Origin of the sequence: Bacillus sp. FSL R5-0447 (assembly GCF_038606125.1) — a bacterium.
Classification (GTDB): Bacteria; Bacillota; Bacilli; order Bacillales; family Bacillaceae; genus Bacillus; species Bacillus velezensis.
On the sequence record NZ_CP152012.1, the window covers coordinates 2196425 to 2311767 of the forward strand.

At 47.5% G+C, this 115343-nt stretch carries 81 protein-coding genes, 1 tRNA gene, 1 other RNA gene, 2 pseudogenes and 1 riboswitch (1 of these 86 cut by a window edge); of the genes and pseudogenes, 24 read left to right on the top strand and 61 right to left on the bottom strand.

Features of this window, described 5'->3' with window-relative positions; genetic code table 11:
* The 3 genes in view from bioF to NYE68_RS10995 are tightly spaced (each overlapping or abutting the next) and all read right to left on the bottom strand, a layout consistent with a single transcriptional unit that may run on beyond the window.
* Nucleotides 1–496 carry the 5' end (the start) of an 8-amino-7-oxononanoate synthase gene (gene bioF / locus NYE68_RS10985; RefSeq protein ID WP_032865973.1) on the bottom strand. Its footprint begins 665 nt before the window's first position, so only the first 496 of its 1161 coding nucleotides appear in the window; its start codon is at nucleotides 494–496; its stop codon lies beyond the left edge, outside the window.
* Nucleotides 486–1832 carry an adenosylmethionine--8-amino-7-oxononanoate transaminase gene (gene bioA / locus NYE68_RS10990; protein ID WP_032865970.1) on the bottom strand — a complete coding sequence of 449 codons (1347 nt, stop codon included), beginning with the start codon at nucleotides 1830–1832 and terminating at the stop codon, nucleotides 486–488. The genes bioF and bioA overlap by 11 nt, the downstream gene beginning before the upstream one ends.
* The gene (locus tag NYE68_RS10995; protein WP_032865968.1) at nucleotides 1829–2599 is read right to left on the bottom strand and encodes a 6-carboxyhexanoate--CoA ligase; all 771 of its coding nucleotides are present in this window, start codon (nucleotides 2597–2599) and stop codon (nucleotides 1829–1831) included. Before NYE68_RS10995 ends, bioA begins: the two co-directional genes overlap by 4 nt.
* 276 nt (nucleotides 2600–2875) lie before the next feature.
* Between NYE68_RS10995 and NYE68_RS11000 the strand changes: the two genes are divergently transcribed.
* From NYE68_RS11000 to NYE68_RS11010, 3 genes are all read left to right on the top strand, one after another.
* The gene (locus NYE68_RS11000) at nucleotides 2876–3283 is read left to right on the top strand and encodes a GtrA family protein (protein ID WP_014418060.1); all 408 of its coding nucleotides are present in this window, start codon (nucleotides 2876–2878) and stop codon (nucleotides 3281–3283) included.
* Nucleotides 3284–3289: 6 nt separating this feature from the next.
* A complete protein-coding gene (galU, locus tag NYE68_RS11005) occupies nucleotides 3290–4183 on the top strand; it encodes a UTP--glucose-1-phosphate uridylyltransferase GalU (RefSeq protein WP_015417581.1) in 894 nt (297 codons plus the stop codon).
* A 74-nt stretch (nucleotides 4184–4257) separates the two neighbouring features.
* Nucleotides 4258–4848: a DedA family protein gene (locus NYE68_RS11010; protein ID WP_007410125.1), complete on the top strand. Its 591-nt coding sequence runs from the start codon at nucleotides 4258–4260 to the stop codon at nucleotides 4846–4848.
* 53 nt (nucleotides 4849–4901) lie between these two features.
* Here the strand turns inward: NYE68_RS11010 and NYE68_RS11015 are convergent, their stop codons facing one another.
* The 17 genes from NYE68_RS11015 to NYE68_RS11095 all read right to left on the bottom strand — a co-directional run bounded on the left by NYE68_RS11015 (nucleotide 4902) and on the right by NYE68_RS11095 (nucleotide 56935).
* Nucleotides 4902–6431 (bottom strand): acyl-CoA carboxylase subunit beta, encoded by a 1530-nt coding sequence (locus NYE68_RS11015; RefSeq protein ID WP_032865964.1) that lies wholly within the window; start codon nucleotides 6429–6431, stop codon nucleotides 4902–4904.
* Nucleotides 6432–6448: 17 nt separating this feature from the next.
* Nucleotides 6449–7228, bottom strand: coding sequence for an enoyl-CoA hydratase (locus tag NYE68_RS11020; protein WP_324635792.1), 780 nt, complete (start codon nucleotides 7226–7228; stop codon nucleotides 6449–6451).
* 13 nt (nucleotides 7229–7241) lie between these two features.
* Nucleotides 7242–8141, bottom strand: a complete 900-nt coding sequence (locus tag NYE68_RS11025) for a hydroxymethylglutaryl-CoA lyase (protein WP_007410122.1) — start codon at nucleotides 8139–8141, stop codon at nucleotides 7242–7244.
* 15 nt (nucleotides 8142–8156) lie between these two features.
* Nucleotides 8157–8369: an acetyl-CoA carboxylase biotin carboxyl carrier protein subunit gene (locus NYE68_RS11030; RefSeq protein ID WP_007410121.1), complete on the bottom strand. Its 213-nt coding sequence runs from the start codon at nucleotides 8367–8369 to the stop codon at nucleotides 8157–8159.
* The gene (locus NYE68_RS11035; RefSeq protein WP_031379067.1) at nucleotides 8366–9715 is read right to left on the bottom strand and encodes an acetyl-CoA carboxylase biotin carboxylase subunit; all 1350 of its coding nucleotides are present in this window, start codon (nucleotides 9713–9715) and stop codon (nucleotides 8366–8368) included. The genes NYE68_RS11030 and NYE68_RS11035 overlap by 4 nt, the downstream gene beginning before the upstream one ends.
* Before the next feature lie 21 nt (nucleotides 9716–9736).
* Nucleotides 9737–11377, bottom strand: a complete 1641-nt coding sequence (locus NYE68_RS11040) for an AMP-binding protein (protein ID WP_324635783.1) — start codon at nucleotides 11375–11377, stop codon at nucleotides 9737–9739.
* Between the two features lie 45 nt (nucleotides 11378–11422).
* Entirely contained in the window at nucleotides 11423–12565 is a 1143-nt protein-coding gene (locus NYE68_RS11045; RefSeq protein WP_003153894.1) for an acyl-CoA dehydrogenase family protein, read from the bottom strand.
* Between the two features lie 140 nt (nucleotides 12566–12705).
* A complete protein-coding gene (locus NYE68_RS11050) occupies nucleotides 12706–14244 on the bottom strand; it encodes a family 10 glycosylhydrolase (RefSeq protein ID WP_324635781.1) in 1539 nt (512 codons plus the stop codon).
* Between the two features lie 121 nt (nucleotides 14245–14365).
* The gene (locus NYE68_RS11055) at nucleotides 14366–14746 is read right to left on the bottom strand and encodes a DUF1360 domain-containing protein (protein WP_324635780.1); all 381 of its coding nucleotides are present in this window, start codon (nucleotides 14744–14746) and stop codon (nucleotides 14366–14368) included.
* A 73-nt stretch (nucleotides 14747–14819) separates the two neighbouring features.
* Nucleotides 14820–18623, bottom strand: a complete 3804-nt coding sequence (locus NYE68_RS11060) for an amino acid adenylation domain-containing protein (RefSeq protein WP_324635779.1) — start codon at nucleotides 18621–18623, stop codon at nucleotides 14820–14822.
* Between the two features lie 18 nt (nucleotides 18624–18641).
* Entirely contained in the window at nucleotides 18642–29417 is a 10776-nt protein-coding gene (locus tag NYE68_RS11065; RefSeq protein ID WP_324635778.1) for a non-ribosomal peptide synthetase, read from the bottom strand.
* Between the two features lie 25 nt (nucleotides 29418–29442).
* The gene (locus NYE68_RS11070; protein WP_342493916.1) at nucleotides 29443–37092 is read right to left on the bottom strand and encodes an amino acid adenylation domain-containing protein; all 7650 of its coding nucleotides are present in this window, start codon (nucleotides 37090–37092) and stop codon (nucleotides 29443–29445) included.
* Between the two features lie 15 nt (nucleotides 37093–37107).
* Nucleotides 37108–44805 (bottom strand): non-ribosomal peptide synthetase, encoded by a 7698-nt coding sequence (locus NYE68_RS11075; RefSeq protein WP_324635776.1) that lies wholly within the window; start codon nucleotides 44803–44805, stop codon nucleotides 37108–37110.
* A gap of 25 nt (nucleotides 44806–44830) precedes the next feature.
* Nucleotides 44831–52489 (bottom strand): amino acid adenylation domain-containing protein, encoded by a 7659-nt coding sequence (locus NYE68_RS11080; RefSeq protein WP_342493917.1) that lies wholly within the window; start codon nucleotides 52487–52489, stop codon nucleotides 44831–44833.
* Nucleotides 52490–52967: 478 nt separating this feature from the next.
* Nucleotides 52968–54443 (bottom strand): D-alanyl-D-alanine carboxypeptidase/D-alanyl-D-alanine-endopeptidase, encoded by a 1476-nt coding sequence (dacB, locus tag NYE68_RS11085; protein ID WP_254003240.1) that lies wholly within the window; start codon nucleotides 54441–54443, stop codon nucleotides 52968–52970.
* 18 nt (nucleotides 54444–54461) lie between these two features.
* Entirely contained in the window at nucleotides 54462–55430 is a 969-nt protein-coding gene (locus NYE68_RS11090; RefSeq protein ID WP_174747132.1) for an aldose 1-epimerase, read from the bottom strand.
* A 116-nt stretch (nucleotides 55431–55546) separates the two neighbouring features.
* Nucleotides 55547–56935, bottom strand: coding sequence for an MATE family efflux transporter (locus NYE68_RS11095; protein ID WP_174747131.1), 1389 nt, complete (start codon nucleotides 56933–56935; stop codon nucleotides 55547–55549).
* Nucleotides 56936–57161: 226 nt separating this feature from the next.
* Here NYE68_RS11095 and NYE68_RS11100 point away from each other — a divergent pair, with 226 nt between their 5' ends.
* Nucleotides 57162–57704 (top strand): IseA DL-endopeptidase inhibitor family protein, encoded by a 543-nt coding sequence (locus NYE68_RS11100; RefSeq protein ID WP_014418077.1) that lies wholly within the window; start codon nucleotides 57162–57164, stop codon nucleotides 57702–57704.
* 298 nt (nucleotides 57705–58002) lie between these two features.
* Here the strand turns inward: NYE68_RS11100 and NYE68_RS11105 are convergent.
* From NYE68_RS11105 to NYE68_RS11115, 3 genes are all read right to left on the bottom strand, one after another.
* A tRNA-Arg gene (locus NYE68_RS11105) sits at nucleotides 58003–58075 on the bottom strand.
* A gap of 42 nt (nucleotides 58076–58117) precedes the next feature.
* On the bottom strand, nucleotides 58118–58663 hold the full coding sequence (locus NYE68_RS11110; protein WP_003153850.1) for a site-specific integrase: 546 nt from the start codon (nucleotides 58661–58663) through the stop codon (nucleotides 58118–58120).
* 315 nt (nucleotides 58664–58978) lie between these two features.
* Nucleotides 58979–59209, bottom strand: a complete 231-nt coding sequence (locus tag NYE68_RS11115; RefSeq protein ID WP_003153848.1) for an excisionase family DNA-binding protein — start codon at nucleotides 59207–59209, stop codon at nucleotides 58979–58981.
* Between the two features lie 243 nt (nucleotides 59210–59452).
* Between NYE68_RS11115 and ggt the strand changes: the two genes are divergently transcribed.
* The gene (gene ggt, locus NYE68_RS11120) at nucleotides 59453–61228 is read left to right on the top strand and encodes a gamma-glutamyltransferase (RefSeq protein ID WP_007407357.1); all 1776 of its coding nucleotides are present in this window, start codon (nucleotides 59453–59455) and stop codon (nucleotides 61226–61228) included.
* 44 nt (nucleotides 61229–61272) lie between these two features.
* Here the strand turns inward: ggt and NYE68_RS11125 are convergent, their stop codons facing one another.
* From NYE68_RS11125 to NYE68_RS11140, 4 genes and pseudogenes are all read right to left on the bottom strand, one after another.
* Complete coding sequence (locus NYE68_RS11125; protein WP_061860615.1) at nucleotides 61273–62448, bottom strand: MFS transporter; 1176 nt, start codon at nucleotides 62446–62448, stop codon at nucleotides 61273–61275.
* A gap of 143 nt (nucleotides 62449–62591) precedes the next feature.
* Nucleotides 62592–62894, bottom strand: coding sequence for a metalloregulator ArsR/SmtB family transcription factor (locus NYE68_RS11130; protein ID WP_003153841.1), 303 nt, complete (start codon nucleotides 62892–62894; stop codon nucleotides 62592–62594).
* A gap of 46 nt (nucleotides 62895–62940) precedes the next feature.
* Nucleotides 62941–63171 (bottom strand): annotated as a pseudogene (locus NYE68_RS11135) (His/Gly/Thr/Pro-type tRNA ligase C-terminal domain-containing protein); the annotation flags it as partial.
* 51 nt (nucleotides 63172–63222) lie between these two features.
* Complete coding sequence (locus tag NYE68_RS11140) at nucleotides 63223–64089, bottom strand: LysR family transcriptional regulator (protein ID WP_039251232.1); 867 nt, start codon at nucleotides 64087–64089, stop codon at nucleotides 63223–63225.
* A gap of 118 nt (nucleotides 64090–64207) precedes the next feature.
* Between NYE68_RS11140 and NYE68_RS11145 the strand changes: the two genes are divergently transcribed.
* Nucleotides 64208–65188 carry a zinc-binding dehydrogenase gene (locus tag NYE68_RS11145; RefSeq protein WP_039251230.1) on the top strand — a complete coding sequence of 327 codons (981 nt, stop codon included), beginning with the start codon at nucleotides 64208–64210 and terminating at the stop codon, nucleotides 65186–65188.
* Nucleotides 65189–65491: 303 nt separating this feature from the next.
* Here the strand turns inward: NYE68_RS11145 and gltD are convergent, their stop codons facing one another.
* Together gltD and gltB are read right to left on the bottom strand one after the other, a co-directional pair.
* Nucleotides 65492–66973, bottom strand: a complete 1482-nt coding sequence (gene gltD, locus NYE68_RS11150) for a glutamate synthase small subunit (RefSeq protein ID WP_014418084.1) — start codon at nucleotides 66971–66973, stop codon at nucleotides 65492–65494.
* A gap of 16 nt (nucleotides 66974–66989) precedes the next feature.
* Nucleotides 66990–71549, bottom strand: a complete 4560-nt coding sequence (gltB, locus tag NYE68_RS11155) for a glutamate synthase large subunit (RefSeq protein ID WP_324636915.1) — start codon at nucleotides 71547–71549, stop codon at nucleotides 66990–66992.
* 145 nt (nucleotides 71550–71694) lie between these two features.
* Between gltB and NYE68_RS11160 the strand changes: the two genes are divergently transcribed.
* Entirely contained in the window at nucleotides 71695–72597 is a 903-nt protein-coding gene (locus NYE68_RS11160; RefSeq protein ID WP_007611897.1) for a LysR family transcriptional regulator, read from the top strand.
* A 60-nt stretch (nucleotides 72598–72657) separates the two neighbouring features.
* On the opposite strand, the gene proB is transcribed toward NYE68_RS11160, so the two are convergent.
* From proB to NYE68_RS11180, 4 genes are all read right to left on the bottom strand, one after another.
* Nucleotides 72658–73776 carry a glutamate 5-kinase gene (gene proB, locus NYE68_RS11165; RefSeq protein WP_007407346.1) on the bottom strand — a complete coding sequence of 373 codons (1119 nt, stop codon included), beginning with the start codon at nucleotides 73774–73776 and terminating at the stop codon, nucleotides 72658–72660.
* 24 nt (nucleotides 73777–73800) lie between these two features.
* Nucleotides 73801–74649 carry a pyrroline-5-carboxylate reductase gene (gene proC, locus NYE68_RS11170; RefSeq protein ID WP_007407345.1) on the bottom strand — a complete coding sequence of 283 codons (849 nt, stop codon included), beginning with the start codon at nucleotides 74647–74649 and terminating at the stop codon, nucleotides 73801–73803.
* Between the two features lie 175 nt (nucleotides 74650–74824).
* A complete protein-coding gene (rtp, locus tag NYE68_RS11175) occupies nucleotides 74825–75193 on the bottom strand; it encodes a replication termination protein (RefSeq protein WP_003153833.1) in 369 nt (122 codons plus the stop codon).
* Between the two features lie 285 nt (nucleotides 75194–75478).
* On the bottom strand, nucleotides 75479–76195 hold the full coding sequence (locus tag NYE68_RS11180) for a 3-ketoacyl-ACP reductase (protein ID WP_031379054.1): 717 nt from the start codon (nucleotides 76193–76195) through the stop codon (nucleotides 75479–75481).
* 129 nt (nucleotides 76196–76324) lie between these two features.
* Between NYE68_RS11180 and NYE68_RS11185 the strand changes: the two genes are divergently transcribed.
* Together NYE68_RS11185 and NYE68_RS11190 are read left to right on the top strand one after the other, a co-directional pair.
* Nucleotides 76325–76630 (top strand): DUF948 domain-containing protein, encoded by a 306-nt coding sequence (locus NYE68_RS11185; protein WP_031379053.1) that lies wholly within the window; start codon nucleotides 76325–76327, stop codon nucleotides 76628–76630.
* Between the two features lie 65 nt (nucleotides 76631–76695).
* Nucleotides 76696–77457: a hypothetical protein gene (locus tag NYE68_RS11190; protein ID WP_156240366.1), complete on the top strand. Its 762-nt coding sequence runs from the start codon at nucleotides 76696–76698 to the stop codon at nucleotides 77455–77457.
* Nucleotides 77458–77488: 31 nt separating this feature from the next.
* Here NYE68_RS11190 and NYE68_RS11195 read toward each other — a convergent pair.
* The 3 genes and pseudogenes from NYE68_RS11195 to NYE68_RS11205 all read right to left on the bottom strand — a co-directional run bounded on the left by NYE68_RS11195 (nucleotide 77489) and on the right by NYE68_RS11205 (nucleotide 80747).
* Nucleotides 77489–78224, bottom strand: a pseudogene (locus tag NYE68_RS11195) (MFS transporter).
* 47 nt (nucleotides 78225–78271) lie between these two features.
* The gene (locus NYE68_RS11200) at nucleotides 78272–79738 is read right to left on the bottom strand and encodes an FGGY-family carbohydrate kinase (RefSeq protein ID WP_053573317.1); all 1467 of its coding nucleotides are present in this window, start codon (nucleotides 79736–79738) and stop codon (nucleotides 78272–78274) included.
* Nucleotides 79731–80747, bottom strand: coding sequence for a 2-hydroxyacid dehydrogenase (locus tag NYE68_RS11205; RefSeq protein WP_342493918.1), 1017 nt, complete (start codon nucleotides 80745–80747; stop codon nucleotides 79731–79733). Before NYE68_RS11205 ends, NYE68_RS11200 begins: the two co-directional genes overlap by 8 nt.
* A 121-nt stretch (nucleotides 80748–80868) precedes the next feature.
* A riboswitch (SAM riboswitch) is annotated at nucleotides 80869–80961 on the bottom strand.
* Between the two features lie 147 nt (nucleotides 80962–81108).
* On the opposite strand from NYE68_RS11205, the gene NYE68_RS11210 reads away from it, so the two are divergent.
* A complete protein-coding gene (locus NYE68_RS11210) occupies nucleotides 81109–83172 on the top strand; it encodes a molybdopterin oxidoreductase family protein (protein ID WP_324636910.1) in 2064 nt (687 codons plus the stop codon).
* A gap of 78 nt (nucleotides 83173–83250) precedes the next feature.
* Nucleotides 83251–83541, top strand: coding sequence for a hypothetical protein (locus tag NYE68_RS11215; RefSeq protein ID WP_225046264.1), 291 nt, complete (start codon nucleotides 83251–83253; stop codon nucleotides 83539–83541).
* 43 nt (nucleotides 83542–83584) lie between these two features.
* On the opposite strand, the gene NYE68_RS11220 is transcribed toward NYE68_RS11215, so the two are convergent.
* The gene (locus NYE68_RS11220; RefSeq protein ID WP_324636909.1) at nucleotides 83585–83809 is read right to left on the bottom strand and encodes a hypothetical protein; all 225 of its coding nucleotides are present in this window, start codon (nucleotides 83807–83809) and stop codon (nucleotides 83585–83587) included.
* A gap of 199 nt (nucleotides 83810–84008) precedes the next feature.
* Here NYE68_RS11220 and NYE68_RS11225 point away from each other — a divergent pair, with 199 nt between their 5' ends.
* Together NYE68_RS11225 and NYE68_RS11230 are read left to right on the top strand one after the other, a co-directional pair.
* Nucleotides 84009–84587 carry a MarR family transcriptional regulator gene (locus tag NYE68_RS11225; RefSeq protein WP_032869940.1) on the top strand — a complete coding sequence of 193 codons (579 nt, stop codon included), beginning with the start codon at nucleotides 84009–84011 and terminating at the stop codon, nucleotides 84585–84587.
* A complete protein-coding gene (locus tag NYE68_RS11230; RefSeq protein WP_039251206.1) occupies nucleotides 84580–84861 on the top strand; it encodes a hypothetical protein in 282 nt (93 codons plus the stop codon). Before NYE68_RS11225 ends, NYE68_RS11230 begins: the two co-directional genes overlap by 8 nt.
* 37 nt (nucleotides 84862–84898) lie before the next feature.
* Here NYE68_RS11230 and NYE68_RS11235 read toward each other — a convergent pair whose 3' ends face one another.
* The 6 genes from NYE68_RS11235 to NYE68_RS11260 all read right to left on the bottom strand — a co-directional run bounded on the left by NYE68_RS11235 (nucleotide 84899) and on the right by NYE68_RS11260 (nucleotide 89936).
* Nucleotides 84899–85339 (bottom strand): SMI1/KNR4 family protein, encoded by a 441-nt coding sequence (locus NYE68_RS11235; protein WP_324636908.1) that lies wholly within the window; start codon nucleotides 85337–85339, stop codon nucleotides 84899–84901.
* A 14-nt stretch (nucleotides 85340–85353) separates the two neighbouring features.
* Complete coding sequence (locus tag NYE68_RS11240; protein WP_324636906.1) at nucleotides 85354–87156, bottom strand: T7SS effector LXG polymorphic toxin; 1803 nt, start codon at nucleotides 87154–87156, stop codon at nucleotides 85354–85356.
* A gap of 330 nt (nucleotides 87157–87486) precedes the next feature.
* Nucleotides 87487–87819 carry a chaperone CsaA gene (gene csaA, locus NYE68_RS11245; RefSeq protein WP_007407998.1) on the bottom strand — a complete coding sequence of 111 codons (333 nt, stop codon included), beginning with the start codon at nucleotides 87817–87819 and terminating at the stop codon, nucleotides 87487–87489.
* Between the two features lie 68 nt (nucleotides 87820–87887).
* Nucleotides 87888–88598, bottom strand: a complete 711-nt coding sequence (locus NYE68_RS11250; RefSeq protein WP_061860628.1) for a helix-turn-helix domain-containing protein — start codon at nucleotides 88596–88598, stop codon at nucleotides 87888–87890.
* A gap of 52 nt (nucleotides 88599–88650) precedes the next feature.
* Nucleotides 88651–89217: a TetR-like C-terminal domain-containing protein gene (locus tag NYE68_RS11255; protein ID WP_254003246.1), complete on the bottom strand. Its 567-nt coding sequence runs from the start codon at nucleotides 89215–89217 to the stop codon at nucleotides 88651–88653.
* Nucleotides 89217–89936, bottom strand: a complete 720-nt coding sequence (locus NYE68_RS11260) for an MBL fold metallo-hydrolase (protein WP_254003247.1) — start codon at nucleotides 89934–89936, stop codon at nucleotides 89217–89219. The genes NYE68_RS11255 and NYE68_RS11260 overlap by 1 nt, the downstream gene beginning before the upstream one ends.
* Before the next feature lie 225 nt (nucleotides 89937–90161).
* On the opposite strand from NYE68_RS11260, the gene NYE68_RS11265 reads away from it, so the two are divergent.
* Complete coding sequence (locus tag NYE68_RS11265; RefSeq protein ID WP_007407994.1) at nucleotides 90162–90683, top strand: hypothetical protein; 522 nt, start codon at nucleotides 90162–90164, stop codon at nucleotides 90681–90683.
* Between the two features lie 29 nt (nucleotides 90684–90712).
* Here the strand turns inward: NYE68_RS11265 and czrA are convergent, their stop codons facing one another.
* Nucleotides 90713–91045, bottom strand: a complete 333-nt coding sequence (gene czrA / locus NYE68_RS11270) for a Zn(II)-responsive metalloregulatory transcriptional repressor CzrA (RefSeq protein WP_012117736.1) — start codon at nucleotides 91043–91045, stop codon at nucleotides 90713–90715.
* Nucleotides 91046–91236: 191 nt separating this feature from the next.
* Between czrA and NYE68_RS11275 the strand changes: the two genes are divergently transcribed.
* Nucleotides 91237–91902, top strand: a complete 666-nt coding sequence (locus NYE68_RS11275) for a lysozyme family protein (protein ID WP_003153802.1) — start codon at nucleotides 91237–91239, stop codon at nucleotides 91900–91902.
* 64 nt (nucleotides 91903–91966) lie between these two features.
* Here the strand turns inward: NYE68_RS11275 and NYE68_RS11280 are convergent, their stop codons facing one another.
* Both NYE68_RS11280 and NYE68_RS11285 read right to left on the bottom strand, forming a co-directional pair.
* Entirely contained in the window at nucleotides 91967–92503 is a 537-nt protein-coding gene (locus NYE68_RS11280) for a DUF420 domain-containing protein (RefSeq protein ID WP_007407990.1), read from the bottom strand.
* Between the two features lie 144 nt (nucleotides 92504–92647).
* Complete coding sequence (locus NYE68_RS11285; RefSeq protein WP_251257416.1) at nucleotides 92648–93433, bottom strand: VLRF1 family aeRF1-type release factor; 786 nt, start codon at nucleotides 93431–93433, stop codon at nucleotides 92648–92650.
* A 194-nt stretch (nucleotides 93434–93627) separates the two neighbouring features.
* Here NYE68_RS11285 and NYE68_RS11290 point away from each other — a divergent pair, with 194 nt between their 5' ends.
* Together NYE68_RS11290 and NYE68_RS11295 are read left to right on the top strand one after the other, a co-directional pair.
* Nucleotides 93628–94125, top strand: a complete 498-nt coding sequence (locus tag NYE68_RS11290; protein WP_007407988.1) for an N-acetyltransferase — start codon at nucleotides 93628–93630, stop codon at nucleotides 94123–94125.
* Between the two features lie 64 nt (nucleotides 94126–94189).
* Nucleotides 94190–95167: a S66 peptidase family protein gene (locus tag NYE68_RS11295; RefSeq protein ID WP_064107649.1), complete on the top strand. Its 978-nt coding sequence runs from the start codon at nucleotides 94190–94192 to the stop codon at nucleotides 95165–95167.
* A gap of 31 nt (nucleotides 95168–95198) precedes the next feature.
* On the opposite strand, the gene NYE68_RS11300 is transcribed toward NYE68_RS11295, so the two are convergent.
* From NYE68_RS11300 to gerPC, 7 genes are all read right to left on the bottom strand, one after another.
* A complete protein-coding gene (locus NYE68_RS11300) occupies nucleotides 95199–95591 on the bottom strand; it encodes a hypothetical protein (RefSeq protein ID WP_324636900.1) in 393 nt (130 codons plus the stop codon).
* A 162-nt stretch (nucleotides 95592–95753) separates the two neighbouring features.
* A complete protein-coding gene (locus NYE68_RS11305) occupies nucleotides 95754–96623 on the bottom strand; it encodes a 3D domain-containing protein (protein ID WP_007407985.1) in 870 nt (289 codons plus the stop codon).
* A 235-nt stretch (nucleotides 96624–96858) separates the two neighbouring features.
* Nucleotides 96859–98637: a DNA helicase RecQ gene (recQ, locus tag NYE68_RS11310; protein ID WP_061046687.1), complete on the bottom strand. Its 1779-nt coding sequence runs from the start codon at nucleotides 98635–98637 to the stop codon at nucleotides 96859–96861.
* 107 nt (nucleotides 98638–98744) lie between these two features.
* Nucleotides 98745–98930, bottom strand: a non-coding RNA gene (gene ssrS, locus NYE68_RS11315) — 6S RNA.
* Nucleotides 98931–99145: 215 nt separating this feature from the next.
* A complete protein-coding gene (locus NYE68_RS11320) occupies nucleotides 99146–99772 on the bottom strand; it encodes an FMN-dependent NADH-azoreductase (protein ID WP_003153791.1) in 627 nt (208 codons plus the stop codon).
* A 144-nt stretch (nucleotides 99773–99916) separates the two neighbouring features.
* Nucleotides 99917–100408, bottom strand: a complete 492-nt coding sequence (locus tag NYE68_RS11325) for a TraR/DksA C4-type zinc finger protein (RefSeq protein ID WP_015417624.1) — start codon at nucleotides 100406–100408, stop codon at nucleotides 99917–99919.
* A gap of 82 nt (nucleotides 100409–100490) precedes the next feature.
* Entirely contained in the window at nucleotides 100491–100871 is a 381-nt protein-coding gene (gene gerPC, locus NYE68_RS11330) for a spore germination protein GerPC (RefSeq protein ID WP_039254893.1), read from the bottom strand.
* Between the two features lie 92 nt (nucleotides 100872–100963).
* On the opposite strand from gerPC, the gene NYE68_RS11335 reads away from it, so the two are divergent.
* Nucleotides 100964–101197 carry a hypothetical protein gene (locus NYE68_RS11335; RefSeq protein ID WP_033574658.1) on the top strand — a complete coding sequence of 78 codons (234 nt, stop codon included), beginning with the start codon at nucleotides 100964–100966 and terminating at the stop codon, nucleotides 101195–101197.
* Here NYE68_RS11335 and NYE68_RS11340 read toward each other — a convergent pair.
* Nucleotides 101184–101666, bottom strand: coding sequence for an Hsp20/alpha crystallin family protein (locus tag NYE68_RS11340; RefSeq protein ID WP_003153787.1), 483 nt, complete (start codon nucleotides 101664–101666; stop codon nucleotides 101184–101186). The genes NYE68_RS11335 and NYE68_RS11340 overlap by 14 nt on opposite strands.
* Before the next feature lie 70 nt (nucleotides 101667–101736).
* On the opposite strand from NYE68_RS11340, the gene NYE68_RS11345 reads away from it, so the two are divergent.
* Nucleotides 101737–102009 (top strand): hypothetical protein, encoded by a 273-nt coding sequence (locus NYE68_RS11345; RefSeq protein WP_014418114.1) that lies wholly within the window; start codon nucleotides 101737–101739, stop codon nucleotides 102007–102009.
* Nucleotides 102006–102239: a hypothetical protein gene (locus NYE68_RS11350; protein WP_003153785.1), complete on the top strand. Its 234-nt coding sequence runs from the start codon at nucleotides 102006–102008 to the stop codon at nucleotides 102237–102239. Before NYE68_RS11345 ends, NYE68_RS11350 begins: the two co-directional genes overlap by 4 nt.
* A gap of 44 nt (nucleotides 102240–102283) precedes the next feature.
* Here the strand turns inward: NYE68_RS11350 and NYE68_RS11355 are convergent, their stop codons facing one another.
* From NYE68_RS11355 to NYE68_RS11365, 3 genes are all read right to left on the bottom strand, one after another.
* Nucleotides 102284–102628 (bottom strand): PH domain-containing protein, encoded by a 345-nt coding sequence (locus NYE68_RS11355; protein ID WP_003153783.1) that lies wholly within the window; start codon nucleotides 102626–102628, stop codon nucleotides 102284–102286.
* 293 nt (nucleotides 102629–102921) lie between these two features.
* Complete coding sequence (locus tag NYE68_RS11360; RefSeq protein ID WP_152600982.1) at nucleotides 102922–103062, bottom strand: DUF4025 domain-containing protein; 141 nt, start codon at nucleotides 103060–103062, stop codon at nucleotides 102922–102924.
* A 65-nt stretch (nucleotides 103063–103127) separates the two neighbouring features.
* A complete protein-coding gene (locus NYE68_RS11365; RefSeq protein WP_007407979.1) occupies nucleotides 103128–103331 on the bottom strand; it encodes a DUF6501 family protein in 204 nt (67 codons plus the stop codon).
* 183 nt (nucleotides 103332–103514) lie between these two features.
* Here NYE68_RS11365 and NYE68_RS11370 point away from each other — a divergent pair, with 183 nt between their 5' ends.
* The 3 genes from NYE68_RS11370 to NYE68_RS11380 all read left to right on the top strand — a co-directional run bounded on the left by NYE68_RS11370 (nucleotide 103515) and on the right by NYE68_RS11380 (nucleotide 107823).
* Nucleotides 103515–105002, top strand: a complete 1488-nt coding sequence (locus tag NYE68_RS11370) for an aldehyde dehydrogenase family protein (RefSeq protein ID WP_324636892.1) — start codon at nucleotides 103515–103517, stop codon at nucleotides 105000–105002.
* 95 nt (nucleotides 105003–105097) lie between these two features.
* On the top strand, nucleotides 105098–106981 hold the full coding sequence (locus NYE68_RS11375) for a prenyltransferase/squalene oxidase repeat-containing protein (RefSeq protein ID WP_015417627.1): 1884 nt from the start codon (nucleotides 105098–105100) through the stop codon (nucleotides 106979–106981).
* Entirely contained in the window at nucleotides 106978–107823 is an 846-nt protein-coding gene (locus NYE68_RS11380; protein ID WP_007407976.1) for a superoxide dismutase, read from the top strand. Before NYE68_RS11375 ends, NYE68_RS11380 begins: the two co-directional genes overlap by 4 nt.
* Before the next feature lie 39 nt (nucleotides 107824–107862).
* On the opposite strand, the gene NYE68_RS11385 is transcribed toward NYE68_RS11380, so the two are convergent.
* Nucleotides 107863–109200, bottom strand: coding sequence for a sodium-dependent transporter (locus tag NYE68_RS11385; protein ID WP_007407975.1), 1338 nt, complete (start codon nucleotides 109198–109200; stop codon nucleotides 107863–107865).
* A gap of 199 nt (nucleotides 109201–109399) precedes the next feature.
* On the opposite strand from NYE68_RS11385, the gene NYE68_RS11390 reads away from it, so the two are divergent.
* Nucleotides 109400–110368, top strand: a complete 969-nt coding sequence (locus NYE68_RS11390) for a bile acid:sodium symporter family protein (protein ID WP_088460994.1) — start codon at nucleotides 109400–109402, stop codon at nucleotides 110366–110368.
* A 27-nt stretch (nucleotides 110369–110395) separates the two neighbouring features.
* Here the strand turns inward: NYE68_RS11390 and NYE68_RS11395 are convergent, their stop codons facing one another.
* From NYE68_RS11395 to sucA, 3 genes are all read right to left on the bottom strand, one after another.
* Nucleotides 110396–111142 (bottom strand): MBL fold metallo-hydrolase, encoded by a 747-nt coding sequence (locus tag NYE68_RS11395; RefSeq protein WP_064107644.1) that lies wholly within the window; start codon nucleotides 111140–111142, stop codon nucleotides 110396–110398.
* Between the two features lie 73 nt (nucleotides 111143–111215).
* Entirely contained in the window at nucleotides 111216–112463 is a 1248-nt protein-coding gene (gene odhB / locus NYE68_RS11400; protein WP_064107643.1) for a 2-oxoglutarate dehydrogenase complex dihydrolipoyllysine-residue succinyltransferase, read from the bottom strand.
* A 15-nt stretch (nucleotides 112464–112478) separates the two neighbouring features.
* The gene (gene sucA / locus NYE68_RS11405) at nucleotides 112479–115313 is read right to left on the bottom strand and encodes a 2-oxoglutarate dehydrogenase E1 component (protein WP_064107642.1); all 2835 of its coding nucleotides are present in this window, start codon (nucleotides 115311–115313) and stop codon (nucleotides 112479–112481) included.
* Nucleotides 115314–115343: the final 30 nt, after the last annotated feature.

The following is a 115343-nucleotide window of genomic DNA, read 5'->3' on the forward strand; positions in this document are numbered from 1 at the left end:
GGTTCCGAGCCTGGACGGAGGCAAGTTTTTTCTCAAGATCAGCCATATCAATATGGCGGTACACGATGGTTTCCGCTTTTGATAAACGGCAGCCGTCAACAATGCTCGCATGGTTCAGTTGATCGCTTAAAATGACATCGCCTTTTTGAGGCAGTGAGGCAAGCACGCCGATATTTGCCAAGTAACCGCTTGAAAACAATAAAGCCGCTTCCGTCTGTTTAAAGTCCGCGATTGTGTGTTCCAGTTTTTCGTGCCACACAGTATTTCCTGTCGTTAACCGTGAGCCGCCGCTTCCCGCTCCGAACCGGCTCAGCGCCGTTTGCGCGGCTGTGATCAGCCGCTCATCTTTTGACAGGCCTAAATAGTCATTGGACGCCCAAGTCTGCCGCTTTTGCCCCTTGGTTTTGAGAGCGGTTTCCTGTGTTCGCAGCGTCCGATACAGCCCGTCTCTTTTCACCGCATCGAGCCTTCCGAGGAGCCATCCGTCAAAATCCACGGCCGGTCACCTCGGCTATCGCTTCTTTCATAATGGAGATCATGGCTTGTAACTGATCGGTTGTGCTGGCAAGCGGCGGCAGAAAGGCGATGACGTCTCCGAGCGGCCGTGTCAGCATACCAAGCTCTCTCATTTTCAAGGACACCTTGTATCCCATCCGCTTTTCAGGCGGATAAGGCTGTTTTGTCCCCTTATCCTGCACAAGCTCTATGCCGCACATGAAACCGAGCTGGCGGACATCGCCGACATGAGGAAGCTGCTTCAAATCATGAAGAAATTTCGCTGCCGTTTTTGATTTTTCGGCGACTTGATCAACGATGCGCTCTGATTCGAATAAACGCAGATTTTCAATTGCCGCGGCACAGCCAAGCTGATTTCCTGTATAGGAATGGCCGTGGAAAAATGTTTTCATTTTGTCGTAGTCATCGTAGAAGGCTTCATAAATGGCTTCTGTGGCAAACGTCACAGCGATCGGCAAATAGCCTCCCGTAATGCCTTTCCCTGCCGCCATCAAGTCCGGCTGGACATTTTCATGCTCACAGGCAAACATTTTTCCGGTGCGGCCGAACCCCGTCGCCACTTCGTCAACGATCATTAACACATCATATGCCGTACACAGCTTTCGTACGCCTGCCAGAAAGCCTTCAGGCATGACGATCATGCCGGATGCGCCTTGCACCATCGATTCAATCGTAAGTGCGGCAATCTCTTCGTGATGCTTTGCAAGCAGCTGTTTGAGCGCGTGAAGGCATTCATCCCGGCACTGTACGGGGTCGCCGCTTTCAGATCTGTATACATACGGAATCGGGGCTTTGTAGCTTTCAAACATCAGCGGGCCGTACACATGGTGGAAGAGTTCAATGGAGCCGACGCTGACGGCTCCGATCGTATCGCCGTGATAGCCGTTCTGCATAGAAATAAACGTCTGTTTCTCGGGTCTCCCTATGTTTTTCCAGTATTGAAAGGCCATTTTCAGAGCGATTTCCATTGCTTCCGCTCCGCTGTCGGAGTAAAAAACGCGTGTCAGCTTTTCCGGTGTGATGCCTGTCAGCATCTCGGCAAGTTCTGTTGCGGGAACGTTCGTCATACCCAGCAAGGTCGAATGAGCGATTTTTTCAAGCTGTTTTTGAATCGCTTCATCCATTTCTTTTTTGCGGTGGCCGTGTACATTGAGCCATACTGAAGAAAAGCCGTCATAATATTCTTTGCCGCTGATGTCTTTCAGCATGATCCCGTTTCCGCTTTCAATGATTAACGGATCTTCATCGTAATCTTTCATTTGTGTGAAAGGCAGCCAAAGATGCTGTTTGCTTTTTTCAATCATTGATTGTTTCATATGTTCTCCTCCCGCTGAATGAATACAGGCTGCTTCTCTAAAAAATGGATACAGCTCTCCGTATCTATGGAGCCATCTGTAAAGAAAATCCGGCATCCGCTTTCATCTCCGGCATTCTTCATCTTGGAAATCCGCTGATATCCCAGCTTCTTTGCGGCAACGTAGCCTGTTATGTAATCAGGGTCATCCGACCAGCACAATTCAGCAATAATCCCCGGATGTGCGCAAACTTTTGCCGCGATGGCATGTGCTTCTTTTATTCGTGAATGTTCCGGCATGTTGTGCGTAAAAGCCCATTTTTGAAAATCATGTGACGGCCAATCCACTCGGGATACCCGCACACCTCTATTTCCTCTGCCGTCAATGCGTTTTCCTGCCCGGATATCAAACAGGACCGCTCCTCTTGCTTCTGCATATTCCGCAATGTTTTCGTACGCTTTCTCTATCATGTGCGGGGGAATCCCCGCCTTTTGCAGAAGCTTGCGGGCGATTGCTTGTCCTTTTTCCGGCGTGTCTGTTTGATGGAAAGCAACCGGCAAAGGGCGGATCGTTTCGATCGGTTCATTAACGCTTTCAAGCTGAATCTGCATAAAATCAGGTATCCCTCTTGAGTGCGAGAAGCCTTTATGTAATAAGCCATCTACCGCTTCCTGTAAACCGCTGTAAGTGATGAGCCGTTCTCCGCCGGAAATGTGTTTTCCGCCCTGCTCATGGGGGGCGTTTCGGGAAGCTCTCATTCTGACGCTGTAATAGGTTTCTTCCCGCATATATTCCCCTCCTTTCTCATACTTTGAAAATTAATGTTAACCAAAATGAATTTAAGGTTAACTCTTATACAGAATATTAGTGCCCTCCGCGGAATATGTCAACCTAAACTATCAAAATGTTAACTTAATGAGTTTTGCAAAGCCTCATTACGTTTTCATGTTTTGTTCATATTTTAGTAATTGTTTATTCAACACTGTCCGCTAAAGTAATCCATATCAACAAATATGACAGCCATCTGATTTTTTTATGAAGGGAGGTCAACACCGGATGCCGTTATGCTGAAAGAAAAAGTAAAGACAGCAGGCCGTTTTTGCACTGTAGGCGTCGGCAATACGCTGATCGATTTTGGTGTCTTCTTTCTTCTCGCCGCTTGTCATGTCCCCTATCTTCCGGCGCAGATCTGCTCCTATTCGGCAGGGATCATCAACAGCTATGTATGGAACCGGAAGTGGACGTTTCGTGTAAAACGCAAGGCTGACGGGAAAGAGATCATGCGCTTTCTCATGATTAATCTTGCCGCGTCGGGAATCACCTTTTTGCTGCTTTACGCGTTTCAAAAAGGCGGCTGTTCGCTATTGGTGAGTAAGTTCGCCGCCACTATCGGCGGAATGATGATGAATTTTATCGGAAACCGAATCTGGGTATTTGGAGATTCGCTGAAAAACATACAGGATCAGGAGTGAAGATGAATGAGAAAAAAAGTGAGAAAAGCGGTCATTCCCGCAGCAGGTTTAGGAACGAGATTTCTGCCGGCGACTAAGGCGCAGCCGAAAGAAATGCTGCCGATTGTCGACAAACCGGCCATCCAATATATTGTCGAAGAGGCCGCAGCGTCAGGAATTGAAGATATATTGATTATTACAGGGAGAAACAAACGCTCGATTGAAGATCATTTTGACCGGTCGGCGGAATTGGAATTCGATCTTGAGGAAAAAGGCAAGACGGAGACGCTGAAGGAAATGCAGCGGATTGCCGATTTGGCCAATATTCATTACATCCGTCAGAAAGAACCGCTCGGATTAGGACATGCGGTGCTGTGTGCGGAGCATTTTATCGGAGATGAGCCTTTTGCCGTTCTATTAGGTGATGATATTATGGTATCTGACACTCCCGCTCTTTCACAGCTCATCGACGTCTATAACCAACACGGCACAGAAACGATCGGCGTACAGCCCGTCGATCCTGCTGATGTCAGCAAATATGGTATTATACACACGGGGCGGCAGAGCGGTCATGTGTACCAGGTTGAGGATCTGATTGAGAAACCGGCTGTTGAAAAGGCGCCCTCTCATATTGCCGTGATGGGCCGCTACATATTAACCCCTGCTATTTTTAAAACGCTGAAGACGATCGGAAGAGGCGCGGGCAACGAAATCCAATTGACAGACGCGCTGCGCGAAGTGTGCCGCACCCGAAGCATTTACGCGCGGGAGCTTGAAGGAAGCCGGTTTGATATAGGAGATAAGTTCGGCTGTTTTAAGGCCGGCACGGAGATCGGGCTTCTGCGGGAAGAAATGAGACCGAAACTTTTAGCTTATTTAGAAGAGGTGTTAAAAAGAGAATCTGAAGAAATCGTGCGTTAAAAAATAATTTGTAACCATTTTGCTTGTCAATCAGTCATATAATTGGGTAAAAAGATAAAGAGGTTGTGAACAGTGTGGGCAATTTTATTAGTGAAATATTATCCTGGCTGACAAGTATGGGCTATTTAGGGATTGCGCTCGGATTAATGATCGAAATCATTCCGAGTGAAATCGTTCTGGCTTACGGAGGCTATATGGTGTCAGAAGGCACGATCAGCTTTATCGGCGCCATTGTCGCCGGTGTGATCGGGGGAACGATCGCGCAGTGCTTTATTTACTGGATCGCCCGTTATGGGGGACGGCCGTTTTTGGACAAGTACGGCAAGTACTTACTTCTGAAAAAGCATCATGTTGATGTTGCGGAAAACTGGTTTCGCCGTTACGGCGCCGGCGTTGTGTTCTCGGCGCGGTTTATCCCGGTCGTCAGACATGCGATTTCCATCCCGGCCGGCCTTGCGAAAATGCCTCTTTCCAAGTTTGTCATATTGACGACGCTTGCCATTATTCCGTGGTCTGTCATTTTCGTTTATCTCGGGTATCAGCTCGGGGGACAGTGGAAAGACGTAGACAGCTATGCCGGAATGTATACAACTCCGATCATTATATTGGCTCTCGTATTTATTGTTGTTTATTTTGTTGTGAAGAAAATGAGATCAAGACTGTGAAAAAAGACTGCATAAGAGCGGCTGCGAGCCGGATCTATGCAGTCTTTTTTTATTTATACCGGGTATACGGGGTGTTTCCGGTGTGTGAATGTCAGTTGTTTGGACATGTAAGCAGTGAGGCGTTTATTGAGTTCTTCCCGCAAGGAATCAGCAGGAACAATGCCGTCAATCACCATTTCAGAAGCAAGCCGATAAAGGTTAATGTCTTCCTTATATTCATCACGCTTTTCTTGAATAAAAGCCGGCCTTTCTTCAGGGGCTAGCTCGCTGATTTTGTTTGCGTAGACCGCATTCACCGCTGCTTCAGGACCCATTACGGCAATTTGCGCAGTCGGAAGCGCTAAACAGCAGTCCGGTTCAAAAGCAGGCCCCGCCATCGCGTATAATCCGGCACCGTAGGCTTTTCTGACGATAACGGAAAGCTTCGGAACAGTCGCTTCCGCCATTGCGGAGATCATTTTTGCGCCATGCCTGATGATACCCGCCTGCTCAACCTTCGTTCCGATCATGAATCCGGGAATGTCTGCTAAAAACAGAAGCGGAATATGGAATGCGTCGCACAAAGCGATAAATTTTGCGGCTTTATCCGCCGAATCGAGAAATAAAACCCCGCCTTTTACACGCGGCTGATTGGCGATAATGCCGACCGGCTGTCCGTGAATCCGCGCAAGCCCCGTTATTAATTCCTGCGCAAATAACGGTTTAATCTCAAAAAATGAGTCTTCATCAATGACACGTTCAATTAAATCCATCATGTTGAACGGTGCGTTTTGATGTGCCGGGATGACATCTGAGAGCGGTTTTTCAAAAGCTTTCGGGTTCTTAGATTTGTTGACGGGCGCTTTTTCAGTATAATTTGCCGGAAAGTAGCTGAGATATGTCTGCGCCATCATGATTGCTTCCTGTTCCGTCCGGGCGAGGAGATCACCGCAGCCTGATACGGAACAATGCATACGGGCGCCGCCCATTTCTTCAAGCGATACTTTCTCGCCGATCACCATTTCTGCCATACGCGGGGAACCTAAGTACATGGATGCATTGCCCTCAACCATAATGACAATGTCGCAAAAGGCCGGAATGTAAGCGCCGCCCGCAGCGGAAGGGCCGAACAATAAACAGATTTGCGGAATGCGGCCCGACAGCTTTACTTGATTATAAAAGATGCGGCCGGCTCCCCTTCTGCCCGGGAACATGTCGACCTGATCCGTAATTCTCGCACCTGCGGAATCGACTAAGTACAAGAGCGGACACTGAAGCTTTTCCGCCGTCTCCTGAATGCGGATGATTTTTTCCACCGTTTTCGCGCCCCACGAGCCCGCCTTTACGGTTGAGTCGTTTGCCATCACACAAACGGTTCTGCCGCCGATGGTTCCGATCCCGGTAACGACCCCGTCAGCCGGCAGTCCGTCTGACATGCACTCGGCGAAAAAAGCGTCTTCAACGGATATGCCGTCATCGAATAAAAGCTTCAGCCTGTCTCTTACAAAAAGTTTTCCCTTCTTTTCGTTGCTTGCGTGATATTTCGCGGCTCCTCCCTTTTCAATCGTTTTGCTGCGTGTCTGCCGTTCTTTTTCGTAATCCATCCGAGTCCCTCCATGTTTTATTTTCCTTTGTATTCAGGGGGTCTTTTTTCTTTAAAAGCGCGCAGGCCCTCTTCTCTGTCAAGTGTGGGGATGACTTGTTCATATGCTTTTCGTTCGATTTCGAGCCCTGTATTGAGATCTGTCTCCAGACCCTTGTTTATCGCGGCTTTTGCTTGTCTGACGGCGATCGGCCCATTAGCGGCGATGCGGCCGGCCAGTGCTTTTGCATTTTCCATTAGTTCATCGGCTTTACAAACATGCTCGATCAGCTTCATGTCTTTTCCCTCTTCGGCAGAAAGCCTTCGGCCGGTATAGATCAATTCTTTTGCCGCGCCGGGGCCGATAAGCCGGGGCAGTCTCTGCGTTCCGCCCGCTCCGGGAATGATCGCAAGCCCTGTTTCAGGAAGGCCGAGGCCCGCCCGGCTGACGGCTGTTCTGATATCGCAGGCGAGAGCGAGTTCAAGGCCTCCTCCGACAGCGGTTCCGTTCAGCGCTGCAATGACCGGCTGCGGGAGAGCTTCAATGGATGCGGCTGTTTCACCGATACGCCTGACGCTTTGCTTAACTTGTTCATGATTCATCCCCGCTCTTTCTTTTAAATCAGCACCGGCGCAAAATGTGTTCCCGGTGCCGGTGAGAATGACACAACGAATGGATGGCGAGTTTTTGATGTCTTCAATCACACGCTGTAAGTGATCAATCATTTCTGAAGACAGCGAGTTGGCCGCATGCGGGCGGTTCAGCGTGATCAGACCGATTGTTTCTTGACAGACGGAATACAAGACGCAATCTCCCATGGCTTCTCCTTTCTCATTTCGTTCTGAATGCCTGCAGGTTTCTGCTTGGCAGGTCTTTGCCTATTTTATCCGCGATCCAGCCTGCGGCATAAAGAAGTTTATTCATGTCCGTCCCGGTATCAATCCCCATTTGTTCGAGCATATAAATGACGTCTTCTGTGGCAGCGTTGCCTGCTGATCCAGGGGCGTACGGGCAGCCGCCAAGCCCGCCTGAGGAAGTATCAAAGGATGTGATGCCCATATCAAGAGCGGGAATGATATTCGCTAGAGCCGTTCCTCTTGTATCATGGAAATGGAGTGCGATTTTTGAGGCGGGAATTCTCGGCAAAAGGGCTTCAAGCACGGCTATGACCTGCAAGGGGTTTGCCGCGCCGATCGTGTCGCCGAGCGATATTTCATCAACACCCATTTCGAGCAGGGTGTCTGACAGGCGGATGACTTGTTCGACCGGCACGTTCTGTTCGTACGGACAGCCGAACACAGTGGACAGATAAGCTCTCGTCGCCATTTTTTCAGCTTTTGCTTCAGTAATAACCCGCCTGAGCTCTTGAACGGTCCGGTCAATCGGTTTATTTACGTTTTTTTGGTTATGGGTTTCGCTTGCAGATAAAAATACACATGCCTGATCGATTCCGCCCTCTGCCGCATGCTCCAGTCCGATGAGGTTCGGAACGAGAGCCGCGTAGACCGTATGTTCAGATCTGGCAATGCCTTTTGCGACGTCCAGGCTGTCACGAAGAGCCGGAATCCATCTCGGATGCACGAATGATGTCACTTCGATATAGGGAAGGCCTGTTTTTGACAGCATATTGATCCACTCAATCTTATCTTCTGTATCCACCCACGCCGATTCATTCTGCAAGCCGTCACGCGGTCCTACTTCATTGATGCGGACATGTTTCGGACAGTTCATGCTGCACCTCCCGTTTTATTGAAGTTCAATCAGGACCTCTCCTTCATCAGTGAAATCACCTTCTGATTTTTTCACTTCTTTCACCGTACCCGCTGCATCAGCGATAATCGGAATTTCCATTTTCATAGATTCCAAGATGGCCACTTCCTGTCCTTCTTCAATGACATCACCCGGCTTCACATGAATTTTCCACAGGTTTCCCGCCATTTGAATTTTTATGACGCTCATTTGGACGCCCCCTCGTTCATTGTTTGTAAAAAACCGGTTGTTGCCTCGCCCTTTTCAAACACTTCTGAATGAGCAATTTTTGTCAGCAGCGGAATGTTGGTTTTAATCCCTTCTACATGATATTCGCCAAGGGCGGTTTTCAGTTGTTCAATGGCTTGTTTTCTCGTATTCGCCGTGACGACCATTTTGGCAATCATCGGATCGTAAAACGGAGAAATGACGCTTCCCTTTTCGACGGCGCATTCGTGTCGCACTGACGGGTGTCTTAAAACGGAAAAAGACGAGATGGTACCGGGTGACGGGTAAAAGGTGACCGGATCTTCCGCATAGATCCGCACTTCTATCGCATGACCGCGGTGGTTGATATCTTTCTGCGAGAAAGGCAGCGCCTGCCCAGCGGCAATTTTCAGCTGTTCTTCCACAAGATCCAGTCCTGTAATTTCTTCTGTCACCGGATGCTCCACTTGCAGTCTTGTGTTCATCTCTAAAAAATAGATTTGTTTCTTTTGGTCGACGAGAAATTCTATTGTGCCTGCATTTTGGTAGCCGATCGATTTAGCGGCTTTAACGGCGGTTTCACCGAGTCTTTGTCTTAATTCATCGTCAACAAACGGCGACGGCGCTTCTTCTATCACTTTTTGGTGGCGCCTTTGGACTGAACAGTCACGTTCAAACAGATGAACGGTGTTGCCGAAAGAATCTGCGAGTATCTGAATTTCAATATGACGGGCATTTTCAATGACCTTTTCCATATACATTGCGCCGTCTCCAAAAAAGGAGGCGGCCCGCTTTTGATTGCCTTCAAACGCTTTGGCCAGCTCTTCTTCTGACTGTACGATCTGCATGCCGATTCCGCCTCCTCCTGCGGACGCTTTCAGCATGACCGGAAAACCGATGGCACGGGCTTCGGCTAAGGCGGAGTGAACATCGGGCAATGGCTCTGAAACACCGGGAACGATCGGGACCTTTGCTTTTTGCATCGTTTTTCGGGCTTCAATCTTGCTGCCCATCTTGGCGATGATATCACCGGGCGGACCGATAAATGTGATTTGTTCCTTCTGGCAGCGTTCGGCGAACAGGCTGTTTTCTGACAGCAGCCCGTAGCCCGGATGAATGGCGTCCGCTCCGGCGGATTTGGCGGCTTCTATGATTCTGTCGATATGTAAATAGCTTTCATTTACTCTCGATTTACCGATCGGATAGGCCTCATCAGCCGCTTTTACGTGCAGCGCGTCCCGGTCGGCTTCTGAATACACAGCTGCCGAGGGGATGCCGAGACGTTTGCAGGTGCGGATAATTCGTAAGGCGATTTCTCCTCTGTTGGCAATCAGGACTTTTTTAAACAAATGTGAAGCACTCCTTTTTCATTAAGTTAACTTGAGCTCTTCAATCGTTTTTTCCCGCAGCTTGAATTTCTGAATTTTTCCTGAGGCTGTCATTGGATATTCATCTGTAAACAAAACATACCTGGGGACTTTATAGCGGGCGATATGTTCTTTGCAAAAGGTTCTGATGTCTTCTGCGGAAGCGGTTTGTCCGTCTTTGAGCCTGACCCATGCCGCGGCCTCTTCTCCGTATTTCGGATCAGGCACGCCGACGACCTGAACGTCTGCTACCGCGGGATGCCGATATAACATTTCCTCAATCTCGCGCGGATAGATATTTTCGCCGCCCCTGATCAGCATGTCTTTCAGACGGCCCGTGATTTTGCAGTATCCGTCCTCGTCCATGACCGCCAAATCACCGGTATGCAGCCAGCCGTCTTTGTCTATCGCTTCTTCGGTCGCTTCTTGATTTTTATAATAGCCTTTCATGACATGATATCCGCGGGTGCAGAGCTCTCCTTGTTCGCCCCTGGCGGCTTCTTGGGATGTTCCGGGCCGAACGATTCTGACTTCGATATGGGGAAGCGCGCGCCCCGCTGTTTCCACTCTTCTTTCAAACGGATCATCCGTTCTTGTCTGCGTAATGACAGGTGATGCTTCGGTCTGTCCGTAGGCAATTGTAATGCCGGTCATCCCCATTTTGCCGATCACTTCTCTCATGACTTCCGCCGGGCATGGCGAGCCTGCCATAATCCCGGTTCGGACGTGGGAAAGATCATATTCAGAAAAACGGCTGTCATTTAGGAGGGCGATAAACATCGTCGGTACACCGTGCAGAGCGGTGCAGGCTTCTTGCTCCACCGTTTTCAGAACGGCCGGCGGAGAAAACTGTTCGATCGGAATCATCGCCGCACCCGCGGAAACACATGCCAGCACGCCGAGCACGCACCCAAAGCAGTGGAAAAACGGCACGGGAATACATAAACGGTCACATGAAGTAAGCTTCATGCATTCTGCGATATTGGCCGCGTTATTTACGATATTAAAATGTGAGAGCATGACGCCTTTCGGAAATCCGGTCGTACCTGATGTATATTGCATATGAATGCAATCATCCTTTTTCAGGCTGTCCATCCTTCCGTCAAGCGCTGCATCCGTTACAGACTCGGCATTATCCAGCAATGAATCCCAACGGTGCATCCCGGGCGGGCTTTTATCACCGATATATAACACCGTCCGTAAAAATGGATAACGTTTCGAACGCAGCCTGCCGCGCTTACAAGTTTTCAGCTCCGGAATCAGCTTATTCACGATTTCAACATAAGATGTCTGCCGGTAGGAATCCATGATTATCAGGGCCGAGACGTCTGAATGTGCCAGCAGGTAATCGAGCTCTGCGATTTGAAAATTGGTATTAATGGTGACCAGAACGGCGCCGATTTTCGCTGTTGCAAATTGCGCCGCGAGCCATTCCGGAATGTTGGATGCCCATATGGCCACATGATCTCCTTTTTCAACTCCCAGCTTCAACAGCCCTTTTGCGGTTTGCCGGCATAACCGGTCAAACTCGGCATACGTATAACGAAGGCCGCGCTCAGGGTAAACAACCGCTTCACGATCCGGAAAAAGCTTCGCGGTCCGCTCAAGCAGCTTTCCGGCTGTTAAATGGATAAGTTCAGCCATATGACCTGCCCCCCTTCCATCTCTGTCTTAGTAAACGTTTTCATTTCACTTCAAAAGCTGTCTTGCGATGACCATTCTTTGAATTTCTGACGTTCCTTCGCCAATCTCCATCAGCTTTGCGTCACGAAGCATGCGCTCAACACCGCATTCCTTCATATAACCGGAACCGCCATGAATTTGGATGGCCTGAAGACATGTTCTGACGGCCATTTCTGAAGCATAAAGCTTGGCGAATGCAGCTTCTTTCGTAAATGGCAGGTTTTGATCCTTCAGCCATGCCGCTTTAAGCACCATCTGTCTGGCAAGGTCAATTTCCATCGCCATATCGGCCAGCTTAAATTGAATGGCTTGAAATGACGATATCGGACTGCCGAACTGCTTGCGTTCCTTCGCATATGACAGCGACGCCTCCAGTGCGCCTTGAGCGATACCGACAGCCAGTGCCGCAATCGAGATCCGCCCGCCGTCTAATGTATATAAAAATTGTTTAAAACCTTTTTCAGGATCACCGAGCAGGTTATCGGCAGGCACCCTGACATCCTCCAGCACAAGCTCGGCCGTATCCGACCCTCTCACACCCATCTTGTCGTACGGATTTGTGATCGTAAATCCCGGTGTGTCTGTCGGGACGATGAGAGCTGAAATGATCGGTTTTCCGGCGGAGTTCTTTCCCGTAACGGCGGTGACAATGACCGTGCGGGCGTAATTTGCGTTTGTGATCCAGCATTTCTCTCCGTTTATCACATAGTCATCGCCCTTTTTCTCGGCTTTTGTCTGGGTTCCGCCGGCATCGGAACCTGCATTCGGCTCTGTCAGCCCGAATGATCCGAGCGCTTTTCCCGAAGCAAGCGGAATAAGATGTTCTTGCTTTTGCTGTTCAGTACCGAAATAGTATAATGGGCTTGCACCGAGTGACACGGCCGCCGCGTAGCTCAGCCCCGTGCTGCCGCAGGCTTTTCCGATTTCTTCGACCGCTGCTGCATATGAAATGGTGTCACCGCCCGCCCCGCCGTATTCTTCCGGAAACGGAATTCCGAGCAGCCCGAGTTCGCCTATTTTTTTAAATGTGTCTATCGGGAAGACGGCTGATTGATCAACCTCATGGGCTTTCGGGGCAATTTCATTTTTGGCGAAATCTCTGACCATTTCGCGCACCATCTGCTGTTCTTTTGTCAGTTGAAAATTCATTAACCTTCCTCCTTCTGCTGCTTTCTACATTTTATTAATGGGGGTCTTTATTCATTCCATCCAAATAAAGTCTGAACATTCGGACTCATCCGCTACAAAAAAACTGACAGCGCCGCAACTGTCAGTTTTATTAATAATGGCTATTTAATTGTCCGTTTTGCGGAGGGACGGCTCTCATGGTGAAGCCTGTCAACGGAAGTAACGGTATAGGTGCAGGCTCCTTTCGCCCGAATATCAGTATCTGAAAATGTCTGCGTCCGTGACGATGTTTTTCTGACTGTATCCACTAAATAAGGCTGCTTTCCCTTTTCTGCGCGGTAAATGGCGTAATAAGCCGTTTTTTTACCGTTGGATTTCGCATCTTCGATATAGAGTGTATGGCCTGAAGCGTTCTTCTCCGCCCGTTTGACAGCCGGTTTTTTTAAAGCGGAATGTCCGAGCCAAGGCATCTCCGGAATTAATGCGGGCCGGCTGTACATGTCTTTGATCAAACGGTTTTTTACATCGAGCGGATTACGGTTTAAATCCTTTAAACTGAAATGCATGCTGCCTTTAATCCAAGCTGATCCCCTGTTAAGAGCAATCTGTCTTCCGTATTCCCCCGGGTCGGCCCAGGCCGGATCAGCGTTGTTGTTGATTTTATAAGCTGCCTGCCCGATATATAAATGCACCGGCCGATTGTTCACTTCTTTTCCCCACCAATCCGCTAAGACGTCATATGCCGCCGCTTTAAATCCGATGCTCCAGTAAATTTGCGGTGCGATGTAATCAATGTATCCTTTTTGGATCCATTCTCTCGTATCAGCATATAAATCATCATAGTTCCGCACCCCTGCGGCCGTTTCGGAGCCTGTCGGGTCATCTGCGGCATTTCTCCATACGCCGAACGGGCTGATACCGAATTTGACATAAGGTTTTTCTCGTTTGATGGTTTGGTTGATTTCTTTTACAAGCCGGTTGACGTTATCCCTGCGCCAGTCATCAACTGATGCAAAGTGAGCTTTTCCGTACCGTTCGTATTCCGCCTGATCGGGGAATTCCTGTCCGGCAATTTTATAAGGATAAAAATAATCATCCATATGAACCGCATCAATGTCATAACGGCTGACCACCTCTTTGATTCCATCCGTTATAAATTGTCTTACTTCCGGAATGCCCGGATTATAGTACAGCTGTTTTCCGTATGCAGCGACCCAGTCCGGATGCGAACGAGCGGGATGATCATCTGAAAGCGCATTCAAATTTGTGTGATTCATCGTGATCCGGTAAGGATTGAACCAAGCGTGAAATTCAAGATTCCGTTTATGTGTCTCTTCAACTAAAAAAGCAAGCGGATCGTAGCCGGGATTTTTGCCTTGTGTTCCTGTCAGATACTCTGACCAAGGCCCGTAATCTGATGGATAAAAAGCATCAGCCGCAGGCTTAATTTGGACGATAACGGCGTTCATCCCCATCTCCTGAACGTCATCCAGCAGCTTGCTGTATTCTCTTTTTTGCTCTTCCGGTGACAGCCCTTTTTTAGAGGGCCAGTCGATATTGGTGACAGACGCGATCCATACGGCTCTCATTTCTCTCTCCGGCTGAGTGCCGCTTGCTTGTGCGGATGCTGAGAATGTAAAGATGCCGGCTGTCAGTACAACGGCCAAAAACCATATCATGCTAAAACGGCAGCTTTTCATGTTTTTCCCCCTCTCTGCTTTACGGTATTCCGAAGCATTCCGGGCGGTGAATCAGAAAGCCTGCTTTGCTCCTCTCAGCCTAAAAGGGAAAGAAAAAAGTCCTAAAGCGAATCAAAACGCTTCAGGACTTTTTATGTTTCATGGCGGCGAGCACGTCAATGACCTTCGTTCCGACGCCGACACACGTTTCAAGAATGGCCTGCGCTCCGGCGATGGACAAAATGAAAATAACCGGATGTGCATAGCGGGGCCAGACCAAGTAGCAGATGCCGATCAATAAGGCGCACCAGACGCCCGCACACCAATAACATTGCAGCATATAACCGAATGCGGAGGAAGGAACTTTTTTTTGGACGGCGCGCCCGTTTTGATCGACGGTTTTTTCTTGCTTTATAAAGGGTTTTCTTATGAATTCCGTAATCTTATCAAATACGATCAAATGGGTCAGCCGGTAGCTGGCAAGAATAATCATTACATACGTAAGCCAAGATAGGTTCGTCATGTCAAAGCCTCCAAAAAAACTGGTTTGATTCCCCTATCTTGCCCTCTGTCATCCTGAACCATTCTGCCGGATGTTACAGATTCCGCGCCAAGCGTCTTCCGCTGTTTGCAATGATGTCGAGTATGACCTCAGCATTTTGCTGTGCAAAGGCGGGTTCAAACATATCTTTATGGGCGCCCTCGCCTTGATATTCCTGATAGAGTCCCGTTGTGGCGCCTTCCCATTTCATCGGCTCGGTCTTATCACTGGGCTCTTCCTTTATGCCGGCCTCGATAAAATGGAGGTTTGCCGCGATTTGGCCGTCATTTATCAGTTCCGCCCAGTACGTTTGATAGCGCTCTGTTTTTCGGATGACCGCTTCCCTGACGGCTTCCGGGACATTTTCCGCTGTTGCGTTTGTTGGCTGCGGCGGAAATGTGTCAAGCTTTCTGTACGCGTCTGCGATAATGACGTCGCTGATTTCTAAGCCGCGCTTTTCCATCGCTTTTGCCGCCTCGAATGCCGTATTGCCGCCTGCCGAATATCCGAAGAGAATATAAGGGCCTTCCGGCTGGATTTCCAGCATTTTATCAATGTATTGTTCCATTCTGTTGTCTTCTTCAATAAAGTTAAAACCGTACACAGCAGCCCGTTCGTTTAATGCCGCCGCAAGATCTTTAAAGAAAATCCCGAAACCTGAGATAGGCGGAAAACAGAAAAGATTTCGGCCTTTCGGCTGGTTCAGTCTGCTGATATGCTGCTCTGCAGCTTCTGTCAGTGTGTTTGAATACAGCTTTTCAGCCAATTGTTCAATTGTCGGATATTCAAATATCATTTCAATCGGCACATCCATCTGCTGCCTGGTCTTCAGCTGATGAATCACTTGCAATGCTTTCAAAGAATGGCCGCCCAGCTCAAAGAAGTCATCTTGTATGCCCAGCTCCCTGCAGCCGAGGATCGGCGTCCAAATGTCGATCAGCTCACGCTCTACCCAGTTTCGTGGCGGAACGGCTTTTGATGACGTTTTTTTCCGTTCCGGCGCAGGCAGCCCGCGGCGGTCCACTTTGCCGTTTGCGGTAAGCGGCATACGGTCAAGCTTCATCACATACTGAGGAATCATATAGTCGGGAAGCGACCTGGCCAACAGGGATCGAATGGCTCTTTCTTCAACATGTGCGCCCGTATAATACGCACAAAGGATTGCTTCTTGTCCTTCATCTGACACGATGACTGCCGCTTCCCTGATTCCATCAATTTCAGTCAAGCGCGCTTCGATTTCGGCCGGCTCAATCCGCTTCCCGCGAATCTTGAATTGGCGGTCGATACGGCTGATGTATCCGATGCTTCCATCAGGCAGCCAGTGTGCCAAGTCGCCTGTTTTGTAGATCTTTTCTTCAGGATGAACCGGGTGGCTGACAAATGCTTCACTTGTTAAGTCAGGCCTGTTTAAATAGCCTTTGGCAACCCCGTCACCGCCGACACAAAGCTCACCGGGCACGCCGATCGGCGCAAGTCCGCCATTTTTATCAATGATATACGCAGTTGAATTGCTGATCGGTTTTCCGATTGGAATCGGCTGAGAAAAATCGTGCCTGATTTCGTAAAAGGTAGAAAATGTCGTATTTTCCGTCGGTCCGTATATGTTATAAAGGCTGAGATTCGGACAGCGGTGTCTGACCTTATTGATAAGCGCCGGGGACAATGCTTCTCCGCCGACATATAAGGTGTGCAATCCAGAAAACATCTCCGGATCTGCCTGGGCAAACTGGTTAAAGAGCGCTGTCGTCAAAAACAAAATCGTAATCCGGTTGGATGAAAGATAATTGCCGAACCTCTCAGGCGCAAGCATTGTCGAGCGGTCAACCACATGAAGGCATGCTCCGTTCAAAAGCGCACCGAAGATTTCAAACGTCACTGCGTCGAAACCGATGGACCCTGTCAGAATGAGACGGTCCGACATGCCGGCCGACGTATAATTGCTGTTTGACACGAGCGATACGACGTTTCGGTTGGAAATCATCACGCCCTTCGGTTTTCCTGTTGAACCGGATGTATACATAATATAGGCAAGGTCATCAGGTGCTGTATCGGTATTCAGTTTTCCCGCATCAGCGGTTTGTTTTTCAGCTGCAGCCGGGATAGAGATGATGTGAGAAAAGTCAAAGTCAGTCTCAATCCCTTTTTGCACCGTTAACAGCTGTGCTCCGCTCTCAGTGAGCATATCGGCGATCCTGTCGGTTGGCAGTTCTGCATCAAGAGGAAGGTACGTCCCTCCCGCTTTCAATACAGCGAGAACAGCGATGATAAATTCCGGTGAGCGTTCGGCCAGAATCCCGGCAATTCCCTTTGGCGCCAAACCGTTTTCCAGCAGGGTGCGGGCGAATGCAGTTGACCGTTCATCGAGCTCCCGGTATGTCATCGTCAGCCCGCCGGCGTGAAGCGCTTGATGGTCCGGGGTTTTCTTCACCTGTCGGCTGAACAGGCTGATGATGCTTTCGTCTCTTTCATAAGTTGTTTTCGTGTCATTAAATTCGCCGATTATTCTTGATTTTTCCTTTTGTCCGAGCATCGGAAGCCGATCAGCGGGGACATCGGGATTGAAGGCGGCGCCGCGCAGAGCTTCTTCCAAGTGTCCTTTTACGCTCTCTATCCATACTTCGTCATAAACGTTCGCATTGTAGCTGAATTTGATGAGCAGCTCATCGCCGGGCGCTATGATGAGGTTAAAATCGTAGCCCGATTGTTCCGACACGTTGACATTCCCGATCCGGAACGGTGCATCCGATTCCTTTTCCGCGTCTTTCATCTGCTGCTGGATCGGATAATTTTCAAACACGATGATATGGTCGATTAAATCCTGTTTCAGCTCAGTCTGAGATTGGATGTCAGCAAGCGGATGATAGCTGAACGCCTCTGAATCAAGCATTTCTTTCTGGCAGCGGCCCAGCAGTTCTCTAAAGCTTTCATCACCCGTTTTAATGCGTACCGGCACGGTATTGATAAACAGCCCGATCATGCTTTCCACGCCGTCAATGACGGAAGGCCGCCCTGATACGACGGCGCCGAATACGGCATCGTCCGTCCGGTTGTAGCTCTGCAGCATCAGGCCCCATACAGTCTGCATAAGAACCGCGAGCGTAGCGCCCTCTTCTTTGGCGATGGTTTTCAGCCTGTCTGTCAGATTTTGATCTAAAGAAAACAGCAGCTCTTTCTTACGGTAGCCTTTTTCCTGAGGACGGGCCGATATTTTCGGGAGTCCTGAGGGTGTCTCGCAGCCTGCTAAATATCCTTTCCAATACTCAGAAGCCGCGTCTTTGTCCTGATCAGTCAGCCATGTAATATAAGTGCTGTAAGGCTTTGCGGGCGCCAGTGTGACGGGTGAGCCTGATTCAATCGCCCGGTACATATACATGAATTCCTGAAGGACGATGCCGAGGCACCAGCCGTCCATAAGGATGTGATGGTGGCTCCAGACGCATACATATTCCTCGTCTGCCGTTTTAAACAAAGAAACACGCATCAGCATATCCTTTTGCAAGTCAAAGCCTTTTAAGCGGTCACGTTCCTTAAATCGCTGTAAATAGGCGCTCTGTCCCGCTTCGTCCAAATGTGTAAGATCTTCGCGGTGCAGCCGGAATTCCCGCTCACGCAGCACAACTTGGCGGGGGCCGTTCAGCTGAGCGACATGAGGTAAAAAAACCGTTCTGAAAATATCGTGGCGGCTGATGACAGACTGTACGCTTTGCTCAAACAATTCCGGACGAAGCCGGCCTTTTATGGTGAAGACGGATTGCTCGATATATGCAGCCCCCTCCTTTTGCAGAAAGGAATGAAAAAGCATTCCTTCCTGCATTCGGCTGAGGGGATAAATGTTTTGGATATTTTTCGTTTTGTCCATGTGTTCCTCCCGCTCGGTTTAGTGGAAGCTGAGTAAGTCGGCAATATCCTGCAATGCTTCCTCAGTCAGCTCCCGATCATCAAAGTCACTGACGGTCTTCTCCGTATCGGTTTTGCTGAGGCAGTGTTCCGACAGTTTCAGGAGATAATACCGGCAGCTTTCGGACAGCCGTTCGATCGTATCTTGCCGGAAGCGCTCCGTTTCATAGGAAATGCTGACGGTCATCCGGCCTTTTGCCGCAATCGCGCTGATTTCAAATGACTGCTCCCGTTTCCATGTATCTGTCACATCATCTCCGCCTCCCAAAGGAGAAAACTGAAACGCGTCAGGCTGTTCCGTTTCTGCCGGATTCCCGCCGGGCGCATCGAATTGTCCGAGATAATTAAAGCTGATCTCCGGTGCTTTCCCGAAAGTCATCCCGGCAAGCTCCGGCGGTGTCAAATATTTGAGGACGCCGTATCCGTTCCCTTTATCCGGAATGCGCCGCAATGTGTCTTTGACGGTTTTCAATGTGCGAATTTCATATTCTTCATGAGGTTCATAAACTCCGCTCCGGAAAAGCACCGGGTAAATGGAAGTGAACCACCCCACCGTCCTGCTGATGTCCGCACCTGCCTGCTCCGATTGGCGTCCGTGTCCTTCAAGGGCGATTTTCAACGCGTGCCGCGGCGACCACTTTTGAACGGCAAGCACGGCGGAAGCCAAAAGCACATCTTGCGTATCCGTATTGTAGGCGCTGTGCACATCTTTCAACAGGGCGTCCGTTTCACTTTCTGTCAGAGTGAAGGATACCGTGTTCCGTTTTTTTGCAGGAGTTTGAGATAAATCTGCCTGCTCGTAAGGAAGACTTTCTGTTTCATAGTGTTCAATCTCCCGCCAATACTCCGCCTGCTGAAGAAGCTGTCTGCTTTCGGCATAATCGGCCAGCTGCTCCGTATATGTTTTGAATGACATGGTTTTCGGAGGGAGTTTGATTTCCTGTCCAGAGACGGCCTGCTCATAAGCAGAAGCCAAGTCTTCCAATAAAATCCGCCATGATATCCCGTCGACAGCGAGATGATGGACCGTCAGAAACAAGTAATCTTCTGCTTCGGAGCGGAACAGCCCCGCCTGTACAAGCGGCCCGTTCTCCAAATCCATGTTTCTCTGAAGCTCTGCGACGCGGCGTTTTACAAAACGTTCCTTCTCATGCTCATCGCCTTCCGTTTCTAAAATGGTCAGGCTGTAAAGCTGCTCATCTGCGAGGTCAGCCGGTCTGTTGAAGAGGAGAAGACCTTTCTCTTCGTCTTTTTTGCAGACAAGGCGCAAGGCATCATGATGAACGGTAATGGCTTTTAACGTTTTCCTCAGGGCCTCTTCATCTATTGAATTTGTTCTCGTCAGCATGACGGACTGGTTAAAATGGTTTGCTTCCTTCATGTCTTGTGTGAAGAACCATTTGTGAACCGGCGACCACTTCACTTCTCCTTCTGCAGGAGCTTGGCTGACCGGCTGCCGCTCTGTACGGACATAAGGCGCCAGCTCTCTAATTGTCGGCCGGCTGAAAATATCTTTTACGGCGATCTGTTTTCCTGCCTGATGTAATCGGGCTGATACTTGCAGGGCTTTGATGGAATCGCCGCCCAGTTCAAAAAATGATTGATCCGCGGCAATGTTTTCAGTCCCGAGCACTTCGCTCCAAATCGCGGAAAGCTCTTTTTCCATGTCGCTTTCAGGCTCGGTAAATGCCCGTCCGGTGTGCGCTTTTTTCTGCGGCTCAGGAAGCGCGCGGCGGTCAAGCTTCCCGTTCGGTGTGACAGGCAGGGCTTCAAGTGTTTCAAAGAACGCCGGCACCATATAAGCGGGCATTTCATTTCTGAGCGCCTGCTGCACGGTTTCACTTTCTGTTCCTTCTTCTGTCACGATATAAGCGCATAGTTCCGTTTGGCCTGCTGATGCGGGCAGAGCGGTGACGGCTGCTTCTTTGACACCTTTTATGCCTGTTAAGGCGGATTCAATTTCTTTCAGTTCCACCCGGTAGCCTCTGATTTTGACTTGCTCGTCCATTCGGCCGATATATTGCAGCGTGCCGTCCGGCAGCCATTTTGCCAGGTCGCCCGTGCGGTACATGCGCCGGTTCTTCCGGAACGGGTCTTGGACAAAGGCTTGGGCCGTTTGCTTAGGAAGATTGCGGTACCCTCTTGCAAGGCCGGAACCCGAAATGCAAAGTTCTCCCGTTACGCCGATCGGCTGCGGATGATCTCCGTTTAAAATATAAACGTGTGAATGCTCAATCGGACGGCCGATCGTGATGTTCTTACTTTGTTCTATATGTCTTGCCGCTGTAGTGGCGACGCTGTTTTCCGTCGGGCCGTACTCATTGGCAAGCTCCGTGTGTGGACAAACTGATAAACTGCGGCTGATAATGTTTTGGTCGACAGCTTCTCCGGCTAATGTGACAATTCTGAGAGACTCTGCATCCCCCGGCTCCAGTACGTCAAGCAGTGTACGGTACAGTACGGGAACAATGATCATGTGAGTGATGCGGTAAGATGCAAGATAGTGTTTAATAGCAAGAATATCTCTTGCTTCGTCTTCGGCTAAAACGGCCGCTTTCGCACCGGAAATCAGCGGTGTGAACATGCTTGTTACAAACCCGTCAAATGAAAATGAAAAGAGCTGAAGAATCGTATCTTTCTCATTCAGATCATAAAATCCGCTCCGCCATTGAAGGGTTTGGCTGACGGATCGATGTTCGACCATAACCCCTTTCGGCCTGCCTGTCGTTCCCGATGTATAAATGATGTAAGCCAAATCTTCCGGTGCTGATAATGACTGGACCGGCGAAGCATCCTGTTCTTGGATATCCTCCAGTGCGAGCACTTCACCGTTAAAACGATCAGGCACTTGTTCTATCGCACCGTGTGCGGTAAGGAGAAGCGCTGTGCCGCTGTCTGAGATGATATATTGCTTGCGTTCCTCCGGATATTCAGGATCTATCGGGACGTAGGCTCCTCCGGCTTTCCACACCCCGAAGACTGCCGCTACTTGTTCCGGCGATCTTGGTATCACAATGCCGACGGCTGCATCAGGTCCGATCTGCCGTTTTTGCAGGGCTCTGGCGATTTTATTCGACCAGTCATCTAATTCTTTGTATGTGATCAATGTTTCCCCGCTGATAAGGGCCGCGGCATCAGGTGTTTTTCGCGCCTGGGTGATGAACAGTTCATGAACTGTTTTTTCAGGCAGCTGTTGATCCGTCATGCCGTTAAAGTACGAAAGAATCCGGTTCCGTTCCGGAGCAGTCAGCATGCTGATCGCTTGTAAAGAAGTTTCCGGTTCACGGACAATGTGTTCAAGCATCGTCATAAAGTGGGAAGCCCAGCGCTGCATCGTTTCTTTCCGGAATAAAGACGCCGCATATTCAAACAGAAAATGAATCTGTCCCCCGCCTTCAGAAGCCTGCAAAGTGACATCAAATTTGGAAACCGGACGGGACACGTCCGCATTCTGAATATGCAAACCGTCCAACAGCAGTTCCTCATGCTCTATATTCTGGACGACAAGCATGGCGTCAAACAGCGGATTGCGGCTTGTGTCCCGCTGCACCCCGAGCCGTTCCACCAGCTCTTCAAACGGGTAGTCCTGATGCTCATACGCTTCAAGCGCTGCCTGGCGGACTTCCGTCAAGTAATCGGTGAACCGTTTGTCTCCTTTCGGCTCCGTTCTGATGGCCAGCGTGTTGACGAACATGCCGAGAATCGGTTCAAGGTCTTTGTGCGGGCGCCCGGCAATCGGCGAGCCGACGATGATGTCTTCCTGCCCGCTCAATCTCGCGAGTAATGTATTGTACGCGGCGAGAAGCACCATATACAAAGTGGAGCCGTGATCCCGGGCGATGCGGTGAAGGCCGGATGCCGTTTCAGCGTCAAGCGTGCACGATACGCTGCCGCCCGCAAAGCTTCTGACAGCCGGACGGGGCTTGTCAGCCGGAAGCTCAAGCACCGGAAGTTCTCCTTCAAGCCGCTTCAGCCAATACGCTTCCTGTTTCTGGTACCCTTCTTTCTCCTGAAACGACCGCTGCCAGACGGCATAGTCTTTATATTGAAGGCGCATCGGCGCAAGCGAACGGCCTGCGTACAGCTCGCCGAATTCTTTTATCAAGGTGTTGACGGACACACCGTCAGAAATAATATGATGCATATCCGTTAATAATAGATGGCGTTCGTCTGATTCTTTCACGAGAGCCGCACGGAAGAGCGGCGCTTCCTCCAGACAAAACGGCCGGACGAATGCGTCAGCTGACTCGGCCTCATCCAGCTGAAACGGTACGCTGTCATGGATGCGCTGCACCGGTTCGCCGTCAGGCCCCGTTTCAAAGGACGTTCTAAGCGACTCATGCCGCTCCACAAGCTGCCGGAACGTCTCCTCCAGCCGGCCGCGGTCAAGCGGGCCCGTCAGTTCCAGCACAGCCGGCATATTGTAGCCGACACCGCCGTCTTCAAGCTGTTGGAGCACATACATCCGTTTCTGCGCCGAAGACACCGGGTAGGTGTCCTGTGTTTGCGCAGGCTGAATCGCTTCATACGGGCTCTCTTCCAAGTCCTGAATAACCGAAGCGAGCTCTTCCACCGTCGGCCGGGCGAAGATGTCCTGTAACGGCACCTGAACACCGAACTCTTTGGCGATGCGGGAGACGAGAGCCGTCGCTTTTAACGAATGGCCGCCCCGCTCAAAAAAGTGATCCCGGATGCCGACGGGGCCGTTTTTCAGCACCTCTTCCCAAAGGGCGCAAAGCTTCATTTCCGTGACGTTCCGCGGGGCGGTGTACGCCTGTCTGTCTGCCGCTCCGCCGGGAGCCGGAAGCGCGCGGCGGTCAAGCTTTCCGCTCGGCGTGACCGGCCATTCGCTCATCTCTATAAACTGAGCCGGCATCATGTAGGCCGGAAGGCGTGTCGCAAGCTCCGCCCGCACGTCATCGCTTTCCCGTCCTTCGATATAGGCGTAAAGCGCGGTTTCGCCGTGTTCGGTCCGGGCGGTGACTGCCGCCTCACGAATACCGTCGATGCGCCGGATCGCCGCTTCGATCTCTCCCGGTTCAATCCGGTAGCCGCGGACTTTCACCTGTCCGTCTGAACGTCCGAGCCATTCGACTAGGCCCTCTTCTGTCCAGCATGCGATATCGCCCGTCTGATACATGCGCTCTCCCGGATAAAACGGATCATCGAGAAAACGCTCCTCCGTCAGCTCAGGCCGGTTCAGATAGCCCCGGGCCACCCCTGTCCCCGCGATGTACAGCTCTCCGATACAGCCCGGCGGCAGAAGCTGTTTCTTTTGATTTAAAATATACAGCCGCATGTTATGCCCGGAAATGCCGATCGGAACATTGTGAAATTCTTTTCCTTGCGGCAAATCAAAGTACGCCGCTTCTACTGTCGCTTCCGTCGGACCGTAGGAATTTGTCAATTCCGTTCCCGCAAGAAGGTCATAAAAACGGGAAACCAGGTGCGGGCCCAATTGTTCGCCGCCGGCAAAAACCCTTTTTAAGCAGGTTTTTTTGATCGGCTGTTTTCTGGAATTTATATATTCCAAGAAAGCATGAAGCATGGATGGCACAAAATGAGCCGCCGTTATGCGGTTATTCTCCAATGCGTTCAGTATCATTTCAGGGTCTTTCTCGCCGCCTTGCGGAAGGAGGAAAACAGAAGCTCCCGCGATCGGCCACCAAAACAGCTCCCAAATCGAAGCGTCGAAAGAGTATGATGTTTTATGCAAAATGATGTCAGAATCACTTAATCCATAACGCGTTTGCAGCGAGTATAAAAAGTTTACGGCTGACCGATGTTCAACCTGCACGCCTTTTGGGCGTCCCGTAGAACCGGATGTATAGATGATATAAGCCAATGAATCAGGTTTTACCGGAACGTTAGGGTTGGCCGCAGCTTCAGGGTTTCCTGTTTGTCCGCTTTTCAGAGAGATCGTTTCTCCCTCAAAAAGATCTGGTGCGAAAAGTTCTGGTTCTGCCAGTAAGAATTTCACGCCGCTGTCTTTCAGTAAAAAGCGAATCCGCTCTTCCGGGTAATCCGGATCAATCGGCAGATATGCACCGCCTGCCTTTAAGACAGCGTAAATGCCGATCATCATGTCAGGAGAACGCCGGCCCATAATGGCGGTTTTATCCTCCAGCCTTATCCCGCGCTTGATCAGCTGATGCGCAAGCTCGTTTGCCCTTTCGTTCAGTTCCTGATACGTAATCGAAATGTCATCAGTTAAAATTGCCGGACGGTCCGGCGTTTTTTCCGCCTGCTGTTCCAGCAGATCATGAAGAGACTGATGAAGCGGAAACGCTGTTTTCTGCAAGGGGCTGAAATCTTGAAGCAGAGACGCTTCTTCTTTTTCTGTCAAAACAGAAATATCGTCTAATTCCAAGCCCGGATCAGCCGCGGCGTTTTCGGCAAGTGTCGTAAAAAATGCGGCCCATTTTTGAATCGTTTTTCTCTTAAACAAATCGGTGCTGTATTCAAACTGGCAGTATAATTCACCGGCGTTTTCAGAGATGTACAGCGATAAGTCAAATTTAGAAATCGGCAGGCTGACGTCTGCCGGCTGCAGTTCCAGTCCGGCTGCCCTAAGCTTCTGCTGTTCCATATTTTGCAGCGCAAATGTTGTGTCAAACAGCGGATTTCGGGACATGTCCCGCGGCACACCGAGCTTATCGACGAGCTCTTCTAACGGGTAATCCTGATGTTCGTAAGCCTCAAGCGCTGTTTGGCGAATTTCCTTTAAATATTCTTTGAATGTCATGCTTCCGTCGGGACGCGTCCTGAAAGCAAGCGTATTGACAAACATGCCCAGAACGGCGTCAAGGTCGGCATGAGGCCTTCCTGCAATCGGAGACCCGACAATCATATCTTCCTGTCCGCTTAAACGGGCTAACAGAACCGTGTACACACCAAGCAGCGTCATATACAGTGTGCATTTGTTTTCTTTCGCCAGCTTTTTCAACTGTGCTGTATGTTTTTCATTGATGACAAATGACACCCGGTCACCGGAAAAGCTCCGCACCGGGGGACGCGGCTTATCAGCCGGCAATTCAAGCACGGGAATCTCACCGGCAAGCCGGTTCAGCCAGTACTCCTCTTGTTTCCGATATGCGGCGCCCGCCATAAATGATTGCTGCCAGACGGCATAATCTTTGTATTGAATCCGTAACGGCGGCAGACTTCTCTCAGCATACAGCTCACTGAATTCACGTATCAAAAGATTGACGGATACGCCGTCTGAAATAATATGATGCATGTCAGCTAAAAGCAGATGCCGGTCTTTTTCTATTTGGACAAATCCCGCCCGGAAAAGGGGCGCTTTGCCGAGATCGAACGGCCGGATAAACGCTTCGGCTGATTGTTCTTTTGTAAATGCAAACGGCACGTCGTCATGAATCCTCTGCACGGGCAGGCCGTTTTTTTCTTCAAAGGATGTTCTGAGCGGTTCGTGCCGCCGGATCAGTTCCTTGAACACGGCTTCCATCCTGTCTCGGTCAAACGGCCCCTTCCCCTCTAAAACGGCTGGAATGTTATAGCTGACACCGCCATTTTCAAGCTGGTGAAGGACGTACATCCGTTTTTGGGCGGATGAGACAGGATATGTTTCTTTCATTTCTGTCTTTTCTATGGATGCGAACGGGTTCTCTTCTGCTTCACTGATGATTTTGGCAAGTTCTTCTACAGTCGGATGGCTGAAGACATCGCTCAGCGGGATTTGCACACTGCACTCTTTAGCTATTTTTGCAACGAGTGCCGTCGCCTTTAATGAATGGCCGCCAAGCTCGAAAAAGTGATCGTGAACGCCGATCGGGCCGCTTTGAAGCACTTCTTCCCATATGCGGGTAAGCTTCAGCTCCGTCACATTCCGGGGAGCTGTATATTGACGGCCCGCTGCGTACGCCGAAGCTTCCGGAAGGGCCCGCTGATCGACTTTTCCGTTCGCAGTGAGCGGAATCGAGTCAACAAAAGCCCATTTGACCGGAATCATATAATCAGGCAGCTCTTTCGCCAAATCACTTCGCAGCTTAGAAGGATCAGTCGCTTGTGAGACGCTGCAGTAGGCGCATAATTCATTTTCGCCCGACTCATTCGTTTGAATCAGAACAGCAGCTTCTTTCACGGCATGATGATTTGCCAGGACGGTTTCAATTTCCTTCGGTTCAATCCGGTACCCTCTGATCTTCACTTGATCATCTGTCCGGCCGATGTATTCAATTTGGCCGTCCGCACGCAGTCTTGCCAAATCTCCGGTCCGGTACATGACGGCGTCCGTTCTGAACGGATCCGGCAAAAATTTCTCTTCGGTCAGCGCCGGATTGTTCACATAGCCTCTTCCTGTATTCGCCCCGGAAATATACAATTCTCCCGCAATTCCGAGAGGCTGAAGCTGCCTATTTTTGCTGAAAATATACATCTTGTTATGATGGATCGGTTTCCCGATCGGCGGATGTTCAGGTATGTCATCTCCCGCAGAAATCGTATACGTTGAAACCACATGAGTTTCTGACGGGCCGTAATGATTATGCAGGTGCATACCGTGTAAACGGAGCGTCTGCCTGAACAAACGCGAAACGGTCAGCTGCTCCCCGGCTGTAATGACATGCTTCACACAGCGGGGAAAAGACTGTGCATAACCTTCTTCATTGAAAAGCATTTTGACAAACGCAGTCGGGAAAAACACAACTTCCGTGTTGTGCTGATCAATAAACGAAAACAGCTGAGAAACGTCTCGTTTGATTGATTCGGGCACGATACAAAGGGTGCCGCCGCTCAAGAGTACTGAAAATAACTCCTGATAGCAGACGTCAAACGCCACAGATGCGTACTGCAGCACATTTGTGCAAAAATCAATGTCTGTGTTCGTCAATTGGTGAGAAAGCAGGTTGGCCATATTTTTATGTTCGAGCAGCACACCCTTCGGTTTCCCTGTCGTTCCTGATGTATAAATCATATAAAGAAGGTCATCGGCCGTATTAATGGATTGCACATTGCTTCCGTCCGCTTCCGTCCCGGCGTCTTCTATGTATGTAACCTGCAGCGTTTGTTCCGCGGGCACTGACTGATGCCGCTCTGTTACAACATGGACGCAGCCGCTGTTTTCAATGACATATCGAATACGCTCCTTTGGACTGCCCGGATCTATCGGGACAAAGGCGCCGCCCGCTTTTAAAATACCGAGAACGGCCGCCGCTAAAGAAGGGGAACGGCCGAGCATGACGCCTACCGGTTCCTCCCGCTTTAATCCGCGCTTTTGCAGCAGGCGGGCCAGCTTATTAGCCGATTCGTTCAGCTCTTTGTACGTTACTGACTCGCCTTCATACCGAATCGCGATTTGATCCGGCGTTTTTGCGGCCTGCCGTTCAAACATCGCATGAACCGTGTCATATTCAGGCTTTTCGGTCTCTTCAGAAATCGGCGCAAGCAGCTGCGCTTTTTCCCCTGGAGTGATGATTGCAAGCTTGTCCGGCGTGATGTCCGGTTTGTCGAGAACTTGGGAGACGATATGTGCCAAATGGCCTTTGATATTTTCAATAAATTGGCGGTCATACACGCTTGAATCGTATCTCATTTTCAAATGAATCTCGTCACCCGGCGCCACCATCAGGTAAAAACTGTAGTTGGTTTCGTCTTCCATGCTGAAATCATGGATGTGAAAAAGGTCTTTCGTGTCCCCCTTGCTGTTCAGCACATCAAGCTCCTGTTCAACCGGATAATTCTCAAAGACAAGAATATGATCAATTAAGCCTTGTTTTACCTGTGAATTCGCCTGTATGTCATAAAGCGGATGATAGCTGTATGCCTGTCCTTTCAAAGCGTCCTTTTGCACGTTTTTGATCAGCTTTTGAAACGGGATGTTTGCCCCGCTGATCCGGACAGGCACGGTATTAATAAACAGGCCGATCATTCGCTCGATGCCTTCGATTTCAGACGGCCTTCCGGAAATGACAGAACCAAAAACCGCATCTTCTGTCTGGTTATACGCCTGGAGCAAAATGCCCCAGAGCGTGTGGAAAATGGTGCTCAGCGTGACCTCTTCTTTTACGGCCAGCTCTTTCAGTTTAGCCGTGTCCTCTTTTGAAAAGGAAAACGTCACTTCCTCTTGTCTGCTTTCGCCGGCTTTTTTCTGCTTCGGCAGTACAGTCTGCTGCTCAAAGCCTTCAAGGTACCGCTCCCAGTACGAAGCGGCTTTTTCTTTATCTTGCTCCATCAGCCACTTGATGTAGGTCCCGTACGGCACAGCGGGCTCAAGCGTTAACGGTGTCCGGCGGAGCCGCGAGGCGTATATCTGGAAGAACTCTTTCAGCACGATTCCGAGACACCAGCCATCCATAATGATGTGATGGAAACTCCATATGCACGTATATTCACATTCACCGGTTTGAAGCAGCGTCACCCGCATCAGCATGTCTTTTTGCAGATGAAACCCTTTCTTACGGTCTCTTCGTTTGGCTTCTTCAATATGCTTGATTTGATCAGCCTTGTTTAAATTGGTGAGATTTTTCTCAATGATGCTGACGTTCCGCTCTTTTAATACGACCTGCTGCGGCACTGACACGTTCTGGCTGATAAAGATCGTTCTGAAAATATCATGTCTTTCGAAAAGGGCATGAACGCTCTCTTCAAACACGCGGGTGTCAACCTTCCCCGTTATTGAAAAGGAGGCCTGCTCGGCGTAAGCCTGTGATTCCTTTTGCAGGAGGGAATGAAAAAGCATTCCTTCCTGCATATAAGACAGCGGATAAATATCCTGAATTGCATTCTTTTTTGTCATGTTATAATCTCCCCGTCGCCTTTTTCTACAGTTCCTCGACAAAACTCGCTATGCTGTCCAAATCATCAGATGTTAACGTTTTGCTGCTAAAATCACTAACGGTTTTTTCTGCTTCCTCTTTGCCGGTGCAGTGCGCCATAATATCACGCAAATATTGCTGTAAAGTTTGCAGCAGCTGTTCCATCGTTTCTTTGCGGAAGCGGCTCGGCGGATAGCTCAAACTGAAGTGAAGTTTGTTTTGTGCGGCCATCGCGCTCATTTCCACCGCTTGTTCCCGCTGCCATGTCGGCGTGATGTCGTGCCCGCTTGCAAGACCGGACAGACTGAACGTGTGCTGATCTTCTGTATCATTGAATTGCCCTAAATAGTTAAAGCTGATTTCAGGCGCTTGTCTGAAGCGGATTGTTTTTTGTTCAGGCGGTGTCATGTATTTTAAAATGCCGTAGCCTATTCCTTTATCCGGTATTCTTCCGAGTGTGTCTTTGACCGTTTTTACCGCCGTTCCAAGCTCAGCGCCTGCTGTGTTCAAGTCAATGAGCACCGGATACATGGAGGTAAACCAGCCTACGGTGCGGCTGATGTCGAGCTCCGGCATGATGTGCTCTCTCCCGTGCCCTTCCATCGCGATGCGCAGTCTGCCGCCCCCTGTCCAGTCCCGTAAAGCCAAAGCTGCGGCAGTCAGAAGAATATCTTGCGTATCGGTATGGTAGGCCCGGTTGACCTGCTGAAGCAAAACGGACGTTTCTTCTTCTGTAAGCGTAAAGCTTACCGTTTGCCGAATGCTGTCGGCTCCCGTCTGATGCTGCGGTTTTTCATAAGGAAGTTCGGCGGCTGTTTCTTCTTCAATAAAACGCCAATATTCCTCTTCACGCATCAGCTTGCTGCTTTTTGCGTATTCTGAAAGCCTTTCAGCGTATTGCTTAAACGAATCGGTCTTTGGCGGAAGCTGGACCGGCTGACCTTTTACGGCTTGAGTGTAAGCGGCAGATAAATCCTCCAGCAAAATACGCCATGACACTCCGTCAACTGCCAGGTGATGTACGGTGATGAATAAATAATCCCCGGACCGGGTTTTGAACCAGCCGGCTTTTAATAACGGCCCTTTTTCAATATCCATCCGCTGTTGGAGCGCAGCCACTTCAGTTTCTATTTCTCTTTCCCAAGTATCTGTCTCAGACAGATCCCAAATGTCCAAGGTGTACAGTTCATCTTTTTGAATACCGTGATTGATTTGTCTGAAACTTTCGTTTTCTGCACTGACGGTGATCCGGAGTGCATCATGATGAATGACAAGATGCTCTAAGGCTTCTTTGAGCGGCTGTTTATGCAATGCGTCAGAGCTGAACATCATGACGGACTGATTGAAATGATTTCTGTTTTCCATCCGCTGTGATAAAAACCAGTGCTGGACGGGTGTCCAAGGTATGTCTCCTTCCACCGGCCGCTGATCGATGACTCTTTCCGCTTTCCGGATAAGCGGCGCGAGCTCCTTAATGGACGGATGCCGGAATAAGTCGCTTGCCGTCATTTTCCACCCATAGCGTCCGAGCCGTGCGGAAACTTGCAGCGCTTTGATTGAATCGCCGCCCAACTCAAAAAATGAGTCCTCAATCCCGACTTGTTTTGTGCCGAGCACTTCCTGCCAGATCACGGAAAGCTGTTCTTCAAGCTCATTGCGGGGAGCTGTGTACGCGGTTTGAAGCGCGAGCTCCGGTTCGGGCAGATTTTTCCGATCCAATTTACCGTTCGGCGTAAGCGGCAGCTTCTCAAGTTCCATTATATAGGCCGGAACCATGTAATTCGGCAGTTGCTTAGACAGTGAAGAACGCACTTTTTCTGTATCCATGTCCGCCTGCAGACTCATATATGCGATCAGTTCTTTATTGCCGGACTGCCCGGTTCTGACTGACACGGCGGCTTCTTTCACGCCGTCCAGGCTCCTCAGTGCGGCTTCAATCTCTCCCAGCTCGACCCGATAACCGCGGATCTTCACTTGATCATCCATCCGCCCGGCATATTCGATCGTTCCGTCCGGCAGCCAGCGGGCTAAATCTCCGGTGCGGTACATCCGTTCTCCGGGAACAAAAGGATTAGGGACAAATTTTTCTTCCGTCAGCTCAGGGCGGCCGAAATATCCTCTTGCCACACCATCTCCGCCCGTGCATAATTCGCCGATGACGCCGATCGGCTGCGGTGTTCCCCTGCTGTTTATGATATAAGCAGTTGAATTTCCGACAGGGCGGCCGATCGGGATTGAATGATCGTATGATTGTTCAATCAAAAAGCAAGTCGAGAACGTCGTGTTTTCAGTCGGTCCGTATCCATTCCATATTGAAAGATGCGGCAGCGTTTTCCGAACCCGGTTTACATGACTTGGGGACAGTGCTTCCCCGCCAATAATCAATCGGGATAATCCGGAAAACACGTGTTCATTTTGTTCTGATAGATGATTGAACAAAGACGATGTCAGCCACAGTGTCGTAATGCCGTTTTGCTGTATAAATGTTTCCAGAACATCAGAGTCGAGATAGGTTTCCTGGTCACTTACATATAAAGAAGCGCCGTTTAAAAGCGGACCGAATATTTCAAATGTCGTAACGTCAAATCCTAATGATGAAGTAAACAACAGTCTGTCTTCCGGCGTAAAATCGATATAATTGCTGTTTTTCACAAGGCGGATCACGCTTCGCTGTTCAATCATGACGCCTTTTGGCGCACCTGTTGACCCGGACGTATAAATCATGTAGGCCAATGATTCAGGTCCGCCGAGCGGTTCGGGATTTTCCGAACTCAAGCCGGCCTTTGTTTGAATATCCTCTATGAATAAACGTTTTCCTGAAAGCGGCAGACCGTCAAGTTTATCAGATTGGAGAAGAATATCAGCTTTACAGTCTTTAAGCATCCATTCAGCCCGTTCCCGCGGCACATCGTCACCAATAGGCAAGTAGGCGCCTCCCGCTTTTAATATTCCGAGGATTCCGGAAGCAAGCTCTGTTGTGCGGCCGGTTAATAATGCGACAACGCTTTCCGGACCGACGCCATTTGATCGGAGAGCCGCCGCTATTCTGTTAGCCCGTTTGTTCAGCTCACGGTATGTCAAGATTTGTCCATCATATACAACTGCCCGGGCATCGGGGGTTTCTTTTGCCTGACGCTCAAATAAACGGCTGATGGTTTCGTGTCTTGGGTAATCGCTTTTCGTCTGATTAAACTGATAAATGACGCGATTTGTTTCAGCATCATCCAGTACGTGAATGTCACCAAGCGATATCGCTTGGTTTTCAATTACTTTTGTAAGAATACGGGTAAAATAAGAAAGCCATTTTTCAATTGTCTGTTTTTGATAGATATCTGTATTGAATTCAAAATCAAAGCTGATGGAACCGTCAGACCCTTCTGACGCGTAAAGCGTGGCATCAAACTTTGCGGTTTTATGACTTGTATCCGCAGCTTGAGCCAAATGCAGTTTATTTAACACCAGGGATTCACGCTCCATATTTTGGAGCACAAACATCACATCAAACAGCGGATTTCGGCTTGTGTCCCGCTGCACGCCGAGCCGCTCCACAAGCTCTTCAAACGGGTAGTCCTGATGCTCATACGCTTCAAGCGCGGCCTGGCGGACTTCCGCCAAGTAATCGGTAAACCGTTTGTCTCCTTTCGGCTCCGTTCTGATGGCCAGCGTGTTGACGAACATGCCGAGAATCGGTTCAAGGTCTTTGTGCGGACGCCCGGCAATCGGCGAGCCGACGATGATGTCTTCCTGCCCGCTCAATCTCGCGAGCAGCGTATTGTACGCGGCGAGAAGCACCATATACAAAGTGGAGCCGTGATCCCGGGCAATGCGGTGAAGGCCGGATGCCGTTTCAGCGTCAAGCGTGCACGATACGCTGCCGCCCGCAAAGCTTCTGACAGCCGGACGGGGCTTGTCAGCCGGAAGCTCAAGCACCGGAAGCTCTCCTTCAAGCCGCTTCAGCCAATAGGCTTCCTGCTTCTGATATCCTTCTTTCTCCTGAAACGATCGCTGCCAGACGGCATAGTCTTTATATTGAAGGCGCATCGGCGCAAGCGAACGGCCTGCGTACAGCTCGCCGAATTCTTTAATCAAGGTGTTGACGGACACACCGTCAGAAATAATATGATGCATATCCGTTAATAAAAGATGACGTTCGTCCGATTCTTTCACGAGAGCCGCACGGAAGAGCGGCGCTTCCTCCAGACCAAACGGCCGGACGAATGCGTCAGCTGACTCGGCCTCATCCAGCTGAAACGGTACGCTGTCATGGATGCGCTGCACCGGTTCGCCGTCAGGCCCCGTTTCAAAGGACGTTCTGAGCGACTCGTGCCGCTCCACAAGCTGCCGGAACGTCTCCTCCAGCCGGACACGGTCAAGCCGGCCCGTCAGTTCCAGCACAGCCGGCATGTTGTAGCCGACACCGCCGTCTTCAAGCTGCTGGAGCACATACATCCGCTTCTGCGCCGAAGACACCGGATAGGTGTCCTGTTTTTTCGCAGGCTGAATCGCTTCATACGGGCTCTCTTCCAAATCCTGAATGACCGAAGCGAGCTCTTCCACCGTCGGCCGGGCGAAGATGTCCTGTAACGGCACCTGAACACCGAACTCTTTGGCGATGCGGGAGACGAGAGCCGTCGCTTTTAACGAATGGCCGCCCCGCTCAAAAAAGTGATCCCGGATGCCGACGGGGCCGTTTTTCAGCACCTCTTCCCAAAGGGCGCAAAGCTTCATTTCCGTGACGTTCCGCGGGGCGGTGTACGCCTGTCTGTCTGCCGCTCCGCCGGGAGCCGGCAGCGCGCGGCGGTCAAGTTTTCCGCTCGGCGTGACCGGCCATTCGCTCATCTCTATAAACTGAGCCGGCATCATGTAGGCCGGAAGGCGTGTCGCAAGCTCCGCCCGCACATCATCACTTTCCCGTCCTTCGATATAGGCGTAAAGCGCGGTTTCACCGTGTTCGGTCCGGGCGGTGACCGCCGCCTCACGAATGCCGTCGATGCGCCGGATCGCCGCTTCGATTTCTCCCGGTTCAATCCGGTAGCCGCGGACTTTCACCTGTCCGTCTGAACGTCCGAGCCATTCGACTAGGCCGTCTTCTGTCCAGCGTGCGATATCGCCCGTCTGATACATGCGTTCTCCCGGGTAAAACGGATCATTGAGAAAGCGCTCCTCCGTCAGCTCAGGCCGGTTCAGATAGCCCCGGGCCACCCCTGTCCCCGCGATGTACAGCTCTCCTGCCACGCCCGCAGGCTGGATGGTTCCTCCGCTATCTAATACATACAGACGGGCACCCGGAACGGGTTTACCAATCGGAAGCCGCGTCCGTCCGCTGTCCCGTTTTCGGTCACAGACGTAAAACGCCGCATCCACCGTCGCTTCCGTCGGCCCGTAGCCGTGAATGAGCACGGTCTCCGGCAGAAGATCGGCAAACCGGGCAGCCGTAAGCGGTGAAAGAGCTTCGCCTCCGGCAAACACGCGTGTCAAGGTTCTGCCGAGGCGTGTTCTTGTTTCCGCAGGCTCTGTTTCCAGCGCGTCTAAAAAGCTGTTGACCATCGCCGGAATAAAATGCGCGGTCGTCACCTTTTCTGAGGCAAACGCTTCAATCATCCGCACAGGATCTTTCTCCCAGCCGGCCGGAAGCAGATACACGGAGGCGCCTGACATCGTCCACCAAAACAATTGCCAGATGGAAGCGTCGAAAGAAAAGGATGATTTCAGCACGATAATATCCTCTTCCGTCAACGGGAACTGCCCTTGCATCCCTGATAAAAAGGCGGCGGCCTGACGGTGTTCAACAGCCACTCCCTTCGGTGTTCCCGTCGAACCGGACGTATAAATGATATAAGCGAGCGAATCGCTATCCGCTTCTTCAGAGACAGCCCCTGTCTCCGTCTCGCCTGTCAGAGCAGAAAGAGACACTTCTAGCGTCTCGCCGGAAAAACCGGAAACGGATAATCCCGGCTGTGCAAGCAGGAGACAAGCGCCGCAGTCATCGAGCATATAGCGCAGCCTGTCCTCAGGATACTCCGGGTCAAGCGGCACGTAGGCGCCGCCCGCTTTTAACACGGCAAGCACTGAAACCACCATCTCCGGCGAGCGTTCAGCGAGCACACCGACCATGCTTTCTTTGCGGACGCCTTTTTGGCGGAGCTGAACGGCGAGCCTGTCTGTGTATTGATCGAGCTCGGCGTACGTCAGCATGCCGCCCGGAAAACGGAGCGCCGGACGATGCGGCGAAAGTGCGGCACGGCGGGCAAACAGCCCGTGAAGCGTCGGAGCCGGCGGTTCAACCGTTTCTGTACGGTTAAACGCATCAAGCATATTTCTGGCTTCACACGCATCCAGCAATGCGATCTCGGAGGCGCTCATTTCAGGGTCGGAAATGACTGACTTCATCATATGCCGTAAAAATGTTTCAATATTCTTCATAAAAACACGATCGTATATACCGGTATCAAAGTTTAAGCGGATATAAAGAGAATTTCCCGGAATCACCTTTATGCTGCATCCGTAGTTTGTGACTTCCTCCATCGAGAAATCTTCTACCGCAAAATCAAATGAACCGGCCTGACTCACATTTTCAATTTCACGCTGGGCCGGCACATTTTCAAACACGATAATGTGGTCAAACAGCGCTTGCTTCAGAGGGCTTTGCGCCTGAATGTCATACAGCGGATAATAGCTGTACGCTTCTGCTTGCAGCGTCTCCTGCTGCAAATGCCTGACGAGTTCCAGAAAAGAAAATGAACCGCTTTTCACCCGCACGGGAATCGTATTAATAAACAGCCCCACCATTTTTTCCACGCCTGCGAGATCCGACGGCCGGCCGGAAACGACAGAACCGAAAACGGCGTCATCACAGCGGCTGACACGCTGCAGCAAAATGCCCCACAGTGCCTGGAACACTGTATTCAGCGTTGCTCCCGCCCTTGCCGCAATGTTCTTCAGCTCATTTGTCTGCTCTTCAGAAATAGTGAAAACCGCCTGCTCAAGTTCGCCATTTGGTTCCGCGGATTTTTTCGGAAGAGACGCCGGTTGCTCAAGATCGGCAAGTCTCGTTTTCCAAAAAATCTCGGCTTCTTTACGATCCTGCTTCATGAGCCATTTAATATACTTACCATATGGCTGAACAGGCTCGAGAGACGGGAGCCGCCCGTCTCCGAGAGATTGATAGATCATCAGAAATTCCTTCATGACAATCCCGAAGCACCAGCCGTCCATGACGATATGATGATGGCTCCAGATACAAACATAGCGTTCAGGCGCTTTTTTCAAAATGGAGACTCTCATGAGAGGGTCTGATTGCAAATCAAAGCCTTTATCTTTATCTTCTTTTCTGAACCGGTCGGCATATTTGTCTTGCGCCTTCTCGTCCAAATGAGAAATATCATGAAACTGAACGCGGCTCGGCCTGTTTTTCAATACGACTTGGCGGGGCTTCGCCACATTCTTATGAATAAATGTCGTACGGAAAATATCGTATCGTTCAAAAACAGCATCTATACTTTTTTGGAATCGTTCCCGGTCAAGCTGTCCGTTGATCGTAAACACCGCTTGTTCGAAGTAGGCTCTTGAGTCATGATCCAACAGAGAATGAAAAAGCATGCCCTCCTGCATAAAAGATAAAGGATATATATCTTGTATTTCCGGTTGCTGCCCCATTGCGCCACTCCTTTTCTATAGTTTGTTGACGGCCCCCATAATGTCACTCAGATCTTCCAGCGTTAACTCCTCGTCACTGAAATCAGCGGCGCTCCATTCACGCTCCTCTTTGCCTGTGCAATGCGAGATGATCTGCTTGAGAAAGGCATGAAAATATCCCGTCAAAACTTCAATCGTTTCTTTTTGATACTGAAAACGGTTGTACACGACATACATGCTGAGACATTCCGACGATACGGAGCCGCTGATATCAAGTGTGTACGGACGTTCCCAGTCCGGGCTGACTTCATTTCCCGCTTTTACGGGAGAAACACCAAAGCCGCTTGAACGGATTTCACGGTCAAACTGTCCCAGATAGTTAAAACTGATTTCAGGAGAATCGGATTCCGTCTCTTCCCAGAGTTTGCTTATATATTTCAGCACTCCGTATCCCGCTCCTTTATGCGGAATGCGGCGCATCATGTCTTTTGTCCGCTTAATGTGATAGCCGAGCCGCTCGCCGTCATCAGCCTGATCTTGAAAACTTGCGTCAACCAATACCGGATAAATTGACGTAAACCAACCGATGGTTCTGCTGATATCAAGATGCTCCAAGTGCTCTTCCCTTCCGTGGCCTTCCATGCTGATTTTGAATGTCTCGTTTCCGGTCCATCTGTTCAGCGCAAGGCTTAACGCGGCAAGCAATAATTCACCCGTCTCTGTTGTGTATGCTCTGTTCGCTTCCGTTAACAGCTGCTCAGTCTCCTGTTTTGTCAATGTAACGGTCATCACATCTGTATCTTTCAGAAGATTGGAAGAGATGCGGGCATCTTTCGGAAGCGGTTCGACCGCCGCTTTTTCTCTTTCGGACCAGTAGTCTGCTTCCTGTAACAGCCGGCGGCTTTTTGCATAATCAGAAATTTGCTTCGCGTAAGTCTGATAGGAATCGGTTTTTGCCGGAAGCGCGGTTTCTTTTCCTTCGAGCGCCTGCCTGTAGCACGCGGTGAGATCTTCAAATAAAATCCGCCATGATACACCGTCAATGACAAGGTGATGAATGGAAAGCAGCAGATGATCGCCATCATTAGCGTGAAATAATCCGACAGCTACGAGCGGCCCCGTCTCCAGCCGAATGGAAGTTTGAATACGGGCGGCCGCCTGTTCAATTGCGGCGTGCTCCTCTTGTAATGACCCTTTCCCTCTCACGTCAAGCGTTTCAAACGTAAAGAGTTCTTCTTCAAAAAGGTTTTCCGCTCTGTTATATTGAATCACCGATCCGTTTTGCGTGCCGCATACCATCCGTAATGCGTCATGATGAACCGCAAGCTGTGCCAACGCTTTTCTCATAGCAGATTCATTGATTCTGTCCGCACTGCGGAGCATAACCGACTGATTAAAATGATCATGCGGCAATGATTGCGAAAAGAACCAGTGCTGGATCGGCGTCAGCGGCACGTCTCCCGTGACGGGAGCCTGATCAATCACGCGGCGGACTTTCCGGAGCCGCATCGACACTTCTCCCAGTGTCTGATGCTCGAACAGCTCGCGGACGGTCGTTTCATAGCCCTGCTGTTTCAGCCTCGCACATACTTGCAGCGCTTTAATCGAATCCCCGCCGAGATGGAAGAAATGAGCATTGGGGCCGAGTCCTTCAACACCTAACAGTTCTTCCCAGATGTCAGCCATCATTTCTTCAGTTTCATTTCTCAGGCTGATATCATCTCCAAGGCTTTCATTTAATTCAGGCTGCGGGAGCGCCCTCTCGTCCAGCTTCCCATTCGCCGTCAAAGGCAGTTCATCAAGCTCTATCAAGCGGGCGGGAATCATATATTCCGGCAGAAAAGCTCTGAGAGAGGCCTGAATCTCTGCTTCTTTTATCTTTTCGTTCCCGTGTAAGACCGCGTATGCGTAAATGGAGTGCTGACCGTGCTGATCAGCACGTGTGATCACGGCGGCCTCTTTCACGGAGGAAAGCTCTTGCAGCGCTGATTTAATTTCTCCCAGCTCAATTCTGTGGCCTCTGACTTTTACTTGCGCATCTTTCCGCCCGACATATTCCAGCTCGCCATTTGAGAGCCTTTTGGCGATATCACCCGTCCGGTAGAGCCGCATGCCGGAAACGTGCGGATTCGTGATGAAACGGGAGGCGGTTAAATCATCCCTGTTTACATATCCCCTCGCGACGCCTTCCCCGCCGATATAAAGCTCACCGGGAATTCCGATCGGCTGCGGATTCATATAGGCGTCCATAACAAAAGCATGAAGGGTTTCCAGCGGTCTGCCGATATTGCTTTTGTTTCTCTCAATATCATCCATATTCAGTTTTTTGCATGTGACGTGAACCGTGGTTTCCGTAATACCGTACATATTAACAAGCTCCGTTTCCGGGTACTTCTCTTTCCAGCTTTTCAGCATGCCGGGCTGAAGCGCTTCTCCGCCGAAAATGACATATCGAAGCTTCAGCTTGTCCGTATGCCCGGCCTCTTCATGAATGAGTCCGGAAAAAGCCGTCGGCGTTTGGTTCAGCACCGTTACGCCTTCACTTTGCAGCAGCTGCCGGTACAAATGCGGATCACGGGCTGTGTCTTTCGGCACGATAACTACCTTTCCGCCGTATAAGAGCGCGCCGAATATTTCCCAGACAGAAAAATCAAAGCAATAGGAATGGAACAGCGTCCAGACGTCTTCAGAGCCGAAATCAAACGGCAGTCCTTTATGTGTGATAAGGCTGATGACATTGCGGTGTTCCGTCATAACGCCTTTCGGTTTTCCGGTTGTGCCCGATGTATAAATCACGTAAGCCGGCTGTTCAGGCGTTATCATTTCTTTCGTTCTGTCTGCTGAAACGGATTCAGGCTTATCGATGTATAAAACCGGCAGCCCGTCCATTCCGGATATCCCAAGACCCGATTGCGTCAACAGAACACGCGCGCCGCTGTCAGTCAGCATAAATGAAATCCGCTCGTCCGGATAGTCAGGATCAATCGGCAGATAAGCTCCTCCCGCTTTTAAAATACCGAGAATCCCAATCAGCATATCCGGAGATCGTTCGGTCATAATTCCGACAATCTGTCCGGAGCGGATGCCGTTTTCCGACAGCATATCGGCGATTCGATCCGCCTTTTCATTGAGCTCGCGGTAGGTGAGACGCTCATCAGACATGACGGCTGCAATTTGATCCGGCATTTTTTCCGCCTGTGCTTCAAATAAACTGACAATCGTTTCATGCCTCGGATACTCCGCCGTTTGATTTTCCGCTTGAAGAAGCATCTGCCGCTCGTTTATGCCCAGCAAATGAATGTCAGACAGCTTCCGCTCATCATCCGATGCGATTTGTCCTAAAAGCTCTTTAAAATGACCAGCCCACCGTTCAATCGTATCTTTTTCAAACAACGCGGTACTGTATTCAAAATGAAAATCCAGTGAGCCATCCGGCCGTTCCTCGGCATGAAGCGTCAAGTCGAATTTTGAAATGTCATGCTTCACTGCATGTGAAGAAACGGATAAGCCCGGAAGGTTCACTTCGAAATCATCACTGTTTTGCAAAACGAGCATGGCATCAAACAGCGGATTGCGATTGACTTCCCGGTGTGTATCAAGCTTTTGGGCAAGTTCTTCAAACGGGAAGTCCTGATGTTCGGCCGCGCCGAGGGCGAGCATTTTCACCTCTTCTAAATAAGCGCGGAATGTCTTATCCCCTTTCGGCCTGCTTCTCATTGCCACGGTATTTACAAACATGCCGATGACCCCGTCAAGCTCAGCGCGGCTTCTGCCGGCCGCAGGTGAACCGACGACAATGTCTTCCTGCCCGCCCAATTTAGAAAGGAACAAGGAGTAGCTTGCCAAAAGAATCATATACAGTGTCGAACCCGTCTCATCCATGAGCCGGCGCAAGTTCTCCGCCGTTTCCTTTTGAAGGCGCGTTCGAACAACGGACCCGCTGAAATCAGGAAGCTGCGGGCGCTTTTTATCGAGCGGCAGATCAAGAACGGGAATGTTTTCCCCGATCGCATCCAGCCAATAACGCTCATGTCTTTTGAATTCTTCAGCGGCAAACCGCTCATGCTGCCAGACGGAAAAATCTTTGTACTGGAGTTTTAACGGCCGCAACTCTTTTCCTCTGTACAAATCCGTCAATTCTTGAATCAGAACACTCATTGACACACCGTCTGCGATAAGATGATGCATATCAAGCAGCAGAAAATGACGTTCTTCAGTAACTTTGGCTAAAGTCACTCTCAAAAGCGGCGCTTTTTCCACGTCAAACGGTTTGACGAAAGTTTCCATCACCTCTTGAAGAAGGTTCCCGGATGGCATGTGAATCTCTGTGAGGTCAAGATCGACATGTGAATGTATGTGCTGCATCGGCTCCCCGTTTCGTAAAACAAATGAAGTGCGTAACGCTTCATGCCTTTGTAACAGCGCTGAAAAGGCTTCGTGCAGCCGATCCCGGTTGAGTCTGCCGCTCAGTTCCAGACAAGCGGGCATATGATAGCCCGTACTGTCCGCTGCAAGCTGATGAAGGGCATAGAGCCTTTTTTGCGCAAAAGATAGCGGGTACAAGTCCTTTGCCACAGCAGGCGTGATTTCTGCATATTCTCCTCTTTTCCTCTGTTCAAGGAAGCGGGCCATGCTCTCGATGGTCGGATGTTCAAAAACATGGCGGACGGCAAGTTCAATTTGGAGCCGTTTATGTATGTTTGAAACAAGCGACGCGGCTTTCAGCGACTGTCCGCCGATTTGGAAGAAATCATCTCTCATACTGATATGTTCCCGTTTCAGCACTTCTTGCCAAATAGAAAGCAGCTCGGTCTCAAGCATTGTGCGCGGAGCTTGATAATCTCCGGTTCTCTCAGCTTCTTTCGGCTCAGGAAGTGCGGCCCGATCAAGTTTTCCGCTCACAGACAGCGGCATCTCCGTTAATTTGGTAAAGCTTCCCGGTATCATATAAGCAGGTAATCTCCCGGCCAATTCGGCATGAGGGTCAAATGTCACACCTGCGTTTTCCAGTACGACATAAGCTGCAAGCTCCTGTTCCCCGTCCGCCGTTTTGCGCACGGTGACTGCCGCCTCTTTTACCCCGGACAGACTTCTGAGTGCCGTTTCGATTTCTCCTAATTCAATTCTGTAACCTCTTACCTTCACCTGATCGTCAAAGCGTCCCATATATTCAATCGTTCCGTCCGGTAAAAATCGGGCTGCATCTCCCGTTCTGTACAGCCGTTCACCTTCACGAAACGGATGAGGGGTAAAGACTTTGTCCGTCAGCTCTTTTTGCTGAAAATATCCGTCCGCCAGACCTTTTCCGGAAATACACAGTTCACCGACGGCTCCGACCGGCTGCAGCCGATCTCCGTGCATCATATAGACAGAAGTGTTGGCAATCGGGCGCCCGATCGTAATCCGGCTGCTTTTTTGCAGGTTGCGCAGAATCGTCGTGGCCACACTGTTTTCCGTCGGGCCGTATTCATTCAGCAGCTCGGCATTCGGGCATATGCCGCGGCTCGCTTCCACGATATCAGGAGTGGCCGCTTCCCCGGCAAATGTCACCGCCCGAAGTGTCTCTGCATCTTTTTTCGTCAGCGAATCAAGCAGAACGCGATACAGAGACGGAACGATCAGAAGATGGCTCACTCCGTGGCGGGTGATTTTCTGTTTTATTGAAAGGACGTCTTTCGCATCATCTTCATCAGTTAACAATACACAGGCGCCCGACAGAAGCGGAGTGAAAAGACTCGTTAATGACCCGTCAAATACGTATGAAAAAAGATGAAGCGCTATGTCCCCTTCTGTCATCCCGTATTCTTCACGCCGCCATTGCAATGTATTGCTGATCGCTTTGTGTTGTACAAGCACCCCTTTCGGCCGGCCTGTCGTTCCGGAGGTGTAAATGACATACGCCCAATTTCTGCTGTCAGATACCGGCAGAAGCGGTGCGGTCTGCTGGGAAACCGTTTCCTCCATGATGACGACGCTGCCCTTGAAATGCGGCGGAATGAGGGGGAGCAGGTCCTTTTCGGTCACGAGCAGTGAGGCTTCACTGTCTCTCAGTAAAAATGAAATCCGTTCAGGCGGGAATTCCGCATCAATCGGCATATAGGCGCTGCCCGACTTCCAAATTCCGAGCAGAGCGGCAACCGTACTCATTGATCGGCGCAGCATAACAGCGGTGATCTGGTCGGGGCGTGCGCCTTTTTCCCTTAACGCATGCGCAATCTGATTCGCCCGCTGATTTAATTTCTTGTAGCTCCAGCTTACCCCGTTATATCTCAACGCCTCTTGGTCAGGCGTTTTTGCCGCCTGTTCTTCAAACAGCCCATGAACGGTTGTCTCAGGGTACGGACGGTTCGTTTCGTTAAACGAATGAATCAAGGCTTCTTCCTCCGGAGGCACGAGACTGATGCTTGATAAAAGCCTGTCCGGATCTTCCGTTACACAGGAGATGACCTCCAGAATATGCCCTTTGATCCGTTTCATGTCTTCCCGATCGTAGATGCCCGCATTGTAGCTGAATTTCACATAAAACTCTTCTCCCGGAACGATGACGACGTTAAGATCGTAATTGGTTTCTTCCGCCATCGAAAAGTTTTCAAGTGAGAGCGCACTGCTTTCGGTTTGCTTCCAGCCGTTTACCGCAGTCTGCATCTGAACCGGATAATTCTCAAAAACCAGGATGTGGTTCAAGAGATCTTTTTGCAGACCGCTTTCGTTTTGGATGTCATAAAGCGGATAATAGCTGTGCTCTTCCGCAGCGAGTGACTCTTTTTGCACCTTTTTGAGAAGAGAAGAAAAAGTCATATCCCCAGCCGCGCGCACCCTTACCGGCACGGTATTGATAAACAGTCCGGCCATTGATTCGATGCCGGCGATAGCTGACGGCCTGCCGGAAACAACTGAACCGAATACCGCATCTTCAGTGCCGTTGTAACGATGGAGAAGCAGTCCCCAAATGCTCGTAAATAAAGTATTCAGCGTGACCCCGGTGCTTCGGGCAATGTCTGTCAGCTTTTGCACGGTTTCAGACTCAAGGGAAAATTGAAAATGCTCAGATGCATAACCGTTTTGCGCCGGCTTATTCTTCGTTTGCGGAACGGAAACGACTTCTCCGTAATCTTCCAAGCAGCGCGACCAGAACGCTGACGTTTCTTCTTTATTCCGGCTTCGGAGCCATTTGATATAAGAGCTGTACGGAGCCGGACTGCCGAGGTTTACAGGCCGCCCGTTCCGGTTCGCATAATACATGCTGAAGAAATCTTTCAGCACAATGCCCAAGCTCCAGCCGTCCATCATAATGTGATGGTGAGTCCAAACGCATGTATGGCGGTTTTCTCCCGTTTGAAAAAGAGTCAGGCGCATTAAGGGGCCTTTTTGCAGATCAAACCCCTTATGCCGGTCGGTTTCCTTGAATTCCTCAATGATGCTTTGCTGCCGTTCTTCCGAATAGTCTGAAATGTTCTCAGTCTGTACGGCTGTGTCACGGCGTGAAAGAACAACCTGCTGCGGTCCTTCAAGGTCAGGCACTTCTTTTATGAAAATCGTTCTGAAAATATCATAACGGCTGATAAGCATATCCAGACTTTTTTGGAATGTATCAATGCATAAATTCCCGCTGACTGTAAACGAAATCTGCTCGACATATGCGTTTGATCCGGAATCCAGAAGCGAATGAAACAGCATGCCTTCCTGCATATATGATAAAGGGTAAATATCTTGAATTTCTGTCGCTTGTGTCACGAATGCCACACACCTTTTTATGAAATTAAAGTCCTTTTACGAGATCTTCAATGCTTGATAGTGCTTGAGCGGTCAATTCTGTATGGCTGTAATCCGTTAATGTTTTTTCCCGCTCTTTCTTGCCGGAACAGTGGGCGATGATGTCCTCGATGTGAGTATGGAAACGATTCATGAAGAACTCGATTGCCCCCGGTGCAAATACATCGGTATAAACGGCTTTTACCTCCAGTTGCCCGGCGGCCACCATCGCGTTAATATCCAAATCAAACTCGCGGATGCGCCCGGCCGCTATATCATGCTGCGGCTTGAACGGTGACATCTTCAGCGTTCCCTCAAGACCGTCAAACGCACCGAGATAGTTAAAGCTTATTTCTGGGTCTTTATAAAGAATGTTTCGCGAATATCTCAGCAGCCCGTAGCCGGTTCCGTGATGAGGAACCCGTCTCATCATGTCTTTTACCGTCTTTATGCGGTGAGCGGTTTTTTCGCCTGAGCCGCCCGGCACTCTCATATCCAAAAGCACCGGGTAAACAGATGTAAACCATCCTGCTGTTCTTGACATATCAATGTCAGGCATATGCCCCTGGCGCCCGTGCCCCTCAGTGCTGATAAGGATCTGTTCAGAACCCGTCCACTCATGAAGCGCCATTCCAAGCGCCGTTAAAAGCAATTCATGAACATCCGTTCCGTATGCCTGCTGTGTTTCCAACAGCAGCTGTTTCGTGACTTCGCTGCTTAATATCCACGATGCCGTGCGCGCGTTTTCCTGCAATCGTCCGGCGTTTTCATCAGTTATTTTCGGCAGCGGCGCTGTTTCACTAGACATCACGCCGTCCCAGTATGCGGCTTCCTCCAGCAATGCTTTGCTTTTGGAAATGTCAAAAAGCTCTTCGGCATACTTTATATAAGAATCGCTTTTCGGCGGCAGTTCGATTTGTTTGCCGTCCAATGCCTGCTGATAAGCTGTCTGCAGATCTTCAAGCAATATCCTCCATGACACGCCGTCCACGATAAGATGATGAATCGTTATAAGAAGATGGTCGGCTTCCTTCTGCCGGAACACTCCGAGATGAAGCAGAGGCCCTTGATCAAGACGCATAGCCTGCTGTATTTCTTTTTCCTCAGCGGCTATCCGTCTTTCGGGCTGCGTTTCTTCTGAAATATCTATGACGTTAAGCGTAAATATTTCTTCATACTGCTTTGTGATTCCGCGATTATATTGAACCGTTTCCCCATGCTCATTTTCAGTGAAAGTCATTCGCAGCGCATCATGATGTTCGGTCAGCGCGCAAACCGCCTGATACAGCGCATCTATTTCGAGGCTGTCTTCACTGCACAGCATGACCGCTTGGTTATAATGAAGCTCAAACGCACCCGGCTCCTCAAAAAATCTCTGCTGGATCGGTGTCAGCGGAGCGCTTCCTTCTATCGGCCCCTGATCAGCCGTTGCAACAGCCGGCGTGAGGTGCTTCGCGAGTTCTGCAATCGTCGGGAACTGAAACAAATCGCGGATCGACATGTTCCAGCCTTCTCCGGCGAGTCGGGCTGACACTTGAAGCGCCTTAATGGAATCTCCCCCAAGCTCAAAGAAAGAGTGATGAATTCCCGCTTTCTGAATATGAAGCACATCTTCCCAAATCCGGCATAACATCGCCTGTTTTTCATCGCCGGGCGCGACAAATGCCTGTGATGAATGTATCTCTTCTGCCGGCAATGCCGATTTATCAAGTTTGCCGTTCAGTGTCAGGGGCATGCTGTCTAAACCGATAATATGAGACGGCATCATATAAGCCGGAAGCTCCTGCATAAGAGACTGGCGAAGTGATGAGATATCGGCCTCTTTAGGAACGATGTATGCCGCTAATCGGGCTTGTCCTTCAGCATCTTTCATCACGGTAACAGCCGCTTCTTTGACTTGATCGTGTTTCAAAAGCACACTTTCTATTTCTCCCGTCTCAATTCTGTATCCTCTGATCTTCACCTGCTTATCGATCCGCCCTTGAAAACGAAGAGTTCCATCCGGCAGCCAGCAAGCCTGATCTCCGGTTCTGTAAAGCGTTTCTCCCGTTTGTAACGGGTCACTGAATGCGCCCTCTGTCAGCTCAGGCTGTCCCCAATATCCTTTGGCGACGCCGGCCCCTCCGATATACAGCTCTCCGAAAACGCCGATCGGCTGGACCTGTTTGTCTTTGTTTAAGACGTACATTTGTACATTCGGAAGCGGAACACCGATCGGCACATCATCTTCCCGCGGCTTTTCGCTCATTTCGGCTTCATAATACGAAGAATCTATTGTCGCTTCTGTTACACCGTAGCTGTTAATGATCCGCATTTCTTTTCCGAAGCGTTCATGAAGCGTATAAAAATCTTGCGACTTGATCATATCTGAACCCAGTACCAGTATTTTTACACTTTGCAGCGCGAGCTTCCGGCGATATATATATTCCATAAACGGAACAATCAGCGCGGGTGTCGACTCCATAAACGTGATACGGTGCTGATCAATGAGCCGATAAAGCTGTTGTGGCTCAAGCCGGACGTCATCCGGACAAATGACAAGCGTTCCCCCGTTTAGCAGGGCGCGTGCAAGATCCCCTGAAAATACATCAAATGAGAAACTCGCCATCTGCAGCACTCTGACCGGTATAAGATCAAGCTCATAAATCCTGCGCCATGCAAGTGCTGCATGCGTAAAGCTGCGATTTCTGACTTCGACTCCCTTCGGCGTTCCCGTTGTTCCCGAAGTATATATGATATATGCAGTATCATCCGGTGACGCTGACGGCTGAATATTCTTTTCACAAATATCGTATTGATCTTCATGATCAAGCTGAACGAGAAGTAAATTGTGATCCGTCAGCTGTGAAGCAAGTTCTTTGTATTCTGACTGCACCATCAAGACGGATGCCGCGCTGTCTTTTAATAAATAGCGAATCCGTTCCTCAGGATAATGGGAGTCAACTGGTATATACGCCCCTCCCGATTTCATGACGGCAAGAACACTGACGATAGCTTCAATCGAACGGTTTGCCAATATAGCTGCTCTTTTTCCCGGACCGAATCCATTTTTGTGTAATGTTCGCGCAAGCCGATTTGCCCGCTCATTAAGCTGCGAATAGCTGATCTGTTGTGTTCCTTCAATAACAGCGGTCTGATGAGGCGTTTCTTCTGCTTTCTCTTCAAACAGTCGGTGAAACAGTTTGTGTTTTTCCATGAATTCGGTTTGTGTGTTATTAAACTCAATCAGTAACTTTTGTTTTTCTTCTTCATCCAAAATGTCAGCTTTCGATAGTGTGACTTCCGGTTCGGCGGCAACATGGCGCAAGAGATTCAGTAAGTGGCCCATCCAGCGTTCAATCGTTTCTTTCATAAAAAGCTCGGTGCTGAATTCCATTTCAAAGTGGATGTTTCCATCGGATTCAGCCGCTGATAAGGTCAGGTCAAAACTTGATACATCATGTTCGGTATGTTCTGATCGTGACACCTTCAGACCGGCCAGATTTATCTCTTCTCGCTCCATATTCTGAAGAATAAACATCGCATCAAACAGCGGATTGCGGCTCATGTCCCGCTGCACGCCGAGCCGTTCCACCAGCTCTTCAAACGGATAGTCCTGATGCTCATACGCCTCAAGCGCCGCCTGGCGGACTTCCGCCAAGTAATCGGTAAACCGTTTGTCTCCTTTCGGCTCCGTTCTGATGGCCAGCGTGTTGACGAACATGCCGAGAATCGGTTCGAGGTCTTTGTGCGGACGCCCGGCAATCGGCGAGCCGACGATGATGTCTTCCTGCCCGCTCAGGCGCGCGAGTAACGCATTGTACGCGGCGAGAAGCACCATATACAAAGTGGAGCCGTGATCCCGGGCGATGCGGTGAAGGCCGGATGCCGTTTCAGCGTCAAGCGTGCACGATACGCTGCCGCCCGCAAAGCTTCTGACAGCCGGACGGGGCTTGTCAGCCGGAAGCTCCAGCACCGGAAGCTCTCCTTCAAGCCGCTTCAGCCAATACGCTTCCTGCTTCTGATATCCTTCTTTCTGCTGAAACGACCGCTGCCAGACGGCATAGTCTTTATATTGGAGGCGCATCGGCGCAAGCGAACGGCCTGCGTACAGCTCGCCGAATTCTTTAATCAAGGTGTTGACGGACACACCGTCAGAAATAATATGATGCATATCCGTTAATAAAAGATGACGTTCGTCTGATTCTTTCACGAGAGCCGCACGGAAGAGCGGCGCTTCCTCCAGACAAAACGGCCGGACGAATGCGTCAGCTGACTCGGCCTCATCGAGCTGAAACGGTACGCTGTCATGGATGCGCTGCACCGGTTCGCCGTCAGGCCGCGTTTCAAAGGACGTTCTGAGCGACTCGTGCCGCTCCACAAGCTGCCGGAACGTCTCCTCCAGCCGGACACGGTCAAGCGGGCCCGTCAGTTCCAGCACAGCCGGCATGTTGTAGCCGACACCGCCGTCTTCAAGCTGCTGGAGCACATACATCCGTTTCTGCGCCGAAGACACCGGATAGGTGTCCTGTGTTTGCGCAGGCTGAATCGCTTCATACGGGCTTTCTTCCAAGTCCTGAATGACCGAAGCGAGCTCTTCCACCGTCGGCCGGGCGAAGATGTCCTGTAACGGCACCTGAACACCGAATTCTTTGGCGATGCGGGAGACGAGAGCCGTCGCTTTTAACGAATGGCCGCCCCGCTCAAAAAAGTGATCCCGGATGCCGACGGGGCCGTTTTTCAGCACCTCTTCCCAAAGGGCGCAAAGCTTCATTTCCGTGACGTTCCGCGGGGCGGTGTACGCCTGTCTGTCTGCCGCTCCGCCGGGAGCCGGCAGCGCGCGGCGGTCAAGTTTTCCGCTCGGCGTGACCGGCCATTCGCTCATCTCTATAAACTGAGCCGGCATCATGTAGGCCGGAAGGCGTGTCGCAAGCTCCGCCCGCACATCATCACTTTCCCGTCCTTCGATATAGGCGTAAAGCGCGGTTTCACCGTGTTCGGTCCGGGCGGTGACCGCCGCCTCACGAATGCCGTCGATGCGCCGGATCGCCGCTTCGATTTCTCCCGGTTCAATCCGGTAGCCGCGGACTTTCACCTGTCCGTCTGAACGTCCGAGCCATTCGACTAGGCCGTCTTCTGTCCAGCGTGCGATATCGCCCGTCTGATACATGCGTTCTCCCGGGTAAAACGGATCATTGAGAAAGCGCTCCTCCGTCAGCTCAGGCCGGTTCAGATAGCCCCGGGCCACCCCTGTCCCCGCGATGTACAGCTCTCCTGCCACGCCCGCAGGCTGGATGGTTCCTCCGCTATCTAATACATACAGACGGGCACCCGGAACGGGTTTACCAATCGGAAGCCGCGTCCGTCCGCTGTCCCGTTTTCGGTCACAGACGTAAAACGCCGCATCCACCGTCGCTTCCGTCGGCCCGTAGCCGTGAATGAGCACGGTCTCCGGCAGAAGATCGGCAAACCGGGCAGCCGTAAGCGGTGAAAGAGCTTCGCCTCCGGCAAACACGCGTGTCAAGGTTCTGCCGAGGCGTGTTCTTGTTTCCGCAGGCTCTGTTTCCAGCGCGTCTAAAAAGCTGTTGACCATCGCCGGAATAAAATGCGCGGTCGTCACCTTTTCTGAGGCAAACGCTTCAATCATCCGCACAGGATCTTTCTCCCAGCCGGCCGGAAGCAGATACACGGAGGCGCCTGACATCGTCCACCAAAACAATTGCCAGATGGAAGCGTCGAAAGAAAAGGATGATTTCAGCACGATAATATCCTCTTCCGTCAACGGGAACTGCCCTTGCATCCCTGATAAAAAGGCGGCGGCCTGACGGTGTTCAACAGCCACTCCCTTCGGTGTTCCCGTCGAACCGGACGTATAAATGATATAAGCGAGCGAATCGCTATCCGCTTCTTCAGAGACAGCCCCTGTCTCCGTCTCGCCTGTCAGAGCAGAAAGAGACACTTCTAGCGTCTCGCCGGAAAAACCGGAAACGGATAATCCCGGCTGTGCAAGCAGGAGACAAGCGCCGCAGTCATCGAGCATATAGCGCAGCCTGTCCTCAGGATACTCCGGGTCAAGCGGCACGTAGGCGCCGCCCGCTTTTAACACGGCAAGCACTGAAACCACCATCTCCGGCGAGCGTTCAGCGAGCACGCCGATCATGCTTTCTTTGCGGACGCCTTTTTGTCGGAGCCGAGCGGCGAGCCTGTCCGTGTACTGATCAAGCTCGGCGTACGTCAGCATACCGCCCGGAAAACGGAGCGCCGGACGATGCGGCGAAAGCGCGGCGCGACGGGCAAACAGCCCGTGAAGCGTCGGAGCCGGCGGTTCAACCGCTTCTGTACGGTTAAACGAAGATAACACCCGTTTCTTTTCTTTTTCATCCGCCATATCAATATGCCGAATCAGCCGGTCTGGATTTCTAACGGCATTTTCAACGATCGTCAGCAAATGAGTTTGAATACGTTTAATCGATTTTTCAGTAAATAAAGCGGATTGGTAATCAAAATTCAGCTCAATCAATCCCGTATCTGTCCGCTCCTTAATTAAAATGGAGAGCTCGTTTGCGGTATGTCCGCTGAAAAACATGGCCGTTTCATAATCGAAACCGTCTGCCTTACGCCACTCAAGCGGCTGATACTGCATCGAAATACCGATGATATTTTGCAGGTCATGATGAGTCTGCCTTAATTCATTCACAAAAAGATTGTAAGGATATTTCTGGTGCCGCATAACAGACAGCTGCTCTTTTCCTACGCTGCGGACAAAGGACAGGAACTCCGCATCAGGATCTGCCGTCATTCTGATCGGCAGTGTGCTGACGAACATGCCGAGCATATCCTTTTCGAGCCTGGAGCCCCGGTTTCCGTAATAAGTGCCGATGGCGATATCCTTTTTAGCCGTCAGACGGCTGATGCATATGTATAACGAAGCCATAAACAGAGAGATGATGCTGATATTATTTTCTTTGCAAAAAAGCCGGATTGATTGTTCTAAGGAGTGAGAAAGAGTGATTGTATCTCTGGAAGCCGCAGTGCTTTGTCTAAGATGAGAGGTTCGTTCCGCCAGTGAAAGGTGTTCCGGAACGGTTCGGTATGTTTCAGTCCAAAATGAACGGTCTTTTTGAAAACGGGAAGACTGTAAGTATTGCTGTTCTTTTTCCATGTAGCTGAGATAGGAAGGTCTGTGGTGTTCAGCTAAATCCTCGCTCCGCATGATCTTTTGGTAGATATCAATGAGCTGGTTGCCGAGCAGGTTGAGCGAGATGCCGTCCATGATAATATGGTGAAATTTTGAATAAAGCCAAACTTCTTCGTCTGACATGACAAGCAGAGTAAATTGATACAGAGGTGAATGAAACAGCTTGAACGGAACACGGGTCTGCGTGTCAATCCATGCGTCCCGCTCTGCCTGATCAGTATGAGTAAAATCAACAGTCTCTAGAGAAATCGGCCGATGCCCCGCCAGATACAGCTGGGGTTCTGATCCGTCCCCTTCTGTCAGTTGAAACCTGAGCGAATCATTTTGCGAGATAGAAAAATCTAAAGCATGGCGCAGTACGTCAAAATCGATGTCCCCCCTGAATTTGACGCATGCCGCGAGATTGCAGATACTTGTGCCCGGTTCGAGCAGCTCCGTAAACCACACTCTTCTTTGTGCGTGAGTTAAAGAATAAACAGTGTTCTCCAATGGAATCCCTCCGCTTCAATTTAAGAGGATAAGAAAGTGAAATAATTACAATTAAATTTCGACAGCATATGACTTAATCATCCATATAAGCATTATTTTAAAACATATTTTAGAAATCACAATAAAAAATTAAATTTTCTCTAACATTTTTTAGAATATAGTATATATTCCTCACTTCACTTCTTCATTTCTATAATCTTTATACCATGTAAAACGGTATGTATGCATACTATAAACTGGTTCTTAAACACTATAATAAGGAATAAAATGTATAATTAATTGCGCTTTTAAAAAGGTTTTCCTCCCGAAAAGAAGTTTTATGTTAAAAAATGAATAATCGGTGAACATGTAAGAAAGCGGTATGTAAAAAAAGGAAGGGTATTGACGATATTACTTTTTGAAAAGATTGATTCATAATCGCAATATAATGTTTTACAGACATCAAAAAAAGCCGAATCCTCTAAGGATTCGGCCCTTCTTATTGATTTGCCAGCACGACTGCGATTTTGTCTTCAATGTCTTTTCCGTCATCTTCGTCAAGCAGCCCGTTTTGAAGCACGGAAAAAATAAGCGTATCTCCTGTTTTTGTGTCTGCATAGCCGGCAATCGAACTGACTGATGTTAGTGACCCGGTTTTCGCTTTAATTTTGCCTTCTGCCGGAGTATTCTTCAGCCGGTTCCGAAGGGTTCCTCCCGTCATTCTGTCGCTTGCACCGGCGACAGGGAGCGAACGAAGGAAAGCCGGGTACCACTTTTCTTTCTGAACCGCATACAAAAGCTCTCCGATTTGCCCGGCGGTTACGCCGTTAATATGAGAAACGCCGGATCCGTCTCTTGCAATCAATTCATCCGGATTCAGCCCGAACGATTTGAGCTCCGATTTCATCACGTCCAAGCCCTTTTCCCAGCTGCCCTCCCCTTTTTTCACTTTTCCCATTTCCTTGATCAGAATTTCGGCGTGCCCGTTGTTGCTCAGTTTCATAAACGGGATCAATAATTCTGAAAGAGGCATGGATGTCCGTGATGTGACGAGCTGGGTGCGGTGCGGCATTCGCCCTGTTCTGATTTTCCCTTTTACAGTTATACCCTGTTTAGTAAGCGCTTGTTTCCATAAATCTAAAGCATAGGACGACGGATCCCACACTGCCGCCCATTCTCTTGCCTGTGCCGAGCCGGCAGGTATGGTTCCCTTTATCGTAATCACATTGCCGCCGTGCTCCCGTTCAACCGTCAAATCTTTCTTTTCATCAGAAGCGACGGTTTTCACTTCATTTTTCACACGAACGATGTCCGTATGGGGAGAAATCGAAATGCGCGGCTTTTTACCGGGCTGTTTCGCCGGGCTGATTTCCGCAATCACCGTTCCGGTATCATAATCCTCATTTGGGGAAGCGGTAAGAGCTGATACTTGCGCGCCATAATATTGGCCTTCATCGCTCCACGGAAGATCAACCGAATACCTGGTATCGTCATACCACGAATCATCCCCGACCAGATCTCCTTTAATGACATGGATGCCTCTGGCTTTGACCTGTTTAGCCATCTTCTCAAAATCAGAAGCCAATAGGGTCGGATCACCTTTTCCCCTGAGATAAAGGTTTCCGCGCAGTTGTTTTCCTTTTACGGCGCCGTCTGCCCGTACTTCTGTCTTAAAGGTGTAATCTTCTCCGAGAACGGAAAGCGCTGCAGATGCCGTCAGCAGCTTCATCAGTGATGCAGGCCTCAGCCGCATATCTTCCCGGCTGCCGAACAGCACCTCCCCTGTTTTTGCTGACCGGACACTGACGCCCGCTGAAACTCCCTTTAAAGCAGGTTCTTCATCCAGAATGTGTTCCAGCTTTTTTTGCAAAGTATTTTTTTGTTCAGCCGCCTTAGCCGCCTCATCAATATAAGGAACTGCGGCAATGATCAAAAGCAGAATCACCGCGCTCAAGCGTTTCACATATGTTTTCAATGTTATCCCGCCTCTTTCCTATTCTTCGTCATGCAAAATGGTGATCCTGGATGACGCAGCCGCTTCTTCGCCCGGTTTCAGAATCTGAAGACCTGTCAGTGATGCAGGCTGATTCAGATTAAATGCATCTGTAACGGAAGTATAAGGCTCAAGACTGACAAACCCTTGCTTTCCGTCACCGTTATATACCACCCAATGCTTGAAAGACGTGTCTGCTTGATACAAAACGGATAATTGCTCATCCGGATGATAAATAACAGCTTCGTTATTGCCGCCATTCCGTCCGGAAGAAAGAAAAACATCGTCAAACTGTTTATTTTTCAAAGACATCCCCTGACGGAACGCTTCTTTATCAGGCACATCCAATAAACGGCCCGTCGGCACGAAACGTTCATTTAATTCCCACATGCGGTCAGCCGTCAAAAATAGACGAGAACGCTCTTCATTGAAAACAAAAGTCGAATGATAGCCGAGCCCCCAAGGAAAAGCCTCCGTTCCCTTGTTGATAATCAGCGCCCGCTGCGTAAACACATTGTCTTTTAATGTATAGGTCATCCGGACAATGACATCGTGCGGAAATTGTTTATGAACACGGGGAATCTTTGAAAGATCGATTTCTGTTTCGACTGTCATTCCATCCCCCTCTTCTTTCGCTGCCGCCGCTTTCCAATGCTGATTGTGAAGAAAGCCGTGAATATGATTATGTTTATCCTCTTCGTTTATCTCAAATTGATACGCGCGGCCGTCAAAACGAAACGTCCCGTCCGTAATCCGGTTCGGCGGGAATAAAACGGGAATGCCGTACAGCATCGGTTTTGCGCGGAATTGCTCCGCAGTTTCCGGTTCTCTCAGAAGCCGCATACCGGTTCTTTTATCCCGAAGCGATATGACATTTGATCCCCACTCCGGCACAATGATGCATTCAGCCTGATCAGTCTCCGCTTTTATGGCTGAAACCCCTAAATAAGTCGTATGTTCAATCGTCATAAGCACCTGCCCTTTCCTTGTTTTCTAGCATGTATAGGAATTCCATTTTCTAAACTCATTTTCCTTCTCTAAAAAAAAACATCGCCCGTATGAACTGAGCGATGTGCGGTAAAACCTTATTGAATCAGCCGGGTAATCTGTTTTTTCTTCCATACAAACCGGTAATATCCGTATTGCAGCAGCAGGCTGACGACAAAAGCCGCCGGATAACCGACCCAAATGCCGAGAATGCCGAGATTCGTATAATGAGAAAGAATAAAGGCCACAGGCACTTCAATTCCCCAAATCGCAAAAATGCTGATAATCGTCGGCCATAACACCGTACCGCTCGCCCGCATCGTCGCTGAAACGATCTGAGCGTGACCGAAAATCAAATAGCTCCAAAGGGTAATCATAATCAGATTGCGGGCAATGTGGAGTGTGTCCTGATCTGTTAAAAACAAAGCAAGTATCTGCCGGGAGAAGGTGTAAATCAGCACAATCAACACCCCGCCGATCAAATAATTCAGGCCGATGCCGACTTTGATGACCTGTTTCAGCCGGCCGAATTGATTGGCGCCAATGGATTGGGCGGCAAAAATGGAAACGGCGATACCAAGGCTTACCGCCGGCATCTGCACATAACTCGCCACTTGGTTGACGACCCCGTAAGCAGCCGTCGCGTTTGATCCGTAATGATTGACAAATGAAATGACCGCAATTTCAGAAAGTGACACGAGAATCATATTGATGCTCGACGGAATACCGAGACGGAGTAAAAGCGCGAGCAGCTTTTTGTCCATTTTAAGAGCACGGAGCGCAGTCCGGTCAAATGCCAATGGATGTTTCCTTTTCCGCAAATAAACCATGAGTACGATAAATGTCACGATGTTTGAAATCACGGTTGCATACGCCGAACCGTAAATGCCGAACTTCGGAAGTCCGAAAAGCCCGAGAATCAATAAGGGCAAAAGCCCGATGTTTATGACTGTACTGACGATTAACGTATAAAACGGGGTCTTTGAATCTCCCGTTCCGCGTAAAAATGTCGTATACGCAAAATATAAAAACATCAGCGGCATTGCGCAAAACAAAATGCGCGCATATCGGACACTGACATCTATTACGTTTTCCGGCGTTCCCATCAGCCGCAGAATATCAAGCGTAAACACACTGCCGACAACTGCCAGGACAACACCGAGCATAAAGGTAAAAGTCAGTGTAGTGCCGACAATCGCCTTCATCCTCTCTTCGTTTTTCGCGCCGTAAGCCTGCCCGATCAGAATGGAACTTCCCGAACCGATTCCGATCGTAAAGGAGATCAGCAGAAAAAACAGCGGAAAAAAAGACGATACGGCGGCAAGCGCATCGACTCCGAGCCACCTTCCGACAAATACCATTCCGACCAATTGGCCGACAGATTGCAATACATTGCTTAAAAGCAGCGGCACTAAAAACAGTGACATCGATCGCCAGACTGACTGGCCGCGGCCTTCCGCTGTTTCTAAATGATCTTGTACTTCCATATGTAGGACTCCTTTTTTGATTTTCTTCCATTTTATTATTCAGCAGACAGCTTGTAAAAACCTTTTGTTCAATGAAACTCTTTATCTTTTTCTCGCGTCTTACATGGAAATAAACCATAAAAATAAAAAGTCCGGAAAATATTTCTGAAAAGGTATTGTAATCTTACCGTAATTATTGTAACATTTGTAACATAAGAGAAAGAGATTGATAAGGAGAGATTATATCATGAAAAAATGGCTATTATTCCTCACTACTATTACATTGATTCTGTCATTGGGCACTGCGGCGACCGCAAAAAATGCACCTAATGACCTTACACAAAAACAAGCACTTCAGCTGGCCCTTTCAGCGAGAGAACATTTCTGGAACACAATGAGCGGCGGTGCGCTTAAATCAAACGCAAATTGCACATCTGAACCGTTTGAATATCAAAATCTGCAATATGTATTTATGTGCAAAGACCTCGGAACAAAAGCGAAAGCCGTAAAATATCTGACACCCGCTTTTACAAAGCAAGCGATTGACAAAGGGCTCAAAGATTACCACTTCACTGTAAAAGACGGCAAATTGGCTGTTCCGGTCGGCGACGGAGATAACCTCCTGAATTGGAAAAAAGCAAAAATGACCCTTCTTTCTAAAAAAGGAAGCGTCCAAACATACCGCTTCACTGTACCGACTCTTGACGGTTCTCCGTCAGCAAAACGCGATGTAACATTCGTAAAAGAAAACAACGTTTGGAAAGTCAATCAATTTGATGCTGTCATATAAGGAAAAAGCCCGCTTGCTTACAGCGGGCTTTTTTCAATGATATGCTGGCATATTATAACGGGAGGCTGTTTTTCAGAAGCAGTTGACGGTTAAGAAGTAAGAAGATAAACGAATACCCTTGATTTTTTTAAAAAAACAACACGGCCGCAAAAACACTTGCATAGCAATGTGCAAAATTTGTGCAAAACATAAATTTCCACCAGGTTTTCACAAAATATTCAACTCAAAACCCCCTTGTATAACAAGGGGGTTTCTGTTTTACCGACATTATTAAGCTGCGCCTATCTTATGCCAAAAACGCTCTAGGAGAGATTCGAACTCCCGACCTGCAGTTTAGGAAACTGCTGCACTATCCGCTGTGCTACTAGAGCCTGCTTCTATTATAGTAACGCTGGCGGCCGTTTTTTTCAAGCCTACAGCCCTCCGAACACTTTATAGGCGGCTCTCGTCGTATCTTCATCTATTCCGATATAACGCATTGTAATAGACGGAGAAGAATGATTCAAAATCCTCTGCAGTTCAGCAATGTCTTTTGTCCTCTGATAAAAATGATACCCGAACGTCTTTCTAAGCGTGTGCGTTCCGATTTCCTCCAACCCGCAAGCGGCAGCCGCTTCCTTTAATATTCTGTATGCCTGAATCCGGGATATGGGCTTATTCGTCCGTTTCGATTTAAACAAATAGTCATCCTCTTTCATGTCTTTTGTATAAGCGTATATGTCGGCCTTTAAAGACTCCAGTATCAGAATTTTTCTTTTCTTTCTCGTTTTGCTTTCGGTTGCCCACACATGATCTTTGTTCCTGACATCTCTCACGCGAAGCGGCAGAACATCAGAAATCCGCAGTGCGCTGTTCATGCCGAAAATAAATAAAAAATAATCACGATCACTTTTCTTCATTAAATACTGTTTGACTTCCTGGATCTTCTCCAAACTTCGGATCGGCTGTACGATATGCATCAAAAAACCCCTTATAATTGGTAAAGTAACATATTGAGCATTATGTTACTATTATAGCCGAAACCCGTTGAATGATAAAGGATAAAGGGTCTTATGTAACATAATATACATAGTGTTACATAAGGTGAACCAGATACGCAGTTTCAACAAATTCCTCAAAAACATCATTTTCAGCCCGGTGACAAGCTTTTAAACAAATAGAGACCCAAGGCATTAAAAAATGAAAACAACGGACTTAAAATGAAATCTGAGCATCCGTTTTTTTGTGAGCAACCGAAAAAAATGCAAAAAAAAGACACAATATGAAATTGTGTCCTAGTCTTCATCTTTTACATCAATGTCTTCAGGAAGCGGCTCATTTAAAAACTCTTGAATCATTTCCTTATATTTTTCCAGCTGTTCGAGATGGGTTTGAAATTGTTCCTTGTTGATTAAATATTGCTGTCCGTCATGGACGGCCCTTATTTTATTCGTCAAAACAAGATTGTGCACATATTCTTCAGGAAGACTGGTAAACTCCGCTGTCTCTTTGATCGTTAAATACATGGCTCACGTTCCTTTCATATGTCATGTGAGTGAATTCTGTTTTGTTCATTGTAGCTTATTTTTTGTCTTTATGCTTGTTTCACAGCTTTTTCAGTCCGGTTTCCCATTTAGCCTATTTGCGACTGATTACATTCACACAGAAACTCCGGCTTTTTGCGCACCGGACTATTCCGTTTGTCACTTGTGAAAACAGCACATTTTACTTACTCTATAATTGTAAGCGGAAAACAAAGGAGGCAGACTATGAAAAAGAAAAAGTTTATGAATCTCTGTTTTATCGTTCTGCTCAGTACGTTGCTCGCGGCCGGAAGCATCCCTTATCACGCTCAGGCTAAGAAACACCCGTTTTCCTATGACGACTACAAACAGGTAGATGTCGGCAAAGACGGCATGGTTGCCACCGCCCACCCTCTCGCTTCACAAATCGGTGCCGACGTGCTGAAAAAAGGCGGCAATGCAATTGACGCCGCGGTTGCCATTCAATTCGCATTAAACGTAACTGAACCGATGATGTCGGGAATCGGCGGCGGCGGATTTATGATGGTTTATGATGCGAAGACGAAAGACACCACCATTATCGACAGCCGGGAACGCGCACCGGCAGGCGCAACACCGGATATGTTCCTTGACGAAAACGGCAAAGCCATCCCTTTCTCCGAACGCGTTACGAAAGGGACTGCAGTCGGTGTTCCGGGAACATTAAAAGGGCTTGAAAAAGCGCTCGACAAATGGGGCACACGCTCCATGAAACAACTCATCACCCCTTCCATTAAACTTGCCTCAAAAGGCTTTCCGATCGATTCGGTTTTAGCTGATGCCATCTCAGATTATAAAGACAAATTATCACACACTGCTGCAAAAGACGTGTTTCTTCCGGACGGAGAACCTCTGAAAGAAGGAGACACACTCATCCAAAAAGACTTAGCCAAAACATTTACAGCTATTAAGTACAAAGGCACAAAAGCATTCTATGACGGAGCATTCTCCAAAAAGCTTGCGGAAACAGTGCAGGAATTCGGCGGCTCAATGACAGAAAAAGATATTAAAAACTTCAATGTGACGATTGACGAACCGATCTGGGGAGATTACCAGGGCTATCATATCGCAACTGCTCCTCCTCCAAGCTCGGGCGGTGTTTTCCTGTTGCAAATGCTGAACCTCCTGGATGATTTTAAGCTTTCTCAATATGATATCCGTTCTTGGCAAAAATATCAGCTTCTCGCAGAAACGATGCATTTGGCTTATGCTGACCGCGCCGCATTTGCCGGGGACCCAGAATTCGTCAACGTCCCTCTCAAAGGCCTCTTGAATCCAGATTATATCAATGCCCGCAGACAGCTGATAGATATTGATAAAGTCAATAAAAAACCGAAAGCCGGCGACCCTTGGGCCTATCAGGAAGGTTCTGCAAACTATAAACAAGTGGAGCAGCCGACTGACAAACAAGAAGGCCAAACGACTCACTTCACGGTAACTGATCGCTTCGGCAATGTCGTATCTTATACGACAACGATTGAACAGCTGTTCGGTTCCGGCATTATGGTTCCCGGATACGGCGTTGTGTTGAATAATGAGTTAACAGACTTTGATGCGGTGCCTGGCGGCGCAAATGAAGTGCAGCCGAATAAACGTCCGCTCAGCAGCATGACTCCGACTATTTTATTCAAAAATAATGAACCTGTCCTGACTGTCGGCTCCCCCGGCGGAGCAACGATTATTTCTTCCGTCCTGCAAACGATTCTGAACAAAGTTGAGTACGGCATGGATCTGAAAGCGGCGGTCGAAGAGCCGAGAATTTACACAAACAGCATGACATCCTATCGATATGAAAAAGGAGTGCCGGAAGAAGCCCGCACAAAACTGAACGAAATGGGGCATAAATTCGGCAGCAGCCCGGTTGATATCGGTAATGTGCAAAGCATCCTGATTGACCGTGAAAACGGCACCTTCACCGGAGTTGCCGACTCAAGCCGAAACGGAGCCGCAATCGGCGTAAACTTGAAAAAATGTGAAAAATGACAAGACAAAGCCTCGTTTCTCAAGCTGAGAAATGAGGCTTTTGTTTATTCTGCACTGTATTCAGATGAGGTTTTTTCAGACGTTAATGACGCAAGCGAAAGCACGCCGCACATCGCGATGACAACACCCGCTGATCCGATCCATGTCACTGACGCAAGAGACAGATGGGTGACAACAATGCCCCCGATGCCCGCCCCGGCCGCCATAGCCAGCTGCATGACAGACTGGTTGAGGCCAAGTAATACACCCGATGATTCAGGCTCCATCGTTGCCAAATGATACTGCTGAGCAGGCCCAGATGACCAGGCGGCGAAGGACCAAAACATAAGCACTGCCGCCGCTCCGAAAGCAGAATGTGTGACAAACGGCAATAACATGAGCATGATAGCATGAAGCGCCATTCCGCCGGTTAATGTCATACGCGCCCCCCATTTGTCTGCGCTGAAACCGCCTGCTTTAGAACCGGCAAGACTTGCAACACCGAAAATAAGCAGCAATGTACTCAGTATTCCGCTTCCGATATGAGTAACGTTCAGTAAATACGGAGAAAGGTACGTATACGCAACCGAATAGCCTCCGAGCCAAAAAAACGTAATGGCCAGCCCGGCAGCCACCTTTCGTTTCTTCAAAAGAGAAAATTGCTGAATGAGCGGCACCGGTTTATCTCCTTTTATCTCAGGCAACGCGAAACGTATAATAAGCATGGCAATGATTCCGATTGCCGCAATTCCGGCAAAAACCACCTTCCAGCCAAAAGCTTCAGACACGGTTCTTCCGATCGGAACACCGATAATGAGCGCCGCCGTAAACCCCATAATGACGGTTGCGAGAGAACTTGCCTGTTTTCCCGGGGGAGCGATTTTTGCTGCGATCGTAAGCGCGGTGACCACCACAGTTCCTGCTCCAAGCGCCATGATCACCCGCGCTCCCGCAAATAAGCCGAATCCCTGCACAAGGAAAGAAATGATATTCCCGATAACAAACAGCCCCAGAGCATAGATCATGAGCTTCCTTCTGTCCAGTTTTGCTGTAAGGGCCATCATGACAGGCGTTCCGATTGCATAAACAAGTGAAAAAATCGTAATCAGCTGCCCTGCCGCTGCCACAGTAACTCCCAAGGAACCTGCAATTTTATCAAGCATCCCTGATATCACATATTCAGACGTCCCCACTAAAAAACTGATAATTGCCAAAATGTAAATCTTCCAGGTATTTTGCACCTGACACACTCCTTCATTGATGATTTATATAAAGATATATTGTGATATATCGATATAAAGAGTTGAACAAAAAGAAACAAATCGCAATATGTCGATGTGTACTCGGAAAAAGAAACTGAATCCCTCTTCTAAAGGATTCAGCCCTACATTTCGCGCTGAAAATAATCGGCCATCGCCTTTATCGCGTCTTCATCTCTTTTATAATAGGTGTATTTGCCAATCCGTTTTGTTTGGATAAGGCCCGCCCGCTGAAGGATGGAAAGATATTGAGACGCCGTTGACTGTGTCATCTGAAGCTTATCGGTGATCTGGCTGACACATACTCCGATCTCATTCATATCAATGCCATCATGCGGGGCGAAGTGACGGTCCGGCTCTTTCAGCCATTGTAAAATCTCAAGCCGTGACTCATTAGACAACGCTTTAAAAACATCAATAGGTTTCATACGCTTTATTATATCGTGATTTTACGATATGTCAATGTTGTTTTTGTTAAATCTCTATTTTTTCTTTTGCCTCTCTTATGATCCGGGAAATAAAATCACTCACATTCTCTTCAAATGTGTCTTCCCGCCCGTATTGCCGTACATGTACAGATTGATGGCGGCACTCTCGATCTCCCACAACAGCAATATACGGGATTTTTTTCATTTGTGCTTCTCTGATTTTATAGCCGAGTTTTTCATCGCGCTGATCAAGCTCAGCCCGGATACCCGCTTTCTTTTGAGAAAAACCAGAACGAAAAAAATTGGCGTACACAGCTGTCCTGTTTTCTCATCTTCCGTTCGGTAATGCTTTTAATCTATTCAGCAGTTCTTCAAACGCCGATGTCAAAAATAAATCACTCCGGTAGATAAATGATATATTCATATCCCGAAACTGTTCAGGAAGCTCATGAAGAAAAAGATTTTTCCTGTTTTGAAAATAACGGACGGCTGATGCAGGCAGAAAAGAAACCCCCATCCCCGCCTGCACCGCCCCAATAATGGCTTCCAACGTACCGAATTCAATGATTTTATGTGCGGGCACTGCCTCTTCTTTCAGTATGTTCTTTATTTTGCGGCGGTGCGAACAGCCCGCGGAAAAATAAAGAACCGGATCTCGCAACAAGTCTTGCAAACTGCCTTCCCGCTTATTTGAAACCAAGACCAATTCTTCTTGAAATACAGCGACTTGCTCAAGATCTTCGTATTCGACCGGACCATAAACAAAAGCGCCGTCCAGCTCATAATGTAAGACGTGCTGCACTAAGGTATGTGTATCACCGGTTGACAGAGACAGCTGTACTTTCGGGCAGCGGCTGCAATACTCCGTTAAAAATTGAGGGAGATGGACGGCTGCCGCCGTTTCAAGAGAACCGATTCGAAGCGGGCCGTTCGGATCGCCTGCCTCTTGCGCCGTTTTTTGCGCCTCATGCAGCAATTGAAGGATTCTGTCAGCGTCTTTCAATAAGTTTTCACCTGCGGGCGTCAGCGTCATCCCCCGATTTGTGCGGTAAAAAAGCTGTGTTTGCAATTGCCGTTCCAGCTGCTGAATCCGGTTTGTCACATTTGATTGAACATAATGCAGGCTTTCTGCCGCCTTTGAAATACTTCCTTTGCGGGCGACAGCCTGAAAAATCTTTAAGTCTCCGCTTTCCATGTAAGGGCACCTTCTTGCTATGATTTTTATTGATAGCCGGCTATCAATTTTCATTTATTTACTGCAGCTGATACAGCCTGTAAAATCTTTCTCATCAATCATAAAGGAGAGAAGAATGATGAATGCCCTTATCATACACGAAAATGGCTTTGATTTCAGGCAGGCACCTGACAAAAGGCCGGGAAACGGCGAAGTAAAAATAAAGCTGAAAACAGCCGGATTAAACCATCGTGATTTGTTTTTAATGAAAAACCACGAAACCGGAAACCATGAATTTACTCTCGGTTCAGACGGCGCGGGAATCGTAACCGAAATAGGACACGGCGTCCGGTCTCATTTACTGCATGCAGAAGTCATCATCAACCCGGTGCTGAATTGGAAGACCGTTGAGGACGTACCGGCCGTCCCTGATATTTTAGGAGGTCCGAGCGACGGAACCTTTTCACCTTATGTCATCGTTCCTGCGGAAAATGCCGTTTTAAAACCCGAACACCTGACATGGGAGGAAGCGGGCGTGCTGCCGTTATCAGCATTAACCGCTTATCGCGCCTTATTTACAAAAGGACAATTAAAAAAAGGCGAACACCTTATCCTTCCGGGCATCGGAAGCGGCGTGGCAACATACGCCTTATTAATGGCAAAAGCTATCGGAGCGACAGTCAGCGTCACCTCCCGCAGCGAAAACAAAAAACAAACCGCACTGTCATACGGTGCAGACCGGGCGATTGACAGCTACGGTGACTGGAATGAGGCGCTGAATGGCGAAAAAGCAGATATCATACTTGACGGTGTAGGCCCGGCCTTGTTTCAACACTATCTTGACATTATGAAACCGAATGGCCGGATCGTAACATTTGGCGCCAGTTCAGGCGATCAGCTCGGATTTCCTATTCGCTCGCTGTTTTTTCCGCAGATTCATATTCTCGGTACATCAATGGGAAGCAATGAGGAATTCGCGGATATGCTGGAATTGGTAAACCGCTGCGGCATCCGCCCCATTATCGACCGCATGTACCCTCTCAGTGAAGCAGCTGCCGCTTTTAACAGAATGCGGGAAGGACGGCAGTTCGGCAATATCGGCTTTCGTTTGGATGTCTAAAAAAGAGGAGCGGACCCGTCCGTTTCCTTATTTGTTTATAAGCGTTTCCGCTTGAAATTCAATATGTTTTTCTTCATCAATTCAAATCTGCCCGCAAATCGACTGCAGACACACAGAGCCCGTCAGCAGCACCGTGATCAACTGCTCAAGGCTTGCAAATCGTCTCAGTCTCCGGAAGAAACAATCTCTCCACTCTGTAAAACAAAATTCCATATGTTATCTTCCACTACAGGAAGAAGGAGGTTTCATTTCAATACGAAAAACCGGCTGATCCCAGCCGGTTTTATAAATAAACCCCTTTATTTACGGTAAAACAGTGCTCCCCATTAAATAACTGTCGACTTCGCGCGCTGCTTCCCGGCCTTCATTAATCGCCCATACAATCAGGCTTTGGCCCCTTCTCGCATCCCCTGCGGCGAAAACACCGTCAACATTCGTTTTATAATCCCCATATGCCGCCTGAATTTTATGATTTGCCGAATCGACACCGAACTGTTTCAATAATGGCTGTTCCGTCCCTTCAAAACCGATGGCGATGAACACCAGCTGAGCAGGCCAGACTTTTTCTGTTCCGGGCAGTTCATGAAATTCATACTTTCCGAATTCGTTTCTGACTTTTTCCATTTGAATGGTGTGAATCTCTTGTAAGCGGCCCTGCTTATCGGCCACCATTTTTGTCGTCTGAATTGAATATTCTCTCGGGTCTTTGCCGAACTTTGCCTGCGCTTCTTCATAGGCGTATTCAAGGGTAAAGACGTGCGGCTGTTCAGGCCACATATTGTCGTTCGTGCGCGTTTGAGGAAGTTTAGGATGTTTCCCGAACTGGTGCACGCTGCGCGCTTTTTGGCGCAGCGCGGTTGCCACGCAGTCAGCTCCTGTGTCTCCTCCGCCGATTACGATGACGTCTTTCCCTTTAGCGTCTATATATTGTTTGTCTTTGAAGTTGGAATCTAAATAGCTTTTCGTCGCCAGTGTTAAATAGTCCATCGCATAATGGACGCCTTTTGCTTCCCGGCCTTCAATCAGCAGATTGCGCTGCTTTTGGGCGCCTGTGCACAAAATGACGGCATCAAATTGATCTTTCAGCTCATCTGCCGTTATGTCAACGCCGATTTCGGTATTTGTTACAAAATCTATACCTTCCTGCGTCAAAAGTTTAATACGGCGTTCGACGACATTTTTCTCAAGCTTCATGCTCGGAATGCCGTACATCAGCAGGCCTCCGGCTCTGTCGGCACGCTCATAGACCGTTACGGAATGACCGGCTTGGTTCAGCTGATCAGCGCTTGCCAGACCTGCCGGGCCTGAACCGACGACAGCGACTTTTTTACCTGTGCGTTTCGCTGGAATTCTCGGCTGAATCCATCCGTTCTCAAAACCTTTGTCAATGATCGTCCGCTCGATGTTTTTAATTGAAACAGCCGGATCTGAAATAGCCAGCGTACAAGATCCTTCACAAGGAGCGGGACAGACCCGCCCTGTGAATTCAGGAAAGTTATTCGTTTTCAGAAGGCGCTCCAAGGCTTCTTTCCAGCGCCCCCGATAGACGAGGTCATTCCACTCCGGTATCAGATTATAAATCGGGCAGCCGGACGTAAAACCGTTGATATCAGCGCCGATTTGGCAAAACGGTGTGCCGCAATCCATACACCGCGCCCCCTGCCGCTTTGACGCTTCATCTGAAAATGGAGCCGAATACTCTTTCCAATCCTTTAAGCGAGTGAGAGGGTCCCGCTCAGCCGGTTTTTCTCGTTTTTCTTCCATGAATCCAGTTGGTTTCCCCATGTTCCTCTCCCCTTTCTTACTGTACTACCGCTTGTTTATGGTCTTTGGCAGGCGTTTGGTGAACCTTTGTATTGGCTTCAAAAGCATACATAATTGCGTCTTCTTCTGATAAACCCGCCGCTTTTTGTTCTTCGATGCTGAGGAGCATTTGTTTATAGTTTTTCGGAATGACTTTGATAAAGGTTTCTGCGGCTTTTTCCCAATTGTCCAGGAGATCTGCGGCTTTTTTGCTGTTTGTCAGCGCCGCATGCCGTTTGACCATTTCTTGCACTTCTTTGATCTCCGCCTCATCCGTCAGCTTTTCAAATGAAATCATTTCCATGTTGCATTTGCGTTTAAATGCTTTGGCATCATCACTCAGGACGTATGCGATACCGCCTGACATTCCCGCCCCGAAGTTTTTGCCGACTTCGCCGAGGACGACAACCCGGCCGCCTGTCATGTATTCACAGCCGTGGTCTCCGATACCTTCTACAACGACATTGACTCCGCTGTTACGGACTGCAAAACGTTCACCTGCGCGCCCGTTAATGTACGCTTCCCCGCTTGTTGCTCCGTAAAATGCGACGTTCCCGATAATAACGTTATCGTGTGTTTCACAATTGAAGGCATCAGGCGCTTTCACGATGATTTTTCCGCCTGAAAGCCCTTTGCCTACGTAGTCATTTGAATCCCCGTTCAAATGAAGCGTCATCCCCTTAGGGACAAATGCTCCGAAACTCTGTCCGGCTGATCCGGTAAAATGAAGTCTGATCGTATCATCCGGCAGGCCTTCCGCTCCGTAGCGCTTAGAAATTTCACTTCCCGTCACGGTTCCGGCTACGCGATTTGTATTATTGATCTTGATTTCAGCTTCCGCTTCCTGTCCGGCTTCAATTGCAGCCTGCACCGCCGGAAGAATAACCGTCATATCAAGCGACTGGTCGATTTTATGGTTTTGCGCCGTACGGAAAGTGCGGACGCCTTCAGGCTGGTACAGCAGTGTGGATAAATCAAGCTGGCCCGCTTTCCAATGCGCTTTCGCACGTTCACTGACATGAAGAACGTCTGTCCGTCCGATCATTTCATCAAGCGTCTTAAAGCCTAACTGCGCCATATATTCACGCACTTCTTCTGCGACAAACAGCATGTAATTTACGATATGGTCAGGATCGCCCATGAATTTTTTGCGAAGCTCCGGGTTTTGCGTTGCGACACCTACAGGACATGTATCTAAATGGCAGGCTCGCATCATGACGCAGCCGAGAACGACGAGCGGCGCTGTAGCAAAGCCGAATTCCTCCGCACCGAGCAAGGCGGCCATCACGACATCCCGGCCTGTCATCAGCTTACCGTCCGTTTCCAATACCACGCGATCCCGTAAACCGTTCAGCATCAGCGTTTGGTGAGCTTCTGCAAGACCAAGCTCCCACGGAAGACCCGTATGTTTAATACTTGTTTTCGGCGACGCGCCCGTTCCGCCGTCGTAGCCGCTAATGACGATGACATCCGCAGTGCCTTTTGCCACACCGGCCGCAATCGTGCCGACACCGGCTTTTGACACGAGCTTGACGCTGATACGCGCGCTTCGATTCGCATTTTTCAAATCATGAATCAGCTGCGCCAAATCTTCAATTGAATAAATATCATGGTGAGGAGGCGGTGAGATCAGCCCTACACCTGGTGTAGAACCGCGGACATCCGCGACCCAAGGATATACTTTGTTGCCCGGAAGCTGACCGCCTTCTCCCGGCTTCGCCCCTTGCGCCATTTTGATCTGCAATTCATCCGCATTGACGAGATAATGGCTCTTTACGCCGAAACGGCCGGAAGCAATCTGTTTAATCGCACTTCTTCTGTCGTCGCCATTTTCATCCGGAACGAAACGTTTCGGGTCCTCGCCGCCTTCTCCGCTGTTGCTTTTTCCGCCAAGCCTGTTCATCGCTATCGCTAAAGCCTCATGGGCTTCCTTGCTTAATGAACCGAATGACATCGCTCCTGTTTTAAAACGTTTCACGATGGAAGCAGCTGATTCAACTTCCTCTAATTTTAAAGGCTTGCGGTCTTCTTTGAAGGCGAACAGATTGCGTAAAAATCCGATTCGTTCTTCATCCGCTGCATGAGAATACTGCTTAAACAGGCTGTAATCATTTTTGCGGCAGGCCCATTGCAGCGTATGGATGGTTTTCGGGTTGAAAGCGTGGTGCTCTCCTCCGTTCCGCCATTGGAATTCACTTCCCGGATCAAGGGTTTGGCTGTAATCATCCTTGTACGCCGCTTGATGGCGCTGTTTCGCTTCTTGCGCAATCGTCTCGATATCGATTCCGCCAAGCTGAGATGCAGTACCGGTAAAGTATTTGGCGATAACGTCTTCACCGATGCCGACCGCTTCAAAAATTTGAGCGCCTCTGTAACTTTGCACAGTTGAAATCCCCATTTTTGACATCACTTTCACGACGCCTTCTGTTACGCTCTTTCCGTATTTGCTGACAGCTTCTTCATACGGAATATCAAGCCGGCCTTCATCGATTTCCTGCTTATACGTAGCGTAAGTCAAATACGGATTGACAGCATCGGCACCGTATCCGATAAGAGCCGCAAAGTGATGAACTTCACGCGCTTCTCCGGATTCAACGATAATGCTTGCTTTTGTTCGCAGACCTTGGCGGATCAAATGCTGATGCAGCGCACTGACGGCCAAAAGCGGCGGAATCGGCGTCAACTCTTTACTCATTGCCCTGTCAGATAAAATTAACAGAGATACGCCTTCCTTGATCGCTTTTTCCGCTTGCTGAAACAAATCCTTCAGGCCTTTTTCTAGGTCATCTGAAAACAGCGTGCGGATGTTCTGGCTCTTAATGTCAGGGTGCACAAGTGTTTTCAGCGCATAAAACTGTTCGTTTGATAATACAGGAGTATAAAGCTTTATGCGGCGTGCATTTCTTTCACTCGGATGCAGCAGATCACCTTCAGCCCCAAGCCAGGTCACCGTAGAAGTTACCAGCTGCTCGCGGATCGCGTCAATCGGCGGGTTTGTGACTTGCGCAAACAGCTGTTTAAAGTAATGAAACAGTGATTGGGCGCGGTCGGATAAAACGGCGAGCGGCGAATCATTTCCCATAGAGCCGAGCGGGTCCTTGCCTTCTTTAATAACAGGGATTAAATATTTCTGAATATCTTCATACGTATAGCCAAACGCTTTTTGACGGACGAGAAGATCATCGAATTGTTCCTCTTCCCGGATTTCCGGGTCAGGATTCACTTGAACCAATTCTTCTTCAAGCCATTTTTGATAAGGGAATTCATTGGCAATTTCTGTTTTCACTTCTTCATCTGAAATAATCCGGCCTTCTTCTAAGTCAATGAGCAGCATTTTTCCGGGCTCCAGACGTTTTTTATGAAGAATGTTCTCCTGCTCTACTTCAATAACGCCGACCTCAGATGAGAAAATAATATGGTCATCTTTTGTCACATAGTAACGTGCCGGACGCAGGCCGTTACGGTCAAGGATGGCGCCGATCTGTTTTCCGTCCGTAAACGAAATGGCGGTCGGCCCGTCCCACGGCTCCATTAAAGAGCTGTGATATTCATAAAAAGCCCGTTTCGCTTTAGACATGTGAGTGTTTTCCGTCCATGGTTCCGGAATCAGCATCATTGCCGTATGTGCCGGTTTCCGCCCCGCCATCACGAAAAATTCAAACGCATTATCAAGAATGGATGAGTCACTGCCCTCAGCATTTAAAATCGGCAGCACTTTGTGAAGATCGTCTCCGAAGCTTTCTGAAACGAACTGCTGCTCCCTCGCTCTCATCCAATTGATGTTGCCCCGAAGCGTATTGATTTCTCCGTTATGAATCAGATAGCGGTTCGGATGGGCACGTTCCCAAGTAGGAAAGGTATTTGTGCTGAATCTTGAATGCACGAGTGAAAATGCAGATACGAAGGTTTCATCCTGCAAATCCAAATAAAAAGCGTCAACCTGCTCAGGCGTTAACAACCCTTTATAAACAATAGTCTGGCTTGACAAGCTTGCGAAGTAAAAATCAAGCTGTTCTTGAACGCCCCAATTTTCCGCCTGCTTCCGGATAACATACAGTTTGCGTTCAAAAGCAAGGCTGTCTTTCAAATCGTTTGCGGCTCCGATAAATACTTGACGCACATACGGGCGAGTGCTTTGTGCCACTGTTCCGATTTTTCCGACATTTACAGGGACGGTTCTCCAGCCGAGAACAATCTGTCCTTCCTGCTCAATGAATGCATTCACCTGTTTTTCGATCTTTTTTCTTTCCTCTTCATTTTGCGAGAAAAAGACCATTCCTACCCCGTAACGGCCTTTTTCCGGCAGCTTCATTTCTCCGCACTCTTTCTTAAAAAAAGCATCAGGGATCTGAACCATCAGGCCGGCGCCGTCACCCGTATTCGGATCACTGCCCTGTCCTCCTCTGTGATCCAGCTGGCAAAGCATCTTCAGTCCTTTTTTGACAATGTCATGTGAAGGTTTCCCTTTTAAATGGGCATACAAGCCGATTCCGCATGCATCGTGCTCAAATTCCGGACGGTAGAGACCTTGTGCTTTCGGCATTTGATTGTAAGTCATAATTCCTCTCCCCCGATCAGTTTCCGTTAATTATCGGTCATAAAATCTGACAACTTTAAATTAATTGTAAGTTTTCAAAACAATATAAACAATATATAATTTAGATCAAATACATCTCAAAATGAGATAGATAGGTGTGAACGCAATGGAATTACGCCAGCTTCGGTATTTTATGGAGGTAGCAGAACGGGAACATGTGTCAGAAGCGGCTGATCATCTGCATGTCGCACAATCCGCCATCAGCAGGCAGATTGCAAATCTTGAAGAAGAGCTGCAAGTCACTTTATTTGAACGGGAAGGCAGAAATATTAAATTAACGCCGATCGGCAAACAATTTTTAGAACATGTTAAAACGGCGATGAAAGCAATTGATTACGCGAAGGAACAAATTGATGAATATCTTGATCCGAATCGCGGAACCGTCAAAATAGGATTTCCGACGAGCCTTGCAAGCCAGCTTTTGCCGACGGTGATTTCGGCGTTTAAAGAGGAATACCCGAACGTTGAGTTTTTGCTCCGCCAGGGGTCTTATAAGTTTTTAATTGAAGCCGTAAGAAACAGGGATATAGATGCGGCGCTGCTCGGCCCCGTTCCGACGGAATTCCCCGACATAACAGGCAATATCTTATTCACGGAAAAGATTTACGCGCTTGTTCCGCTGCACCATCCGCTTGCCAAACAGAAAAATATTCATTTAATTGATCTGCGCGGCGACCAATTTGTTTTATTTCCTGAAGGGTTTATTCTCCGTAACATGGCGATTGACGCTTGCAGACAGGCCGGCTTTGCGCCGCTTGTATCGACGGAAGGCGAGGATTTAGATGCCATTAAAGGATTAGTCTCCGCGGGGATGGGAGTTACTTTATTACCTGAAAGCACCTTTGCAGAAACCACCCCTCGGTTCACGGTCAAAATTCCGATTGAATTTCCTCAAGTGAAGCGCACTGTAGGCATTATTAAACCAAAAGGAAGGGAACTGGCTCCGTCTGCAAATGATTTCTATCATTTTGTCATTCAATTTTTCTCCAAACTTGAACAATATCAATAAAAAACAAACCCGAGCTTCAAAACGAAGCCTCGGGCTTTTTCATATTTTTATAGATCTTTCTCAGCCGATCGGAATGGATAGTTCAACGTGGCAGACAAACGCTTCCGGATCAATGACTGATTGATCGGTCTGTTTGGGCGGCGTTTCTTTAAAAGTCTTCAGCTGGGCTGAGGAATAGTTGACGATGCCGAGTCCGAGCTCTTCTCCCTGCTGATCAAGCAGCCTGACAACCGCTCCGCTGCTGAATCTGCCCTTAATCTGCTCGATGTCCTGCGGTGACAGCTCCATATTTCCGTTCGCGACATCGCGGCTGCTTTCTTTTTCCATCACAATTTCGCCTTCGGGGCCGGAATTAAATGCAAGCCATTGTTCTTTGTGGTTTAACGGCAGGGTTCCTTCCGCTTCAAAATAAGTTCCTTCAGCCGCCTCATCTACCGCTTGAAGCAGAATGTCCGGAATGTTAGCCTGCCCGAGAAAGCCTTTAATACCGGAGGCCATCACAATTTTAAAAGCATCCAGTTTCGAACGCATTCCGCCGGTTCCCATTTCACTCCCGGCATCTCCCGCGCTTGCTTCTATTTCCGGAGTGATGTCACTTACATGACTGATTCTTTTCGCTTTCGGGTTGCTGCGCGGATTATCATCATATAAACCGTCAATGTCTGATAAAATCACAAGCATGTCGGCATCAATTAAACCTGCCACCTTCGCTGCGAGTGTATCGTTATCTCCGAATTTCAGCCGGTTGACTGTGACCGTGTCATTTTCATTAATAATCGGAATAATGCCCCGTTCCAAAAGGACGTTCATCGTATTGCGCACATTATGGTAGCGGCATTCATCGGAAAAGTCGCTTCTTGTAATTAAAATTTGTGATGCGACATAACCGTGCGCTAAAAACAGCTTTGAATAAGCCTCCATTAATAATCCCTGCCCGATGGAAGCAGAAGCCTGTTTTTCAGGGAGGCTTTCCGGTTTCTGAATAAATCCGAGCTTCCGATAACCTGCCGCCACTGCGCCGGAAGATACTAAAATCACTTCATAGCCGCTGTCTTTCAGCTGTGCGATTTGATCCACCAATGCTTCCAGCTTTCTTCTGCTGATTTCCCCGTGCAGGCTCGTCAGTGAGCTGCTGCCGATTTTCACCGCGACTCTTTTGATCTTCGTCCGAGACGTCACTGTATCACTCCTGTTTTTTAACGATTATAGTGCTGCCGTTTTTTCAATTGTTTTGCTGATCTCAATAGAACGTTCGGTCGCGTGTTTGATGGCTTTGGCAATGGCTTCTCCGCCGCCTTCTGACCTGAGCGCATCGAGGCCGGCTTCCGTCGTGCCGTTTGGAGAGGTGATGTTTTCCCGAAGCACATCCGGTTTTTCACCCGTTTCCATCAGCATTTTAGCGGCGCCCAATAACGTTTGCGCGCCGATTTTGCGGGACAGCCGTTTGTCTAAGCCGGCTTCTTCACCTGCTTTTTCAATAAACTCCATTAAATAATAAAAGTATGCCGGTCCGCTGCCTGCGATACCGGTGAAAATGTCCATCTGATCTTCCTTGATCACGTACACTTCCCCGAGGCATTCCAAAAGGGATACCGCGGTTTTTGCTGAACCGTAAGAGACATGGTCTCCGAAAGCCGCAGCTGTTGCCGATTCGCCGATCATGCTGGATGTGTTCGGCATGACTCTTACAACCGGCTGATTATCATGTAATGATTGTTGTATAAATGAGGTTGTTATGCCTGCCAGAACAGACAGGATGATTTGATGAGGTTGAATACGCCGTTTCAGCGCAGCCAGAGCGATTTCAGCATCCTTCGGTTTCATGGCTAAAATAAAGACATCAATGTCTTCGGTTTTCATGCTGTCAAAAGCAATGCCTTGAATACCGTATTGATGTTCCAATTCAGCGAGTCGCTCTGTATTGCGGCGGTTTGTCACGCAGATGTTTTGGTTGGGAATTTTTTTTGCGCGGACCATGCCTGATATCATTCCTTCAGCCATTGATCCTGCTCCGATAAAAGCAACTTTCTTTTGATCTAAGATCGGTAACATCTCCCTTGTTCGTATTTTGTTCGTATTTTTCACACGTTTTTTATGTTACCACTTCAGGAGTTGATGTCAAGTTTGAGGGTATTATTGATATGTATTGTTCCGAGCCTGCTATTATGTATAATGAATCACAGAATCACCTTTTGAGCCCGGGAGGCCGGGTGCGTTCCGGCCGGATTTAAAAATTATCTGAAATGGCTTTTTCTATCAGCTTTTTGCAGCGGTCAAGCTCTGTCTTCAGCTGTTTTTTGTAAAGCTTCGCAGCTTCATAGTCTTTAAATTGATAGAGAACGACTTCCTGGAGTTTGGCTCCCTCTTTTTTCACTTTTACTTGCTTTAAAATCCCGTCATCCAATAGTTCGTGAAGTGAACGGTACACCTCGGTATGATTCGGCTTAAAACCGATGGGTTTAAATTCCGAACGCAGCACCTCGAGAAGCTTCAGTCCGTAAAGCCGTTCCTGCTCTGTCATTGTAATCATGTAAAGCTTTAAAAAAGCTCTTTGTTTCACTAAAAAACCGGTTGAACTTCTTTTTTCTTCTTTCAATATGTGCACACCCTTCCTTCTAACAAATTATTCCATGTACTAAATATTCTCTTTCTATCCCGTTTTCCCTTTTATTGTTCGGACAGTTTGGTTTGTATTGATTTGTTTTTTAGAGGCGGGGAAAAACGATTTTAATGAACATTTGGTACATAGTTTATTTAGTTTAATTATAGCTGATATCGGTTTCTTTTTCACTCTTTTTTCTGCAAAAACGGATCTTTATGCCCATTTATTCGGGTTGCGGAAACAAAAAAAGACCCGTCACGAAGACAGGTCCCCTTTTGTTTAAGGATTAGTTGACCACAAACCGGCAGTTTTGATGAAAATGCGCGGATGTAATTTCAATTGAGCAACCATGTATTCTGCAAGATCCTCAGGCTGCATGACTTTTTCCGGATTGCCGTCTGTCAGATTTAATTCAATAGACATGTCGCTGGCAACCGTGCTCGGAGTCATTGCGCTGACACGGATATTGTGTTTTCTGACTTCCTGCATGAGAGATTCAGTCAGACCGAGAACGGCAAATTTAGAAGCGCTGTACGCACTTGTCGCCGCGGCGCCTCTTTGGCCCGCCGTAGAAGAAATATTAATGATATCTCCTGATTTTCTCTCAATCATTTCAGGTAGAACGGCGCGTGTCACGTGGTATACACCCATTACATTCACTTGAATGATGTCTTCCCACTCTTCAGGCGTAAGATCCAAAAATCCGCCGAATTTGCTGATTCCGGCATTGTTAATCAAGATGTCAATCTCACCGAGTTCTTCTTTAATAGAGGAGACGGCTTGCTCTACCTCTTTTTGGTTTTTTACATCGGCAGCAGCGAATGATGCCTTTACACCAAGGGCTTTCACTTCTTCCGCAACCTTTTCGACATTTGCTTCTGTGCGGCCGATTAAACCGATATTGACTCCTTCTTTGGCTAAAGCGATAGCGGCGGCGCGGCCGATTCCTCTGCCCGCACCCGTGATAAGAGCCGTTTTGTTCTGTATGCTTTCCACGTCTTTCACCCTTTCTGAATGTCCTTATGTACGATTTCACATTATAAGCAGAAAAAAAACAATTAGCAAATAAAATGATTCAACACGATCCGTAAAGGGTATCAACTGAAAAAAAGGAGTGAAAAGCAGATGATCATCATTTTGTATATCAGTGCTGCCGTTGCGGCTGCCGCATTCATTTATGCAGCCGTATCCGCCGTGCGTTTTAAAAGAAACACAGCGCCTGATATAAAGAAGATTAACGCCGCGACAGCGTCCATGCAGACGGCCGTTGATGAAATCAAAACAGAAACCGATCTGTTATCGCAAAAGCAGAAAGAGCTGAAAGAAGATTTTCTCACTAAAAAAACAGCCGTGCAAACGACGGCGGCCGAAGTTAAAGGAACGCCTCACGTCCTGAAGATGCTCTGGAACGCCGGTAAAAGTGATGTATGAGCCTGCATGTCATCCGACGTTTTTGATGACACTAAGAGAAACCGGCGGATTCAAGGAGGCATAACATGATTTGCGTTCGTGAGCGGCTTGCGCATTTTTTGCAGCAGCTTAAAGCACTATCATCTTCGGGAGGGTTTACAAAATCGGATTTGCTGACTCCGGCTTTCCATTTAGCCAAGGACGGAGATCTGGATTTGTATTATTCGCCTCATAATGAATATATTAACCCTCATGCAGTCGTTGCCATTTCCGGAATCACACCCGGTTTTTTTCAAATGCAGCTGGCTTACAAAAAAGCGGCACAGCTTTTAAAAGATGGCGAAACTCTTGAAACGATAGCCTATGAAACAAAAAAAGCGGCCGGACTTTCCGGTTCAATGAGACAGAACATCATCGAAATGCTTAATGAATGTGGTCTGCCGGCCGCGCTTCACGTTGAGGATTCATCCCGGTTATTTGATTCAAAACGGGGGCTTCTTCATACAACGTCCGTTATCAAACACCCTGTTTTTTATAAACAGAAAAACTATACGGGACATCGGCCGGCAATCAGCAGGTCAGCTCTTCTCAGCCGTTACGCGCTGACATGTTTTCCGGATGAAATAGAAATGATGAAAAAGGACATTCTGCTTATCCCTCTCGGCAAAGCAGCAGAATCAGCCTGCCGCATGCTGAAGAAGAACGGCAGAATGGGTCATGCGGTCATTCTGGAAGGCTTCCCGCATCCGTCCGGAGCAAACGGACATCGTTTCAAACAATTTCACGAAAACAAACAATCGTTACGTGAACAAATTCAGCGCTTTGCCGGGTTTCTTCAGCAGCTGTAAAAAAACGCCCCGAATTTTCGGGGCGGTGCTGTTAAGAAGCGTATTCAGGCAATGCTTTATTGTGTTTTGCCGTTTTCTCTTCAGGTATTTTGATTTGATTTGTCAAGATTGCACTTACGAAATAGAGCGCTGCGAAAATCCATACAACGCCTTGTGCGCCGACAAGCCCGATGAACGCCCAGGCAAGCGCGGGGCCGACAAATGCCGACAGGCCCGCAGCCAGATTTAACACAGACATGGCAGCACCTTTATCGCTGCCGGCCGCCGTCGGCACGATAGCCCCGATCGGAACGAACCCGGTGAGGAGCCCTCCCCATATAAAACCGACAATGCTGACGAAAAGCAAGTTCCCATGTGATACAACAGGAGCATAATATAATAAAAGAGTAAAAATGCCGCAGCCCACTCCCCCGAACCACATGACAGTCTTTTTCCAGCCGAATGCATCGCCGACTGCGCCGAATATTAAGTTAAAGACGATATTTCCGAGAAAGATCGTTCCCCAAATTTGAAGCCATACATTTGTAGAAATGCCGTGCTGCGCCATATGCATCGGAAGAAATACCGGAAATCCGTATGTACCAATGCTGTTAATGATCCGAATGATCCCCCCAGAGAGCACGCGCGGATTTTCAGCAAGGATGGTGATTCCCTTCATTTAAAAACGGGCTGAGCCAGCCTTGTTCAAGGCCGTCCCCCATCATAAACAGCACGACTCCTAAAAATCCCCAGAAGAGCTGTTTCGGAATTCCTATTTTATTAAGCATTTTTGTTCCTCCTCAGCCATCTTTCATGTTGTCATCTCATCCCCAAGTCAGGCTTTCACCGCCGGCTGAAAATGAGTAAATAATTTTTGCGTATATTTCCATTCTTCATATAGGAAGAGATCCGTCTGATCCGCTTCCGGCTCAATTACCTTTGTGCGGCTCGAAAGCTTTGCTTTCACACCGAGAGCTTCGTTGCAAATCATCGCCGCTCCCATTGCGGATGCCTGGCTGAACCCCTCTCTCTTATAGATTTTCTTTTGGAGAAGGTTAGCAAGAAACTGCGTCAAAGCTTCACTTTGGAAACCGCCGCCGCACACCTTCACATCATCTTGTGAAAAGGAAGCCACCTCTGTTAACGCCTCATAGTTCCATTTGATTGAAAAAGCGATTTCCAGCAGTGCGGCTTTGACAAAATGGGCTCTGCTTAAGTTTTGGGACAGCGGAGCGTCAAAAATAAATCCGCCTTTTGCCAGTGCGTTTTTCTCAGGCGATAAATAGGAGCCTAACGCAGAAATACAAGCATGATCATGTTTCGGCAGACTTGCGATTTCCCGTTCCATAACGCCGTAGGATTCATTCGGATAAAAAATGGATTTTAATTTTTGATAATTGAGTCCTGTTACACCCGGATTCGTTTCAAGAAGCCATTGACCTTCTTCTGTATGGCAATTCAGCCATGCATTCTCTAAACTTTCGGTTCCGGCCTCCGCTGTTATCTTTGTAATCGGCGTCGTCGTGCCGGATACGATGACGATATCTCCCGGCTTTGCATCTGCACTTTTGATGGCAAGCTGTGTGTCTCCCCCGCCTGCAATCACAGGCACTCTTTCAGAAAGACCGAGAACCGCCGCTTTCTTGAACGTTAACATTCCGACAACCGTCCCAGATCGGACGAGTGAAGGAAGAATGGCAGAAGGCACACCGAAGATGTTGCATAATTTCTCTGACCACGCCTTTTTCCTTACGTCAAACAGCAGTGTTTCAGCAGCCTGTGACGGTTCATAGCTTAAAATACCGCTCAGCTCAAATGTCACCCAGTCACTGATGCTTGTGATGTACTTCACTTCTTTCCATAAAGACGGCTGTCTGGCTTTTAATCCGACAAGTTTCATGGCGGAAAATAAAGCGCTCGGAAGACGTCCGGTTTGCTGATGCACTTCTTCTTTTGCCTCAATCCCGTCTTCCCATTCACGCCCTCTGTTATCAATGTTGGGCAGACCGAGAAATGCCTTTTTATCTTTATTGATCAGAACAATTCCCTGCCTCTGGCTTGTAGAGGTGATTCCGATTAATGTAATATGAGGGCTTTTGCCAATAACCTTCCTTGCCATAGCGCTGATTTGCTTCCATAACCCTTCCGGTGAGAAATATCGTCCGTCCGGATAAAGCGGATCCGTCACATATTCAATGTCTTCCCTTTCAAGCGCGGTCACTTCGCCGCCGGCAGTCACGACCGCGACTCGCGCATTCCCCGTCCCGATGTCAAATACAAGGTAGCCTTTTTGTTCAGCCATTACAGCCTCCTCCTTCCGTTTCAAGTTCTCTTTTGTTATAAAGTTCACGTATTGAGCAGGTTTGATCTTGTTTCCATTTGAAAAGCGCTTCATTTAAAATCTTCACATGATGATCTTCCACTTCAAATGTTGCGCCCGCTAAATGGGGAGTCGCTAACACATTCGGCAAAGAGATCAATTCATAATCAGAAGATTCAGGCGGTTCGTGATAAAACACGTCAAGGATCGCTCCCTTAATCTGCCGTTCTTTCAGCACCCGCAGCAGCTCTTCCCTGTCTGTAACCGCCGCTCTTGACGTATTGACAAAAACAGCTTCCTGTTTCATCAATTGAAAGTGCCGGGCGCCGATAAGGCCGATGGTTTCTTCTGTACGCGGCAAGTGAACGGAAACAATATCACTTTCAGAAAATACCCGTTCAATCGTCGTTTTTTCATACTCCCGGTTTTCATGACGGACAAATGGATCATAGTAAAGCACCTTGCAGTCAAAAGCGGCCAATAGCCGGGCGATTCTCTGTCCGACAGCTCCGAAACCGATAAGGCCGACTGTTTTCCCCGTCAGCTCATTTCCTCTGAATTTGACGTAAGTCTGCAAATAATCACCATTCCACTTCCCGTCCTTCAGCCATTGATGGGAAGAATACGTATGACGCAAAAATGAAATCACATTTCCGATAAACATTTCAGCAACAGCCTGGGCATTGCGGGCCGGTGTAAAGAAAACGGGGATTTTTCTTTTAGTCGCCGCCGCAATATTCACATTAGACGGCATTCCTCTGCAGACACCGATAAAAGCGGAATCAGGCAATATGTCAATAACACGCTCAGACACCTCATCAAGTTCAGTGATAAGCCCCGACGCGTTTGTCTCTTGAATCATTCGGATCAATTCATCTTCCCGATAGGCCCGGCCGTGCTTCTTCCACGGCCGGTGCACAGTCCGGCCGAACAGCTCAGTCAGCTCCTTCAGCCCCTCGTCGTGATATGGTGCGGTAATTAAAACCGTCATGGTGCAAAACATCCTTTTCACATAAATTTTTTCATAAAAAAATCTCTTTCCCCAAAGAAGGAAAGAGATTCATATACCGTCTTTATGCACTTGAAGCGCACAAATATGTATAGATCATTCTTTCCTATCTTTCAAGCATACGCTTGCTGGAATTGGCACAATAAATGTTGCCGAGGTTTCGTAGGGCCAGTCCCTCCACCTCTCTGGATAGAAAATAAAATGATGAAATTGTCAGGCTGTTTAAAAGAATAAACTCATCATAGAAAAGTCTTTCCGTGATGTCAACACTTTTTTTCTGAATTGACGTTCGATTTTGAAATGTTATAATGCTTACAATATAAACAAAGAGGAGAAATGGGCTATGAATTCTGCTGCAAAACAGCCGAACGGGGTCTTTAAGTCGGTATGCTCACTAGACTGTCCCGATCAATGCGGCTTGCTTGTGACAAAAAAAGACGGAAAAATCGTTAACATTCAGGGAGACCCCGATCACCCGGTCACATCAGGGAATATTTGCAACAAAGTCAGACACATGGCTGAGCGTATTTATGATGAGAAACGCGTAACCGTTCCGTTAAAACGGATCGGTAAAAAAGGTGAAGCCGCGTTTGCGCCTATTTCCTGGGAGGAAGCGATCAATACGATCAGTGCGCGCTGGAAAGAGCTTATTGCCGAAGAAGGAGCGGAAAGCATTCTTCCGTACAGCTTTTACGGCAATATGGGAAAACTGGCGGCAGAGGGAATGGACCGCCGTTTTTTCCATCGTCTCGGAGCGAGTCATCTCGAACGGACGATTTGCAGCAAAGCCGGATCTGAAGGCTATAACTATACAATGGGTGAAGGAGCGGGTACTGATCCGGAGGAGACCATACATGCAAAGCTCTTTATTTTTTGGGGGATCAATGCCGTCAGCACGAATATGCACCAAGTCATGATTGCCCAAAAAGCCCGGAAAAAAGGGGCTAAAATTGTCGTTATCGATGTACATAAGAACCAAACCGGCCGGCTTGCCGATTGGTTTATTCCCATTCGCCCCGGCACAGATGCCGCACTCGCCCTCGGTATCATGCATGTCTTATTCGACGAAAACCTTCACGATGAAGCATTTCTCACAGAATACACCGAAGGCAGTGACGAATTAAAAGCGCATGTCAAACACTATGATCCGGAAACGGTTTCTGCTATTACAGGCGTTAAAGCCGACGATATCAGACGCCTTGCGAGAATGTACGGGGACACCTCCCCTTCCCTTATCAGGATCGGAAACGGCATTCAGCACCATGACAATGGCGGAATGATCGTCCGCACCGTTGCCTGCCTTCCGGCTGTTACAGGACAGTGGCTCAACACCGGAGGAGGCGCAATCAAGCACAACAGCGCGGTATTAAACTATAACAGACAAGCGCTCCAGCGGCCTGATCTGCTTTACGGCAGGAAACCGCGATCATTTAATATGAACAGGCTCGGAAGCATTCTTTTAGAAACAAAACCGTCCGTGCGCTCCCTGTTTATTTACGGTACGAATCCCGCAGTGGTTGCGCCGGAAGCGAATAAAGTCAGAAAAGGACTGCTGCGGGAGGATTTATTTACAGTCGTTCACGATCTGTTTTTAACGGAAACCGCCAAATATGCGGATATCGTGCTCCCTGCTGCATCCGCTTTTGAAAACACGGATTTTTACACGTCTTACTGGCATCATTTTATTCAGCTGCAAAAACCGGTGATCGAACCCTACGGGGACAGCAAATCGAATACGGAAGTGTTCCGTTTGCTTGCCGGAGCAATGGGATTTACCGAGCAGGAGCTTCAGGATACCGATGAAGAATTAATCAGACAGGCGCTAGACTTTCCCGACAATCCGTATATCGAGGATATTGATTACGAATCGCTCTCACGCCATTCCTTCATGAAAGCCAAACGGAAAAAACCGCTTTTTCCGGGCAAGCTCAAAACACCGAGCGGAAAAATTGAATTATATTCTGAAAAGATGAAACAAGACGGTTATCCGGCGCTGCCGACGCATATCCCTCTTGAGAGCGATGGCGATTTTCCGCTTTTATTTGTCCCGGGACCGAATCATAATTTTTTAAATTCGACATTTTCGAATAATGAAAAACACGTAAAACTGGAAAAAGCGCCAAAGCTTTTTATTCATACAGAAGATGCTGTACGCCGGAACATAGAAGACGGGGAAACCGTTAGAGTTTGGAATCACCGCGGAGAGTGTGAATTGACAGTTTCGGTCGGCGAACAGGTGCTTCCCGGCGTTGCAGTCAGCCAAGGTCTTTGGGCCGATATGGATGATAAAAAACAGCTCGTCAATTCGCTCACGCCCGATCGGCTGGCGGATATGGGCGGAGGCGCTGTTTTCTTCTCCGGAAAGGTGCAGGTGGAAAAGCTCAGCAATCAAAACCGTCCGCAATAAACGCCGGGCGGTTTTGATGAAGGCTGAATCCTTTCAGCCGGCTTCACCGTATAAAAAGTGATAACGTTTATTGGAGGTTTGCTGTATGGATATCATACCGGCATCGGAATCACTTTAGCCGGATATTTCATCGGAGACGGATTGAAAAACTTTAAATCACCTGATCCTCATGAACACACTGACCACATTCTCATTAAAGAAAAAGATCTGCACTTCTATATTGGTTATTATTTAGGAGTTACGAAGGAAGAAGCAAAACAAATCGTGCCCGACACCTCTGATGTTCCGCATATCACGAGAAACGGAAAGCGGTATGTACAGAAAACTGCATTAAGAGAATGGCTGACTTCCATGCTGGAAAAAGAATAACAGCTGCCATGAAAAGCGGGAAGAGTTTTTCTCTTCCCGTTTATTAAGATTCGCCGCCCTGCCTCTCTTCAACCCCAAACATACGACGGATATCGTTCTTACGTAACGAAACATCCCCTTCTTTAGATTTAAAATAAAACCCTTTCTTATATAACCGTATGACTTCCTCATATGTAAGCTCATGACGAAGGAGCGCCATTAAACGCCCGTCTTTTTCATCTTGTTTATTGAACCATTCATACTGTTCTGACCAGTTCACTTTCTGCATGTCAAACACCTTCTCACTTTGGATTAATGCCCTTTTCGCATTTATTATACTTATTTCCCCTTTTGTAAACACTCCGACTGCCTGTGACATTTTTGAAAACAGCCGTAACCCCTCCAATTAGTCACCATGTTGACATGTTCCTCATTTCGTTGTATATTATAATTGTCAACATGGTGACAATTAAGATAGGAGATACCTTATGGATATTAATTTATTAATGAAGGAACTGCATGTTATGCAACAAAGTTACGCATCATTATTTTCGGTTGTCAATAAAGTGCAGGCTCGGGGGGACGAATACTTAGAAATGTTGACTTCCCGACAGCACATGACTCTTATTGCTATTGCCCATTTACCGACGGAAGATACCACACTTATGAATATCGCTAAAAAGCTGGGCACAACAAAACAAACCGCTAACAAATTAATTTCAAGCCTCGCGAAAAAAGGATATGTTCACACTGTGCCAAGCAAACTGGATAAACGTGCAATCAATATTGAGATTACCGCTGAAGGAAAAAAAGCGTTAATTTCCTGTTCAGAAAAATCCACCTATTTTTTAGCGGATATGTTTCATGACTTCACAACTGATGAAATTGAAACATTCTGGAGGCTATTGCAAAAACTTTATCGTTTTGATGGTGAAGAACAGGATGGTTTTGAAGAAAAAGCACATTTGAAAGTTGAAGATCAGGCACAATTCATCTCAGATGACTATGAAGAAAAAATCATGGCTGAATTTTCAAAACGGCGATATGGGAGTGCAGACGATGAATAATATGCTTTATCGAAAAGTAAAAGAAACAGAGGATAAGATGAAGGAAAAATGCTATGAGCTGAAAGATAAAATTGATCAATTTATTTCTCATGCCAAATATAAAATTCATCGCAAACGCAAACTGGACCGAGCCGGCAATTATATATCAATTGCCATTGGACTCTTTATCCTAACTGCCTCATGGCTGACCGCAACACAATGGCTGCTTTGGATAGGCGCGGCGAGTATTTTGAGTAATGCCTGTTTGCTCATTATAAAGCCTGTTAAAAATTGAAAATCTGATAAAGCTCTCTAAAAGAGAGCTTCTTTTATTAATCGTCCCAGTCATCTTTCGCTTCCTGAATCTTATTATAAAAAAATTCGATAAAGCTTTCTGCAGCGATATCTTGATAGCCAATTATCCTATCCCATTCCACTACAGGGCATTCTCCGTCTTTCATTTTATTCGTATCTAGACAGTAAGCAAAGAAATCAACATCTTCTATGACAACAAGACCATCAGCAAGTCCATAATGTTGTTTATATTCTTTAGTTTTATCTGCAACTGACGCATGATCGAAGTTATAGCCTAAAACTAAAACCCCGAATAAACCACCAGCACCGTATTTTTCTAAGAACCATTTATAGCTAATAGGAAGTTCGCATTGGAGGGTTTCTTCAATGCGAGTTATGTTTTCCAGGCTTGCACCCTCTGTGAATATAGCATTTTGCTTGTTTTCATTAATAAAGGTTTCAACCTTTGAATAAATCATTTAATTTAAACACCTCAATTCTCATTCTCAAATTGTTTCGCTCTCCACTTCCAATATCTCTTTCGAAAGCTTTCATATTGTGCTTTTAAAACCTTATCATTTCTAAAACTTTCACCATCAGTCTTAAGCTTATGAATAACATCACTATATTTTGTATGTAAACTGTTTGGGATTTCAAGCATTGGGTCAGGTTCTTCTTGAATCAAGTGATGTAAATTAATCTGTGTGCCATCTTTTGCATAAGGAGCATTACCGTTTTTCATAAGCTGAAGATTTGTTACGCCAAATTCTGTTTTTTGGTTCATATCAATATCTTTCATAGTATACACTCTGCGGCTTATGTCTTTAACTTTTCCCTTTGCTTTTACCTTGCCCTTAACCTTAAAGGCACCATACTTTTCTTTATTTAACCAAGGAAGGTTTATTTCTTGACCAGTAAACGGCTTTCTCGTTCCATCCGGGATTTTCTTTGCATTGGTCAAAAGTTCATTTTTAAGGTTTTGGCTGTCAACCACATTGTATGGTACGTCACCCGACAGAGCAAGATCATATTTAGAGTTATAAGGAAGCAGTTCTGGAAGTTTAACGTCTTTAATTTTCTTCCCTGCCTGTCCTGCCTTGTTTATGACCTTCCCCGCCGCATCAGCTTTGTTAACGGCTCCTGCGCCTTTCGTTCCGACGACAGCCACAGCTGCTGAACCAATTGCATATGTCACCCATCTTGATCTGGAGTAAGCATCTCCATTTACCATATCCTTTTGATACGATTCCTCGATTGCTGCTGAAACAGCATCATATGTTTTAACAGGATGAAGTACTGCATTCTCCAGTGCTGACAAGGTTTCCCCCGGATCGGTTATGAAGTCCCATAAACCGGTTACCGTGTCTTTCCCGACATCATATAAACCAACGCCGGCGCCTTTTAATATATCCCAAGTCACTTCTCCGGCTTCTTCCAGCTGTTTTGCTTGTTCAAGCTGAATGACATATTGCTGCTGGGAAGGTTCAAGGTTTTCATAGCCGATCTTCTTCGCAATTTCCAAATATTCATCCGGATCGGTCACACCGTCAGCGAGCTTTTTCTTCAGATCCTTGATTTCCCGCTCTTTTGCTTCTTCCTTCTTAAACGTTAAATATGTGTCTGAGTGTCTTGCAATCTCGCCTTTTTTCTTATGTATGTCACTTTCCCTGTATGCCTTGACGTTATAATGAAGCGGAGTGGCGTTTTTTCCTTTGCCCGTAGCGTTTTGGAGCTGTTGAAAATCTGCCTGAATGAACTGTTCGTTCGCTTCTGTTTCTGCGTATTCTTTCGTTAGATCGTGATCGAGCTTTCCGAGCCTATTTACGGTATCGTCCCGTTTTTTGTCTGCTGATTCCAGATTTTGATCGACATCTTCTGTAGAGAAAACATCAAGATGAATGATATCGCTGATTTCATCAAGGATACCTTTCATTTCATTGCGCTGCTCCTGCATGATGGCTTGTGATTGATTCTTCGCATGGATCAGCTCGTGTTCTAAAAAGGACTCTTCCACAAACGAATCGCCCAATCCGGCATCAGCTACTTTTCCTGAAATACTGTTAAGAAACGCAATCTTCATATCGATCAGATCAAGCCAGCTGTCTGTGACACTAGCGTGATCTTGAAAGAATGCTTTGATGTTATCAGCACCTTTGCCCGAAAACTCATTGTCATCTAAGTCAGCCATTCCCTGAAAAGCTTTCCTGAGATTGATAAATTGTTCTCTAATCTGATCGTATTGTTTTGCCCGCTTTTCTGCGGCTGAAATGAACGAGGCTGCTTCAAATACTTTCATTTACGGCTCCTTTCTGCTTCTTTCTGTCTAAATTTTACCATAGGATATAAGATTAGATGAATCTCTTGCATTTGTCGAACTGCTTTATTCAAGATCATAAAATTTCAAAGAAAACCTTACACGAAGGAATCTGGGATCGGTAAAACAAAGCCAGATATAACATATATTAAAAAATCTCTTGCATTTCCACACCCGGCATGCTATATTGATATAGCGATGAGCTGAATTGTGTAAGCCGATGCACATGCCCTTGCGGCACACACGAATGTGGCGTGTGGTGTATCGCCTCAATACGCAAAAGACGTTTGCTTCTGCAAACGTCTTTTTTTATTATCCGATTTTCGTTCCGTTCGGTACTGTCTGCTCTGGCGTAAGCAGGACAACGTCTCCTTTTTCCGGGATGCCGCCGAGAACGAGAACTTCTGACTTAAATCCGGCGATCCGCCGCGGCGGAAAGTTGACAATAGCTGTAACCTGTCTGCCCATCAGATCACCCGGTTCGTACCGTTTTGTAATCTGGGCGCTTGATTGTTTCATGCCGATCTCTTCGCCGAAATCTATTGTCATCTTAATGGCCGGCACCTTTGCTTCCGGGAATACTTCCGCTTTTACGACCGTTCCTATTCTAAGATCAAGCTTGATAAAATCTTCGATGACTGCCATATCAAAAACTCCTTTTTTACAATCATGATACCAAAAAAAGAAGCAGTTTATTTAACCGATTTTCAGGATTATTTATCAGATTGAAAGGTGTTTCGGAAGACGCGCGGCGTTATTCCCTTATGTCTGACAAACCATCTGGTAAAGGAAGACAAATTTTGAAAGCCGACCTCCTGACTGATGTCTGTCAGCCGGCATTTTGTTTCAATAAGCATTTGTTCCGCTTTCTTCATACGGAGCTCAGCAATATAAGCTTGCGGGCTTTTCCCCGTATGCTTTTTAAACCAGTCGGAATAATACGCCGGGTGGTAATGTTCCATTGCGGCAAGCTCTTTAATTGTAAAAGTCTTTGAGAGATTTCGGCGGATATACGCAATTGAATCATTTGTACGGTTTTCTTGTATCTTTTCAGCAATATATTCTGCAAGCAGACTCAATGAATGAGCCGACTGCTGCTTTGTCTCTTCTGTCAGCAGAAACCGAATCGATGTCCAAAAAGGATCAAGCTTATTCAGAACGCCGGGGGCAAATGAACCTTTGAAAAAATATGCCGGTATGTCGAGAACGAGACATTCATTTCGCTCCAAAGAACGGAACCGATGTTCATGCCCGGGCGGAATATACAACATTTGATCAGGTTTTAATCTGATTTTACGTCTTTCTGTCTCCAGGTCCAGCTGTCCTTCGAGCGGAAAGAGCATTTGGCAGTATGTGTGTGCATGAGAATCAAAAATATGCGAATAGGTGCGCCGCTCACAAATGATATGTTGTAATGAATCCATTTGTCCCTCCTTTTTACATGATGCGTCTTTTTATTTAGTTTACATAATAATATTATTGCTCCCTCTCCTGCAAACCTCTTAGAAAAGCAACAACTGCAAACTTCCGGCTTTCCTTAATTGATTTGGTTAATTCAAATGCACTCTGTTTTCTCAACACGGCAAATCCGTGAAGAAGGCTCCTCAGTCCTCTCGCAGCATGAATCGCAGTGTCAGACTGTGCATATCCGTTAGCTGTCAGCTGCCTGACAACAAGCTCTACAAGCAGGCTTGACAGATTCTCAATCCGGCCGTCTTTTATCTTTTGAAATGTTGCGTCATATAATCCGGGATTGGCTTCGGCGAAATTGATATAGGCATCGGCGAGAGCAAGCAAAGCCGTTTCGCCCGTCAGTCCTTCTGCAGAGGCCGCCATTTTTTCATATAACATAGTAAAACCGGAGACAGCCAGCTCTGCTTTAATTCCTTGAAGGCCATTGACAAAATTGTAAAGGGAAGGCGGTTTTACGTTTAAGGACTTTGCAACAGCCGCAAGCGTCACTTCGTTCAGCCCTTTTTCGTCAGCGATGCCTGCTGCGGCTCTCAATATCATGTCAAGGCTCATTCCGACTCTCGGTGACATTATGATCGGCCTCCCGGCAGGCTTCGTTCGGCTTTCTCAACAGCCTCAGCCATCATTTCAACGGGATTGCAGAGAACATTTCCATGTCCGGCGGCCAGACTGCTTGGTTGATGAGCGATAAGTGTTCTTGCTGTTTTTACAGCTTCTTCTTTATTCCACGTAGCAAAAGCCGGAAACGGAAATTTCCATTTCAGCTTCCCAGAAACAGCAAGGCCGCCCCGTACTTGAAAGGCATCTCCGACGATCAGCATATCATTTCTCGTATCTTTAAAAGCGAGGCTTCCCGGCGTATGACCGGGAGCGGGAATGACAAGTAAAGATCCGATCCGCTCGCCGCCTTTCAGCAGGCGATCAGGTTCGGTCTGAACATTTTTCGGCACTCCCCCCTTTATCGGCGTTTGTGCTTCATGCTCAAATAATGAAGTGTCACCTTTCAGCAAGAAAGAATCCCGCTCAGAAATACAGACGGAAGCATCCGGAAATTCCGCAGCTAATGAGTCAAGCGAACCGATGTGATCCCCGTGCGCGTGGGTGAGTAATATGTCATTCAGCGGCTTCCCAAGCTGCCGCAATGCTTGTTTGATTCCTTTATGACTGTTAGGCAGTCCGGCGTCAATCAGGGTTACTCCTTCTTCTTCTTCAACCAAATAACAATTCACCGGGAAGAGCGCGGGAAAAAAAGTCAGCTGCCAAACGGTTCCGTATTGTAAGATTCTCATGAACATCCTCCTAAAACTAATATCATTAGTTTTATTATAACTAATACCGTTAGTTTATCAAGAGTTTTCTGTTTAAATCCTGAAAAAGGCGCGGGCGCTTCTCTTATGCAAAAAAAAAGAAACGCGCATACTGTGATAAAAGATGCTTTCAGCCTGCGAATAAATCACACTACTAAAACCAGCCGGATAAGCATACACTACTCAACGGAGGGGGAGTTTCACACCATGCATATCACACTTCAAAGCATCTGCCCTGTCTTAATGATTGCCTTTTTTCTGTATAAAAAGGTGAAACGGTCCGTCGGCTTTCAGCCTTTGAAACCCCGCTGGCTTTATACAAGAATGATTTTGTTTTCATTGCTGGCCGCAGCTCTGGCGTTTTTCAGCATCACACACCCGGCTTTATACGGCCATCTTATATTCGGCACTTTTTGCGGCTGGCTTCTGGTCCTGTTTGCAAAACGGAACATTTCTTTTGAAGAACGCCGCGGAAAAATGTATTTTCGCACTCACCTGTGGATTGAACTTATTCTATTAACGTTATTCCTATCGAGATTTGTTTATCGCGTTATTGAAATTTACCGGGTCACAGCGGACTTTACCCATCCGGAGGCATACAGCCAAACGGTCGGCGCCGATCCGCTGACCATCAGTATCTTTTATTTCATCGCAGTGTATTACAGCGGCTTCTCTTTTTATGTTTTAAAAACGAGCAGAGACCAAACCAATAACAGTCAGTACGGCTGACATCCCTGTCTAAAAAGCAGGGATGTTTTTTAATCGTGCCGCGTATGGTGAATCATTTGCTGAAGCACATCTAACACATGTTCATCCTCAGGAGAATAATAGATGGATGTTCCTTCTCTGCGTGATTTGACGAGGCGCAGATTTTTAAGAAAACGCAGCTGATGAGAAACGGTAGACTGCAGCAAATTCAGCTTTTCTGCGATATCATTTACCGCGTGCTCACCCTGTGACAGCAAATGGAGAATTCTGATTCTGGTCGGATCAGACAGCGCCTTAAAAGTCTGGGCAACCAAAAATAAAGTTTCCTCATCTAAATCGACAGCGGGGTCATTTTTGTTTCCGGATTCGTGAAATTCAGTCATATACCTCACCCTTCTTTTCTCAAGTAGCCCAATTATACCAAATGTCAATTGATGCAGATACATCCTGCGCCTGACAAAAGAACCGTTATTTTAAATTTATGTTTCAAATACGGGTTTCCGCTTGGTTTCGCGCATTCATCTGTGTCATAATGAAAAAGTCATAATGCTCCTGAAATCGAGGGTGAAACACAGTGGAGAAAAAGAAAAAAGGCTGTTTCGCTGCCGCGGGTCTTATGATGATATGTGTTTTTGTCATGGTTTCCTTCTTCCTCATTCTGCTATTTTCAAATAATGAATGGCTCAAAAGTCTTCCGTTTGATGTCAAGCCGATCGTCCTTGAACGGCTGACAGATTACAAACCGCTTGTTGAAGACGAGCTGGATGAAAAAGGACTCACCAAATATACATCGCTTGTACTCGGCATGATATATCAGGAGTCAAAAGGAAGAGGAAATGATCCCATGCAGTCTTCAGAATCTCTGGGTTTAAAGCGAAATGAGATTAAAAACCCTCAAACCAGTATCAAACAGGGAATCAAACAATTCACTCTCATGTACCAAACAGGCAAGAAAAAAGGCGTAGACTTGGATACGATTATACAAAGCTACAACATGGGAGCCGGCTATATTGATTTTGTGGCTGAACATGGAGGATCGCATACTGAGGAACTGGCAAAACAATACTCCGAGCAGCAGGTCAAAAAGAATCCGAAACTTTACACTTGCGGAGGGAACAAAGACAATTTCCGTTATCCCTACTGCTATGGTGATTACACGTACGCAGAAAAAGTAAAAGCAAAAACAAAAACCGTTGAACAATCCTTAAATGTAACAACACTTGAAACGCTTGAAGAGTAAAAGGCGCCCTGATAAGGCGCCTTTTTCAATCAATAGAAAAAAGCCGCGCAGAGCACGGCTTTTTTTAATAATACGGTGAGATCATTAAGTATACAATGACACCCGTCAGACTGACATACAGCCAGAGCGGCATCGTCCATCTCGCGATTTTTTTGTGGCGCTCCACTTGCATGCTGAATCCTCTGATCAGCGTAAACAGCGCAAGCGGCACGATAACGGCGGAAAGACAGATGTGCGTAATTAAAATAAAGAAATAAATCCCCCGAATGATGCCGTGGCCGCCGAATAAAGTATTTTCAGCCACAGAGTGGTATACGACATAGCAGATCAAAAACAGCAGAGTCGTCGTAAACGCCGCCAAAATAAAACGTTTATGCGCTTGAATATTTTTTTGCTTAATCATAAAGAGCGCTGCCAGCAAAAAGATAAAAGTAAAGCTGTTAAAAATAGCATTTAACATCGGCAGAATATGAATATTGGCAATGCTGACCTGTCCCGATTTCGGCATAAAAAACAGCACCGCAATTAACCCGTTGATCAGAACGGTCAATGTCAGCACGATACCGGTATAACTTTTAGGTTTGTTTTCTGTCTGATTCATCTTATGACCTCTCTCAATTTTACTGACTATCCAAATGGTATGAGAATTCAGCTTTGATGTCAACGGTTTCGTCCGCTTCGTCAGAAAATAGACAAACTTAAGCCCTAAAAAGACCGGGTGTTTGAGACCCGGCCTTTCGTCATATTATGCTTCCTTCAACAGTTCTTCTATCACCTTATGTTCGTTTTCATTCAACAGATTTTTTGGAATGATCCGATCTATCGGTTTATTCATATGCTGATCGAGAATATCGGCTGTTTCTTTGTCCCCTGCGATTACGAGACGCTCCCATTGGTGTGAAGCGGCCTTTTGATCAAGGTTTGAAGCCAATCGTTTATACAGCCTGTTTTGGTTTTCTTCGACGTGGGCTTTGGCAGCGTCTTCGTCCATCGACGCGGAGCGGCTTCCGCTTACATCCTGCGGTTTCCACGATTCATTGATGACGTCGTATTGATAATGCTCCACCCCTTCAATTTTTCCGAGTACGGTTTCTATGATCTTCACTTCATTCTGCTGGGTGAGAATAAAAGCCGTGCTCGGAAATTGTTCACGGAGAAGTTCTAATTGATCAAGGACAGCCGTTTCTTCCCAATAAAATCGTGTTTCGACAGGCACCTGCAATTCAATCGTCTCCCAAATACCGCCTTCTCCCGATGCAAAAAATACGAGACTTCGCGGCATCTCTTTACCAAGCCCATCGATATATTGATAGACACGTTCCATGATGCGGACGAGAGATTTTTCTTCTTCCGGATCACTGGCAGACAGATACTCTTTTAATCTCCGAAAACCGGTTTTCAAGGCGATTTTCCACTCTCCCCCCTGCTGATCCGGATTTCTCATATCCGTATTGACATATAAGGAAAGCATTTTATCAGGAGATTCCGTCATTACGTACTTCAATTTGCCGATGAGTGAGTCAATTGCCATTATAGATTCCTCCTTTTTCCGCTGCTCACTGTTCCTTTCCCTATCCGCACCGCCTTAAAAACGTCAATCCACATATAAACGGCAGACTTTTCTAAAAAAGTTTTTGCAAAACCCATTTACAAACCAAGACATCATTTACTACAATGGATACTTGTGTTTAACTAAGACTTTTACGCTGTGAAAGGAGTATGATTTTGTTTACTGCAGAAGAAAGAGATCAGAAAGAGCTGGAAAAAGAGCTTCATAAACTTGAATTTCAGATTTTTAGAATGCGGGAAAATCTGATAGATGTATCAAAAGACGCGCGAGTGCTTGGTATTGATCAATCGAACAATGACGATTGGATCATTGTTTCCTCGATTGATGATGGCCAAACATGTAAGATTATGCTGACTGATTGTGAATCAGCCTACCGGGGAAGAGGCTGTTTTTCACTGATCGCCTCTTATTATGACAATGCCATTCATATCGGGGACATTAAAGGCCCGCCGAACCATGGCTACGGCTCGATCTGCATGAAATTTTTAAAACATATCGCCAGAGAGCAGAATATCCCGAAAGTGACGGGCGACATCGCTAAGCGTGATTGGGATCATGTCGACAGGCTCGTTCATTTTTATGAAAAGCATCACTTTGATGTCTGGATTGACAATGATACGCAATCAGGCGGAATTAAATGGGTCGACCTGTAAAAAATGATAGATAAACCCTCGTTAATATGGTGTAATAGATTAAACCATTTAAGGAGGGTTTTTTTTGTATCCGGAAAAATTGAAAAAAGGTGACGGCATTCGTATTGTGTCTCCGGCCACAAGCATGTCCGTTATGTCAGATGAAAATATAATTGCCGCAAAGTCAAAATTGGAGGAGCTCGGCTTTCGTGTCTCTTTTTCAGAGAATGCGAAAGAAATAAATGAATTTGATTCATCATCCATTGAATCGCGTGTACAGGATCTGCACGAAGCTTTCGCTGATCCTGACATCAAAGCGATTTTGACGACACTCGGCGGGTTCCAATCAAATCAGCTGCTTCGCTATCTTGATTATGAAAACATCAAGCGGCATCCGAAAATCCTTTGCGGCTATTCAGATATTACCGCTCTCGGCCATGCCATATATCAAAAAACCGGCCTTATTACATATTCCGGTCCCCATTTTTCTTCATTTGCCATGAAAAAAGGGCTGGACTATACGATTGACTCTTTCTTGGCCTGCTGTGCTTCTGACAACCCGTATGAGGTAAAGCCTTCATCTGAGTGGAGTGATGATAAATGGTATTTGAACCAGGAGGACAGACGTTTTTATCGGAATCCGGGACCGCTCGTTATTCAACCCGGATATGCGGAAGGAACACTGATCGGAGGAAATCTATGCACGCTGAATCTTCTGCAGGGCACCGAATACTTTCCGGAGATGGAGCAAGTGATTCTGTTTATAGAAGATGATCATATGTCGGACATTCATATGTTTGACCGGGATTTGCAGTCACTCATCCACCTTCCCGCTTTTTCAGCCGTGAAGGGAATTGTCATCGGACGTTTCCAGCATGCTTCAAATGTATCTGAGGAGGCTCTGCGTGCCGTCATCCGTACAAAAGAAGAACTGGCATCCATGCCTGTTATCGCAAATGCTGATTTCGGCCATACCTCCCCTTTGATGACATTCCCGATCGGAGGAACATGCAGGATAGAAGCCGGCTCAGAAGGCGGACGGATATGGATCGATCGGCATTAATACATAAAGACGGGAAAACCGCCCCGTCTTTTTATTTTGACGCCTTATGCCGCGGCGTGCGCGGAGCGATCATCATTCGTCCGCCGGCCGCTGCCGTCACCCATACGGAAGCTCCTTCATAAAAACGGCTGATCTCTTCATTATATACGGCGTGTGTCAGTTCACGTTTATCATGCGTTCCGTCATGGTTTTTTACGTTTAAAATAAGCACAAGCTCGTGCCTGCCATTCTTCATCACGCCAGTACGTCTCACCTTTTCAATAACGGCTGGCCTTCCTCTCCCTCTGTCAAGCGCCTGAAACAGCCTGACAGCAGGCATAGACAGTCCGATAACGAGCACAATGACGAAAGCGGTGCATATACCTGCTTGAAACACCGGTGATTCTGTGAAGGCATTCCATAAACATATAAATTCCGGCTTCATCAGATTCATACATCCCTTCAGATTCCGTTTTCACATCCATTCCTTATTATATTAGAGAAACGCTTTTTCTTTTTCCGCATATAACGATTATATACAGTCAAAAAAGGGAAGAAAAAAAGAACACAAAGCATTTCGCCTTGTGTTCTTCATCTCTATATGAAACTAGTCTAATACTTTAACATTTACTGTTCTGACGCCCCAGTTGTTAGCGTCACTTTTCTTTGCAACAAATACGTCAATTTTATTTCCTTTAATTGCGCCGCCTGTATCTGCTGCTGTTGCCACTCCGTAACCTTCAACATAAACCTTAGAGCCAAGCGGAATGACACTAGGGTCTACCGCGATGACTTTTGCATCAGGGTTTTTGTTTAAGTCAACACCGGTTGCCGTTACACCGGAAATGCCGCCGTCGTTAGCAGAGTAAGCAGTTGCAGTCATTGTCAGCTGCTTTTTAGGCTCTTGTTGGTTTGTATTTGATTGAACAGGCTGCTGTTTTGCTTCGACAGCCTTCGCTTCTTGTTTAGGTTGTTGTTCTTGAACAGGTTCTTGTTTAGGCTGCTCGTTTTTGACAGCTTCTTGTTTCGGCTGTTCTGTCTCGGCAGCTGGTTTTTGTTCAGTTTGCGGCTGGCTGGCTTCTTGAGCCGGCTGTGCAGCCTGAGCCTGACCTTTCACATTTAACGTTGTGCCTGCGTAAATTATATCTGATTGCAAGTTATTCAAGCTTTTCAGATTGCCTACTGATGTTCCGAATTTCTGAGCAATTTTCCAGAGGCTGTCGCCCTGCTTCACTGTGTACTGCCCAGATGTGGTTGTTTCTACTGAAGAAATAGTCAGTTTCTCTCCTTCAATAATTAAATCAGAAGATAACTGATTCCATTCTTTTAAGTCCTTTAGGTTCACTCCGTTTTTTTGCGAGATCCCCCAGAGCGTGTCACCCTTTTGCACCGTGATTTCTTTAGCAGAAGCGTGAGCTCCAAATGCAGTTGTTGAAATTGCTGCAACTGCGACAAAGGACATAATCGTCTTCTTCATAAGTAAATCCTCCCTTGTTAGCTTTTTATTGGCGGCTAACAGGTGATATCGTAACATATGAAAATGTCAGTTCAATAACAAAACGATTTGAATTAGATTACAGTTCCTTTACATGAAACATTTCTCTCGCTTGGTAAGTCTTGCTGAAACCTTGATACAGCAAGGGTTTTCAAGCTTCTGATTTTTCCGGCGCGAATGAAAAACACAATGTGCAAATTTCTAAAAAAACTTTTTTTCACTCTGTTTCTCTTACATAATTTCGGATTTCTTCTAAAAAAACCGCTCCGTATTTCAATCTTTTTTGTTCCCCGACCCCTTTTACGGAAAGAAGATCCTGATCTGTTTTCGGAAGTTTCGCCGACATTTCTTTTAACGTCTGATCTGAGAACACGACAAATGGAGGCACACCCTGTTCAGCTGCAATCTCTTTGCGGAGACGCCGGAGAAGCTCAAATAATTCATCATTTTCGGTAACGGCGGCGGCCTGTAAGGCTTCTTTTCTCGCGACTGCGCTTTTTCCAAGCAGGACGTCCCTGCCTTTTTGGGTGACCATAAGCGTCGGAAATGTGCCGTCCGCCATTCTGATATATTCATCTGAAATAAGGAATTCGATAAAATCACTGATTTCCGCTGCGGATTGATGCTTCATAATGCCGTAAGTGGACAGGCTGCTGAAGCCGTTTTCCAGCACTTTTTTATTTTTAGACCCGCTAAGCACCTGCGCCACCATCGTTTTTCCGAAGCGCTCATTCATTCTGATGATGCATGACAATACCATCTGCGCTTCTTTTGTGACGTCATGGGCGGTCCTTGTATCAGTGCAATTGCCGCATGCTCCGCAAGCTTCCGCCTCATTCTCGCCGAAATACTTCAGAATAAACCGCTGCAGGCAATCTTCCGTATGACAGTAATCCACCATCTGTCTCAGTTTTTTGAGATCCTGCTTTTGTTTTTCTTCTCCGGCGGCCGATTGGTCTATTAAAAAACGCTGCACCATAATATCCTGCGGCGAAAACAAGAGCACACACTCGCTGTTAAGACCGTCGCGCCCGGCCCGTCCGGCTTCCTGGTAATAGCTCTCCATATCTTTCGGAATCTGCGCGTGTAAAACGAACCTGATGTTGCTCTTATCGATTCCCATTCCGAAAGCGGACGTAGCTACCATCACTTGTATCTGATCGTTAAGAAACCGCTCCTGCTGGTCTTTTCTGTCATCATCCGCCAATCCGCCGTGATAACGGCCGGCATTGATGCCGCTGCGTTTTAATTTCTCATATAAACGGTCGGTTTCTTTTCTTGTCGCTGTATATATAATGCCGGCTTCGTGTTTATTTTTTTCCAGATACCGCTCGATAAACCGGTCTTTGTTTTCGCCCTTTACTACTTTAAACGTTAAATTCTCTCTGGCAAAACCGGTATATACAGTTTGTTCTTTCTTAATATGAAGCTGCTTGCAGATGTCATCATGAACCTCAGGCGTAGCCGTCGCCGTTAATGCGATGATGACGGGCGGTTCTTTTAGTTCATTAAAAAGGATTTCGATATTCCGGTAACTCGGCCTGAAATCATGTCCCCATTGCGATATACAGTGAGCTTCGTCAATGGCGACAAGAGGAACCGTAATATTCTGCAGGATGTGAATGAATTCAGAAGAAGTCAAACGCTCCGGTGTGATGTAAAAGAGCCGGTACGCCCCTTGTTTCAAACCGGTCAGGCGCTCATGAATGTCACGGCTTGTCTGGGTGCTGTTAATATAAGCTGCCGCGATACCCGCTTCTTCAAGCGCGTCGACTTGATCTTTCATTAAGGAAATAAGAGGGGAAATAACGATTGTGGTTCCTTCAAACAGCAGTGCGGGAATCTGATAGCAGATTGATTTTCCGCCCCCCGTCGGCATAATGCAGACCGTGTTTTTTCTCTCCTCTGCAACTGATTGTATCGCCTGCTTTTGGCCCGCGCGTAGACTGTCGTAGCCAAAATAATGCGCCAGAAGGGATTGGGCTTTCTCCAGCATATCTTGTAAAACCTCACTTTGTCTTTGATTCTTTTATTTTATCATACTGATAAAGTACGCAGCTCAAGAGCAATTCAAAATAAAAAGCCATCTCCGCAAGGGAAATGGCTTTCGCTACGTATGCCGTACGCAAGTAAGAAAGTTTTAAACCACCACTCCTCAAAGTGGGTGTTTGCAGAAGCGTTCCTGTCGTCCTCTGCAATGGAGGCATGACATTCCGGCTTCGATATAAAACTCCCTATTACAGCTTAAAGGTTAAAACTTAATTAACAATACGAACAATGTAGCTTCTCTTATATCCTACACCATCAGTCGTATTTTGGCAAGAGGGTTAATTCTTTTACAGAAAACCTTTTTTCTTTGTGAAAAATGCTTTATTCTACATAAAAATTGTTTTTTCGACAAAATATCAATATATCAATATAAGATCAGATCGAAAGCAGCCGCCAGTTTCTTCTATAATAGAAAAAACTCTCACACCCTGTAGGGGCGCAAGAGTTAATGAAAATTAGAATTTTGCAGCCAGATCTTTCGCTTCTTGCAGTCCTTTTTCAATGATCGCTTGAGCGTTATCCGGTGCAGCATTATGGCCTTCAACGACAACAGTGTGAAGATCTTGGACACCCCAGAAACCGAGGACGGTTTTCATGAAGTTTAATGACATTTCAAGAGATGCCATCGGTCCTTCAGAATATACGCCGCCGCGTGCGTTTAAGAGCGCTACTTTTTTATCTCCCATCAGACCTTTAGGGCCTTCAGGCGTGTATGTGAAAGTAACTCCTGCGCGAGACAGGTAATCAACATAAGTATGAAGCACAGCAGGCACTGTGAAGTTCCAAAGCGGGAATGCAAATACGACTTTGTCAGCTTTGACGAATTGATTTAAGTAAATGTCAGCAGTTGACGCTTGTTTTTTCTCTTCGTCTGTCATTTCAATTCCTTTTGAAGCTTTGAATGTTCCGTTAATCATATCTCTTCCGAGGTAAGGAAGGTTTTCTTTATGAAGATCAAGTTCGATCACTTCATCATTCGGATTGTTTTCTTTATAAGCAGCCAGAAACGCTTCGTATAATTTTACGGATACGCCTTCTTCAGCCGTACGATCACTTGATTTTACAAATAATACTTGAGACATTCTAAATTCCTCCCGGTAATCTTTTAATATTTACTTACAAATAGTATGTTACTTTCTTTTTTATATAAAGTCAATGATTTTATTTCGATTTTGAGATTTTTTATGGAATAAAAAAACAGGTACATATGAATGTACCTGCTGCTATTATTGTGAATCCTGCTCACGATCAAGGATTTCGTATGTTTGTGAGCTTTTTTGATCAACGGTTTCTTTATTTGAGAGGTCTTTCACCTGCTCGTGAAATTCCCTTTCATATGACGGAGCGTCTGTTTTCACATCCCCTTCTGTTTCTCGCTGCGCTTCGACGGTCATTCTGGCGTACGGCACGGCTTCAAGTCTTTCATAAGGAATTTCTTTTCCCGTTTTCTCGCAAATCCCGTATGTTCCTTTTTCCATTCGTTCAAGCGCGGCATTCACCTCATCTAAAAGATTCTGATCGACACCGTCCAGCGTCTGATTCGTGACCCTGTCCAAATAAATGCTTCCGTGATCAGCTAAGTGATTATCTACTCCGTTCGACAGTTCTCCTGTGTCTTCGCTCATTGAATGATTTTCTTTTGATTCTCCCTGAAGACTTTCCTTTAAATCGATTAATTTATGATAAAGGCTGTCCTGCTGTTCTTTTGATAATGACATATTCATCATCTCCTTTTTCGTCTGTATTCTTCGCTGCATCTGTTAATACATACCCTCGAAAAAGGAGGCTGAAACAACGGGGTCAATGCTTTCTCCCCCTGATGGTGACATTGGGTGTCTGCTGCTTTGTCTGTCTTTTTTCTTTCGCAGCATCATTTTGCGGGTTGTCCCGAAATTCTTCAGCGCAGGTTTGTTTGAGCCTGTGCGCCGGTGTATGGTAAGTGGCGCCGATATTCAGCATACCGCTCAGCTCTTCTATACTCAGATTTTCAAAATCAATATTGTATTCAACCTTGTCCACTTTGACGTGCTCAATATGGACATATGTTTTTTCCCCTTCCACCGTCTGCGGCTCAAAATGACACTTATCCTGAAGCTCATCAAGCTGTTGTTCCACTTTCTTAAGCCGGTCTAATTCTTCTTCACACACTTTTTTGAAAATCTCTTTCATTATTTTTTTCAAAGAAAATCACTTCTTTCCCCGTCACTCTTGGAAAGTTCTATGCGCCCCGCATTGCGAATATATAAACATGATATACAAAAAGGAGGCGAATCATGATGTTTTTTCCATCCGTTATCAATTTTGAGTATATAAAAATGAACGGAATCAGCGGCGGAGCAGCTTTTAACACCGGCTCTTCCGTTATGGTGAGAAACACAGCAGCCAATAAAAGAAATGAAGGGTACGGTGAACAAAACGGTGATTGCACCGTTGTCGTCATCCCTATCACGAGTATCGATGATTCAGATCTGATAGATGGCACAGCAAACAAGATCAGCCTTCGATAATGATCTGGCTTGCATCCCCCAGATGTTTAGCAATCGATATATATAAAATCCCGTCTTTGAATACCGCCTGCATTCCCTTCGTTCCCTGAGCGGAATGCGGAAGGTCGAGTTTTTTTTCAAAATCGCCGTATTTTCCGGTCTTCTGTTTAAAATCCTGTTCATTAAAAAAGGATTTTCTCGTGCCTTTTACGACGATATATTCTCCGTAGGACAGCAGCTGAACATCTTGTTTCCGGTAGCCGGGCAGATACAGTAAAAATTGGAGCTCATCATGGGTTTCCACAATATCTATAAGAGGAAAAGCATCCTCATTTCTTCTCATTTGCCCATCTCCCTGTTGAAAGGGAAAATGAGAATGGCCGTTTTGAAATGATTTCAGTTGTTCATCATCAAAAACGTTTTTCCAAAAGTCGCCCCCGGACATGTTTTGCGCCATTTCCATCCATTGCTTCATCTTATCGAAATCCATTTTTATCGCCCCCTGTCTAAGCATACGGTCATAACAGCCGGCATACACCTGTATTAAAGGAGGTTTGCCTGTGGTTCAACCAACTCCATATATCAATATTAATATTTTCATGTTGAAAATTAATTCCTTTGAAAATGCTTCAGCGGTGAATGTCGGACAAAATTTACTGGCGGAATGGCAGAATTCTGATAAAAAGAATCAGGGATACGGACAGAACTTCGGAGATGCAAGCGGCTTCATCGGCACGAACGGCAAAGTGGATGACCGGGATCAAATTGATTCTCCATCTGCCTTTGAGTCTGCATGCGATAAAATCCCTGCCGGAAAAGGAGGCCCATTATGATGTTTTCGCCGGTTTTGGTAAATGTAGGAGGCTTTAAAGTAAATGCAGTCGACCGCGGTTCTTCCATTACGATCGGCCCGTATCAGCAAATCGATTATTTTTTATCCAATAAGATCAACTACGGATTCGGTGAAGAAAATGGTGATTTGGCGCCGATTTATATCCCCATCAGTTCTATTGCTGATCCGGATCTCATTGATTCGAACTCCGGAAAAACAAGCATTATATAATAAAAAGGCCATCCGCATGCATTCGGATGGCTTTTATGTGATATTTAACTGCATAAGTATTTTGTTAAGATGGCTTGAACCTCAGTCAAGTCCGTTTCTTTTGCAAATTCCAATTCGAAAGTTTTTCCCCTTGTCATTAATACAAGCCCGGTATCTGGATCAAACATCCCCGCTTCTTGAATGGCGAAGCTTTCAATTGTTTTATATGGAAGAAATACGCGCACTTTCTTTTTGGAGAACATTTTATTATCAAAGAAAATCACTCGTTTATTCGTAAAGCATATTTGGTCAACCCGCAGTTTATAAATCGTTTCGATCCGTTCTCCCTCAACGAGCAAAGCCTCCAGCTTTTTTGTGTCGGTTGATCTGCTGACAGAAAAAATTCCCAATGAAGAACCCCACTTTCTGCTTCTATACTATTGTTTTATTACAATCATAAAAAAATAAGTTCTTTATCCCTATATAAGAATACGACATAGACGGCATTTAAACCATTACGAACAGATTACATTTTTAGAACGTTCATCAAAAAAGCCCTTCGCGAAAGGTGCCGCTGTTATGAAGTAATACGGTTCAACGGAAGAAAAGGTTTCAAGAAAACGGTATTTTTTTCGAAAAGTCAGTTTTTTATTTTCGCCATAAAAAACCGCGGCTTCTCCAATGCCGCGGTTTCAACAAAACATCAACGATCCGTATCTTCAATCGTTCCTTCTTTATAGGTATCTGAAATTTGTTCCATCGTCGTGTCGGTGCCTTCTTCAGGTTGCACTTGCTGAAGCTGAACTGATGTTTTATTTTGTTTGTCTTGCTCTGTTTTTTTCATTTTGCAGCCACCTTTTATATGTAGTCTTTTTTAGTATGGCTCAGGCAAAATGAATTCATTCAGCTTTAAACTTCTTCAAAATACTCTTTGTAGAAGCCTCCGACTTTGTTTGTATTGTCTACAACAAAAATGAATTCTTCTGTTTCATTTTTGACTTCATACTCTTTACCCGGCGTCAGCACATTTTTGACAATGTATTTTTTCGCATCTGTATGTACGCATTTGACCTTTTTGACGCTTTCTTTTGTCTGCCAATTATTATGAATCATTTATAAAACTCCTTTTCTTAATCGATAAGCTTATTGTAGCCGTTTTTTCTTGTGAATTGCAATAACGGTTATCAATTGATTTTACCGGGGCTGTTATTATAAAATGACTGTATGCGCTTACTTTGCGCGGACATCAAGATGCTCAAAACAGACCATAAAAAAATTTCGGGAGGTTTGTTACGAATGAGTTCTTTAACGATGCAGATCACAAAAAGGCTGGAAACATTTTTACAGGGCACGAAGAAACTTTATATTGACGGAAAATTTGTTCCGAGCGCTTCAGGATCAACATTTGTCACACCGAATCCGGCAACCGGAGAAACGCTGATGACGCTTTACGAGGCACAGACAGAAGACATTGACAGTGCAGTGAAAGCGGCACGCAAAGCCTTTGATCACGGCGAATGGCGCACTATGCCGGCCGCTTCCAGAAGCAGGCTGATGTATAAGCTTGCCGATTTAATGGAAGAGCACAAAACGGAACTCGCGCAGCTTGAAACACTTGATAACGGAAAACCGATTAATGAAACGACGAATGGGGATATCCCGCTCGCAATTGAGCATATGCGTTATTATGCCGGGTGGTCTACAAAGATAACCGGACAAACGATTCCGGTCGCCGGCTCATATTTTAATTACACCCGCCATGAGCCTGTCGGCGTCGTGGGGCAGATCATCCCTTGGAACTTCCCGCTCCTTATGGCGATGTGGAAAATGGGCGCCGCTCTTGCCACAGGCTGCACAATCGTTTTGAAACCGGCGGAGCAGACACCGCTGACCGCCCTCTATTTAGCGGAATTAATAGATCAGGCGGGCTTCCCTGACGGCGTCATCAATATTGTCCCAGGGTTCGGCGAGACGGCCGGGGAAGCGCTGACCAACCATGACGATGTCGATAAACTCGCTTTTACCGGTTCTACAGAAATCGGCAAAAAAATCATGGAAAAAGCCGCAAAAAAAATTAAACGCGTGACACTGGAGCTTGGCGGAAAGTCACCTAACATCATTTTACCTGACGCCAATTTGAAGAAAGCCATTCCCGGCGCTTTAAACGGGGTCATGTTTAATCAGGGGCAGGTATGCTGCGCAGGCTCCCGCGTCTTCATTCACAAAGACAAATATGATGAGGTCGTCAGCGAAATGGTTTCATATGCGAAATCGCTTCAGCAAGGCGCCGGCCTTCACCAAGATACACAAATCGGCCCGCTCGTCAGTCAGGAACAGCATGAGCGCGTGCTTTCATATATTGAAAAAGGAAAAGCGGAAGGAGCCAAAGCTGTCGCGGGCGGCAGCTGCCCGTTTGAAGAAGGGTATTTTGTCTCCCCGACTGTATTTGCGGATGTGGATGACAACATGACCATCGCAAAAGAAGAAATTTTCGGCCCTGTTTTAGCCGCCATTCCGTATGATACGGTAGATGAAGTCATCGAGCGGGCGAACCGCTCGGAATACGGCCTTGCAGCCGGACTTTGGACTGAGAATGTGAAAAACGCCCATTACATTGCTGACCGTCTCCAAGCCGGCACCATTTGGGTCAACTGCTACAATGTTTTCGATGCGGCATCTCCTTTCGGCGGCTATAAGCAATCCGGCCTCGGGCGGGAAATGGGCTCTTACGCGCTGGATAATTATACAGAAGTGAAAAGCGTCTGGATCAATCTGGAAGATTAATCAAACAAGAAACTGCTGCCTGTCAGCAGTTTCTTTCTTTTGTCATGCCGCCTTTTACATATGAATATATATGCTTCTGAAGGAGTTGAGCGAGTGTGAGCACAATTCATGAAAACGTCAGAAGCCGCCAAAAGAAAACCATCTCTCTATTAAGAGAAACGCAAAATGCGGACGGCTCATGGTCATTTTGTTTTGAAGGACCGATTTTGACAAACGCCTTTCTGATCCTCCTCCTCACTTCTCTTGGAGACAATGATAAAGAACTGATCGCTGAGCTTGCAGAAGGCATTCGCGCTAAACAGCGCCCGGACGGAACTTTTGCCAACTATCCTGATGACCGGAAAGGAAATGTGACCGCCACTGTACAGGGCTATGCCGGCTTGCTGGCTTCCGGTTTATATAGCCGTTCTGAGGCGCATATGATTCAGGCCGAACGCTTTATCATCTCAAATGGCGGCTTGCGCAACGTACACTTCATGACAAAGTGGATGCTTGCGGCAAACGGCCTTTATCCATGGCCCGCGCTGCATCTGCCATTATCTTTCTTAGTCATTCCCCCATCCTTCCCGCTGCATTTTTACCAGTTCAGTACATACGCCCGTATTCATTTTGTACCGATGGCCGTGACGCTTAACAAAAGATTTTCGCTGAAAAATCCCAACGTTCCGTCTCTCGCGCATTTAGATCGGCATATGACTAAAAATCCGTTTACATGGCTTCGTTCCGATCAGGACGAGAACAGAGACCTCTCTTCTCTTTTCGCGCACTGGAAGCGGCTTTTGCAGATTCCTGCCGCTTTTCACCAGCTCGGTCTGCGTACGGCCAAAACGTATATGCTTGACCGGATCGAAGAAGACGGCACATTATACAGCTATGCGAGCGCCACTATTTTTATGGTGTACGGCCTGCTCGCTCTCGGTGTATCGCGCCACTCCCTCGTTATCAGAAAAGCACTTGCCGGCACGAAAGCTTTGCTCACGTCTTGCGGCGATTTACCGTACCTGGAAAACTCAACGTCGACCGTTTGGGATACGGCGCTTCTCAACTATGCGCTTATGAAAAGCGGCATCTCAGATAACGATCAGATGATAACCAGCGCCGCCCGGTTTCTGCGTGAACGGCAGCAGACGAAAGTCGCTGATTGGGCCGTTCACAACCCGCATGCTGAACCGGGAGGATGGGGTTTTTCAAACATCAATACAAATAATCCTGATTGTGATGACACAGCCGCAGTGCTCAAAGCCATTCCGCGAAAACTTTATCCCGCCTCATGGGAACGCGGACTGAGCTGGCTTTTGTCCATGCAAAACAGTGACGGCGGCTTCTCTGCTTTTGAGAAAAATGTCAATCATCCGCTGGTCCGCCTGCTGCCGCTGGAATCGGCTGAGGAAGCTGCCATCGATCCTTCAACAAGCGACTTAACCGGACGGGTGCTGCACTGTTTAGGAGAAGCGGGGCTTTCTTCTGATCACCCTCAGATTGAAAAGGCCGTCCAATGGCTGATCCGCCATCAAGAAGAGGACGGATCGTGGTACGGCAGATGGGGTGTCTGCTATATTTACGGCACATGGGCAGCGCTGACAGGGATGAAGGCTTGCGGCGTGAGCCAAAACCACCCGGCCGTGAAAAAAGCGATCCGCTGGCTGAAGTCCATTCAAAACGAGGACGGAAGCTGGGGAGAATCCTGTAAAAGCGCAGAAGTCAAAACCTATGTTCCGCTTTCTTACGGGACGCTTGTACAGACGGCTTGGGCGGCCGAAGCTTTGCTGCAATACGAAAAAACTCATCATCAAGCCGTCACAAAAGGCATATCTTTTCTTATTGAAAACCGGCATTACGAAGGAGCCGCTTTCAGCTATCCGACCGGAATCGGCCTGCCGAAGCAGTTTTACATCAGGTATCACAGCTACCCGTATGTGTTTTCTTTGCTTGCGCTCAGCACTTTTATGAAAATGAGTGAAAAGGAGGAAGAAAAATGAAACGGCACGCTTATCAAACCGAAATGCTGAATTGGTGTGAAACCTTGAAGGAACAAGTTATTCAGCAAGGTCGGTTCGATCGCTTCGCGGCACAAATCGACCGGATTTTTCACACCCTTCAGGATGATGGATTAACGGAGGCCGAATGGTACGAACAGGCATCGGCACTTTACCGGGACATTACTGAACCCGAAGAGCCGGATGAGCGCAGAGCTTATGTGCCGATCGGCAAGCATGTCCTCCCTAAACTGCCTTACAGTTATTCCGCACTGGAACCGTATATTTCAAGAGAGATTATGAAACTTCACCATACAAAACACCATCAGAGCTATGTTGACGGTCTGAATAAAGCAGAACTGGAGCTCAAAAAAGCGAGACAGACGAAACAGTACGACTTAGTGGCACACTGGGGGCGACAATTGGCGTTTCACGGCGCGGGCCATTATTTGCACAGTATTTTCTGGTTTTCGATGAATCCAAACGGAAAAAGACGGCCGACGGGTGCACTCTTTCAAATGATTGATGTGTCATTCGGAAGCTACTCCGCTTTTAAAGAGCAATTTTCTCAAGCGGCGAAAAAAGTCGAAGGAGTCGGCTGGGCTATCCTAGTCTGGGCGCCGCGCGCCGGGCGGCTGGAGATTTTGGCCGCTGAGAAGCATCAGCTCTACAGCCAGTGGGACGTCATTCCTTTGCTTCCGCTGGATGTGTGGGAACACGCTTATTACTTACAATATAAAAACGACCGAGCGGCTTACGTGGATCAATGGTGGAATGTCGTTGATTGGCGGGAGGCGGAGAAACGGTTCGAGCAAGCGCACCGCGTGATATGGCCGCTTTATTAAAAAAGCCCCCGTCTTGAACGGGGGCCTGTTTCTTTTGGTTTAAAAAATACCAAGCACGTGCAGAAAAACGATAATAATGGCAACAGGAGCCACATAACGGATTAATAGGAGCCAGACTGCAAACCATTTTCGTTTTATACCGGAACCGCTTTTCAGTTCGTCAAACAGCATCTGTTTCGGGATTTTCAACGGTACGAAAACGGCAATTAAAAGCGCGCCCAGCGGCATTAAGACATTGCTGACCAGAAAATCCGCAGCGTCAAAAATACTGCGGTGAAAAATAGAAACATCACTCAAAATTCCGTACGACAGCGCCGAAGGGACCCCGACAATAAATATAGCAAGTCCCCCGATCCATGCATACCGCTTCCGTTTTGCCGAATCGCCTTTTGACAAAACAGCAACTAAAATTTCAAGCATTGAAAAAGCCGATGTCAGCGTCGCAAATAAAAACAGCAGCAAAAAGGCGAGTAAAAACACGATGCCCAACGGCATTTGGTTAAAGACGGTCGGCAGCACGTTAAATAAAAGCTGCGGGCCTTGATCCGGCTTCAGGCCGAATGCAAACACCGCCGGAAAAATCGCCACTCCCGCCATCACAGCAACAAGGACATTTAATACCGTCACCGATACGGCGGATTGAACAATATTTTCTTCTTTTTCTAAATATGCGCTGTATGTAACCATTACGGACACTCCGACGCTTAACGAGAAAAATGATTGTCCCATCGCATATAAAATGGTATTGGCATCCATCGCGCCAAAATCAGGCATAAAAAAGAATTTTAATCCTTTTGCTGCATCATGCAGTGTTACGGAGCGGATCATTAAGAGAATAAACAGAATAAACAGAGCCGGCATCAGCACCTGGCTCACTTTTTCAATGCCGCTGCTCACCCCTTTTGCCACAACTAAAATCGTCAGCACGATAAACAGCAGCTGGCCGAAAACGGCTGCATAAGGATTTGAAATGGTATCGATAAATAACGTATCAAACCCCGAAGAAAGCGATAAGCCGCCTGTAAAGCCTTTTATAATGTAGATTAATATCCATCCCCCCACTACGCTGTAGAAGGATAATAGAATAAAACACGTAATGATTCCGAGATATCCGATCCAGTGCCACTTTTTCCCCGGCGCGAGCGCCTTATAGGATTCAACGGCGTTTTTTTGTGTTTTTCTGCCGATAATAAATTCAGCAAGCAAAAGCGGCAGTCCGATTAAAACAGTAAATAAAATAAAAACAAGCAGAAAAGCGCCGCCTCCGCTGGTTCCCGCTACGTAAGGGAACTTCCATATTGCGCCGAGCCCGATTGCAGAGCCGGCCGTAGCTAAAATAAATCCCAGCTTAGATGACCATTGATTAGCTTCTTTCACTTCAGCACTCCCAATTCATTTCAGTATAAAAATCAATTGTAAGAATATATGTCTGAATAGTCAAGAAGATGTTAGTTTACATAATAATTTTATTGAAAACTTATATTTAATATTGAATTATTCAGAACATTATTTATAATGGAATACAGAAAAGTCAGTCATATTTTCTGACTGATTTAATGTAAAAGGAGCTGTGTTTATGGAATGGCTGAAAAAAATAAGCGGGTTTGCGGGCCAAACCTTTGGCTTGTGGGTTATCGTCTTTGCCGGTTTAGGATTCGCCTGCCCTGATTTGTTTTCTTGGATCAGTTCTTATATGACGATTTTCCTTGGTATTATTATGTTTGGGATGGGGCTTACTCTTCAAGCAGACGATTTTAAAGAATTAATCAGAAAGCCTTGGCATGTCGTGATCGGAGTCGCTTGCCAGTTTACGATTATGCCGCTTACGGCTTTCTGTTTATCAATCGGGCTCCGCCTCCCCGCAGAAATCGCCGCGGGCGTCATTCTGGTCGGATGCTGTCCGGGCGGTACGGCATCAAACGTCATGACGTTTTTGGCGAAAGGCAATACGGCGCTTTCTGTTGCGGTCACCACGATCTCAACATTGCTTGCTCCTATTGTAACGCCGGCACTTATTATGCTGTTTGCGAAAGAGTGGCTCCCCGTTTCTTTCGGCTCACTGTTTGTTTCCATTATGCAAGCCGTGCTTTTGCCGATCGTCCTCGGGGTGATTGTGAAGCTGTTCTTCAAAAAACAGGTCGGACAAGCCGTGCACGCGCTTCCTCTCGTGTCGGTAATCGGCATCGTAGCGATTGTATCCTCTGTCGTCAGCGTAAATCGTGAGCATCTGCTTCAATCAGGACTGCTGATTGTGTCTGTCGTCATCTTACATAACGGAATCGGATATTTGTTAGGATTCCTGACTGCAAAGCTGTTCAAAATGGATTATGCTTCACAAAAAGCGATTGCGATCGAAGTCGGAATGCAAAACTCCGGACTGGGCGCAGCGCTTGCGACAGCGCATTTCTCCCCTTTGTCAGCCGTGCCGAGCGCAATTTTCAGCATATGGCACAATCTGTCGGGGTCTGTTCTTGCCACCTACTGGTCTAAGAAAAAAGAGAAAAACAGCGCCGAAGAAGAAACGGCAAAGATTCCGTTTTCATAACTGAACAAGGATAGGCTGCCGCCGCTCCTATCCTTGTTTATTCTGCAGATCACGAAACAGGCGCAAAAGCGCTTTTTTTACATCCCCCTGAAATAAACCTCCATGATAACAAATCAATTGGCGGATATCGTAATCGAGCAGCCGCTGCACAGAACGGACCGCATCATCCATATGTAACGTATAGCCGGGATTAGCAAGGTTCAGCTTTCCGTCTTCAATGACGACCGCATCACCTGTGACCATTGTTTTTTCGGCAGGCAGATAGAGACTGATATGGCCGGGTGTATGACCAGGCGTGGCTACAATCCGAATGCCTCCGCACCAAGGCAGCAGCTCACCGTCAGTAACTGTCCGGTGAACTGGGGCCGATTCGACTGATTGAAGCGAGCGGATGAACTGTTTTGCATAAGGCTTTGCATCCTCTGGCAATGAACTAAACGTTGATTCAGCCTGCTCAAGCCGTAAAGATTTTTTAGAGCCGTCAATATACGGCGCTTCACGCTCATGTACTGTCACGCTGATATCCGGGTGCAAACGGTGTAATGCAGCGAGTGAGCCGATATGATCTATATCGTGATGCGTTACAATGATTTTTGTCAATGAATGAAGCGACATTCCATGCCGGGCAGCAGCGTGTTGAAGATGGTTTGTAAAACCGGGATATCCGCAGTCTATTAATATCGTGTCATGTTCGTCTTGCAGAAGAACCGGAGTGATTGAATGCAATTCTTCATTATATTCAAATTCGATCTCAAGCGGATAACAGCTTTTCATATAAATTCTCCCCTTCGCTCAATAAAAAAAGCACACTGCTTGTAAGGGCAGTGTACTTTTTGTCTGTCTCAAATTATCCTTCCAGCAGCAGCTGTTCCGGATCTTCAAGCAGGTTTTTAATGGTGACAAGGAACCCGACCGCTTCTTTACCATCTACAATTCTGTGATCATATGATAAAGCGATGTACATCATCGGACGGTTTTCAGAGCGCTCCGCATCAATTGCTACTGGGCGCAGCTGAATTTTGTGCATACCTAAGATCCCAACCTGAGGGCTGTTTAGGATCGGTGTTGACATAAGCGATCCGAATGTACCTCCGTTTGTGATCGTGAAGGAGCCTCCTTGCAGCTCACCTAATGTTAATTTATTGTTTCGCGCTTTCTTCGCAAGTTCGCCGATCTCTCTTTCAATGCCGGCAAACGTCAGGCGGTCAGCGTCACGCACGACTGGGACGACAAGCCCTTCTTCAGCCGCGACAGCGATACCGATGTCATAGAATTTTTTCACGATCAGCTCATCGCCTTGAATTTCAGCGTTAAGGAGCGGGAATTTTTTCAATGCAGCCACGACGGCTTTTGTAAAGAACGACATGAAACCGAGTTTTACATCGTTTTGCTCAAGGAATTGGTCTTTACGGCGTTTTCTTAGATTCATAACGGCCGTCATGTCAACTTCGTTAAATGTAGTCAGCATCGCAGAAGTCTGCTGCACTTCAACCAATCGTTTCGCGATCGTCTGTCTGCGGCGGGACATTTTTTGCACTTCGACAGGTTTGTCAAAGCTTTGCTGTGTTTTTTGAGCCTGCTGTTTCGGCTGTGCCGCAGGTTTTGAAGCCGGTTTTTCATAAGCTTCCACATCTTGTTTGCGCACGCGGCCAAGCGGGTCCCCCGTCGGAATTTGTGATAGATCAATTCCTTTTTCCCTTGCCAGCTTGCGTGCAGCCGGAGACGCTACCGTTCTGGATTTCGCTTCTGATTGTGCTTCCTGGCTGACTTCTTGTGCAGCAGGTTCAGCTTTTGCTTCCTCTTTCGTTTGTTCATTGGCTTGAGCACTTTCTGAAGGGGCGGGTGCAGAACTTTCGCCAGCGCCTTCTGTAATGGTACCGATAATTTCTCCTACTTGGACGGTATCACCCGAATCTTTCAATACCTCTTTTAGAACACCCGATTCTTCTGCTGTCAATTCAACATTTACTTTGTCCGTCTCCAGTTCAAGCAAGTACTCACCCTGTTCTACATAATCACCGGGCTGCTTTAACCATTGGGCTATCGTTCCTTCTGAGATTGATTCTGCTAATTCAGGTACCTTAATTTCCGCCATTTTTACATTTCCCCCTTAGTTTTTGCGAGTCAAGCTATCAGATACAATGCGTTCCTGTTCTTTTTTGTGGACTGTCGGATCTCCTTCTGCGGGACTGGATCGTCTTCTTCGGCCGATGTATTGGACATTTACTCCTTTTGGCGCAATTTCCGTCAGATACGGGCTGATATAACTCCATGCCCCCATGTTCTGCGGCTCTTCCTGTACCCAAACGATCTCTTGCAGGTTCGGCAGTTTGGCGAAAAGCTCCTTCGTATCTTTTGCCGGGAACGGATACAGCTGTTCGATTCTGGCAATATGAAGCCAATCTTTATCGCCTTCCATTTTGTTGAAGTGATCGCTGATATCAATTGACACTTTTCCGCTTGATAATACGACGCGAGTCACTTTTTCGTAAGCATGGGAAAGACCGGACTGCTCATAGACAGGCTTGAATCGGCTTTCGCTCAGTTCCTGCACTTCAGATACCGTATTCGGGTTGCGCAGCAGGCTCTTCGGCGTCATGATCACAAGCGGGCGGATTTCCTCACGAAGCAGCATTTTCGCTTGTCTTCTTAAAATGTGGAAATACTGAGCCGCACTTGTCAGGTTGGCCACCGTCCAGTTGTTTTCCGCCGCCAGCTGCAGGAACCGCTCGACGCGGCCGCTGGAGTGTTCAGGGCCCTGCCCTTCGTAACCGTGAGGCAGCAGCATGACCAGCCCTGATTTTTGTCCCCATTTTGCCCGTCCTGCAGATATGAATTGATCAAAATAGACTTGAGCCGCATTGGCAAAGTCTCCGTACTGCGCCTCCCACAACACAAGCGTTTCAGGCGAATACACGTTGTATCCATATTCAAAGCCGAGAACCGATCCTTCAGAGAGCGGGCTGTTATGCACCGTAAATGAAGAAGCGCAGTCGTCTAAGTGATGGAGAGCAACAAATTCTTCTCCTGTTTCGCTGTCATGCAGCACAAGGTTTCTTTGAGCGAACGTTCCGCGCTCTGAATCCTGTCCGGTCAGCCGGATCGGCGTGCCGTCTTTCAAAATGGAAGCAAACGCAAGCGATTCAGCCAATGACCATTCAACTTTACGGTCATCATCAAACGCTTTTGCACGTCTTTCCAGGATTCTTTTCAGCTTGCCGAACACGTTAAAGGATTCCGGCCAGTTGATAAGTTCGCCGTTCAGCTTGCGGAGAACATCAAAATCAATGGCTGTGTCAACGTCTGGAAAACCGTTGGACACCGGCTCCGGCAATTCAATTTCCCGTACGGCGTCTTCTTTTTTGGCGGGCACCTTTTTATAGGCGTCTTCAATTCGTTTTGTCACTGCCATTTCGATGTTTTGCGCTTTTTCCTCGCTGATCAGTCCTTCACTTACGAGTTTTTCCGCAAAGATCCGCTTGACAGTCGGGTGTTTTCTGACGGCATCATACAGCATCGGCTGTGTCGTTGACGGCTCATCCATTTCATTGTGGCCGTATCGTCTGTACCCGATTAAATCGATTAAGAAATCTTTATTGAACCGCTTCCGGTATTCAACCGCAAATTTAACGGCTGACAGGCATGCTTCCGGATCATCCGCGTTGACGTGAACGATCGGAATTTCATAGCCCTTCGCCAAATCACTGGCATATTTCGTAGATCGTGATTCATCGCTTTCAGTGGTAAAGCCGATCATATTATTGGCGATGATATGAATGGCCCCGCCGACCTGATAGCCTTTCAGAGAGCTTAAGTTCAGCGTCTCGGCGACAATGCCTTCTCCCGGGAACGCTGCGTCACCGTGAATTAAAATGGCGAGCGATTTTGTTTCATCTTGAACCGGGTACCCCTTTTGCGTTCTTGTTTCCTGTGCCGCCCGCGTGCTTCCTTCAACAATCGGATTGATGAATTCCAAGTGGCTCGGGTTATTTGCAAGCGTAATCCGCGCGCTTTTGGTTTCAGCATCCTGAAGCTGTCTGTCTGCACCGAGGTGATATTTGACATCGCCCGTCCAGCCGTAGCTGATGCCGGTCGATCCTTCAGACGGCACAAGGTCTTTATTCGGCGCGTGCTGGAATTCTGAGAAAATAATTTCATACGGTTTGCCGAGCACATGCGCAAGCACATTTAAACGGCCTCTGTGCGCCATCCCGATATTGACATTGGTTGTGCCCGCTTTCACAGACTGGGCGATAATGTCGTCAAGAACCGGCACAAGCGCGTCTAACCCCTCAATTGAGAAACGCTTCTGACCGACGAATGTCCGGTGTAAAAATTGTTCAAATCCTTCTACTTCCGTCAGTCTTTCTAAAACGGCTGACAGTTTTTCCGGTGAATTTTTCCGGAACAGTTCTCCGGATTCGACCATTTTTGTAATCCATGCGCGCTCTTCGAAATCATGCACATGGTCAAACTCGAAGGAGATGGTTCTTTTATAGGTATTGCGTAAATGCTGGATGGCTTCTAAGCCGTTTGTTATATTGGCAGGTGCGTCCTTACAGATGACAGACGCGGGTATTGCTTTCATTTCTTCTTCTGTAAGCCCGTACTCGGATAACGGAAAGAGCTCGCTCTTTTTCGGATCCTTTCTGAGCGGATTGACGGAAGCGTTCAGATGGCCATAGGTTCGAATATCTTCTGCAAGTTTAACTGCTGCTGCGATCTTTTGAATCAGATCTGCGGTGACGCGTCCCTGTTCCTTTGTTCCCGATGCCTCTTTTATTTGGCTTGGCGGAGCGCCTAGTTCGTCAAACATGTCTTTCAGATCCGGATCAATGCTGCCTGGATCTTCAGCATATTGGTCGTACAGCTCCAGTGCGTAGCCGAGGTTCGGTCCGTAAAAATCTTCCCAATTCATTCTTTGTTTCATATTATTTTGAAACATTTGAATATTACCCCCAACCTAGATAATCAA

Bases quoted from the DNA above. Each gene is read 5' to 3' on its own strand.
- bioA (WP_032865970.1), bottom strand. From the start codon at position 1,832: ATGAAACAATCAATGATTGAAAAAAGCAAACAGCATCTTTGGCTGCCT.
- NYE68_RS10995 (WP_032865968.1), bottom strand. From the start codon at position 2,599: ATGCGGGAAGAAACCTATTACAGCGTCAGAATGAGAGCTTCCCGAAAC.
- NYE68_RS11000 (WP_014418060.1), top strand. From the start codon at position 2,876: ATGCTGAAAGAAAAAGTAAAGACAGCAGGCCGTTTTTGCACTGTAGGC.
- galU (WP_015417581.1), top strand. From the start codon at position 3,290: ATGAGAAAAAAAGTGAGAAAAGCGGTCATTCCCGCAGCAGGTTTAGGA.
- NYE68_RS11015 (WP_032865964.1), bottom strand. From the start codon at position 6,431: ATGGATTACGAAAAAGAACGGCAGACACGCAGCAAAACGATTGAAAAG.
- NYE68_RS11020 (WP_324635792.1), bottom strand. From the start codon at position 7,228: ATGGGAGATTGCGTCTTGTATTCCGTCTGTCAAGAAACAATCGGTCTG.
- NYE68_RS11025 (WP_007410122.1), bottom strand. From the start codon at position 8,141: ATGAACTGTCCGAAACATGTCCGCATCAATGAAGTAGGACCGCGTGAC.
- NYE68_RS11030 (WP_007410121.1), bottom strand. From the start codon at position 8,369: ATGAGCGTCATAAAAATTCAAATGGCGGGAAACCTGTGGAAAATTCAT.
- NYE68_RS11040 (WP_324635783.1), bottom strand. From the start codon at position 11,377: ATGGCTGAACTTATCCATTTAACAGCCGGAAAGCTGCTTGAGCGGACC.
- NYE68_RS11045 (WP_003153894.1), bottom strand. From the start codon at position 12,565: ATGAATTTTCAACTGACAAAAGAACAGCAGATGGTGCGCGAAATGGTC.
- NYE68_RS11050 (WP_324635781.1), bottom strand. From the start codon at position 14,244: ATGAAAAGCTGCCGTTTTAGCATGATATGGTTTTTGGCCGTTGTACTG.
- NYE68_RS11055 (WP_324635780.1), bottom strand. From the start codon at position 14,746: ATGACGAACCTATCTTGGCTTACGTATGTAATGATTATTCTTGCCAGC.
- NYE68_RS11060 (WP_324635779.1), bottom strand. From the start codon at position 18,623: ATGGACAAAACGAAAAATATCCAAAACATTTATCCCCTCAGCCGAATG.
- NYE68_RS11065 (WP_324635778.1), bottom strand. From the start codon at position 29,417: ATGACAAAAAAGAATGCAATTCAGGATATTTATCCGCTGTCTTATATG.
- NYE68_RS11070 (WP_342493916.1), bottom strand. From the start codon at position 37,092: ATGGGGCAGCAACCGGAAATACAAGATATATATCCTTTATCTTTTATG.
- NYE68_RS11090 (WP_174747132.1), bottom strand. From the start codon at position 55,430: ATGACGATTGAACATACGACTTATTTAGGGGTTTCAGCCATAAAAGCG.
- NYE68_RS11095 (WP_174747131.1), bottom strand. From the start codon at position 56,935: ATGGAAGTACAAGATCATTTAGAAACAGCGGAAGGCCGCGGCCAGTCA.
- NYE68_RS11100 (WP_014418077.1), top strand. From the start codon at position 57,162: ATGAAAAAATGGCTATTATTCCTCACTACTATTACATTGATTCTGTCA.
- NYE68_RS11110 (WP_003153850.1), bottom strand. From the start codon at position 58,663: ATGCATATCGTACAGCCGATCCGAAGTTTGGAGAAGATCCAGGAAGTC.
- NYE68_RS11115 (WP_003153848.1), bottom strand. From the start codon at position 59,209: ATGTATTTAACGATCAAAGAGACAGCGGAGTTTACCAGTCTTCCTGAA.
- ggt (WP_007407357.1), top strand. From the start codon at position 59,453: ATGAAAAAGAAAAAGTTTATGAATCTCTGTTTTATCGTTCTGCTCAGT.
- NYE68_RS11130 (WP_003153841.1), bottom strand. From the start codon at position 62,894: ATGAAACCTATTGATGTTTTTAAAGCGTTGTCTAATGAGTCACGGCTT.
- NYE68_RS11140 (WP_039251232.1), bottom strand. From the start codon at position 64,089: ATGGAAAGCGGAGACTTAAAGATTTTTCAGGCTGTCGCCCGCAAAGGA.
- NYE68_RS11145 (WP_039251230.1), top strand. From the start codon at position 64,208: ATGAATGCCCTTATCATACACGAAAATGGCTTTGATTTCAGGCAGGCA.
- gltD (WP_014418084.1), bottom strand. From the start codon at position 66,973: ATGGGGAAACCAACTGGATTCATGGAAGAAAAACGAGAAAAACCGGCT.
- gltB (WP_324636915.1), bottom strand. From the start codon at position 71,549: ATGACTTACAATCAAATGCCGAAAGCACAAGGTCTCTACCGTCCGGAA.
- NYE68_RS11160 (WP_007611897.1), top strand. From the start codon at position 71,695: ATGGAATTACGCCAGCTTCGGTATTTTATGGAGGTAGCAGAACGGGAA.
- proC (WP_007407345.1), bottom strand. From the start codon at position 74,649: ATGTTACCGATCTTAGATCAAAAGAAAGTTGCTTTTATCGGAGCAGGA.
- NYE68_RS11185 (WP_031379053.1), top strand. From the start codon at position 76,325: ATGATCATCATTTTGTATATCAGTGCTGCCGTTGCGGCTGCCGCATTC.
- NYE68_RS11190 (WP_156240366.1), top strand. From the start codon at position 76,696: ATGATTTGCGTTCGTGAGCGGCTTGCGCATTTTTTGCAGCAGCTTAAA.
- NYE68_RS11200 (WP_053573317.1), bottom strand. From the start codon at position 79,738: ATGGCTGAACAAAAAGGCTACCTTGTATTTGACATCGGGACGGGGAAT.
- NYE68_RS11205 (WP_342493918.1), bottom strand. From the start codon at position 80,747: ATGACGGTTTTAATTACCGCACCATATCACGACGAGGGGCTGAAGGAG.
- NYE68_RS11210 (WP_324636910.1), top strand. From the start codon at position 81,109: ATGAATTCTGCTGCAAAACAGCCGAACGGGGTCTTTAAGTCGGTATGC.
- NYE68_RS11220 (WP_324636909.1), bottom strand. From the start codon at position 83,809: ATGCAGAAAGTGAACTGGTCAGAACAGTATGAATGGTTCAATAAACAA.
- NYE68_RS11225 (WP_032869940.1), top strand. From the start codon at position 84,009: ATGGATATTAATTTATTAATGAAGGAACTGCATGTTATGCAACAAAGT.
- NYE68_RS11230 (WP_039251206.1), top strand. From the start codon at position 84,580: ATGAATAATATGCTTTATCGAAAAGTAAAAGAAACAGAGGATAAGATG.
- NYE68_RS11235 (WP_324636908.1), bottom strand. From the start codon at position 85,339: ATGATTTATTCAAAGGTTGAAACCTTTATTAATGAAAACAAGCAAAAT.
- NYE68_RS11240 (WP_324636906.1), bottom strand. From the start codon at position 87,156: ATGAAAGTATTTGAAGCAGCCTCGTTCATTTCAGCCGCAGAAAAGCGG.
- csaA (WP_007407998.1), bottom strand. From the start codon at position 87,819: ATGGCAGTCATCGAAGATTTTATCAAGCTTGATCTTAGAATAGGAACG.
- NYE68_RS11250 (WP_061860628.1), bottom strand. From the start codon at position 88,598: ATGGATTCATTACAACATATCATTTGTGAGCGGCGCACCTATTCGCAT.
- NYE68_RS11255 (WP_254003246.1), bottom strand. From the start codon at position 89,217: ATGTCACCGAGAGTCGGAATGAGCCTTGACATGATATTGAGAGCCGCA.
- NYE68_RS11260 (WP_254003247.1), bottom strand. From the start codon at position 89,936: ATGAGAATCTTACAATACGGAACCGTTTGGCAGCTGACTTTTTTTCCC.
- NYE68_RS11265 (WP_007407994.1), top strand. From the start codon at position 90,162: ATGCATATCACACTTCAAAGCATCTGCCCTGTCTTAATGATTGCCTTT.
- czrA (WP_012117736.1), bottom strand. From the start codon at position 91,045: ATGACTGAATTTCACGAATCCGGAAACAAAAATGACCCCGCTGTCGAT.
- NYE68_RS11280 (WP_007407990.1), bottom strand. From the start codon at position 92,503: ATGAATCAGACAGAAAACAAACCTAAAAGTTATACCGGTATCGTGCTG.
- NYE68_RS11285 (WP_251257416.1), bottom strand. From the start codon at position 93,433: ATGGCAATTGACTCACTCATCGGCAAATTGAAGTACGTAATGACGGAA.
- NYE68_RS11300 (WP_324636900.1), bottom strand. From the start codon at position 95,591: ATGAAGCCGGAATTTATATGTTTATGGAATGCCTTCACAGAATCACCG.
- NYE68_RS11305 (WP_007407985.1), bottom strand. From the start codon at position 96,623: ATGAAGAAGACGATTATGTCCTTTGTCGCAGTTGCAGCAATTTCAACA.
- recQ (WP_061046687.1), bottom strand. From the start codon at position 98,637: ATGCTGGAGAAAGCCCAATCCCTTCTGGCGCATTATTTTGGCTACGAC.
- NYE68_RS11320 (WP_003153791.1), bottom strand. From the start codon at position 99,772: ATGTCTCAAGTATTATTTGTAAAATCAAGTGATCGTACGGCTGAAGAA.
- NYE68_RS11325 (WP_015417624.1), bottom strand. From the start codon at position 100,408: ATGTCATTATCAAAAGAACAGCAGGACAGCCTTTATCATAAATTAATC.
- NYE68_RS11335 (WP_033574658.1), top strand. From the start codon at position 100,964: ATGATGTTTTTTCCATCCGTTATCAATTTTGAGTATATAAAAATGAAC.
- NYE68_RS11340 (WP_003153787.1), bottom strand. From the start codon at position 101,666: ATGGATTTCGATAAGATGAAGCAATGGATGGAAATGGCGCAAAACATG.
- NYE68_RS11350 (WP_003153785.1), top strand. From the start codon at position 102,006: ATGATGTTTTCGCCGGTTTTGGTAAATGTAGGAGGCTTTAAAGTAAAT.
- NYE68_RS11360 (WP_152600982.1), bottom strand. From the start codon at position 103,062: ATGAAAAAAACAGAGCAAGACAAACAAAATAAAACATCAGTTCAGCTT.
- NYE68_RS11365 (WP_007407979.1), bottom strand. From the start codon at position 103,331: ATGATTCATAATAATTGGCAGACAAAAGAAAGCGTCAAAAAGGTCAAA.
- NYE68_RS11370 (WP_324636892.1), top strand. From the start codon at position 103,515: ATGAGTTCTTTAACGATGCAGATCACAAAAAGGCTGGAAACATTTTTA.
- NYE68_RS11380 (WP_007407976.1), top strand. From the start codon at position 106,978: ATGAAACGGCACGCTTATCAAACCGAAATGCTGAATTGGTGTGAAACC.
- NYE68_RS11390 (WP_088460994.1), top strand. From the start codon at position 109,400: ATGGAATGGCTGAAAAAAATAAGCGGGTTTGCGGGCCAAACCTTTGGC.
- NYE68_RS11395 (WP_064107644.1), bottom strand. From the start codon at position 111,142: ATGAAAAGCTGTTATCCGCTTGAGATCGAATTTGAATATAATGAAGAA.
- odhB (WP_064107643.1), bottom strand. From the start codon at position 112,463: ATGGCGGAAATTAAGGTACCTGAATTAGCAGAATCAATCTCAGAAGGA.
- sucA (WP_064107642.1), bottom strand. From the start codon at position 115,313: ATGTTTCAAAATAATATGAAACAAAGAATGAATTGGGAAGATTTTTAC.